The organism is Fictibacillus iocasae, from assembly GCF_042665465.1.
Taxonomy (GTDB): Bacteria; Bacillota; Bacilli; order Bacillales; family Fictibacillaceae; genus Fictibacillus; species Fictibacillus iocasae.
The window spans coordinates 1-115,343 of record NZ_JBHTCP010000009.1 but is presented as its reverse complement, the minus strand read 5'-3'; the positions used below and the strand labels follow the sequence as shown (position 1 = coordinate 115,343).

Annotated in this window: 115 protein-coding genes and 2 riboswitches (1 of these 117 running past the window's edge); of the genes, 92 read left to right on the top strand and 23 right to left on the bottom strand. The window is 45.7% G+C overall.

All coding sequences use genetic code 11. The features are described from left to right. The 3 genes in view from fdhF to ACFQPF_RS04710 are tightly spaced (at most 21 nt apart) and all read left to right on the top strand, a layout consistent with a single transcriptional unit that may run on beyond the window. On the top strand, positions 1-2,016 hold the 3' portion of the coding sequence (gene fdhF, locus ACFQPF_RS04720) for a formate dehydrogenase subunit alpha (protein ID WP_379747072.1). It extends 951 nt beyond the left edge of the window; 2,016 of the gene's 2,967 nt are visible here — the last part of the coding sequence; its start codon lies off the left edge, out of view; the stop codon is at positions 2,014-2,016. Beyond that, a complete protein-coding gene (locus ACFQPF_RS04715) occupies positions 2,000-2,545 on the top strand; it encodes a helical membrane plugin domain-containing protein (protein ID WP_379747070.1) in 546 nt (181 codons plus the stop codon). The genes fdhF and ACFQPF_RS04715 overlap by 17 nt, the downstream gene beginning before the upstream one ends. A 21-nt stretch (positions 2,546-2,566) precedes the next feature. Further along, positions 2,567-3,832: an L-lactate MFS transporter gene (locus ACFQPF_RS04710; RefSeq protein ID WP_379747068.1), complete on the top strand. Its 1,266-nt coding sequence runs from the start codon at positions 2,567-2,569 to the stop codon at positions 3,830-3,832. Between the two features lie 39 nt (positions 3,833-3,871). On the opposite strand, the gene ACFQPF_RS04705 is transcribed toward ACFQPF_RS04710, so the two are convergent. Further along, entirely contained in the window at positions 3,872-4,225 is a 354-nt protein-coding gene (locus ACFQPF_RS04705; RefSeq protein ID WP_379747066.1) for a winged helix-turn-helix transcriptional regulator, read from the bottom strand. A gap of 220 nt (positions 4,226-4,445) precedes the next feature. Between ACFQPF_RS04705 and ACFQPF_RS04700 the strand changes: the two genes are divergently transcribed. The 5 genes from ACFQPF_RS04700 (at position 4,446) to ACFQPF_RS04680 (ending at position 8,528) form a co-directional block, all read left to right on the top strand. Continuing rightward, positions 4,446-5,663 (top strand): MFS transporter, encoded by a 1,218-nt coding sequence (locus tag ACFQPF_RS04700; RefSeq protein ID WP_379747064.1) that lies wholly within the window; start codon positions 4,446-4,448, stop codon positions 5,661-5,663. A gap of 149 nt (positions 5,664-5,812) precedes the next feature. Continuing rightward, on the top strand, positions 5,813-6,115 hold the full coding sequence (locus ACFQPF_RS04695; RefSeq protein WP_379747062.1) for an ArsR/SmtB family transcription factor: 303 nt from the start codon (positions 5,813-5,815) through the stop codon (positions 6,113-6,115). Positions 6,116-6,191: 76 nt separating this feature from the next. Further along, on the top strand, positions 6,192-7,577 hold the full coding sequence (locus tag ACFQPF_RS04690) for an aldehyde dehydrogenase (RefSeq protein WP_379747060.1): 1,386 nt from the start codon (positions 6,192-6,194) through the stop codon (positions 7,575-7,577). 12 nt (positions 7,578-7,589) lie between these two features. Beyond that, the gene (locus tag ACFQPF_RS04685; protein ID WP_379747058.1) at positions 7,590-8,240 is read left to right on the top strand and encodes an NAD(P)H-binding protein; all 651 of its coding nucleotides are present in this window, start codon (positions 7,590-7,592) and stop codon (positions 8,238-8,240) included. A 42-nt stretch (positions 8,241-8,282) separates the two neighbouring features. Beyond that, positions 8,283-8,528 carry a cytoplasmic protein gene (locus ACFQPF_RS04680; RefSeq protein WP_379747056.1) on the top strand — a complete coding sequence of 82 codons (246 nt, stop codon included), beginning with the start codon at positions 8,283-8,285 and terminating at the stop codon, positions 8,526-8,528. A 113-nt stretch (positions 8,529-8,641) separates the two neighbouring features. On the opposite strand, the gene ACFQPF_RS04675 is transcribed toward ACFQPF_RS04680, so the two are convergent. After that, on the bottom strand, positions 8,642-9,013 hold the full coding sequence (locus ACFQPF_RS04675; protein ID WP_379747054.1) for a winged helix-turn-helix transcriptional regulator: 372 nt from the start codon (positions 9,011-9,013) through the stop codon (positions 8,642-8,644). A gap of 109 nt (positions 9,014-9,122) precedes the next feature. Here ACFQPF_RS04675 and ACFQPF_RS04670 point away from each other — a divergent pair, with 109 nt between their 5' ends. Both ACFQPF_RS04670 and gloA2 read left to right on the top strand, forming a co-directional pair. Then, positions 9,123-10,103 carry a zinc-binding dehydrogenase gene (locus tag ACFQPF_RS04670; protein ID WP_379747261.1) on the top strand — a complete coding sequence of 327 codons (981 nt, stop codon included), beginning with the start codon at positions 9,123-9,125 and terminating at the stop codon, positions 10,101-10,103. 16 nt (positions 10,104-10,119) lie between these two features. Then, positions 10,120-10,503 (top strand): SMU1112c/YaeR family gloxylase I-like metalloprotein, encoded by a 384-nt coding sequence (gene gloA2, locus ACFQPF_RS04665; RefSeq protein ID WP_379747052.1) that lies wholly within the window; start codon positions 10,120-10,122, stop codon positions 10,501-10,503. Between the two features lie 125 nt (positions 10,504-10,628). Here the strand turns inward: gloA2 and ACFQPF_RS04660 are convergent, their stop codons facing one another. Then, the gene (locus tag ACFQPF_RS04660) at positions 10,629-11,075 is read right to left on the bottom strand and encodes an OsmC family protein (protein WP_379747259.1); all 447 of its coding nucleotides are present in this window, start codon (positions 11,073-11,075) and stop codon (positions 10,629-10,631) included. A 137-nt stretch (positions 11,076-11,212) separates the two neighbouring features. On the opposite strand from ACFQPF_RS04660, the gene ACFQPF_RS04655 reads away from it, so the two are divergent. From ACFQPF_RS04655 to ACFQPF_RS04640, 4 genes are all read left to right on the top strand, one after another. Beyond that, positions 11,213-11,995 carry a 2-phosphosulfolactate phosphatase gene (locus ACFQPF_RS04655; protein ID WP_379747050.1) on the top strand — a complete coding sequence of 261 codons (783 nt, stop codon included), beginning with the start codon at positions 11,213-11,215 and terminating at the stop codon, positions 11,993-11,995. Positions 11,996-12,156: 161 nt separating this feature from the next. Further along, on the top strand, positions 12,157-13,095 hold the full coding sequence (locus ACFQPF_RS04650) for a LacI family DNA-binding transcriptional regulator (protein WP_379747048.1): 939 nt from the start codon (positions 12,157-12,159) through the stop codon (positions 13,093-13,095). An 89-nt stretch (positions 13,096-13,184) separates the two neighbouring features. Further along, positions 13,185-14,297, top strand: coding sequence for an aminopeptidase (locus tag ACFQPF_RS04645; RefSeq protein WP_379747046.1), 1,113 nt, complete (start codon positions 13,185-13,187; stop codon positions 14,295-14,297). 51 nt (positions 14,298-14,348) lie between these two features. After that, a complete protein-coding gene (locus tag ACFQPF_RS04640; protein WP_379747044.1) occupies positions 14,349-15,503 on the top strand; it encodes a glycosyl hydrolase family 18 protein in 1,155 nt (384 codons plus the stop codon). A 42-nt stretch (positions 15,504-15,545) separates the two neighbouring features. Here the strand turns inward: ACFQPF_RS04640 and ACFQPF_RS04635 are convergent, their stop codons facing one another. Next, positions 15,546-17,051 (bottom strand): LysM peptidoglycan-binding domain-containing protein, encoded by a 1,506-nt coding sequence (locus ACFQPF_RS04635; protein ID WP_379747042.1) that lies wholly within the window; start codon positions 17,049-17,051, stop codon positions 15,546-15,548. Positions 17,052-17,268: 217 nt separating this feature from the next. On the opposite strand from ACFQPF_RS04635, the gene ACFQPF_RS04630 reads away from it, so the two are divergent. Further along, positions 17,269-18,447: a NupC/NupG family nucleoside CNT transporter gene (locus ACFQPF_RS04630; protein WP_379747040.1), complete on the top strand. Its 1,179-nt coding sequence runs from the start codon at positions 17,269-17,271 to the stop codon at positions 18,445-18,447. Between the two features lie 248 nt (positions 18,448-18,695). Here ACFQPF_RS04630 and thrB read toward each other — a convergent pair whose 3' ends face one another. The 3 genes from thrB to ACFQPF_RS04615 are packed head-to-tail and all read right to left on the bottom strand — an operon-like array spanning position 18,696 to position 21,963. Continuing rightward, the gene (gene thrB / locus ACFQPF_RS04625; RefSeq protein WP_379747038.1) at positions 18,696-19,622 is read right to left on the bottom strand and encodes a homoserine kinase; all 927 of its coding nucleotides are present in this window, start codon (positions 19,620-19,622) and stop codon (positions 18,696-18,698) included. After that, a complete protein-coding gene (thrC, locus tag ACFQPF_RS04620) occupies positions 19,622-20,668 on the bottom strand; it encodes a threonine synthase (RefSeq protein WP_379747036.1) in 1,047 nt (348 codons plus the stop codon). The genes thrB and thrC overlap by 1 nt, the downstream gene beginning before the upstream one ends. Further along, entirely contained in the window at positions 20,665-21,963 is a 1,299-nt protein-coding gene (locus ACFQPF_RS04615) for a homoserine dehydrogenase (protein ID WP_379747034.1), read from the bottom strand. The genes thrC and ACFQPF_RS04615 overlap by 4 nt, the downstream gene beginning before the upstream one ends. 354 nt (positions 21,964-22,317) lie before the next feature. Between ACFQPF_RS04615 and ACFQPF_RS04610 the strand changes: the two genes are divergently transcribed. The 5 genes from ACFQPF_RS04610 to floT all read left to right on the top strand — a co-directional run bounded on the left by ACFQPF_RS04610 (position 22,318) and on the right by floT (position 26,592). Continuing rightward, positions 22,318-22,935 (top strand): DUF47 domain-containing protein, encoded by a 618-nt coding sequence (locus ACFQPF_RS04610; protein ID WP_379747032.1) that lies wholly within the window; start codon positions 22,318-22,320, stop codon positions 22,933-22,935. Between the two features lie 11 nt (positions 22,936-22,946). Then, positions 22,947-23,960 carry an inorganic phosphate transporter gene (locus tag ACFQPF_RS04605; RefSeq protein ID WP_379747030.1) on the top strand — a complete coding sequence of 338 codons (1,014 nt, stop codon included), beginning with the start codon at positions 22,947-22,949 and terminating at the stop codon, positions 23,958-23,960. A 37-nt stretch (positions 23,961-23,997) separates the two neighbouring features. Beyond that, positions 23,998-24,228, top strand: a complete 231-nt coding sequence (locus tag ACFQPF_RS04600; protein ID WP_379747028.1) for a hypothetical protein — start codon at positions 23,998-24,000, stop codon at positions 24,226-24,228. A 284-nt stretch (positions 24,229-24,512) separates the two neighbouring features. Continuing rightward, the gene (locus ACFQPF_RS04595) at positions 24,513-25,040 is read left to right on the top strand and encodes an NfeD family protein (RefSeq protein ID WP_379747257.1); all 528 of its coding nucleotides are present in this window, start codon (positions 24,513-24,515) and stop codon (positions 25,038-25,040) included. A 13-nt stretch (positions 25,041-25,053) separates the two neighbouring features. Then, a complete protein-coding gene (gene floT / locus ACFQPF_RS04590; RefSeq protein ID WP_379747026.1) occupies positions 25,054-26,592 on the top strand; it encodes a flotillin lipid rafts scaffold protein FloT in 1,539 nt (512 codons plus the stop codon). Between the two features lie 55 nt (positions 26,593-26,647). On the opposite strand, the gene ACFQPF_RS04585 is transcribed toward floT, so the two are convergent. Next, positions 26,648-26,959, bottom strand: coding sequence for an MTH1187 family thiamine-binding protein (locus ACFQPF_RS04585; RefSeq protein ID WP_379747024.1), 312 nt, complete (start codon positions 26,957-26,959; stop codon positions 26,648-26,650). A gap of 197 nt (positions 26,960-27,156) precedes the next feature. Between ACFQPF_RS04585 and ACFQPF_RS04580 the strand changes: the two genes are divergently transcribed. After that, a complete protein-coding gene (locus ACFQPF_RS04580; protein WP_379747022.1) occupies positions 27,157-27,765 on the top strand; it encodes a DedA family protein in 609 nt (202 codons plus the stop codon). Between the two features lie 257 nt (positions 27,766-28,022). Then, positions 28,023-29,339, top strand: a complete 1,317-nt coding sequence (gene brnQ, locus ACFQPF_RS04575) for a branched-chain amino acid transport system II carrier protein (RefSeq protein ID WP_379747021.1) — start codon at positions 28,023-28,025, stop codon at positions 29,337-29,339. Positions 29,340-29,391: 52 nt separating this feature from the next. Here the strand turns inward: brnQ and ACFQPF_RS04570 are convergent, their stop codons facing one another. Beyond that, a complete protein-coding gene (locus ACFQPF_RS04570; protein WP_379747019.1) occupies positions 29,392-30,870 on the bottom strand; it encodes an NAD(P)/FAD-dependent oxidoreductase in 1,479 nt (492 codons plus the stop codon). A 116-nt stretch (positions 30,871-30,986) separates the two neighbouring features. Next, positions 30,987-31,823: a hypothetical protein gene (locus ACFQPF_RS04565; protein ID WP_379747018.1), complete on the bottom strand. Its 837-nt coding sequence runs from the start codon at positions 31,821-31,823 to the stop codon at positions 30,987-30,989. Between the two features lie 152 nt (positions 31,824-31,975). Here ACFQPF_RS04565 and ACFQPF_RS04560 point away from each other — a divergent pair, with 152 nt between their 5' ends. Beyond that, positions 31,976-32,749: a protein-glutamine gamma-glutamyltransferase gene (locus ACFQPF_RS04560; protein ID WP_379747016.1), complete on the top strand. Its 774-nt coding sequence runs from the start codon at positions 31,976-31,978 to the stop codon at positions 32,747-32,749. Positions 32,750-32,793: 44 nt separating this feature from the next. On the opposite strand, the gene ACFQPF_RS04555 is transcribed toward ACFQPF_RS04560, so the two are convergent. Continuing rightward, positions 32,794-34,101, bottom strand: coding sequence for a murein hydrolase activator EnvC family protein (locus ACFQPF_RS04555; RefSeq protein WP_379747014.1), 1,308 nt, complete (start codon positions 34,099-34,101; stop codon positions 32,794-32,796). A 253-nt stretch (positions 34,102-34,354) separates the two neighbouring features. On the opposite strand from ACFQPF_RS04555, the gene ACFQPF_RS04550 reads away from it, so the two are divergent. Beyond that, a complete protein-coding gene (locus tag ACFQPF_RS04550) occupies positions 34,355-35,125 on the top strand; it encodes a DUF4931 domain-containing protein (protein ID WP_379747012.1) in 771 nt (256 codons plus the stop codon). Between the two features lie 411 nt (positions 35,126-35,536). On the opposite strand, the gene ACFQPF_RS04545 is transcribed toward ACFQPF_RS04550, so the two are convergent. Then, positions 35,537-37,153, bottom strand: coding sequence for a M20/M25/M40 family metallo-hydrolase (locus ACFQPF_RS04545; protein WP_379747010.1), 1,617 nt, complete (start codon positions 37,151-37,153; stop codon positions 35,537-35,539). A gap of 370 nt (positions 37,154-37,523) precedes the next feature. Between ACFQPF_RS04545 and ACFQPF_RS04540 the strand changes: the two genes are divergently transcribed. Then, positions 37,524-38,096 (top strand): superoxide dismutase family protein, encoded by a 573-nt coding sequence (locus ACFQPF_RS04540; protein ID WP_379747008.1) that lies wholly within the window; start codon positions 37,524-37,526, stop codon positions 38,094-38,096. A gap of 104 nt (positions 38,097-38,200) precedes the next feature. Here the strand turns inward: ACFQPF_RS04540 and ACFQPF_RS04535 are convergent, their stop codons facing one another. Continuing rightward, positions 38,201-38,515 (bottom strand): hypothetical protein, encoded by a 315-nt coding sequence (locus ACFQPF_RS04535; RefSeq protein WP_379747006.1) that lies wholly within the window; start codon positions 38,513-38,515, stop codon positions 38,201-38,203. Positions 38,516-38,723: 208 nt separating this feature from the next. Between ACFQPF_RS04535 and ACFQPF_RS04530 the strand changes: the two genes are divergently transcribed. Then, positions 38,724-40,439 (top strand): mechanosensitive ion channel, encoded by a 1,716-nt coding sequence (locus tag ACFQPF_RS04530; RefSeq protein ID WP_417398449.1) that lies wholly within the window; start codon positions 38,724-38,726, stop codon positions 40,437-40,439. Positions 40,440-40,485: 46 nt separating this feature from the next. Here the strand turns inward: ACFQPF_RS04530 and ACFQPF_RS04525 are convergent, their stop codons facing one another. Continuing rightward, entirely contained in the window at positions 40,486-41,154 is a 669-nt protein-coding gene (locus ACFQPF_RS04525) for a DUF2642 domain-containing protein (RefSeq protein WP_379747002.1), read from the bottom strand. Positions 41,155-41,275: 121 nt separating this feature from the next. Further along, the gene (locus tag ACFQPF_RS04520) at positions 41,276-41,995 is read right to left on the bottom strand and encodes a hypothetical protein (RefSeq protein ID WP_379747001.1); all 720 of its coding nucleotides are present in this window, start codon (positions 41,993-41,995) and stop codon (positions 41,276-41,278) included. 157 nt (positions 41,996-42,152) lie between these two features. Beyond that, positions 42,153-42,254, top strand: a riboswitch (purine riboswitch). Positions 42,255-42,435: 181 nt separating this feature from the next. Between ACFQPF_RS04520 and ACFQPF_RS04515 the strand changes: the two genes are divergently transcribed. From ACFQPF_RS04515 to ACFQPF_RS04450, 14 genes are all read left to right on the top strand, one after another. Continuing rightward, complete coding sequence (locus tag ACFQPF_RS04515; protein ID WP_379746999.1) at positions 42,436-43,035, top strand: xanthine phosphoribosyltransferase; 600 nt, start codon at positions 42,436-42,438, stop codon at positions 43,033-43,035. Further along, positions 43,028-44,350, top strand: a complete 1,323-nt coding sequence (locus ACFQPF_RS04510) for a nucleobase:cation symporter-2 family protein (protein ID WP_379746997.1) — start codon at positions 43,028-43,030, stop codon at positions 44,348-44,350. The genes ACFQPF_RS04515 and ACFQPF_RS04510 overlap by 8 nt, the downstream gene beginning before the upstream one ends. A 547-nt stretch (positions 44,351-44,897) precedes the next feature. Then, the gene (gene pyrH, locus ACFQPF_RS04505; RefSeq protein ID WP_379746995.1) at positions 44,898-45,635 is read left to right on the top strand and encodes a UMP kinase; all 738 of its coding nucleotides are present in this window, start codon (positions 44,898-44,900) and stop codon (positions 45,633-45,635) included. Between the two features lie 147 nt (positions 45,636-45,782). Further along, positions 45,783-47,306: a spore germination protein gene (locus ACFQPF_RS04500; RefSeq protein ID WP_379746993.1), complete on the top strand. Its 1,524-nt coding sequence runs from the start codon at positions 45,783-45,785 to the stop codon at positions 47,304-47,306. A gap of 11 nt (positions 47,307-47,317) precedes the next feature. Then, entirely contained in the window at positions 47,318-48,406 is a 1,089-nt protein-coding gene (locus tag ACFQPF_RS04495) for a Ger(x)C family spore germination protein (RefSeq protein ID WP_379746991.1), read from the top strand. Between the two features lie 88 nt (positions 48,407-48,494). Continuing rightward, a complete protein-coding gene (locus ACFQPF_RS04490) occupies positions 48,495-49,367 on the top strand; it encodes a hypothetical protein (protein WP_379746989.1) in 873 nt (290 codons plus the stop codon). 276 nt (positions 49,368-49,643) lie between these two features. After that, complete coding sequence (locus ACFQPF_RS04485) at positions 49,644-50,726, top strand: copper resistance D family protein (RefSeq protein ID WP_379746987.1); 1,083 nt, start codon at positions 49,644-49,646, stop codon at positions 50,724-50,726. A 259-nt stretch (positions 50,727-50,985) separates the two neighbouring features. Next, positions 50,986-51,903 (top strand): proline dehydrogenase family protein, encoded by a 918-nt coding sequence (locus tag ACFQPF_RS04480; RefSeq protein ID WP_379746985.1) that lies wholly within the window; start codon positions 50,986-50,988, stop codon positions 51,901-51,903. Positions 51,904-52,365: 462 nt separating this feature from the next. Next, positions 52,366-54,762, top strand: coding sequence for a 3-hydroxyacyl-CoA dehydrogenase/enoyl-CoA hydratase family protein (locus tag ACFQPF_RS04475; protein WP_379746983.1), 2,397 nt, complete (start codon positions 52,366-52,368; stop codon positions 54,760-54,762). Positions 54,763-54,780: 18 nt separating this feature from the next. Beyond that, the gene (locus tag ACFQPF_RS04470) at positions 54,781-55,962 is read left to right on the top strand and encodes an acetyl-CoA C-acetyltransferase (RefSeq protein WP_379747255.1); all 1,182 of its coding nucleotides are present in this window, start codon (positions 54,781-54,783) and stop codon (positions 55,960-55,962) included. 425 nt (positions 55,963-56,387) lie between these two features. Then, positions 56,388-58,172 carry an acyl-CoA dehydrogenase family protein gene (locus ACFQPF_RS04465; protein ID WP_379746981.1) on the top strand — a complete coding sequence of 595 codons (1,785 nt, stop codon included), beginning with the start codon at positions 56,388-56,390 and terminating at the stop codon, positions 58,170-58,172. Between the two features lie 142 nt (positions 58,173-58,314). Further along, positions 58,315-58,671, top strand: a complete 357-nt coding sequence (locus ACFQPF_RS04460) for an arsenate reductase family protein (RefSeq protein ID WP_379747253.1) — start codon at positions 58,315-58,317, stop codon at positions 58,669-58,671. 76 nt (positions 58,672-58,747) lie between these two features. After that, positions 58,748-59,134 (top strand): glycine cleavage system protein GcvH, encoded by a 387-nt coding sequence (gcvH, locus tag ACFQPF_RS04455; protein WP_379746979.1) that lies wholly within the window; start codon positions 58,748-58,750, stop codon positions 59,132-59,134. A 71-nt stretch (positions 59,135-59,205) separates the two neighbouring features. Continuing rightward, positions 59,206-59,454 carry a YusG family protein gene (locus ACFQPF_RS04450; RefSeq protein WP_379746977.1) on the top strand — a complete coding sequence of 83 codons (249 nt, stop codon included), beginning with the start codon at positions 59,206-59,208 and terminating at the stop codon, positions 59,452-59,454. Positions 59,455-59,515: 61 nt separating this feature from the next. Here ACFQPF_RS04450 and ACFQPF_RS04445 read toward each other — a convergent pair whose 3' ends face one another. Continuing rightward, positions 59,516-59,929, bottom strand: coding sequence for a KGG domain-containing protein (locus tag ACFQPF_RS04445; protein WP_379746975.1), 414 nt, complete (start codon positions 59,927-59,929; stop codon positions 59,516-59,518). Positions 59,930-60,277: 348 nt separating this feature from the next. Between ACFQPF_RS04445 and ACFQPF_RS04440 the strand changes: the two genes are divergently transcribed. The 35 genes from ACFQPF_RS04440 (at position 60,278) to ACFQPF_RS04275 (ending at position 93,344) form a co-directional block, all read left to right on the top strand. After that, complete coding sequence (locus tag ACFQPF_RS04440) at positions 60,278-60,631, top strand: toprim domain-containing protein (RefSeq protein WP_379746973.1); 354 nt, start codon at positions 60,278-60,280, stop codon at positions 60,629-60,631. A gap of 14 nt (positions 60,632-60,645) precedes the next feature. Continuing rightward, positions 60,646-61,692, top strand: a complete 1,047-nt coding sequence (locus ACFQPF_RS04435; protein ID WP_379746971.1) for a PQQ-dependent sugar dehydrogenase — start codon at positions 60,646-60,648, stop codon at positions 61,690-61,692. A gap of 13 nt (positions 61,693-61,705) precedes the next feature. Next, a complete protein-coding gene (locus tag ACFQPF_RS04430) occupies positions 61,706-62,041 on the top strand; it encodes a thioredoxin family protein (protein WP_379746969.1) in 336 nt (111 codons plus the stop codon). Between the two features lie 666 nt (positions 62,042-62,707). After that, positions 62,708-63,460 (top strand): RNA polymerase sigma-I factor, encoded by a 753-nt coding sequence (gene sigI / locus ACFQPF_RS04425; protein ID WP_379746967.1) that lies wholly within the window; start codon positions 62,708-62,710, stop codon positions 63,458-63,460. A gap of 90 nt (positions 63,461-63,550) precedes the next feature. Continuing rightward, positions 63,551-64,609 carry an anti-sigma-I factor RsgI family protein gene (locus ACFQPF_RS04420; protein ID WP_379746965.1) on the top strand — a complete coding sequence of 353 codons (1,059 nt, stop codon included), beginning with the start codon at positions 63,551-63,553 and terminating at the stop codon, positions 64,607-64,609. A 95-nt stretch (positions 64,610-64,704) separates the two neighbouring features. Continuing rightward, entirely contained in the window at positions 64,705-65,037 is a 333-nt protein-coding gene (locus ACFQPF_RS04415) for a hypothetical protein (protein ID WP_379746963.1), read from the top strand. Between the two features lie 79 nt (positions 65,038-65,116). Then, a riboswitch (SAM riboswitch) is annotated at positions 65,117-65,229 on the top strand. Positions 65,230-65,316: 87 nt separating this feature from the next. Beyond that, complete coding sequence (locus tag ACFQPF_RS04410) at positions 65,317-66,342, top strand: methionine ABC transporter ATP-binding protein (protein WP_379746961.1); 1,026 nt, start codon at positions 65,317-65,319, stop codon at positions 66,340-66,342. Then, positions 66,335-67,003 (top strand): methionine ABC transporter permease, encoded by a 669-nt coding sequence (locus ACFQPF_RS04405; RefSeq protein WP_379746959.1) that lies wholly within the window; start codon positions 66,335-66,337, stop codon positions 67,001-67,003. The genes ACFQPF_RS04410 and ACFQPF_RS04405 overlap by 8 nt, the downstream gene beginning before the upstream one ends. Positions 67,004-67,029: 26 nt before the next feature. After that, positions 67,030-67,845 carry a methionine ABC transporter substrate-binding lipoprotein MetQ gene (gene metQ / locus ACFQPF_RS04400; RefSeq protein WP_379746957.1) on the top strand — a complete coding sequence of 272 codons (816 nt, stop codon included), beginning with the start codon at positions 67,030-67,032 and terminating at the stop codon, positions 67,843-67,845. 86 nt (positions 67,846-67,931) lie between these two features. Further along, the gene (locus ACFQPF_RS04395) at positions 67,932-68,372 is read left to right on the top strand and encodes an RDD family protein (RefSeq protein WP_379746955.1); all 441 of its coding nucleotides are present in this window, start codon (positions 67,932-67,934) and stop codon (positions 68,370-68,372) included. 49 nt (positions 68,373-68,421) lie between these two features. Beyond that, the gene (locus ACFQPF_RS04390) at positions 68,422-68,802 is read left to right on the top strand and encodes a carboxymuconolactone decarboxylase family protein (protein ID WP_379746953.1); all 381 of its coding nucleotides are present in this window, start codon (positions 68,422-68,424) and stop codon (positions 68,800-68,802) included. Positions 68,803-69,116: 314 nt separating this feature from the next. Further along, positions 69,117-70,256, top strand: coding sequence for a CdaR family transcriptional regulator (locus tag ACFQPF_RS04385; protein WP_379746951.1), 1,140 nt, complete (start codon positions 69,117-69,119; stop codon positions 70,254-70,256). 136 nt (positions 70,257-70,392) lie between these two features. Next, a complete protein-coding gene (locus ACFQPF_RS04380; RefSeq protein WP_379746949.1) occupies positions 70,393-71,535 on the top strand; it encodes a glycerate kinase in 1,143 nt (380 codons plus the stop codon). After that, on the top strand, positions 71,532-72,887 hold the full coding sequence (locus ACFQPF_RS04375; RefSeq protein ID WP_379746947.1) for a GntP family permease: 1,356 nt from the start codon (positions 71,532-71,534) through the stop codon (positions 72,885-72,887). Before ACFQPF_RS04380 ends, ACFQPF_RS04375 begins: the two co-directional genes overlap by 4 nt. Before the next feature lie 227 nt (positions 72,888-73,114). Next, entirely contained in the window at positions 73,115-73,231 is a 117-nt protein-coding gene (locus ACFQPF_RS18520; RefSeq protein ID WP_486599201.1) for a YuzK family famiily protein, read from the top strand. A gap of 361 nt (positions 73,232-73,592) precedes the next feature. Beyond that, positions 73,593-74,378 (top strand): Fe-S cluster assembly ATPase SufC, encoded by a 786-nt coding sequence (gene sufC, locus ACFQPF_RS04370; RefSeq protein WP_379746945.1) that lies wholly within the window; start codon positions 73,593-73,595, stop codon positions 74,376-74,378. Between the two features lie 20 nt (positions 74,379-74,398). Further along, on the top strand, positions 74,399-75,700 hold the full coding sequence (gene sufD, locus ACFQPF_RS04365; RefSeq protein ID WP_379746943.1) for a Fe-S cluster assembly protein SufD: 1,302 nt from the start codon (positions 74,399-74,401) through the stop codon (positions 75,698-75,700). Then, positions 75,700-76,920, top strand: a complete 1,221-nt coding sequence (locus ACFQPF_RS04360) for a cysteine desulfurase (RefSeq protein WP_379746941.1) — start codon at positions 75,700-75,702, stop codon at positions 76,918-76,920. The genes sufD and ACFQPF_RS04360 overlap by 1 nt, the downstream gene beginning before the upstream one ends. Further along, positions 76,910-77,356 carry a Fe-S cluster assembly sulfur transfer protein SufU gene (gene sufU / locus ACFQPF_RS04355; RefSeq protein WP_379746939.1) on the top strand — a complete coding sequence of 149 codons (447 nt, stop codon included), beginning with the start codon at positions 76,910-76,912 and terminating at the stop codon, positions 77,354-77,356. The genes ACFQPF_RS04360 and sufU overlap by 11 nt, the downstream gene beginning before the upstream one ends. 40 nt (positions 77,357-77,396) lie before the next feature. Continuing rightward, a complete protein-coding gene (sufB, locus tag ACFQPF_RS04350) occupies positions 77,397-78,794 on the top strand; it encodes a Fe-S cluster assembly protein SufB (protein WP_379746937.1) in 1,398 nt (465 codons plus the stop codon). Positions 78,795-79,080: 286 nt separating this feature from the next. After that, positions 79,081-79,761 (top strand): GGDEF domain-containing protein, encoded by a 681-nt coding sequence (locus tag ACFQPF_RS04345; RefSeq protein WP_379746935.1) that lies wholly within the window; start codon positions 79,081-79,083, stop codon positions 79,759-79,761. Positions 79,762-79,935: 174 nt separating this feature from the next. After that, positions 79,936-81,942, top strand: a complete 2,007-nt coding sequence (locus ACFQPF_RS04340) for a methyl-accepting chemotaxis protein (protein ID WP_379746933.1) — start codon at positions 79,936-79,938, stop codon at positions 81,940-81,942. 349 nt (positions 81,943-82,291) lie between these two features. Continuing rightward, on the top strand, positions 82,292-82,804 hold the full coding sequence (locus ACFQPF_RS04335; protein WP_379746931.1) for a DinB family protein: 513 nt from the start codon (positions 82,292-82,294) through the stop codon (positions 82,802-82,804). Between the two features lie 54 nt (positions 82,805-82,858). Beyond that, the gene (locus tag ACFQPF_RS04330) at positions 82,859-83,425 is read left to right on the top strand and encodes a DUF4256 domain-containing protein (RefSeq protein WP_379746929.1); all 567 of its coding nucleotides are present in this window, start codon (positions 82,859-82,861) and stop codon (positions 83,423-83,425) included. Positions 83,426-83,499: 74 nt separating this feature from the next. Continuing rightward, positions 83,500-83,994, top strand: a complete 495-nt coding sequence (locus ACFQPF_RS04325; RefSeq protein WP_379746927.1) for a nucleoside deaminase — start codon at positions 83,500-83,502, stop codon at positions 83,992-83,994. A 138-nt stretch (positions 83,995-84,132) separates the two neighbouring features. Continuing rightward, entirely contained in the window at positions 84,133-86,172 is a 2,040-nt protein-coding gene (locus ACFQPF_RS04320) for a molybdopterin-dependent oxidoreductase (protein ID WP_379746925.1), read from the top strand. A 123-nt stretch (positions 86,173-86,295) separates the two neighbouring features. Continuing rightward, entirely contained in the window at positions 86,296-87,042 is a 747-nt protein-coding gene (gene nfsA / locus ACFQPF_RS04315) for an oxygen-insensitive NADPH nitroreductase (protein WP_379746923.1), read from the top strand. Between the two features lie 49 nt (positions 87,043-87,091). Further along, positions 87,092-87,934 (top strand): DUF72 domain-containing protein, encoded by an 843-nt coding sequence (locus ACFQPF_RS04310; protein ID WP_379746922.1) that lies wholly within the window; start codon positions 87,092-87,094, stop codon positions 87,932-87,934. Between the two features lie 12 nt (positions 87,935-87,946). Then, complete coding sequence (locus ACFQPF_RS04305; RefSeq protein WP_379746920.1) at positions 87,947-88,759, top strand: sulfite exporter TauE/SafE family protein; 813 nt, start codon at positions 87,947-87,949, stop codon at positions 88,757-88,759. A 56-nt stretch (positions 88,760-88,815) separates the two neighbouring features. Beyond that, positions 88,816-89,118, top strand: a complete 303-nt coding sequence (locus ACFQPF_RS04300; protein ID WP_379746918.1) for a YunC family protein — start codon at positions 88,816-88,818, stop codon at positions 89,116-89,118. 84 nt (positions 89,119-89,202) lie between these two features. Then, complete coding sequence (locus ACFQPF_RS04295) at positions 89,203-89,997, top strand: thymidylate synthase (RefSeq protein ID WP_379746916.1); 795 nt, start codon at positions 89,203-89,205, stop codon at positions 89,995-89,997. Further along, complete coding sequence (locus tag ACFQPF_RS04290) at positions 89,994-90,470, top strand: dihydrofolate reductase (protein WP_379746914.1); 477 nt, start codon at positions 89,994-89,996, stop codon at positions 90,468-90,470. Before ACFQPF_RS04295 ends, ACFQPF_RS04290 begins: the two co-directional genes overlap by 4 nt. A 163-nt stretch (positions 90,471-90,633) precedes the next feature. Beyond that, a complete protein-coding gene (gene yunB, locus ACFQPF_RS04285; RefSeq protein WP_379746912.1) occupies positions 90,634-91,422 on the top strand; it encodes a sporulation protein YunB in 789 nt (262 codons plus the stop codon). Between the two features lie 313 nt (positions 91,423-91,735). Then, positions 91,736-93,238, top strand: coding sequence for a sodium-dependent transporter (locus tag ACFQPF_RS04280; protein WP_379746910.1), 1,503 nt, complete (start codon positions 91,736-91,738; stop codon positions 93,236-93,238). A gap of 1 nt (position 93,239) precedes the next feature. Beyond that, positions 93,240-93,344, top strand: a complete 105-nt coding sequence (locus tag ACFQPF_RS04275) for a methionine/alanine import family NSS transporter small subunit (RefSeq protein WP_379746908.1) — start codon at positions 93,240-93,242, stop codon at positions 93,342-93,344. 48 nt (positions 93,345-93,392) lie between these two features. Here the strand turns inward: ACFQPF_RS04275 and ACFQPF_RS04270 are convergent, their stop codons facing one another. Continuing rightward, entirely contained in the window at positions 93,393-94,403 is a 1,011-nt protein-coding gene (locus ACFQPF_RS04270) for a M23 family metallopeptidase (protein ID WP_379746906.1), read from the bottom strand. 214 nt (positions 94,404-94,617) lie between these two features. On the opposite strand from ACFQPF_RS04270, the gene lipA reads away from it, so the two are divergent. Continuing rightward, positions 94,618-95,511, top strand: a complete 894-nt coding sequence (gene lipA, locus ACFQPF_RS04265) for a lipoyl synthase (protein WP_379746904.1) — start codon at positions 94,618-94,620, stop codon at positions 95,509-95,511. Between the two features lie 15 nt (positions 95,512-95,526). Here the strand turns inward: lipA and ACFQPF_RS04260 are convergent, their stop codons facing one another. Beyond that, entirely contained in the window at positions 95,527-96,141 is a 615-nt protein-coding gene (locus tag ACFQPF_RS04260; RefSeq protein ID WP_379746902.1) for a YhcN/YlaJ family sporulation lipoprotein, read from the bottom strand. A 113-nt stretch (positions 96,142-96,254) separates the two neighbouring features. Here ACFQPF_RS04260 and ACFQPF_RS04255 point away from each other — a divergent pair, with 113 nt between their 5' ends. Then, positions 96,255-96,527 (top strand): YutD family protein, encoded by a 273-nt coding sequence (locus ACFQPF_RS04255; RefSeq protein ID WP_379746900.1) that lies wholly within the window; start codon positions 96,255-96,257, stop codon positions 96,525-96,527. Positions 96,528-96,584: 57 nt separating this feature from the next. On the opposite strand, the gene ACFQPF_RS04250 is transcribed toward ACFQPF_RS04255, so the two are convergent. Both ACFQPF_RS04250 and ACFQPF_RS04245 read right to left on the bottom strand, forming a co-directional pair. Next, complete coding sequence (locus tag ACFQPF_RS04250) at positions 96,585-96,866, bottom strand: hypothetical protein (RefSeq protein WP_379746898.1); 282 nt, start codon at positions 96,864-96,866, stop codon at positions 96,585-96,587. 694 nt (positions 96,867-97,560) lie between these two features. Continuing rightward, the gene (locus tag ACFQPF_RS04245) at positions 97,561-97,830 is read right to left on the bottom strand and encodes a DUF3055 domain-containing protein (protein WP_379746896.1); all 270 of its coding nucleotides are present in this window, start codon (positions 97,828-97,830) and stop codon (positions 97,561-97,563) included. 123 nt (positions 97,831-97,953) lie between these two features. On the opposite strand from ACFQPF_RS04245, the gene ACFQPF_RS04240 reads away from it, so the two are divergent. Both ACFQPF_RS04240 and ACFQPF_RS04235 read left to right on the top strand, forming a co-directional pair. Further along, positions 97,954-98,391, top strand: coding sequence for a DUF86 domain-containing protein (locus ACFQPF_RS04240; RefSeq protein ID WP_379746894.1), 438 nt, complete (start codon positions 97,954-97,956; stop codon positions 98,389-98,391). Between the two features lie 36 nt (positions 98,392-98,427). Continuing rightward, the gene (locus ACFQPF_RS04235; RefSeq protein ID WP_379746892.1) at positions 98,428-99,189 is read left to right on the top strand and encodes a TIGR01457 family HAD-type hydrolase; all 762 of its coding nucleotides are present in this window, start codon (positions 98,428-98,430) and stop codon (positions 99,187-99,189) included. A gap of 31 nt (positions 99,190-99,220) precedes the next feature. Here the strand turns inward: ACFQPF_RS04235 and ACFQPF_RS04230 are convergent, their stop codons facing one another. Next, positions 99,221-99,718 carry a phosphatidylglycerophosphatase A family protein gene (locus ACFQPF_RS04230; protein ID WP_379746890.1) on the bottom strand — a complete coding sequence of 166 codons (498 nt, stop codon included), beginning with the start codon at positions 99,716-99,718 and terminating at the stop codon, positions 99,221-99,223. Positions 99,719-99,875: 157 nt separating this feature from the next. Here ACFQPF_RS04230 and yutH point away from each other — a divergent pair, with 157 nt between their 5' ends. The 10 genes from yutH to argF all read left to right on the top strand — a co-directional run bounded on the left by yutH (position 99,876) and on the right by argF (position 112,403). Then, positions 99,876-100,916, top strand: coding sequence for a spore coat putative kinase YutH (gene yutH, locus ACFQPF_RS04225; protein ID WP_379746888.1), 1,041 nt, complete (start codon positions 99,876-99,878; stop codon positions 100,914-100,916). A gap of 169 nt (positions 100,917-101,085) precedes the next feature. Next, positions 101,086-102,060 carry a 2-hydroxyacid dehydrogenase gene (locus tag ACFQPF_RS04220; RefSeq protein ID WP_379746886.1) on the top strand — a complete coding sequence of 325 codons (975 nt, stop codon included), beginning with the start codon at positions 101,086-101,088 and terminating at the stop codon, positions 102,058-102,060. Beyond that, positions 102,061-102,840: an SDR family oxidoreductase gene (locus tag ACFQPF_RS04215; RefSeq protein WP_379746884.1), complete on the top strand. Its 780-nt coding sequence runs from the start codon at positions 102,061-102,063 to the stop codon at positions 102,838-102,840. A 193-nt stretch (positions 102,841-103,033) separates the two neighbouring features. After that, positions 103,034-104,080, top strand: coding sequence for an N-acetyl-gamma-glutamyl-phosphate reductase (gene argC, locus ACFQPF_RS04210; RefSeq protein ID WP_379746882.1), 1,047 nt, complete (start codon positions 103,034-103,036; stop codon positions 104,078-104,080). A 9-nt stretch (positions 104,081-104,089) separates the two neighbouring features. Continuing rightward, positions 104,090-105,316 (top strand): bifunctional ornithine acetyltransferase/N-acetylglutamate synthase, encoded by a 1,227-nt coding sequence (argJ, locus tag ACFQPF_RS04205; RefSeq protein WP_379746880.1) that lies wholly within the window; start codon positions 104,090-104,092, stop codon positions 105,314-105,316. Between the two features lie 15 nt (positions 105,317-105,331). Next, positions 105,332-106,075: an acetylglutamate kinase gene (gene argB, locus ACFQPF_RS04200; protein WP_379746878.1), complete on the top strand. Its 744-nt coding sequence runs from the start codon at positions 105,332-105,334 to the stop codon at positions 106,073-106,075. Further along, a complete protein-coding gene (gene argD, locus ACFQPF_RS04195) occupies positions 106,072-107,235 on the top strand; it encodes an acetylornithine transaminase (RefSeq protein WP_379746876.1) in 1,164 nt (387 codons plus the stop codon). The genes argB and argD overlap by 4 nt, the downstream gene beginning before the upstream one ends. A 66-nt stretch (positions 107,236-107,301) precedes the next feature. Continuing rightward, positions 107,302-108,372 carry a carbamoyl phosphate synthase small subunit gene (locus ACFQPF_RS04190; RefSeq protein WP_379746874.1) on the top strand — a complete coding sequence of 357 codons (1,071 nt, stop codon included), beginning with the start codon at positions 107,302-107,304 and terminating at the stop codon, positions 108,370-108,372. After that, on the top strand, positions 108,365-111,472 hold the full coding sequence (gene carB, locus ACFQPF_RS04185) for a carbamoyl-phosphate synthase (glutamine-hydrolyzing) large subunit (protein ID WP_379746872.1): 3,108 nt from the start codon (positions 108,365-108,367) through the stop codon (positions 111,470-111,472). The genes ACFQPF_RS04190 and carB overlap by 8 nt, the downstream gene beginning before the upstream one ends. Beyond that, positions 111,450-112,403: an ornithine carbamoyltransferase gene (gene argF, locus ACFQPF_RS04180; RefSeq protein ID WP_379746870.1), complete on the top strand. Its 954-nt coding sequence runs from the start codon at positions 111,450-111,452 to the stop codon at positions 112,401-112,403. Before carB ends, argF begins: the two co-directional genes overlap by 23 nt. On the opposite strand, the gene ACFQPF_RS04175 is transcribed toward argF, so the two are convergent. After that, positions 112,386-112,646: a NifU family protein gene (locus tag ACFQPF_RS04175; protein WP_379746868.1), complete on the bottom strand. Its 261-nt coding sequence runs from the start codon at positions 112,644-112,646 to the stop codon at positions 112,386-112,388. The genes argF and ACFQPF_RS04175 overlap by 18 nt on opposite strands. 137 nt (positions 112,647-112,783) lie before the next feature. Here ACFQPF_RS04175 and ACFQPF_RS04170 point away from each other — a divergent pair, with 137 nt between their 5' ends. Next, a complete protein-coding gene (locus ACFQPF_RS04170) occupies positions 112,784-113,110 on the top strand; it encodes a YuzD family protein (protein ID WP_379746866.1) in 327 nt (108 codons plus the stop codon). Positions 113,111-113,280: 170 nt separating this feature from the next. Beyond that, positions 113,281-113,589, top strand: coding sequence for an LSm family protein (locus ACFQPF_RS04165; protein ID WP_379746864.1), 309 nt, complete (start codon positions 113,281-113,283; stop codon positions 113,587-113,589). A gap of 48 nt (positions 113,590-113,637) precedes the next feature. Here the strand turns inward: ACFQPF_RS04165 and ACFQPF_RS04160 are convergent, their stop codons facing one another. Beyond that, positions 113,638-114,702, bottom strand: coding sequence for an NAD(P)/FAD-dependent oxidoreductase (locus tag ACFQPF_RS04160; RefSeq protein WP_379746862.1), 1,065 nt, complete (start codon positions 114,700-114,702; stop codon positions 113,638-113,640). Between the two features lie 216 nt (positions 114,703-114,918). Here ACFQPF_RS04160 and ACFQPF_RS04155 point away from each other — a divergent pair, with 216 nt between their 5' ends. After that, entirely contained in the window at positions 114,919-115,155 is a 237-nt protein-coding gene (locus ACFQPF_RS04155) for a YuzB family protein (RefSeq protein WP_379746860.1), read from the top strand. Positions 115,156-115,343: the final 188 nt, after the last annotated feature.

Genomic DNA, 115,343 nt, shown 5'->3' with positions numbered 1-115,343 from the left:
TCTCCACTCATCCGGGAAGGAGATTCTTTCCGAGAGGCATCATGGGAGGAAGCACTCACGCTGATTGCATCAAAGTTCACGGAAATCAAAGAAAAACACGGAGCCCATTCGTTAAGCTTCATCAGCTCCTCCAAGTGCACGAACGAGGAGTCGTACTTGATGCAGAAGCTAGCGCGCGGCGTGATCGGCACCAACAACATCGATAACTGCTCACGTTACTGCCAGACACCTGCGACGATGGGGCTGTTCCGCACGGTCGGACATGGGGGTGACTCGGGTACAATCAAGGACATCGAACGGTCTGAGCTCGTGATCATCATCGGAGCGAACACGGCAGAATCTCACCCTGTTCTCGCGACACGAGTGAAACGGTCGCAAAAGCTTAAGGGACAAAAGCTGATCGTAGCTGACCTTCGCAGGCATGAAATGGCAGACCGCGCGGACCTGTTCATCCAGCCGAAAGCAGGCTCTGATCTTGTCTGGCTTTCGGCTGTTGCAAAATACATTATCGATCAGGGCTGGGCTGCGGATGAGTTTTTACGCGATCATGTGAACGGTCTTGATGAGTTTACGGCCAACCTGCAAACGTTCACGCTAGAATATGCCGAGCAAGCGACCGGTTTGTCTCAAGAAACACTGATCTCTGTTGCTGAAGCGATTCATCAGGCGAAGAGCACGTGCGTCTTATGGGCGATGGGCGTGACGCAGCATTCGGGCGGCAGTGACACGAGCACGGCAATCTCCAACCTGCTGCTCGTCACAGGCAACTACGGACGTCCGAACTGCGGCTCATACCCGCTGCGCGGCCATAATAACGTACAAGGAGCGAGTGATTTTGGCAGCATGCCGGACCGGCTGCCTTCTTACGAAAAGGTGGCAGATGAAAGTGTGCGTGCCAAATATGAAGCCGCTTGGGGCGTTAAGATTCCGGCAGAGCCAGGGCTAAACAACCATGAGATGGTGCAGGGCATCCTAGACGGCCATGTTAAATGCATGTATTTAAAAGGAGAAGACATGGGGATTGTCGACTCCAACATCAATCATGTGCATGCAGCCTATGAAAAGCTTGAATTTTTTGTTGTACAGGATATTTTTCTTACCCGGACGGCACAATTTGCCGATGTTGTCTTGCCGGCAAGCCCGAGCTTAGAAAAGGAAGGGACATTCACGAACACCGAACGCCGCATCCAGCGTTTGTATCAAGTGTTTGAGCCGCTCGGCAACTCGAAGCCGGATTGGCAGATCATCACGGAAATTGCCAACCGTCTTGGTGCAGGCTGGGATTATACTCATCCGAGCGACATCATGCTAGAAGCTGCTCAGCTTGCTCCGCTGTTTGCCGGGGTGACGTATGAACGCTTGGAAGGGTACAACAGCCTGCAATGGCCAGTCGCAGCAGACGGCAGTGATACACCGGTCTTATTTTTAGACGGCTTTCCTTTTCCTGATAAAAAAGCGCGGCTATACCCTGTCGATTGGACCCAGCCTGTTGAGTTCGGCGAAGAGTACGATATTCATGTGAACAACGGGCGTCTGCTCGAACACTTCCATGAAGGAAACATGACATATCAATCGAAAGGCATCACCTCTAAAACACCTGGAACGTGGCTGGAAGTATCACATGAACTGGCAGAAGAGCGAGGCATAAAAGACGGCACACTCGTCAGGCTCTCTTCACCGTACGGCAACGTGAAGGTTCATTGCCTGGTTACCGATCGCGTGAAAGGAAAAGAAGTGTATTTACCGATGAACGACAGCGGCGAGGCGGCTATCAACCTGCTCACAAGCAGCTACGCCGACAAAGACACGGATACCCCGGCGTACAAGGAAACGAGCGCCAAAATGGAAATATTGCAGCAAGAAGGTGTGAGTCCATTGCCGCGAATCAACTTTCGTTACGGCAATCCGCAGCCGCAGATTGGAGTGAACGTGGAAAAGAAATGGGCGCGCAGTGACTACATTTTCCCTGGAGATGTCGTGAAAAAGGAGCGAGAAGAGCATGGCAAAAGCCATTAAGAACGTTCGCAAATTAACGGTCACGCCTGAAGAACAGCGGAGCAAGGATTTGCGGGAAGTAGAGGACGCGCTGATCAAGAACAAGGACGCCATCCTCCAGACGATGGAGATCATGAACCATATGCAGGATAAAGGGCTGCTGTCGCTCCTGAACGGTTTGTTCGGACAAGGAGATAAGGTGCTGCACGTGCTTGTTAAAGCAGTGGACAAGCCTGAAGCGACGAACACATTAAAGAACTTGCTCCTTCTTGTTGGCACACTCGGATTGATTAACGTCAAACAGCTTGAACCGATTTTGCTGAAGCTGAATTCAGGTATCGCCCGTGTTGCCGAATATAAAGACACAGAAGAAAAGACGAGCTATTTTGATCTTGTCCGCGCACTGAAAGATCCAGAAATCAACAAGGCAATCACCATCTTGATGCAGTTTTTAAAAGGGATGGGACAGGACACAGAAGAATTCGAGAGGACGACTCAAGATACACCAGAAAAGCGCATCAACCAGACGAAGAACAAAACAATGGAATAAGACAAGAAAAGGAGCAGAAACATGGCTGGAAAAATAAAAAACCGCTGGCTGATCGCTGCTGCGGCTGTCGGCATTCACATTTCAATCGGCTCGATTTATTCCTGGAGTGTTTTTACGAATCCGCTGAGCGATAAACACGGCTGGGGACTGAGCCAAGTATCGCTCACGTTCAGTATCGCCATTTTGTTTCTTGGACTTTCTGCTGCGTTTATGGGACATTTCGTCGAGCGTCACGGACCGAGAAAATCGGGTCTCATCGCATCGTTCTGTTTTGGATTGGGTCTTCTTGGCGCAGGATTTGCCGACAGCATCGGCTCGCTTTATATGTTCTATGTTTTCTACGGGGCATTGGGAGGCATCGGTCTTGGAATCGGCTATATCACGCCTGTTTCCTCGCTTGTCAAATGGTTTCCTGACCGCCGCGGCATGGCGACGGGTCTAGCAATAATGGGATTCGGGTTCGCTTCATTGATTGCGAGTCCGGTCATCGCCAGGCTGATCGGCAGCATCGGCATCTCCAATACTTTTTATTTGTTAGGCGTTGTCTATTTTTCTCTTATGATTGTTTCGTCTCTTTACCTCGCCCCGCCTCCAAAAGACTGGATGCCTGAAGGGATGTCTGAAAAAGGAGAAGGCGATAAGAAAAAGCCGGATGACCTCTCCCAGCTGACAGCAAACGAAGCGGTCAAAACCGTGCGATTCTGGGCGCTATGGTCGATGCTTTTCATTAACGTCACATGCGGTATCGCCGTTATTTCGGTAGCCTCTCCGATGGCGCAGGATATAGCGGGATTAAGTGCAGGTGCCGCGGCCACAATGGTTGGTATCATGGGTCTTTTCAACGGACTTGGACGAATCGGCTGGGCCTCTGTTTCTGACTATATCGGTCGGCCGAATGTGTACACGACATTCTTTGCCTTACAGACAGCCGCGTTTCTATTGCTGCCGAACGTGTCTAACGCCCTGTTATTTCAGATCATCATTTTTGTCATTATCACATGCTACGGAGGCGGATTCGCGTCCATTCCAGCCTATATCGGAGATTTATTCGGAACGAAACAGCTCGGTGCGATTCACGGATATATCTTAACCGCTTGGGCCGCAGCCGGTCTTGTCGGTCCGCTCGTTGTATCATGGATTCGCGAGACAACAGAGAGCTACTCATTGACTCTCTATATTTTCACAGGTGCCTTTGTTGTCGCGCTCGCCATCTCACTCCTGATTCGGATCAACATCCGGAACATCCGTAAAGCGAACGCTTCTGGGAAGACGGCGAATGTGTCATAATAAGAGGAAAAGCCGTACACCTCGCTGTACGGCTTTTCGTTATTCCTCATTCACTCGCACGACCATATCCTTCGGGTTGTCATACGTTTTTTCGATATGCTGCTCCCCCCAGTGGCAGAGCAAGTCTAAGATGGTCTTGAGCGACCAGCCGTATTCTGTTAACGAATATTCCACTTTAGGCGGAACCTGGTTGTACACTTCTCGTAAAATAACGTTATCCTCTTCAAGCTCGCGCAGCTGCTGCGTGAGCATTTTTTGCGTGATGCCAGGCATAAGACGCTTTAACTCGCTCGTCCGTTTCTTTCCTTTGATCAAGTGGCAAAGGATGACGACCTTCCATTTGCCTCCGATCACTTCAAGTGCCGCTTCTACGGGTATGTTGTATTTTTTCATTTTAACTCCTCCTTCCAACACTGTCTGGTGTGATTCATTATAACGCTTAAGTACTTATTGGAACTATAGGGTACTTTCAGGTAACTATGGAACATATAAGTGCGTACTTTCCATGTGTTTTCGTATGCTTCATACTAGCAACCGAGGCAGTGCTGACGTGGAAGGCGCCTTCACAAGCCTGCTTGGTAAAAAGGTAACCTGAAACAGGAGGAGATTATATATGAATAACCATACAAAGACAAATGAAAGCAAAGGCGGATTCTTAGCACTCATGGCACTTGCGATCAGTGCTTTCGGCATCGGCACGACGGAGTTCGTTCCGGTTGGCCTGTTATCAACCATATCTGATGACCTTCACATTTCGATTACGATGGCGGGACTGCTCATATCAGGCTACGCGATGGGTGTCGCATTTGGCGCACCGATCCTGACCGCACTCACGAACAAGATGAGCCGCAAGACGCTGCTACTATTGCTTATGGTCGTGTTTATTATCGGAAATGGAGTGGCGGCTGTGTCCACGAGCTTCGGGCTTTTGCTCGCTGCCCGCATCATTACCGCTTTCTCACACGGTGTTTTCTTTTCGATCGGTTCGACGATTGCAGCCGATCTTGTGCCGCCAAATAAACGGGCGAGTGCGATCGCCTTTATGTTCACAGGACTGACGGTTGCGACCGTGACAGGTGTGCCGCTCGGGACGTTTATCGGTCAGCACTTCGGCTGGAGAGCGACGTTTGCTGGAGTAGCTTTGCTTGGGGTGATCGGAATTATAGCGAGTGCGCTTCTTATTCCAAAAAATTTAAAGGATGCACCGCCATCATCTTTTACTGATCAGTTAAACGTCGTGAAAAATGGTCCTTTATTATTAGCATTTGCTATTACCGCATTAGGATACGGAGGAACCTTCGTCGCTTTCACGTACTTGACACCGATTTTACAGGATATTACCGGATTCAAGCCAAATGCGGTGAGCGTCATCCTTCTTGTGTACGGCATCGCCGTTGCGATCGGTAACACGGTCGGCGGCAAAGCGGCAGATAAAAACCCGCAGCGTGCTCTATTATGGATGTTTATCGCTCAAGCTGCCGTGCTGGTGTTGTTGTCATTTACAGCGCCCTTTAAAATAGCAGGTACAATAACCATTTTCTTGATGGGAATGCTCGCTTTCATGAATGTTCCTGGCCTTCAGGTGCTGGTTGTGAAGCTTGCAGAACGGCACGTTCCAGCAGCGGTTAACGTCGCATCCGCGCTGAATATCGCCGCTTTCAACCTCGGCATCGCGATCGGAGCGTTTGTCGGAGGAATCATCGTCGATTCCATCGGCCTCATCAATACTCCATGGATCGGCGGGGTAATGGTGTTTGGAGCCGTTCTTTTGACAATGTGGAGCTCAGCACTGGAAAAGAGGCACGTACAACCAAAAAAGAAAGCAGCTTAATGTTTGAGGACACGCCTTATGATGGGCGTGTCCTTTGTGATAAATAAAAAAGTCCTTGGTTGAGTCAATGGAATGACATATGTTATCATTGGTTCGTAAGATTAAACGTTCGAACGAAGTCGTTTCTTATACAAAGGAGGTGCCTTTACATGTCAGAACATGCGATGAACATCTTTCGAAAGTGCATCCCTATTTTCCAGACATTAAGCGATACGCATCGCCAGGATATTATCTTGCTTCTTGCACAGCACGATGCTCTAACGGTCAACGAGATCACGGAACAGTCCAAGCTCTCTCGCCCGGCCATCTCGCATCATCTAAAGCTGCTTAAGGAAAATGGTCTCATTGAAGTAGAGCAGCAAGGGACACAGCGTTTGTATTCCTTAAAGCTAGACGAGTCTGTTGGCATGCTGAAACAATTGATTCAAACTGTAGAAGAAGACTGCCTTTAGGGAATGCCTAAAGGTTTTCATACAACCTATGCGTTTAAATGTTTAAACGTACAGACTAAAACGGGAGGTACAACTTATGCACACACAATCTGATATTGATACACTTCTTGCAGCTCATAAACAGTATTTCAGCACAGGGAAAACACGGGATGTGGCTTTCAGGCTGCAGCAGCTCAATAAGCTGAAGAACAGCATCCGCCGCTATGAGAAAGACATTTTAGATGCTTTATACAAGGATTTGCGAAAAAGTGAATTTGAAGCGTACGGCTCGGAGATCGGGTTTACGCTCGACAGCATTAAATACATGATGAAGCATTTGAAAAAGTGGAGCAAGCCGAAAAAAGTGAAAACGCCGATTCACCAGTTTCCGTCCAAAAGCTACATTTTACGCGAGCCGTACGGAACGGTGCTCATCGTCGGGCCGTTCAACTACCCCTTTCAGCTGCTGATCGAGCCGATGATCGGGGCGATCGCTGCTGGAAACAACGTCATCCTCAAACCGTCGGAGAGCACACCTGCTATCACCAACGTAATCAAACGCCTTATTAAAGATACCTTTGAAGAGAACTATGTCACGGTCGTTGAAGGAGAAAAAGAAACCACATCTCTTCTGATTCACGCACCGTTCGACTATATCTTTTTCACAGGAAGCGTGCCAGTTGGAAAAATTGTCATGGAAGCCGCAGCGAAAAATTTGGTGCCGATCACACTCGAACTGGGTGGCAAAAGTCCGGCGATCGTGGACAAAACCGCGAATCTGGACATCGCGGCAAAGCGCATCGCTTGGGGGAAGTTCCTGAACGCCGGACAGACATGCATCGCGCCTGATTATATACTCGCTCATTCTTCAATTAAAGATGACCTGATCCAAAAACTAAAAGATACGGTTGAAGCATTTTATGGCAGCGACTCGTCTAAGAGCGGTGATTACGGCAGGATCGTGAACGAGCGCCAGTTTGACAGGCTCGCGGCGCTGCTGCAGGAAGACTCCGAAAAAATCACCGTCGGAGGGAATACTGACCGCGATGATCTGTATATCGAACCGACGATCCTCCATCACATCGACTGGAACGATGCGGTGATGAAGGATGAGATATTCGGGCCGATTCTTCCAATCATTGAGTATGACGGCTTGGATGACGTGATGAAAAATATTCAAAACAGTCCGAAGCCCCTCGCACTGTATGTGTTCACGGAAGATCAAGAGGTGGAGGAGAAGCTGCTGCATTTTGTTTCGTTTGGCGGCGGATGTGTGAACGATACGCTTTCACATATCGTGAGCCCTCATATGCCGTTTGGCGGTGTCGGCAGCTCGGGAGTTGGCGCGTATCATGGCAAATACAGCTTTGATGTGTTCACTCATCAAAAAAGCATTTTGAAAAAAAGCGCAAAGTTTGAGTCTGGTCTTGTCTTTCCGCCTTATGGCGACAAAATAAAATGGCTGAGAAAGCTGCTGAAGTAGGAGGGGTGAACAGTGGAGGACACACGAAAAGCGCTCGTTCTTGGAGCGACGGGATTGATCGGCCGTGAAGTCGTTAACATGCTGCTCGCTCATGAGCAGTACGAAAGCGTGACCGTTCTTGTTCGTCGAAAACTAGATAAAGAGCATCCAAAATTGATTCAGGTCATCGCAGATTTTGATCACCTTGAGCAGCACCATGATGCGTTTAAATCGGATGATGTGTTCAGCTGCCTGGGGACGACGATTAAAAAGGCGAAAACGAAAGAAAACTTTAAAAAGGTTGATTACGAATATACGATCAAGGCAGCAGAGCTTGCGGCAAAAAACGGTGCAGCCCGTTTCCTGACCGTGTCGTCGCTCGGCGCCGATTCTACATCGATTTTCTTTTATAACAAAGTGAAGGGCATGGTGGAGGATAAGCTGAAAAAGATTCCGCTGCATGCAGTGCATGTGTTTCAGCCGTCACTCTTGCTCGGAGACCGCGATGAACACCGAACAGGCGAGAAAATGGCAGAAAACATCAGTGCAAAGATGCCTTTCATCTTTAAAGGACCGCTACGTAAATATAAGCCAGTGAGCGGAAGGAACGTCGCCTTCAGGATGGTCGAAAAAGCATTGCAGAATGAAGAAGGCTATCATGTGCACCGGTCGGATGCACTGTGAAAAAAATGCGGGTTTTTTGGTGATGAAGAAAGGTGGATTTCTATGGAAAATAATAAAGGTCCTCATGACTTCAGCTATAAAAATCGAGAGCTATTAGAAAAAGATCAGATATGCGGCTGTTTTTATTGTCTGAAAATCTTTCACCCTTCTGAAATTGATGAATGGGAAGGAGAAAACGAAGATACCGCTTTTTGCCCATATTGCGGCATCGATTCAGTAATTGGAGAGAGTTCAGGTTATCACATAACGAAAGAATTTTTAGTGAAGATGAACACAGAATGGTTTTAAGAAGAGAATGAACAGACAGGGGCAGACCGGGGTCCGGTACGCAGTGTCGTAATTACCGTTATAGCAGCGTGATGTGCGTTGCAGTACCGGACCCCGACTATAACCGGCTCTTGTTAGTTGCTCATAAAGTCATACGTGGTCCAGCAGCGGTTCATGTGGATGCCGCGCTGCTCGGAGTACATGTCTCCCCATTTGCACATCTCAAAGAGTGTCGGCTGCAGCTTCTTTCCTAAATCCGTCGTGACGTATTCCACACGGGGCGGAACCTGCTCGTACTCGATGCGGCTGACGAGGCCGTGCTCTTCTAGCTCACGCAATTGCTGCGTGAGCATTTTTTGTGTGATGCCTGGCATGCACCGCTTCAGCTCGTTAAACCGTTTAACACCTTCATTTAAGTTCCATAATATAAGAACCTTCCATTTTCCGCCGATGATCTCGATGACGAGGTCAATGGCGCACTGGTATTCGGATTTTAACTCTTTCATTTATAAGCTCCTCATAAACAGGTTACTAAAAAGTGCCTGCTTGTTTTTGATCATTACAGTATATATTATATACCATGAAGAGGATATAAGAAATGGAGTGAGATAGATGATGAAAGCATTGCTGTTGAAAGATAAAGGTCTATGGAAAGAGATGAAGGTAGAGGAAACAGACACGCCACAGCCGGGTAAAGGAGAAATTCTCGTAGAGGTGCATGCGGCAGGATTGAACCCGGTCGATTACAAAACAGGTACGAACGGACTACCGGCATGGAGCTATCCGCACGTTCTCGGGCTCGATGTAGCTGGAACGGTCGCTGAAGTTGGAGAAGGTGTCACAGAATGGGAAAAGGGCGACCGTGTCCTTTACCACGGTGATTTTACAAAAAAGGGTGGCTATGCTGAATTCGCCGTCATCAACGCCCGAACAGTGGCACGCATCCCGGATAATGTGTCGTTTGAAACGGCGGCGGCACTGCCAACCGCTGGCTATACGGCTTATCAGGCATTGTTTCGCAAGCTTCCGATGGACAACGTGAACACCCTTTTAATTCATGGCGGCGCAGGCGGCGTCGGCGGCTTTGGCGTTCAGCTGGCGAAGATGGCAGGCAAGACGGTCATCTCTACCGCTTCATCTCATAACCATGAGTATGTGAAGTCTCTGGGTGCCGATCATGTGATCGATTACCGTGAAGAAAACGTAGCGGAGAAAGTAATGGAACTGACGAACGGACTTGGAGTGGATGCGGTCGTGGATGCGGTGAGCAGACAGAGCGCAACAGATTCTCTTGATGCCCTCTCCTATATGGGGCATATCGTGTACATTGCGGGTGCGCCTGACATGTCAAAGATTGCTCCGTTCACAAAGGTCCTCTCTGTTCACGAGATTGCCCTGGCTGCTGGTCACCAGAGTGGGAACATCCACGCGGAAAAAGACTTCGCAGTAATCGGGGAAGAAATGCTGAAGCTAGTCTCTGAAGGAAAGCTTGATGCGATGCTGAAGGAAACGATTGCATTGGAAGAGGTGCCAGCGGCATTAGAGCGTTTATCCGAGCGACATGTGAAAGGCAAGATTGTCGCGAGGATCAAGTAATGGAGGGCACAAGGTCATGCTAAAACGAGTGCACCACGTTGCTGTAATTTGTTCGGATTATGAAAAATCCAAGCATTTTTATGTGAATGTGCTCGGTCTCGAGCCAATGAATGAAGTATACCGGGAAGAACGAGACTCTTTTAAGCTCGATCTAGCTGTGAACGGCGTCTATCAGATTGAATTGTTTTCGTTCCCGAATCCGCCTGAGCGGCCAAGCTATCCGGAAGCAGCCGGACTGCGGCATCTTGCATTTGAAGTGGAAGATATCGAAGGTTGTGTGAGAATGATGAGGAAAAAGGGAGTCATAGCCGAGCCTGTCCGTACTGACGAGCACACCGGAAAAAGGTTCACGTTTCTCTCTGATCCTGATGGCACTCCAATTGAATTATACGAAAGCTGAAAAAAGGCTGCCCGCTGTGGGCAGCCTTTTTATCGCTAGAAACGTTCTGGGGTCCGGTACCACTTTGTCATAACTGCTATTTATTGCCCTATTGTGATGAGTGGTACCGGACCCCATCTAACAATTTACATCTTCGTCACGGTTGCCTCGAGCTCAACTTCTACATTGCCTTTGATGGCACGTGTGATCATGCAGGATGACTCCGCTTTTTCCGCCAGTTTTTTGGCGAGGTGAATTTCCTTCTCACTTGCAGCTGCAGGCAGGACAATATGCGGCCTGTGAATAATCTTTTTATAGGTGATCACGCCTTTTTCCATTTCCACGATGCCTTCTGAAGACAGCGTTAAGGAACTCTTTACAAGATTGCTGCGCTCCATCATGGCCGCAAGCGTGATAATAAAGCAGGTGGCGGCCGCACCGAGCAGCATTTCATCAGGATTGGTGCCGATGCCGGGCCCGTCCATTTCGGGTGGAATGGATATTTTCGTTTTCAGCTCTCCGCATTCTAAATATCCAACATCGTTTCGCAGTCCAGGCCAATCAGCGGTTAAATGAAACGTATGAACAGCGATCGTTAACGCCTCCTTTTAAAATGGGTCTCTTCTGCTTATTTTAGTAGAACTGATAAATGCATGCCAGAATGATACTCGCCTAGATGTTAAAAAAAGGCTATGTTTTTCGTAACCATGAAAACAGAGAGGAGATTCATATGAACAACTATTATAATCAAAGTGGATACTCAGTAAAGGTAGAGTGGGGACAAAGAGGAGCGAGAGAAGCCGCTCAGCGCGGTGATATCATTGTAATCGTAGATGTGCTCAGCTACTCTTCAACTGTTGCAGCTGCACTGCATCATGGTGCTCAAGTTTACCCTTTTCCACCGCCTAATAATGAAAAAGCAAAAGAATATGCCGCTTCACTCGGGGCCGAAATGGTTCTTGGCAGGGCAGAGGCGGAACGAACAGGAGGCTATACACTTTCTCCTGTCTCGTTTAAGCGAGACGACAGAGATAGAAAATTTGTGCTCTGTTCATTGAACGGCGCTGCCTGTACAGAAGCTGCCAAAGCCGTTCCTGCGCTGCTGATCGGCTCACTTGTTAATGCAGATGTCGCGGCAAAAGCAGCACATGATCAGCAGAAAAAAACAGGAAGAGACATCACGATTGTACCTTGCGGTGAACAGTGGGAGGACCCGCACCATGATGAAAACGGCATGAGACCGGGAATAGAAGACTATCTTGGAGCAGGTGCGATCCTTGCCTCATTAGAAGGGACGTTTTCACCTGAAGCAGAGGTATGCGCCGCATCGTTTGCTGCCTGTCAGCACAATCTGGAGCAGCTGATCACGCAGTCAGGCAGCGGCCGAGAGCTCGTAGAACGAGGATATGGTGCTGATGTGGAATTTTGCAGGTGCCTCAACACTCTTGAACAAGTACCCGTCCTTTATAATGGCTGTTTTGTGAACTACTCGTCGTTTCTTACGGTAAAATAAGCACCAAGCCAAACGGCTGCACACATAGCGATTATGGTTAAACATCCTGATATCATGGTCATCCTCCTTGAATGGCTGTATTTGTTTTACACTATAAAATATGAAACGCGTTTCATAGCAAACGTTTTTTTAATTGGATTTCCAAAGGGAGGCTGCTGCACGTGGCAAACATCAGAGACATCGCAAAGGCGGCGAACGTATCCGTCACAACCGTTTCAAGGGTATTGAACGATCATCCGTACGTGTCTGAAGAAAAGAGACGCGCTGTACTTGAGACGATGAAGGTGCTCAAATATAATAAAAACCTGAATGCTGTTACTTTATCCAAAGGCAAAACGCAGATTATAGGGGTTGTGCTGCCTTACATACACCAGCCTTTTTTTAGCTTGGTTCTGAACGGAATCGCTCGGCGTGCATCAGAAGAGGGCAAGACCATCATGCTTTTTCAAACGAATTATGAAGAAGAAAAAGAAAGGGAAGCGCTTGAGAAGCTGAAAGGAAAACAGCTGGACGGGCTGATTTTTTGTTCAAGAGCTCTTTCACAGGCTGACATTCAAATGTATGGCCAACATGGACCTGTCGTTCTTTGTGAAGAATCAGAGCATATGAACTGTGTGTATATGAATCACTATGAATCGATTGTGACAGGAGTAAGGCATTTAAGGAGGCGCGGGTACGAAAGAATCGGCCTTACACTGAACCGGAACAGCGGCAGAAACACGAACGAAAGGGTTCGCGCTTTGAAAGATTCGGGCTTTCATGATGAGGATATATTTTACGGTGCGCTGAATATGGAGGACGGAGAGGAGATCGCACGTGAACTTCTACTCCTCGGAAACGATGGTCCGGATGCGCTGATCATCACGAATGATACGGTGGCAGCAGGGATCTACAATGAGTTCCGCCGGAGAGGGAAAAAGATACCCGATGATCTTGCGCTGCTTTCTTACGATAATCAGCATATCGCTCAATCTCTGGAGATTAGTTCAGTTCAGCTGCCTTTGCTTGAAATGGGAGAGGCAGCGTATAGTCTCCTTTCAATACCGAAACACAAAAAGATTGAGCTTCCCTTTACACTTATTCAGCGAGAAAGCACGTAAATTTTCAGAAAAATCGGTATACAAATGCTTGCAAGTATCATAAAATAAACTATACAGTCAGTTTTATGAAAAAAAGGGGGCTTTTTAAAATGGCAGATCCAAGAAATAAGGAACTTGCTGAAGTGCTGCTTGATCATTCGGTTCAGCTTCAAGAAGGAGAACGAATCCTAATTGAAGTAAACGGCGCTGGCAAACCGCTTGTAAAAGAACTGATTAAAGAGGTCTATAAAAGAAAAGCGTATCCGTTCGTCAAAATTCATGATGAAGAGTACAGCCGTTTGCTTACGGAAGGCGCGTCAGAGGAAAGACTGGAAACCGTAAAAAAATGGGGCATGCAAGAGTATCAGGACATTCAGGCAAGCATCCGCATCGCAGGGGCCTACAATTCACGTGAGAGCGCGAACGTACCTTCCGAAAAACAGCAGCTTGCAGGGAAGATTATGCGCCCGGTGCTCAATCAGCTGATTGATCATACGAAATGGGTGCTGCTGAACTATCCGAACACAGGCTCAGCGCAAAAAGCCGGCATGTCGTTAGATGACTTTGAAGACTTTTACTTCAATGTGTGCACGCTTGATTACGAAAAGATGGACAAAGCGATGGATGCGATGAAGAGGTTGATGGATGAAACAGATGAGGTTCGCATTAAAGGAGAAGGAACGGACCTTCGCTTCTCGATCAAAGGGCAAGGCTCGGTGAAATGTGCCGGTACGTGCAACATCCCAGACGGCGAAATCTATACCGCACCTGTTAAAGACTCGGTGAACGGCACGTTGACATATAACGCCCCAACTTCCTATAGAGGAACGGATTTCACGAACATTACGTTTGAATTTGAAAATGGAAAAATTGTGAAAGCAACGGCGAATGAAACGGATAAGCTGAACGAGATCCTCGACAGCGACGGGGGAGCACGCTATATCGGTGAATTTGCGATCGGTGTGAACCCCTACATTCTAGAGCCGATGAATGACATCTTATTTGATGAAAAGATTGCCGGAAGCTTCCACTTTACGCCTGGCCAGGCATACCGTGATGAAACCTATAATGGCAACGATTCTCAAGTGCATTGGGACATTGTCTGCATCCAGCGTCCTGAATACGGCGGAGGAGAGATCTGGTTTGACGGCGTCTTGATCCGCAAGGACGGCTTGTTTGTGACAGAAGAGCTTCAGCCGCTTAATCCGGAGAACTTAAAATAGAATAGACAGCCTCCTCTTTCGGAAACCTAACAGAAAAGAGGAGGTTTTTTGATGCGAAAAATAATGGTTCTCGCGGCTGCAGGTGCCTTGTTGCTTGGCGGATGCGGAAAAGAGGAAATGAGAAAGAGCGAAGCAGCGCCCAAGAGCATGGGCAGCCATAATCCGCGCAAAATCAGCACAGACCATAACAGCGGAAGTGACATCAACCAAACAGACACGGTTCATAAACGCCCTAAAATCGAGACGATCGGATTTTTAGAGCCGATCGAACCGAAGCAGGCGATCAAGGACCTGAAAGAGGCAGAAAAGCAGCTTTCATATGTTGCGATGTTCAGCTACCAAGTAAAAAAGGATGGCAGCCTGACGGCGATCAAGGATGCCGAAGCGATCTCGGAAACAAAAAAATCAGGTTCGACACCGATGATGGTGCTGACTAATTTCACCGACGGGAACTTTTCGCCGGAAGTCGCACATGCCATATTCACAGATAAAGTAGCGTCCAAGAGCTTAATTAACGGCGTGATACAAACGATGAAGAAAAAAGGCTATACAGCCCTTAACATTGACTTTGAACATATTCGCGAAAAAGACCGCAAACTGTATAACGGATTTTTAGAAACGATTATTCCTAAAGTTCAAAAAGAAGGCTTTGTCGTTTCAACCGCACTCGCTCCTAAAACGAGCGGTGAACAGGCTGGTCCGTGGCACGGAGCGCATGACTACAAACGCCACGGGGAACTTGCTGATTTCGTTGTACTTATGACGTATGAATGGGGCTGGTCTGGCGGGCCGCCGATGGCTGTCGCACCAATTCCTCAAGTGAAAAAGGTGCTTGATTACGCTGTCTCGCAAATTCCGCGCGATAAGATTGTAATGGGAGCGCCGCTGTACGGCTATGATTGGGAGCTGCCGTATAAAAAAGGCAACAAGTTCGCTAAGCGCATCGCACCCGCTGAAGCAGAGGACTTGGCCATCAAGGAAAACGTGAACGTACAATATGACAACGAAGCGCAAGCACCGCATTTTATGTACACAGATGATAAGGGGAAAAAGCATGAAGTGTGGTTCGAAAATGATGAGAGCGCACAGGCGAAAAATCAGCTTGTGAAAAAGTACCGATTGCGCGGACTTGCTTACTGGGTTCTTGGTGAGCCTTTCCCAGAAAACTGGATGCATCTTGAAGATCAGTTCACGATAATAAAATAAGGAAAAAGCCAAGCCGGGATTCCAGCTTGGCTTTCTTTCTGTTTATTTTAAAACATCCCACACGTCCGCCGTTTCAGCACCGGCATACCATGCGGCAGTTCCGCGCAAATGATACTTCTTCACAATGTCATAACGGAGCTTCATGGATGTTCGGTCTTCCACCCAAATCTGATGCTTTTCCCCGTTTTCAGTGAATTCCACATAATGCTGCGACACTGAGCTGTCCCATTGCTTTATGAGTCCTTTTTGGGCGATCAGCTTTTCCGTTTCAATCATCGTGCGGTCGATGCTTCTTACCTTGCCATTGTAATCAGTCACCCATTCACGCGTATAAAAAGGAACACCGAGTACCACCTTTTGCGCTGGAACGTCCTTTAGAAGAAGCTCGATTCCCTCAATCGTCCAAGGCAGGGACGCGACAGAACCCGCTTTCGGGCTGCCGCCCCAATGCTCGTCATACCCCATCATGATGATAAAGTCGGCTGCTTTCCCAAGCCCCGCGCGGTCTAGACTTCCAGACCAGAATGGATCATCGTTTTCGCGGCTTACATCAACAGACACAATCATGCCATGCGGAGCTGCTGCGCGTTTTAATTCTGTAATGAAGGTCACATAATGCTGCTTGTTCTTCGGATCCACGTTTTCAAAATCAACATTGATGCCATGTGCTTTAGCGCTGACTAAAGAGGAAACTAGAGCACTTATAAGCTGCTGGCGCTTGCCAGCATCTGACATGACGAGATCGGTAAGTGCAGGATCAAACTTGTTTCCGAACAATGGCCATACTTTTTTCCCTGCTTTCGCAGCGGCTGCTGCATAGTCAGCATTCGTATTTATATTAACGAAAGGCGCATCAGATGAAAGGGTGTACCATCGCGGTGAGACAATATCAAGACCAGGCTTTGACAGCTGATCCAGATACGATTGTGGTGAACCGTTATACTTCCAAGCTAAGTTAAATCGTTGAACGTTGGCTGACTTCAGTTTCGATAACTTGACATATCCCTTTCTGCCGCCAAGAAGCTGCAGCTGGGCATAGTAATCAGGAACCTTCAGCTTTTGGCCGATCGTAAGGCTTGTTGATTTCAAGCTGTTCAGCTTCATTAAATCAGTAACAGAAACACCATAGCGGCCAGCAAGCTTCCATAGTGTGTCGTACTTCACGACTGCATGAATGTAATTTTTCTGCGGTATCTTCAATCTTTGACCGATGGCAAGACGAGTGGAAACGAGCCGGTTATCTCTTTGGATGTCAGCTACCAGAACATCGAATTGTTTAGCGATGAGCCATAATGTTTCTCCCGCTTTAACGGTGTGGACGATCGGCGATACAGAATCACCTGAAATTTTCGAAACGATCGGGTATTCTTCACCCTTTGTCATCACGGTTATAACAGAAGATGACAATCTAGGTTCCAAGTACACGTTAACCTTTTCCGTCAACACGTTACCGATCGTTAGTGTATGATTTGCTGCTTGAGCGGACTCTGCTGAAAGGCCAGAGAAAGCCAAGCAGAAAATAGAAAGAATAATAAAAAATGGCTTCACTTGTATCCTCCTGAAAAATAAGAATGCACAACTTTTTCATTCTACAGTTATGGCGAAAGGCAGAATACAGGAACTTAATGGGAAAAGCAGGCAGGACAAGAATAAGTTTCAGTTTTTGCGAGATACTTGCAGTAGTTAAAAGTTTTTGTTGCAAACGCTCGCATTTTGTCGAATAATAGTGTAGTTCTATTAAGAAAAGTTTTAGGAGGATAATTTTATGAAGTACGCTATCTTTTTAGCGGGCCTAGCTGCCGTGTTTTTATTAGCCTTTTTAGTCAGCAACGACCGCAAAAAAATTAAATACAAGCCTATCCTGATCATGCTTGTTCTGCAATTCATTTTTACTTATCTATTGCTGAACACAACCGTCGGATTGACTGTTATCAAGGGCATTTCCGCACTCTTTGAAAAGCTGCTCGGCTATGCTGCAGATGGAGTGAACTTTGTCTTCGGAGGACTTGCGAACGAAGCGTCCATGCCGTTCTTCTTGAACGTATTGCTTCCAATCGTCTTTATTTCGGTTCTGATTGGTATCGCACAGCACTTTAAGATTTTGCCTTTTATCATCAAATACATCGGTCTAGGCTTAAGCAAAGTGAACGGACTTGGTAAGCTGGAATCTTATAACGCCGTCGCTTCTGCCGTGTTCGGTCAGTCGGAAGTGTTCATCTCGGTTAAAAAGCTTCTGGGCCACTTGCCTAAGCACCGCTTGTACACACTTTGTACTTCAGCCATGTCTACTGTCTCCGCGAGTATTCTCGGAGCCTACATGACGATGATCGACCCGAAATACGTTATTACTGCACTTGTATTGAACCTGTTTGGCGGCTTTATCATTGCAAACATCATCAATCCATACGAAGTAAAAGATGATGAAGACATTATCGAAATCGAAGAAGAAAAGCAGACGTTCTTCGAGATGCTCGGTGAGTACATCATGGACGGCTTTAAGGTGGCCGTAATCGTAGGAGCGATGCTACTTGGGTTTGTTGCGTTGATCTCCATGATCAACGATGTGTTCAACATGGCATTTGGCATGACGTTCCAGACCATGCTCGGATACGTGTTCGCACCGATTGCCTTCCTTGTCGGTATTCCATGGGCTGAAGCTGTATCAGCCGGTACAATCATGGCAACAAAGCTTGTTTCCAATGAGTTCGTGGCGATGATGGATCTTGGAAAAGTGTCAGAGGGAATGTCAGAACGAACAATTGGAATTGTATCCGTGTTCCTTGTATCATTCGCAAACTTCTCATCCATTGGAATTATTACGGGAGCGGTTAAAGGGCTGCATGAAGAGCAAGGAAACGCCGTTGCTCGCTTTGGACTAAAGCTTCTATACGGTGCTACACTCGTTAGCATTTTATCTGCTGCCATTGCAGGATTATTTCTATAATAGAAAAGATGCCGGAACACCCAAGCTGGGATGTTCCGGCATCTTTATTTTTGCTTTAGAAGACAGTATTACTTTTTAACATTGAAGGGCTTCGACGCAGTCAAAATTAACGAACAAACTATAAGGTCAACTACGGCTGACTCAAAGGCTTGACTTCAGCAAAGCTTTCTTTATACCCTTTTGTGGATGCAGGAGAAACGGTGACGAAAAGGTCGATTATCAGTCGAATAGACCGGTACCGCTCAATATTAATAAACCCTTGCTCCTGCGTTGGCAGCGCCTATTTTCTTTACTTGTATTCCAGTAAAATCCGGAAGTGCCAATTCAAATTCATAATAGGAGAATCGCTTAGCAAGAGCTGCCGCAATTTTTCTGCCTGTCCCTGGCATAGTGAAAAAGATGACGGAAGGGCCAGCACCGCTGATCGCGCCTCCGTATGCCCCCATCGCTGCAGCCGCTTTTTTCATTTGATCAAAATCACGGATAAATGGAGAGCGGTAAGGTTCATGATAGAGGTCCTTCCCCATGACAGCGCCAGCTGATTTCCAATCCCCTTTCATCAAATAAGCTACGAGCATGCTGCTCGTTGTACCCGCATGAACAGCTGACACGAAATCGAGCTGCTCGGGCATCGCCTTTCTTGATTCGGAGGTGTTCCAAATGTGATTCGGTACCGCCAGTACCATCTCAACATCAGAAACAGGCGCTTGTACCGTCAACAGCTCTTCCTCTGAAAAAGAGCTGATCGTGATTCCGCCTGAGAACGCAGGCACGACATTATCGGGATGGCCCTCAAGCAAGCAGGCTTCCCATTGTTTCTCTTTTAGTGTTAAATTCAAGCCGGATAGTTCATTTGCTAGCTCAATCCCTGCGGCAATGGCTGCTGCACTGCTGCCCATCCCTTTGGACAAGTGCAGCTCGCTCTCGATGACAGCTGAAAAAGAAGGAAGGGCAGTACCATGTTTTTCACAAAGCAAGACTGCCGCTTGGTAGATAAGGTTCTCATCGAGAGGCATGGGTTTAAGTAAACGGCCTTTAAAATGGAAGCTTATGTTGTCAGAAGGAGAGACCATGACCCGTAAATATTTATTCATCGCCATGCCGACAGAATCAAATCCCGGGCCTAGGTTAGCCGTTGTTCCCGGCACGCTGATTGAAAAAGGAACAAAGCTCATCACACATAGGCTCCAGAAAGATTCTGCCGCAGCAGCTCCCAGTCTGCAGGCAGAACAGCTGGTGCAGAAGGCAAAACGCTCATCGCTGCTGCAGGATCCTTCAGACCGTTTCCAGTCAGAACCGTAACAATCGTGATTCCCTTCGCAAGCCTTCCTTCATTAAACATTTTCTTTAAACCCGCTAAGGGAGCACACGATGCTGGTTCCGCAAATACGCCTTCTTTCCGTGCAAGCATCAGATACGCATCCAATATTTCATCATCCGAAACACTGTCAATCGATCCGCCGGATTGGTTGATCGCTTCAACAGCAAGATTCCAGCTGGCAGGGTTGCCGATGCGAATCGCGGTCGCAACTGTTTCTGGCTGTTCAATAATACGGTTTAACACGAATGGCGCTGCACCTTCTGCCTGAAAGCCTGCGAGCGCAGGGAGTCCTTTTCCATATTGTTTGAACCCTTTCCAATAGGCGGATATGTTTCCGGCGTTGCCGACCGGGATGGCCAGCATATCTGGAGCGCCACCAAGCTCATCCACTAACTCGAACGCGCCCGTTTTCTGGCCTTCAAGGCGGTACGGATTGACAGAGTTTACGAGGGTGAAGGCTTCTTCCTCACTGAGCCTCCTGACCATTTGAAGGGCTTCGTCGAAGTTTCCTTTTATCGAGAATATATCCGCGCCATACATTTTTGCTTGCGCGAGTTTACCGGCCGCAATCTTGCCGTCTGGAATGACGACAGCACAGCGAAGTCCTGCTCGTGCGGCATAAGCCGCAGCAGAAGCAGACGTGTTTCCTGTCGACGCACAGATTACGGCCTTGCTGCCTTCTTCTTTCGCTTTTGCGACAGCGAGCACCATGCCGCGGTCCTTAAACGATCCCGTCGGATTGGCTCCTTCATATTTGGCAAAAAGCCGCACACCCCACTCTTTGGATAACGTGTGAAGCGGGATGAGAGGGGTGCTGCCTTCGAGCAAAGAAAGATGAGGCGTCTGCTGTGAGACAGGCAGAAAGCGGTGATACTTTTCAATTAATCCTGTTCGTTTCATGCGCTGACTCCTTCTACCCGGTAGTGGCTTTTAATATCAAACACAGCATCGGATTGTGCGAGCTGGCTGTAAATCAGCTGATCATGGTGTTTAGTCGTGCTATGCGTGACGATGACAACCTCTGCTGTTCCTTCCTTTGCTATAGGCTTTTGCAGCAGCTTTTCCAAGCTCACGCCATTTTCAGCAAAAAGGGAGGTAAGGACAGAAAACGTACCCGCTTCATCTTTTATATGCAGACGGTAATAAAACTTCCCATGAATTTCATCCAGCGATTTCAGCTGTTTTTCATATTGAGGCGCTACGTCGTTTTTACCGTTGACACCAAGCCTCATGTTGCGAATCACTGCGACTAAATCGGACACGATGGACGTCGCGGTCGGCAGTTCACCTGCACCAGGTCCGAAAAACATCGTTTCCCCGACCGCCTCTCCATAGACGTAGACGGCATTATACTCATTGTTTACAGAAGAGAGTGGATGAGAATCTGGAAGCAACGTCGGTTCAACGCTGACTTCGACCTTGCCGTCATCCTTCCGTGCGTTGCCTATCAGTTTCATGGTATAGCCGAACTGACGAGCGTAGTCGATATCCTCCTTCGTGACACCAGTAATTCCTTTTACGTTTACATCATCTAAATGGATATCCATCGAGAACCCTAGGGTAGCCAGAATAGCCATCTTTCTGGCTGCATCATACCCTTCTACATCAGAAGCGGGGTCTGCTTCAGCAAAGCCGAGCATCTGGGCTTCAGCTAGAACATCGTGGAAGCTGAGCTGCTGTTTATCCATTTTTGTGAGGATATAATTTGTCGTTCCGTTCACGATGCCCATCATTTTCGTGATCCGGTCTGAGGCTAGCCCTTCCTTAATGGTGCGAATGATTGGAATGCCGCCTGCAACACTCGCTTCATAAAATAGGTCACAGCCGTTGTCCGCTGCAGTTTTTAACAGCTCAGCACCATGAAGAGCCATTAAATCTTTGTTGGCTGTAATGACATGTTTCTTGTTCCGCAATGCCTGCAGGATATATTGTTTGGCCAGTTCTATGCCTCCCATCACTTCCACAACCACATCAATTCTTGGATTGTTCAGAACGTCCTCCGGAGTAACCGTCAGCCAATCCGGTTCTGGAGAGATGCGCCGTTCCTTTTCTAAATCCTGAACAAGCACTTTTTCGACGATCACCTTGCAGCCGACTTTATGCTGAAGCTCTTCTTGATGGTTGTTCACCATCCTCACCACTCCGCTTCCAACTGTTCCTAAACCTAATAACCCGATTGCAACCTGTTCTGCCATGACATTCACTCCTATTCAAGTTGTTCTTCTGATACGCACATTTGTTTATTTCATATGGACATTGTACAGTGAAAGCTATAATCAGACAATTAAAAAATTATGAAGAAAAAGATAGCGCTTTCAATTGGAGGAAGAGAACAAATCAATGGAGATGGGTCTTGTAAAGTGAGTTTTGTAAATTCTGTGTAAAGATTTTGTTAATTTCTTGTCAATTTCGACAGAAACTATCATTTTTTGCGAGGTTTATATATAATGTTTTGGGTGGCCAAAAGCTTGCAGACAAAGATAGAGCGGGACACAGCAAAAAAGAGATAGAGAAAAAGGATTTATATTTCTAATTTTTCGGAGGGTACAATGTTAAACAAGAAAAAGGAAAAGTTTTCAGTAATGCTTACGGATATTGCCAGCAACCTGAAAGAATCGGCTGGTTATTTTTACGACTTTAAAATCAAGAACGAAAGCGATTTGCGTGAATTCGCCGATCACTTAAAAGCACTTGAGTCAAAAGGCGATACATTTGTACACACAGTAATTACTGAGTTAAACAAAGTCTTTATCACGCCGATTGAACGTGAAGACATTCTGCAGCTTGCTATGAGCATGGATGACATCCTTGACGGCATTGAAAGCTCTTCTGCACTTTTCGACATTTATGCCATCACGAACCCTGATGAGTATATGGTTAAGTTTGTGGAAAACATTAAGCTTAGCGCGGATGAAATCCTCCTCGCTGTGAACCTTCTTTCAGAAAAAAAGCTGCTTGATATGCGCCAGCATGCTATAAAAATTAAAGACTATGAATCAAAATGTGACGATCTTTACCGAGAAGCGCGCAGACAGCTGTTCGCGTCAGAAAAAGATCCGATCAAGGTTATGAAATATAAAGAAATTTACGATAATCTTGAAGAAATCGCCGACAGCTGCCAGCATGTTGCCAACACACTTGAATCTATTATCATGAAAAACGCGTAACGGTGGCGGGTATGGATACTATTTTTCTCATTACAGTCCTTGTTGTTATCGGGGCGTTGGCGTTTGACTTTATCAATGGATTTCATGACACAGCGAATTCGATCGCGACATCTGTTTCAACAAAAGCCCTGACCCCAAGACGTGCGATTATTCTTGCTGCGGTCATGAACTTTGTCGGTGCGATGACGTTTACTGGAGTTGCGAAAACCATTACAAAGGATATTGTGGATCCTTTCACGCTTCAAAACGGCTCGCTCGTTATTTTAGCGGCACTGATTGCAGGAATCGCCTGGAATTTGATTACATGGTACTACGGTATCCCATCGAGTTCATCGCATGCGATCATCGGCTCTGTTGCCGGTGCGGCAATCGCGGCTTCAGGTTTTGGCGCTCTTCACTATTCTGGCTTTGGAAAGATCATCCAGGCCTTAATTATTTCGCCAATCCTTGCTTTTGTTGTCGGTTTTATCTTTTATGCGATTATTAAAGCGATTTTCAAGAACAACACAAACTTAACGAAAACAAACAATCGTTTCCGAAAAGTACAAGTTGTTACAGCAGCGTTCCAGGCGTATTCTCACGGAACGAACGATGCACAAAAAGCGATGGGAATCATCACGATGGCTCTTATTGCGAACGGCTATACCGATTCTACGGACATCGCAACATGGGTACAGATTTCCTGTGCGGTCGCGATGGGTCTTGGAACGGCAGTAGGCGGCTGGAAGATCATCAAGACGGTCGGCGGCAAGATTATGAAGATCCGCCCAGTCAACGGTGTAGCATCTGACTTAACAGGCGCATCGGTTATCCTTGGTGCGTCATTCATCGGACTTCCTGTTAGTACGACACACGTAATTACTTCGTCCATACTTGGTGTAGGTGCTTCTCATCGACTAAAAGGTGTGAAGTGGGGAACAGCGAAAACGATGATCATTACATGGTTCATCACGTTGCCCATCTCGGCGACACTTGCCGCACTCTCTTACTTTGTGCTTCACCTTGTATTTGGCGATATTAGTTAATATCTTTCGCTCCCATTCTTCTTGGGGGCTTTTTTTTATGCTGTTTTTGAAAACATTGTTGATTTTAGAATTCGAGAAGAGGTTGATCTCCGTTACAGGTGCACGCTTAAGGTCTCACCTGTCTCACTCCCACTCGCTGGATAAGGAAGGCGACGCAGCAAGACATCAAACGCAAGAAAATGTGATCTTTATTTTCGAGGAGTCGGCACCTTTCACTACGATCAACTTATCAATGAAGTATTCAATGTCGATTAAGCTAACGATTTAGATAATATGTAAGCAATCCTCGGAAGTTAGTGTATTGAAGGATGACGTACTACACAGAGAAACTTCTGCTTCAGCAGTTCAATGCTTCTCATAATCGTTCAGTCATTCGAAACAATCTCTGCTAAAAGAGCTTTTTATTCATAAATAAATGAATCTTTCTTCACTCCACTGCCGTACATACAATTAAATGAAGAAATGCTAATAAATGTTATATTCGAAAGAGATGAAGACTGAGAAACTGTTGAATAGTTTATCAAACAATTCTTTCTTAAAGCAGGGATGATGATGGAATTATTCGGTTATTCTTTATCCACACTTTATTTAGGCGGGCTTATTCTTTTTGGCTGTTTAACACTGTTGTATGTTTTGATCGGTGACGTGATGGAGGCGGCAGGTGAGTGGTTTAATCCGACACTGACTTTGTCGTTCTTAACCTTTTTTTCAGCAGCGGGCTATCTGATGGAATCGCTCACATCCATTAATAGTGGAGTGATTGCCGCAGTCTCGGCCGTATCATCCGGTCTGCTCTCTGCCATGCTTCACGTGTTCGTGCTCGTCCCCATCGCAACAGCCGAAGAATCGCTCGCTTATATCGAAAGCGATTTAAGAGGGCGAACTGGCAAAGTCATCACAGGCATACCGGCAGATGGCTTCGGAGAGATTCTCATTCCCGGGATCAGCGGCCATATATCCAAAACAGCCGTCAGCTACAACAACGTCCTCATTCCTCAAGGCACCGAGGTACTCGTGATAGAAGCCGAGAAGGGAATCGCCAAAGTCATGCCTTACGAGCAGGCGGCAAGATTATCTTAAAAGGAGAATGTATATGACCCCCATTTTGATTGCTGGCGGAATCGCCGCATTCGTACTGATTGCACTTATTAGCGTTTTCGTGACAAAATACCGGACAGCAAGCCCGGATGAAGCCCTGATCGTTACCGGAAGCTTTCTTGGCTCGAAAAATGTAAACATTGATGAATCAGGCAACCGCATTAAAATCGTCCGAGGCGGAGGAACATTCGTCCTTCCTGTTTTTCAGCAGGCGAAGCCACTCAGTCTTTTAACGAGCAAGCTGGATGTGCAGACACCGGAAGTGTATACCGAACAAGGAGTTCCCGTGATGGCAGATGGAACAGCGATTATCAAGGTCGGCAGCTCGATTGGCGAGATTGCTACAGCAGCAGAACAATTCCTGGGCAAAACAAAGGACGACCGGGAAAATGAGGCGAGAGAAGTGCTTGAAGGCCATCTTCGCTCCATTTTAGGATCAATGACAGTCGAGGAGATCTATAAAAACCGGGAAAAGTTTTCTCAGGAGGTGCAGCGTGTCGCATCACAGGATTTAGCCAAAATGGGATTAATCATTGTTTCCTTCACGATCAAGGATGTTCGGGATAAGAACGGCTACCTTGACTCACTAGGAAAGCCGCGCATCGCCCAGGTAAAGCGTGACGCAGACATCGCCACAGCAGAGGCTGAAAAGGAAACAAGAATCAAGCGAGCAGAAGCTGATAAGGAAGCGAAGCGATCTGAACTAGAGCGGGCGACAGAGGTTGCGGAGGCTGAAAAGATCAACCAGCTGAAGGTAGCAGAGTTCCGCCGCGAACAAGATATCGCAAAAGCGCGTGCTGACCAGGCGTATCATCTTGAAGAAGCGAAGTCGAAGCAGGAAGTAACCGAACAGCAGATGCAGATCCAGATCATCGAGCGCCAAAAGCAGATTGAGCTTGAAGAAAAGGAAATCCTGCGGCGCGAAAAGCAATATGATTCAGAGGTAAAGAAAAAAGCGGATGCTGATCGTTATTCCGTTGAACAGGCGGCAGAGGCAGAAAAGCGAAAACAAGTGGCCGAGGCAGACGCTCATAAATACCGAGTGGAAGCGATGGCGAAGGCGGAGGCGGAGAAAGTCCGCTTAGAAGGATTTTCCAAGGCAGAGGCAGAACGGGCGAAGGGTGAGACGGAGGCTGAGGTAATCCGCCTTAAAGGTCTAGCAGAAGCAGAAGCGAAGCAAAAGATTGCCGAAGCGTTCGAGATGTTCGGCCAAGCCGCTGTTTTAGACATGGTCGTTAAAATGCTTCCAGCTTATGCGAAGGAAATCGCAGCACCGCTAGGCAATATTGATAAGATTACTGTCGTTGATACGGGGTCAAGCGGAGAGAACGGTGGGGCGAACAAAGTCACCAGTTACTCAACAAACTTGATGTCAACATTGCAGGAATCGCTGAAGGCATCATCAGGGATTGATGTGAAAGAAATTATTGAAAACCTGTCTGGAAAAGGGAATGTTAGAAAAAGCATTGATGATTTGCGGATCGAGTTTCAAAAATCAAAGGATGCTGCTAAGGAAACAGTAGAAAGTCCTTAAGGTAGATAGTCGAATATAAGAAGAAAAGCCGCTGAGGGTTCAGCGGCTTTTCTTCTTATTGATTGGCGAGTTTCATCTGAACAGCGGCCATTTTTCCGCTCATTGTGCTAGGCTTGTCACGTCTGTCGTCGATGCGGATGTTTGTCGCGACGCGCTGGCAGCCTTCTGAAAAAGGCACCTCATGAAGCTTTTGAATGACGAAGAAGAGATCTTCTAGCTTTCCCTCAATCAGAGTGCTCATCGGTGTGAGTTCATAGCTAACTTTATCTCGATGCTGTTCGAGCACTTTGTGAATGTTGGCGACATAGGTGCTCACGCTCGGTGTTTCTGTTCCAATCGGGATAATCGTAATGTCTGCAATTGGCATGCGTTAACTCCCCTTTCTGCTTTTCTTATTGTAGCAAAAGATGCTCTGCATACCTAAAGAGAAGGCATTGATGTCTTACGGAATACCGTTTAATCAACAGCAATAGCAATATCTTGGAATTTTTTTAAGAAAGCCTTCTTTATTTTATGAAATCAGTTACAATAGAAAAGGGTTATTCTTAAAAAGTTGGTGACTTCATGGATTTTGAAATCATGCAATTGATTCATCAGTATGGCTATATCAGCCTTTCTATATTGCTGGCTCTCGGAATTGTCGGCCTGCCTGTTCCCGATGAGATTCTATTGGCAACAGCCGGCTGTTTAACGGCAGCAGATAATTTGTCACTTCCGCTCGTCCTTCTTTTCGCGGTTGCCGGTTCATTTTTGGGCATTACGGCAAGCTATTACATCGGCATTAAGTTCGGACGGCCACTTCTAGACAAGTTTGCGCCTAAGATTGGCATTTCGGTCAGCCACATCGATAAAACGAACCAGTATTTTCAAAGGTACGGAAAAGCAGCTTTGTTTTTCGGTTACTTTATTCCTGGTGTCCGGCACTTAACCGCCTATTTTGCTGGCATGTACAGCACACCTTTTAAAACGTTTGCGCTTTACGCCTATAGTGGAGCCGTGTTTTGGTGCTTCTTTTTCATATTGCTCGGCCATATGCTTGCACAGAAGATATACTTGGCGTTTGATATCATCCACCGTCTTGGTTTATATGCCTTCTCCGCTGTCCTAATCGGAGCCGTCATTTGGCTGATTGTGTGGAACAAAAAGAAAGAATCTATTTCAGAAAAATTTTAATGAGTGAAAAGAGGGTCCGAAAAGGTCTCTCTTTTTTTTTACTTTATATATAAAAAAGAAGGATTCGCCCCTTGGGGATAGCTGCACAAAGAATGAGGAAACGGATAAACTTTTTGAAAATTCTTTATGTCGGAATATTGACGCTATGTCATTTCTATGTTAAAACTATTGAGTGCAATGATTGTTTCGACAAATTTCGATAGATAGATTGGCCTCAAAGAAGGCTTTTTAGTGTAGCGCAACTGGAGGTTTTTTTCATGAATAAACGCACGGTTTCCGTAGGTCTCATGCTTTTTGCTTTATTTTTTGGTGCTGGTAATTTAATATTTCCGCCTCAGATCGGTCAATCAGCCGGTGGTGAGGTATGGCCGGCGATGCTTGGCTTCTTTATTACAGGTGTAGGTCTGCCTTTGCTGGCGATTATTGCAATGGCGGTAACCGGAGGCGGTCTCCAAGGGCTGACGGAGAGAGTGCACCCAGTGTTTGGGATCGTGTTTCCTATCATCCTTTATGCGGCAATCGGCCCCCTTTTCGGCATACCGAGAACGGGGAATGTTGCGTATGAAATGGGAGTGGTCCCGTTTTTGCCTGAAAGGTTGGCAGCACAGCCGCTTCCGCTGTTTCTGACCACCATTGTCTTTTTTGGAGTGACCTATTGGCTTTGTTTGAATCCGTCCAAGCTTGTCGACCGAATCGGCAACATCCTGACACCGGCGCTGCTTATCATTATTGGCGCAGTGATGGTAAAAGCGTCGATCGATCCAATCGGGCCAATCGGAGCTACTGCTGAAACCTACGAGAATAATCCAATGACAAAAGGATTTATGGACGGATACCTCACGATGGACACACTGGGTGCCCTTGCGTTTGGCATTGTTGTCATCAATGCGGTTAAGCAAAATGGAGTGACTGGAAAGCGTATGACGAGAATGGTCATACAAGCTGGTGCTATTGCGGGAATCTGTCTGGCTGCCGTTTATTTCGTGCTTGCTTACCTTGGAGCGACAAGCCATTCACTTGGCAGTGCCGAAAACGGAGGACAGATCTTAAATGCGGTTGTTTATGAGCTGTTCGGCCCTTCAGGCAACGTGCTGTTAGGCGCCGCTGTCGTGCTTGCCTGCCTGACAACTTCTATTGGCTTGATCACAGCCTGCGCCCAGTATGGCGTGAAAGTGTTTCCACGTGTATCGTATAAGAAAATTGTTCTGCTGCTTTCCATTTTCAGCCTAGCCGTTGCGAACATCGGATTGAACCAGCTGATCACGGTGTCTGTTCCTGTATTGACAGCCATTTATCCGCTTGCCATCGTGCTGATTGTCTTGTCCCTCGTTCATCCTGCTATTAAGGGGAGGGCGGAAGTGTATCAAGGCTCACTTCTTCTTACTGCAGCAGTAAGTGCAATAGACGGCCTAAAAGCAGCCGGTATTGAAATCAGCATGGTTGAGTCCGTGCTGCGTTCGCTGCCAATGTATACAGAAGGGCTTGGATGGCTGATCCCAGCTGTTATCGGCGCTTTTCTTGGCTATGGAATGACGCTTGTTTCATCGAATTCCAAGTTGAAAACAGAAAATTAGAATGGAAAAAACCAGCTGCCTCTCCAATAAGGAGACCAGCTGGTTTTTTCTGTTAAACGAGTTCTGGAACACCCGGCTCTTCCTGAAAGGTACCGGACCCCAGTTTCTTGGCGATGTCGCGGGCGATCCAGACGCCGCAGGCGCTCGCTTGGGCGAGACCGCGCGTGATGCCTGCGCCGTCTCCTCCAACGTATAGACCGCTGATTTCTGACTCGAAACGGTCAGTAAGCTTCGGGCGTGCTGAGTAAAATTTGGCTTCTACACCGTAAAATAAAGTGTGCTCCGATGCCATGCCAGGTGTGACCTTATCTAATGCTTCGGTCATTTCAATCAAGCTTTTCATCGTGTTATAAGGCAGAACAAGACCAAGATCGCCTGGAACTGCTTCTTTAAGGGTTGGGCGGATAAAGCCTTCCTTCATCCGTTTTTCAGTAGAACGGCGGCCTCTAAGAATGTCGCCGTACTTTTGCACGACTACGCCTCCGTTTGACAGCTGGTTGGCGAGCTTGGACACTTCATGGGCATATTCCGTCGGTTCTTCAAACGGATCGTCAAACTTGTGAGAAACGAGCAGCGCAAAGTTTGTATTGTGGCTGCCAAGCTTAGGGTCCTTGTAGGCATGGCCGTTGGCGAGCATGATGCCAGAGTGGTTCTCGACGACGACATGTCCGGAAGGGTTCGAACAGAATGTTCGTACTTGTGTGCCGACACTCGTATTAAAGATAAACTTTCCTTCGTATAAATGTTTATTGATTTCTTCCATCACAATATCAGAAGTTTCAACCCGTACCCCGATATCCACCTGATTCGCGCTCACTTTCAGGCGGCGTTTCCTCAGCAGCTTAGTGAGCCATGCAGATCCATCGCGTCCCGGCACAATCACGACTTTATCGGCCATCACGCTTACTCCGTTTTTCAGCAGCACACCCTTGATTGTATGCCCGTCCTGGGTGCGATCGGTGATGATGTCATCCACTTCTGTTTTATACGCCATGTCTATTTTAGTTTTTAAATACTCATAGATGCTTTTTAAGATTTCAAGGTTCTGTTCGGTTCCAAGATGGCGGACACGAGCTCGAAGCAGCTTGAGTCCAGCCGCATAGGCACGCTTTTCAATCGAACGGACTTCTTCGGTCAATGGGTCGGTGATGCTGTCTGTTGCTCCATGCTTTAAATTGACACGGTCCACATATTGAATAAGCTCAACGACTTGTTCTTCGGATAAATAGTCCGTCATCCAGCCGCCAAATTCGCTAGTGATGTTGAATTTACCATCCGAATAAGCACCGGCACCGCCGAATCCATTCGTGATGGAGCAGGCAGGCAAGCAGCCGGCAAATTCTTTTCTTCCAGCCGCAGGAGGGCATTTTTGGATTTTTTTCTGTAAAATCGGGCAATGTCTTGCGTATATATCGTGTCCTTTATCCACTAAAAGGATGGACGCATGAGGCATCTTTTCTGTCATTTCGTAGCATGCAAAAATTCCAGCAGGACCAGCACCGACAACAATGACATCATAGTTCGTTTTCATCTAAACCACTCCTGGGTCGTGTTTTTCAATGTCCGTTGGTAAATATACCAAAAAAACAGCTGAAAAACAAGTGAAAAACGAACAATAAATAAAAAATAAACAATAATATACGTTTTTTAATCCGTATCCGTTAATTTTGTTATTTTCCATCCAGAGGTTAAGTCGTCTCGTTTGAGCGTGAAATGTAATGTCGTTTTAAGAATATCTTTATTGTGCCGGTGCATTTTCACTTGAGCGGTTATATTCGTTTTGACGAATGGAGGATAGCGCGATTCCTTCTCTGTCACTTTATAGTGAAGCGCTTCTGAGTCCTTCAAATAGACTGCAATGGTCTCGGAATTTTTTAGATTTGAAGACAAGGTACTGTTCACAATATCTTTATCGTTTTGCTTCAAACCAGTCAGAAACATGACGGTAATCTGCTTGGCCGAAGCATTGGCGGCATAGTTGTCCAGCCTGCCGGCGGCTTTTAATATCATGAATTGATGAGATGGATCAAGATTTTCTTTACGGTGTGTTCGGCTGCCGTGAAAATGAATGCAAAAGTGACCAGGAAATCCGTTAGAGAGTGATCCTTGCCCGTGGGGCATACCGTGCATGCTGGCAGCGATTAATCGGCCGTTTACAGGTATGACGATTGCCCGCCTTTTCCAGCTCCATTTTCCGTTATATAGATGCTTTAATATGGCTGTGTCATTGTGGCTTATAGGCTGAACATCAGCATGGCTGCTGCCGGCTCTGCGCTGCACGCGGAAATGAAAGCCAGAGTCCTTATCAATGACGGTGAATGTTGCTCCTCTAGGCAGAAGCTCTCTCGCTTGATCCCAAGAGACAAGACTTCCATTGGATGTAAGTGGGTAATGGATGGGCGGACTATGTTTGGCGGCTTCTACCTCTTGGGTGCTTAAAGCAAATAAGATGGCAACCAAAAAAATGCAGCGGTATCGTTTCATTTACGTTCTCCTCTTACTAAAAATTGATTTTTTCTTAATATGTGAAGGATTGAGGCAATTCACACCCACTTTTTTCATCTAAATTCAAAGACACATAAACAGCCGTCAGACATACAATGTACTACTATCCTGTGTTGACAGGGGGGAGAGAAATGATAGTTATTGGAGGCTATCCCGTTTCACCGGCAGCCGTAGATAGCTTCAGTCAGCTGACAGCTGCGCAGAAGCAGACAGCAAAAAAGATGGCTGCGAGCCGGGAAACCTTTTATTATGCGAGCAACCATCAGTTTATTTTTGAAGCAGCGATGAGAACGAATATTGTCGCTGCCGCTTACGCTTTAAAAGACAGCGGGGCTGCATTCGCCACATTCCGGAATGCCCGCTGCAATCCTGTTTTTTGGCAGCTTACCGGCTATGGTGGTTTTTTAATGAGAAGAGATGTTTCGCCGTCTGCTGCGATAACGGATATTTTTTTTAATGGGAGAAAATATGGATTCGAATGCACCACTGCGATTATGATCATGTTTTACAAAGCCGTGCTGGAAACGTCTAACGCCAGAATATTCGACCAGCTGTTCAGCGGCATACTGCTATATAGTACAGAGCATGATGAGGATCTGCAGATCATGGCTTATCCGAATGGAGATCCGATGCCGGGGGATGTATTGTATGTGAAGAATCCGCAGCATGATCCGATGAAGCCGCAATGGCAGGGAGAGAACATTGTGGACCTTGGAAACGGCTTATTCTTCGGTCACGGAATCGGTGTAGGCAGCTTGCAGGAAATCATCGGTGTACTTAACACAAAAAGGCGGCCCGGAGCAACGGTCTCTGCTTATTTAACCGATGACATTATCCGGCCGAACTATCGTCTTATGTCCGAGTATATCCGTAATCCAGTGCGGCGGCTTATGGCAGAGGGATAACAAAGAAAAACCCGTCTGGAGATCTCCAGACGGGTTTTTCTTTGTTATTGAATGTATGGAAGAGGATCGACTGCGTTCGATTTTGCTGCGTTCCAGCCGCCTTTATGCATTTCAAAATGAAGATGCTGGCCGAATGAGTTGCCTGTGTTCCCCTGATCGCCAAGGTACTGACCTTGAGAAACCGATTGGCCTTCTGACACTGCCCGGTTTCTCATATGAGCATAAACGGTTGTATAAATTTGCCCGTTCACATAATGAGTGATCAAGACACAGTTGCCGTAGCTGTCTGAATAGTAGGAACGTGCAACCGTTCCACCAGCCGCAGCCGTGACAGCAACACCTGCTCCTGGCTTTGCGATATCGACGCCATAGTGCATGCCGCCTTCACGATAGCCGTAGCGTGATGTGATATAGCCGGAAGTAGGGAATGCGAAATCACGTGATGAAACAGCTGGTGCCGGTGCAGGAGCAGGAGCTGGTGCTGGTTTTGCGGCAGGTGCCGACGATCGTTTATTCGCTTGTGCCGATGCTTTTTGAGCTTCAGCACGAGCAGCCGCAGCCGCTGCAGCTTTACGGGCAGCTTCCTCACGTTTTTTGCGCTCCGCTTCTTGTTGCGCTCTTGCTATTTCAGCCTTGATTGCGGCTTCCTGTGCAGTCAAGATAGCGTTTTTCTCTTCAATATCCATTAAATCTTCATGTATGTGCTGCTCTTCTTCCTTTAAGGAAGCCAATAATCGATTTTGTTCTTTCTTTTGGGCATTCAGCTGGTTTTTCAGTCCTTGAAGTTCGGAAAGAGAAGCCGTTAAGTTCTGCAGCTCTGTTTCTACCTGACTCTTTTTCTTAGCAACTTTATCTTTGTCAGAACGGTGCTCTTCTAAGATGGTCTGATCCTGGCTGGCAATCAGGTTCAAGGATATCATGCGGTCGATGAAGTCCCCGAAGCTGCTTGAACCGAGCATGACGCTGAGGTAACTGACAGCTCCACCATTTTCGTACATGGACTTCACACGTTCTTTTAACAGCTTGTCCCTTTCAGCAATGCGCTTTTCAAGAACAGCAATCTCTTCTTTCAGGCCGCTGATTACCGCTTTAGTGGAAGTGATATCCGATTCTTTTTCACTGATTTTATTACCTGTCTTCTTCAGCTCTGCGGCAATATTATCAATCTTAGCAAGCGTTTCATCCTGCTCTTCATGGTTGTCATGCATTTCTGATTTTTTTTGTGATTCTTGTTTTTTATTTTGTTCTTGCTTTTGTTTAATAGAGTTTAAAGTTTCGGCACTGACTTGATATGTGAAGCCGTTTAGTCCAAGGCTTAAGGACAAACTGGCAATCATTAATTTCTTTTTCAATTAGGTAAGCCTCCCTGTATGTGTAAATCTTGCCAAGCTTATTACAGCGTTCATTATAACACCTATATCGGTTAGATTATTGCGAAATAATATTACATTTATATTTCAAATTATTACATATTACTAGATACATAGACAGGCGGTGTCGAAAACCTTATGTCAGTCTATAGGTAGGACTCTAAGGCGGTGCCGTATAGTTGCAAATATGCGGTAAGACATTCAAAATAGAAAGATACAGTAACTGACAGGGTGAGTGAGCACATTGAAAGAAACTCAGATTACATTCTTTACGGATATTGGCGCCAAAAAGCCAAATAGCATCAAATATAAAGATACCGCTTGTCCTTTTTGTGACTTATCACAGCTGGAAGAAATCGTCGACCAAGACGGACCGATTATCCTTGTGATGAATAAGTTTCCTGTTCTTGATAAAGCGTTCCAAACCGTTCTTATTGAAACAGATGAATGCGATACAGAGCTTTCGCTGTACTCAAAAGAGCATTTATACCGTCTCATTACGTTTGGAATGAAGCATTGGAAACAGCTGAAAGAAAGCGGAAAATACAAGTCGGTGATGTTTTTTAAGAATCATGGCCCGCTGTCCGGAGGCACGATACGTCACCCGCACATGCAGATTGTTGGATTAGAAGAGGTGGATTGCCAGTATGGCTGGCATTCTTCGCAATTTGACGGCATTCCCATCTGGCACGGAAATGGAGTGGTGTTCAATATATCCTCTGAACCGCGTGCTGGTTTTTATGAACTGAACGTTATTTTAGAAAACGGTGGGGACCTGAAGCAATTTGCAGATTGCATCCAAACCGGCGCTCATTTTCTTCTTCACCACTTTCACCGAAACTGCAGCAGCTACAACCTCTTTTTCTATGAGAAGAGCGGAATCGTCTATGTCAAAATCATGCCAAGATTCGTCACATCGCCGCTCTTCATGGGATACGGCATTCAGCAAGTCGCCAACAACATCAGCGAGGTTGCTGAGAAGATCAAAAATATATATTATAGCTAGACTTACGTCTATGGGATAGTTAGGTTTGGTTTTGGTTCTGGTTCTTGGGCGGTGATAGGCAAACATGTTCTTTGAAGCTTACCTGAGGTCCGGTACCGAGATGGTTTTGGTTCTTTGACGGAGATAAGCGAACATGTTCTTCGAAGCTTATCTGAGGTCCGGTACCGAGATGATGCCCTTCGGGATAATGGAAATCTTGATCGGTACCGGACCCCACTGAGGGAAACTGTGGTCCGTGGAGAAGTAAAAAAGGGTTTTGGTTGTTTAGAGGGGCTTGGACTTATTTTGTTCTTGTGTTGGTTTTGGTTCTTGGACGGAGATAAGCAGACATGTTATTCAAAATCAATAAGAGGTCCGGTACCGAGATCATGCCCTTCGGGATATTGAAGAGCTTTATCGGTACCGGACCTCTTAGTGCTTGAACGCCATCATGGCGTTTATGGCTTGTTCTGCCATATCTCGGGCGGTTGTTAATGTGGCAAGGTCCAGTCGTTCTGTCCATTGGTGAGCATCTTTTCCAAATGGCCCTATATTTAGAACGGGTATATTTAATTGTTTCATGGCCTCTATTGGGAAAGGGTAGATTTTCTCAAGGAGAGGAAAGTTATTCGAAAATGCCTCTAGATCTTCTTCGCTGTATTGAAATCCAATGTAACTTAAATCTGACAATCCATTAAAATAACTTTTCTTCCATAATTTCCGCTCATTTACCGTGCTGCGGTTTTTTGTTATTTCGTCCAGTGCATGTTTGATAAGAGGGCTTTCGCTTGTGTGGACGGCTGGATAAAATGGCGGTGCATAAAACAGGATGATCATGGGAGCAAGGTTTCTGCAGAGTCCCGCGATTTCGTTCACGTATTGGATGGCGGTTTCTCGCTCATCTCCTAGTTTTTTGGCAAGTACTTCATTTTGTATTCTTTTTACTTCTGATTGGCCATGTTTGGTTATTGCATATTCGCATAGTTGTTGAAAGGTCATGACTGATATAGTGGGTACTGGTATGGAGATGTTGCTTATAACTTCGTATGACTTTAGGCGGCTTTCCATAAGTCTGTGCAGCTGCTCGGCTGCGGTTTGTCCTGCTGATAGAAGTTCCTCTGTAAGCTGCTGCAGGGGTTTTTCCATGAGCATGACATTAAACAATGTAACAGCGGCGTGTGGTATTTGTACGGAATAATGGTCTTTTAAATCCTTTTGCAGCAGGTTGGAGGGGGGAGGCATGATTTCGCCGTCTTGGTTATCGATGAAATCTGTGTTCCACTCTAGTGAACGTGTCACTTCTGCCGCGAGAAGGTTGCCGCTTACACCGGCGAATGGTTCGCCTACATGTGTTTCTTTTCCATAGCAAAGATAACCGGCCAGAAGCTTTCCGATGGAGCCGGTATAAACATAATGATGGTTGTCTCCGGGGTGGCTTGTGAAGCTCGGTTCGCCGTTCAAACAAGCTTTGTAGTCAATGTTATAGTCGCGGCTCAATTCGTTGAGGACTTGAACTCCGCACAGCATGCCGGCTGAGTTGGCTTCTTCGTCGGGAACGGAGATCATGAGCAGGTTTGCGTTTAATTCGCCTGATGAAGCCCTTTCTAAAAGTGACAGATGAAGGGCGATGCCAGCTTTCATATCCATCGTACCGCGTCCGAACAGCCAATCGCCATCCTCGATGTCAGCTTTCACGTCTGCTCTTAAGTCCTGAAGTGCACGAATTTTTTCAGTTAAAAGATCTGTTTCAAATGCAAAGGGCTTTAAGTCTCCGTAATCATCGATATGGACGACATCAAAATGACTAAGCAAAATAATGGTTTCTTTACTTTCAGCCGTCCGGACAAAGGCAGTCACCAGCTTTCTTCCATCCTCGAGGCCATGTAGGCGCAAGTGATCCTTATTTTCTTTGAAATAGGGTAACGTTTGAAGTTTTGCCTTCAGAAAATCTGCCATATACACTTCACCTGGTGTAAAGGTCATGCTTTGTACATTGACAAGCTCTTTCACCAGGTTTTTTAGCTGTTCTTTTGTCTGCCACATTTGCATACCTACACTTCCTTATCTAGTTAATTACCCCTAACACTTCCATCCTTCTTATCTAATTCCTTTTTAACGGTATAAAAAAACACTTTGGTAGAGGTTTGCATTAAGGAAACTAGACGAATTGTGTGCACAATGATCAGGAATACACTCAAAGGGGTGTTGTTATGAGATTTACATACACGGCAAACCTGTGTCCACTTTTCAGAAAGTAAATGGGCGGATTATATAGGAGCTGAATACAGAACGGAGAATCACGTTCTTGATCATCCGAAAAGCGCTCAGAAGAGATATCTAGAAAAGAAACTCCCAACGTTTAAAATGGGGCACTTTCGGAAGAGAATAGAACATCTTGATATTTTAGGAGGTTGTATTTTTGAAGAAACTTGCAGTGATTCTGCTTGCGGTGCTGCTTCTATTAGCTGTTAGCGCGTGCGGAAAGAAAAAAGAAGATCATGAAAATCATGAATCAAGCGCTAAGGCGAGTGATCTGAAGCAATCAGCTGTGAAAGTGAATTTAATGGATGCAAAGGGCAGAAATTCCGGTACCGCGCAATTAAAGCAGACAGCAGAAGGCGTCGAGATCAAAGTGAACGCTAAAGGGCTGACTCCAGGAGAGCATGGCATCCATTTTCATGAAATAGGGAAATGTGAGGCGCCGAGCTTTGAATCGGCTGGCAAGCATTTCAACCCTGAAAAGAAGAAACATGGCTTCAATAACCCGGAAGGCTTCCATGCGGGCGATATTCCTAACTTAAAGGCTGATAAAAAGGGTACCGCCAAAGTCACATTTGTATCGCAAAATGTGACACTCGCAAAAGGGTCACCTAACGCGCTGCTGAAAAAAGGCGGTACTGCAATTGTCGTGCATGAAAAAGCGGATGATTACAAAACCGATCCTTCCGGCAACTCCGGCGGCCGGGTACTTTGCGGAGAGATCAAAAAGTAGAGACAGCCTCGTGTGATTAACAGACTTAAAAACAAACTTCTTAAAACGGCTGGGTGTCAATCTAGCCGTTTTTTGTTATGAGGCCTCTCAACGGTTAAAGGGTTTTAATCCCCAGTAAATTCTACTTTCCATACAAGAGGGTCGGACATTTTATCCATTAAGAGAGCTGCTTTTTGCTGATGGCCATGAATATAGCGGCAATAATTTTTTAGTTCTTTAATCAGACACGCAATGTCACTAGAAAAATATTCAACGCTATGTCCATGGTAGTGGCGTAATTTAAATAAGTGAGGATAGCTTTCGTTATTCAATTTCATAGAATCAGGTCCATAGAAAATAGACTTGTGAAAACTGTAGCTTATCGGAAGACTACATAGCATATTTTTCCTCGTGTCATATGTAATAAAGTCCATTGCCAAGAAAAATGCCTCCCTTCATTATATAGGTCTCCTTCCTGTCATTTTAACAAAAATGAGCGTTCCTTTTATTTAAAATGCACCGCTTACAATGAATTCCGCGATAATTAAACGTTTAAGCAGAGATCATTACTGGGAAAGGAAGCATATACCCGCATACAAAAAGGAGGAGAATTCATTGTACGATTACGATGGCGTAGTAAATTCTTGGATGGCCTATTTAGGAAGACTGCCTGACTTGCTATTGGCACTGCTTGTTCTGCTGATCGGCTGGCTTGTCGCCGGTATCGTGTCAAAAGCCGTTAAAGCGGCATTAAAGAAAACAGATTTTGATAACAAGATGATGCGCTGGATGAAGCATGACGGTGATGAAAACAGGCTGCAATCCGGGCCTCAGTCACGCCAGCACAACACGAAATACTCTCCAGAGGAAATTATTAGCAAAATTGTGTTCTGGATTATTATGGCGTTCGCATTCATTATGTTCTTTAACATGCTGAATCTGCCATATGTGGCACAGCCCCTATCAAATGCACTTGGTGTCATGGCTGCTGCTATTCCTAATATTTTAAAAGCTGTTCTAATTGCCGCTGTTGCCTGGCTTATCGCATCTGTTTTATCATATCTTGTTAAAAATGTAGGCCGCAAAGCTGGTCTAGGACGCCTTATGTCAAGATGGAACATGGTGAAAGACCCGGCTAACGCTGACCGCACGCTGCACTCCGCTTCAAGAGCTGTATTCTATCTGACATTGCTTCTTTTCCTTCCAGCTGTTCTTGCTGCCTTAGGAATCGATGCCATCTCGGAACCTCTTAAAGGAATGCTAGATGGATTCTTCGCCTTTATTCCAAAACTTCTCGGTGCTGCTCTTATCCTTGGAATTGGATGGGTGGTAGCAAAAGTAGTACGTGAGATATTGACCAACTTCCTGCGCAGTGTTGGAACGGATCATCTGGCGGATCGATTTGGCCTTTCTTCTCCTGGAAAACCGTCGTTTAGCCTGTCTTCTGTCATCGGTACTGTCGTCTATGTATTGATTCTAATACCGACTGTCATTTCAGCACTGGAAAAGCTTGATATTAAGGGTATCTCTGGCCCTGCAGTCAGCATGCTCGATCGAGTAATGGATATGATTCCAAATATGATTGTTGCTGCCATTCTGGTTGCAGTCGGATTATGGCTCGGAAAAAAGATCAAGCAATTCGTAACAGGATTACTGGAACGGGCTGGATTCAACGCAATTTTCAGCCGCATGGGCCTCGGTTCCCTTGACAGCAAAGCAAACCGTAATATGACCGTTTCGCAAATTGTTGGCTTTATCGCACAAGCAGTCGTTGTCCTGCTGTTCACGATTGAGGCACTGCAGCTTGTCGGCCTTGAAAGCCTAGTGAGCATCCTCACGGCAGTTCTTGCCTACGTGCCGATGGTGCTGACAGCGATTATCGTTCTTGGCATCGGTTTCTATGTGGGTGATCTAGTTAAGCGAATCGTTATGAGCATGGTGAAACAGCCTACTGAAGGAAAGCTTCTTGGGAACATAGCCAAATATACGATTATCGCTTTAACCTTCTTTATGGCTCTCGATCAGCTTGGCGTAGCCAAGACAATCGTAAATGCCGCATTTATCCTTATCCTTGGAGGATTCACCATCGCCTTTGGCTTGGCATTTGGTCTAGGAGGCCGTGATTTTGCGGCACAGACGATGCGTCGCCTAAGCCAGAGAATGGAGAATACCACCATTACAAAACCCGATCCAAACGAATGGAAACAAGATAATACAAGCCTAGCAGATTTCAAGACTCAGTCTGAACCAGCTGAAACACCAGTAAATTATGAAAAACCTCATACAATCAGCCGTGATCGTTTGTTTGACGAACAGCAGCAAAAGAAAAATAACAATCCATTTAACAGACCTGAAGATATGTAATTCGAAAGAAAGGAACAGTGCTCTAAGCGCTGTTCCTTTCTTTCAGTTAAAGAAAACTGACACAATGCACGTGCTGCAGGTTCGTGAACAGCGTTTCACTTCGGGCGATGGAGAGTTCCACCTGCTGATTGTGTATGGAGACGAGCTTACCAATCTTTCTGGGCTCTTTCCCTAAATCAAAGACAGCGATTTTCCCAAGGTTACGCCGCATCTGCTCTTCGAATGTCCTTGCAGATGAGACACTGATTGGGACGAGTGGGAATTCTTCATTTTTGAGTGAATAGGGGCGTTCGTTATCATGGTATGGCATCAGCCACTTGAAATGCTGCAGCGGAATGCACACGAGCTTATGAACAGGGGAAAAGAAAAGGAAATAGTCGTTCATCACTCCGGTAACGTAGCCGTGTATCGGCTGATGGTTATTCACATAAATTTCGCTGAAAATGCCTTTGCTGTTAGTCAGTGTTTTCCTGACGGAGATGGCGTTATCCTGCTGTCCGATCGGCCATTCGTCAGGCTGCTTGATTACTTCGTTTTCTGTATCTTGATGAAACCGGATGTATTGAGTGTGAACGAGCGGGATGTAGTAAAAATCCTTGCCGTTGTAAATGACCATGATATCTGTCCCGACCTCGATAAGGATGCCTTTTAAAACGAGGTTTCCGCTTAATGTGACTTCAATATTTTCTCCGGTGTTTTGATTAATAATGCTCAAAATATCCTCCTCGTTCCTAACTCAAAATCCAATGTGTCCATGCATATAAACTAAAACAGACAATTGAATGATCCTTCGGGATGACTAGACGTCTTGCTGCTCTATGTTCTGCTGCTAAACCTTACAGCTTCGTCCAGCCTTTGTCGGTCAAGTTAAGAGATGGTCTTGATTGGACAGTTCTAGAGCCATTGCTGCTTTTTTTAGAGGATTTTTTAGAGGTCTTTTTGCGTTTTTTTATGTTGCACTCTTGTGATGAGGATTCTTTTTGTTTACTTGAAGATTCTTTTTGTTTGCTAGAAGACTCTTTTTTGCTAGAAGATTCTTTCATAGCGCTTGACTCTTTTGCTTCACCGCTTGAAGAAGAGGACTCTGCTTTTCTTTTAGTGTTTTTGTTAGTCTCACCTTTTGCTTCACCTTTGCCATTTTCTTCTTTTTCTTTTTCGAATACTGGGCTGAAGCTCTTGATGTGATTCACAGCTAGGATGACGATTTGCTTATCAACCAGCAACTCGATATAATCGTTTGATGTTTTGCGAAGAAGTCCGACTACACTTTCAGGGCCGCCGCGGTTGATTCTTACTTGTTTGTATTTATAATCATTCAGCACTTCTGTAAAATTCATGTCTTCAAGATCGCTGCTTTCAACGTGCTGTCTTGGCGAGCTTGTAGACTGTACGGATATGCCTTTTACATGAGATAGCTGATAAAACATCATGCCTTCTTCAGTTTGGATTGCAAGGAAATCAGAAGCAACATGATGCAACGTGCCAAGACGGGATTCTGGTCCGCCAAGATTAACCTTTACATTCTCACCGATAAACTTGGAATAATTATGACTCATTAAAGTTCCTCCTAGATAGTTTTAAACCACTTTTGTCCCTGCATTATATGTGTCATGCTATGCTCTAGCCATGGGTGAGAGCCTGTTTCATGAAAATTGGTGAATTAGCACATTTTATGCAGAATGACATTTGCATTTGTTGAAACTTGCTTTATAATGTTCCATAACTTCATAGACTCGTATAATCGCAGGGATATGGCCTGCAAGTTTCTACCGGACTGCCGTAAATGGTCTGACTACGAGTGATGCAAACGGCATCTGATGGCTAATCAGCAGGCGGTTTTATTGTCCTTTTTATACATGCAAACCAGGGACGCTTCACTCATAGAGAGAAGCGTCCCTGGTTTTTTTGTCTATATAGAACTTTTGTTTTTTAACCGGTGAAGGAGCTCAATGCTCCTAGGAATATACACTGGACTAATGGATCGGAGGCGTATTGCATGAACTTTTTAGAAAAACGAATAGTGGAGGATGGTCAAGTCCTGTCAAGCAGTGTGCTGAAAGTAGACTCATTCTTGAATCACCAAGTGGATCCGGAGTTAATGGAGAAGATTGGGAAAGAAATGGCTGTGAGGTTTCAAGGGACTGGCATCACGAAAATTGTCACGATTGAATCCTCAGGCATTGCGCCTGCTGTCTTTACGGGGCTTAGTCTTGGGGTGCCGGTTATATTTGCCAGAAAACAAAAATCTGTTACCCTACAAGACGGCTTGTTTTCTGCTGAAGTGTATTCCTTTACGAAGCAGCAAACAAACACAATTTGCTTGTCAGCCCAGTTTTTAACCAGTGGAGACCGTGTGCTGATAATAGATGATTTTCTTGCTTACGGAGAGGCCGCGCTTGGTTTATGTGAGATGGTTCAGCAAGTTGGAGCCGTAATTGCAGGTATCGGCATCGTTATCGAAAAGAGCTTCCAGCCCGGCAGACAAAAACTAGAGAAAAAAGGGTACCGTGTGGAATCGATAGCACGGATTCAGGAAATGAAGGAAGGAAGTCTTACATTTCTCACTAACATAAAGGAGGAAACATTTCATGAATAAAGGAAAAGTGGTTTCGCTCGGCATCCAGCACGTACTCGCCATGTATGCAGGAGCGGTGATTGTCCCGCTTATCGTAGGAGGAGCACTAAAGCTCTCAGCTGAGCAGCTCGCCTATCTTGTAGCGATTGATCTGGCAACATGCGGAGTGGCAACACTTTTGCAGGTTTGGAACAACCGGGTGTTTGGGATTGGTTTGCCAGTTGTTCTTGGATGCACCTTTACGGCTGTAGGCCCGATGATCGCAATCGGTTCGCAGTATGGGATGACGGCCATCTATGGCTCTATTATTGCGGCGGGTCTGTTCGTTTTTCTCATTGCCGGCTTGTTTGGAAGGATCGTTAAATGGTTCCCTCCTGTTGTAACGGGAACCGTCGTAACCATCATTGGCATCACCTTAATACCGGTAGCAGTGAAAGATATGGCTGGTGGAGCAGGGAGTGCTGATTTTGGCTCGCCATCCAACCTGTTGCTTTCTTTCGGTGTACTTGCCTTTATCATCGTGTTCTATAAGTTTTCCAAAGGCTTTATTCGAGCGGTGTCTATATTGCTGGGACTTGCTGCAGGAACGGCTGCCGCGGCATTAATGGGGAGAATTGATTTTTCACCTGTAGTGGACGCTTCTTGGTTTCATATGCCGATGCCTTTTTATTTTGGAGTTCCTACGTTTGAACTAGGGGCGGTGATTACCATGATTCTTGTGACCATAGTTAGTATGATTGAGTCGACCGGCGTATTCCTGGCACTCGGAAAGATATGCGGACGCACGTTAAACCCGGAAGATTTGGCCAAAGGCTACCGTGGGGAAGGACTGGCGATTATGCTTGGCGGCATATTTAACGCGTTTCCATACACAACCTATTCACAGAACGTCGGGCTCGTCCAGCTTTCTGGTGTGAAAAGCAAACAAGTCATTTATGCGGCAGGAGGGATGCTGATCTTTCTTGGCTTGATCCCAAAAGTCGCTGCTCTTACGACATTGATTCCAGCTCCGGTTATGGGAGGTGCGATGATGGCCATGTTTGGGATGGTCATCGCATCGGGCATAAAGATGCTGAGCGCGGTCGATTTCAGCCGACAGGAAAACATGCTGATTATCGCCTGCTCTGTCGGTCTTGGGCTTGGTGTGACAGTCGAGCCGGAGCTCTTCAGCCAGATGCCGGAGAGTGTACAAATTTTGACTGATAACGGCATTGTGGCAGGAAGCGTTCTAGCCATCCTCTTGAATGGATTTTTCACTTACAAAAATGCAACAGGCAGGAAAGGGATCTCACATTCCATTCAAGAAAACAGAACGGGGGATGCTGCTGCTTCCTAAGGTTCTAGCGCCTCCTTTTTTCTCATACATTTCATTTATGAGGTTTTTCATTCATAAATATTGGGTAATAAGACGTAGAGAGAAAGAGAGGAGAAAGAACATGAAATATTGTCAAGAATGCTTGAACTTCACAAAAGCTGCAGAAGAACCTTCCTGCATGATTTGCGGAAGCCAAAATATGAGGGACATCATTATTGAGGTTCATCATCAAAAAAACTTGAAGTAAATAAGATGACATTTGAACATTTTGAGCTCCTTACAATATAATGGTAAAAATTGAACAGGGGGCTAACACATGAGATCATGCCATCATAACCTTTCAAAAAGCATAGTATGGCCCCTTGCAAAAGAATCAAAGCCTTATATTTGGCTTTGATTCTTTTTTTCGCTATAGGAAGAATAACCTTTTGCCATGATGAGCACTCGACGCGGCCAAAAGGTAACAACAGTAGGATGATGCAGCTAAGGCTGGCGCGGGGGGCTTTGTGTCAGCCACGTTTTCTTTCGCTCATGTAAAACGGCACTGTGTATAAAGAAGGGGAGGCTCATGATGAGATATAAACGCGTATTAATCAAATTGAGCGGCGGGGCAATCGCATCTCCGTCAGGCATGGGATTTGATCAGGAGAAACTTGATCATATCGCAGAAGAAGTTCTCTCAGTGGTCAGGCTCGGAGTGGAAGCAGCTATCGTAGTCGGAGGAGGCAATATATTCAGAGGAAACCTGGCTTCGTATTGGGGAATTGAACGGGTAGAAGCGGATCAGATCGGCACATTAGGAACAGTGATCAACAGCCTGATGCTTAGAGGTGTGTTCAACAGCAAGACAGATAAAGAAACGAGAGTCATGACATCTGTCCCCATCCCCTCAGTCGGTGAGCCATACATCAGGCTTCGGGCAATCCGCCACCTTAACAAAGGATGCATCGTCATTTTCGCGGGAGGAAACGGCCAGCCCTATGTAACGACCGATTATCCTGCTGTTCAGAGGGCTTTGGAAATGGACTGCGATGCCATTCTTGTGGCGAAACAAGGAGTGGACGGTGTCTATAACGGTGACCCAAAAATCGTGAAGGAAGCCAGAAGGTATGCCTCACTTACTTATGACGAAGCGATTGCGGGAAACCTGAAGGTGATGGATCAGTCCGCACTCATCCTGGCACGCGATCATGGATTGAAAACACATCTGTTTAACTTCGATGAAAAAGGATCCTGCTTGAAAATCTGCCAAGGTGAAGACATCGGCACACTCATTACGGAAAATGCGGCAACGGTTCTTTTATAAATCCTTTTGTGGGGTCCGGTACCCGTTCGGCATTCGCTGATTCAGCTGCGGCAGATGCATGGATGGGTACCGGACCCCGTCTTGTTTGGGTATATTCTGGAAGGCTGGTGAAAATATTAAGAAGGACAAACAAGGCAGGTGAAAGCATTGCTGAATTTATTCAAGAAGAAAAAGAAAGAGCAGGCGCAAACCATAGATTTATCCGATAACACGCTTGGCAGCATAACAGAATTAGTGGACAGTGCAAAGGATTCAGCCGATTTCATTCATTATGTCCAAAAGACCGTACATAATAAAGTATGGATTTCTTATTATAAAGCACTCATTGACTGCAATACGTTTCACCGTGACTGTCTGCCGTACTTGATTCATCATACGGACTTTCGTTCGCTCGAGGATCTAAAGGACATCATTCCCATTGAGAGTGTCACCATCACAAAGGATATTAAGGAAATTCAGAATAAACTCCTGCGTGGTTTTATTGTCATTCAATTTAATGAGTATGACGAGGAATGTGCGATTGTACGAGCCGAAAACTGGTTTGGAAACAGGCAGGTCTCCACCTCTGAGATCGAGTTTTCTGTTATTGGTCCTAAGGAAGCCTTCGTTGAAAACATGGACACCAATTTATATCTGCTGAGAAGAAGGCTCCCGACTCCAGATCTCAAGTTCAAGGAAATCATCATCGGCAAGCAGTCCAAAACAAGAATTGTGATTGCATACATAGAGGGAATTGCGCAAGAGGAGAACATCAATACGGTCAAACAGCGTATTACCGATATTGATTATGATGTTATTCATGATTCGGCGCTGCTCGAACAAATCATATCCGATAATACGTGGTCTCCTTTTCCGCAGCTCGTTTCAACCGAAAGGCCGGACAGGGTCGTTTCCATGATGAACTTGGGCCAGGTGGCCATTCTTTCTGAAGGGTCGCCTCAGGCTCTGCTTGGTCCTGCAACGGCAGCAGAATTTTTCATGTCGCCTGAAGATTATTATTTAAACTGGCTGCTTGGTTCGACGTTCCGGATGATTCGCCTGCTTTCTGTCTTGTTTTCAACGTTCGCAACGCCGATTTATGTAGCTGTCTTGACGTATCATTATCAGATGATCCCGAAGGATTTACTTGCGCCTCTTATCTCGTCTCGGGTAAACATACCGTTTCCTCCTATTTTAGAGGTTTTCTTTCTGGAATTGACGATTGAACTTCTTCGCGAAGCGGGAGCGAGGCTTCCGACGAAGGTCGGCCAGACACTCGGCATCGTAGGAGGTATCGTAATTGGACAGGCATCCGTTCAAGCGGGTCTAACGAGTAACATTCTTCTTATCATTGTATCTCTGTCTGCTCTCGCATCGTTTACGACACCTGTTTTTAAAATGGCAAATACGATTCGGGTTTTGCGGTTTCCTTTTATTCTATTTGCTGCAATATGGGGAGGCGAGGGACTTGTTCTTTGTTTCTGTTTCGTCATGGTCCATCTGCTCCGCCTTCAGTCACTCGGAAGGCCGTATTTGTTCCCGATTTATCCGATGCGGCTGAATGAAATGAGTGATTCCATTCTCCGTCTGCCTTATAACTTTATGAACAAGAGACCGTCGAATGCATCTGGAGAAAATAAGAAAAGGTTTGATAAAAGAGAAGCACAAAAGAAAAAAGACATAGACGAATAGGGTGAAAAGGGATGATCCGCTATTTATTGATCGCGGCGGGAGTATTGATATTTCTTATAAATATAGGGATGCCGAGTGAAATCATTGATGAACTTCAGCTGATTCACGCGATCGGATATGATAGTGAGGAAGATGGAAAAATCAGAGGCACGGCCACTTTTCCTTTATTTAATCCAGATGGTACGGTGAAAATTGAAAAGTTCACAAGCACTTCCTATACATCCCGTTACTTTATGTCCAAAATTAATACACAATCCCCTAAACCACTTACAACCGGACAGCTTCGAATCGTGCTTTTTGAGAATACGTTTGCTCAAAAAGGCGTGCTCGAAATCGTGAACACCTTATATCGTGATCCGAATGTAGGAAATACTATACATTTAGCAGTCGTGGAAGGAAAGACCTCTGAGCTGCTCAGGGAGAATTTTGTTGCTCATCCGATGCCATCCATTTACATGACAGAATTGATTGACCAGAATATCGAGACGGAAAACTTGCCGAAAACCAACCTTCACGTTTTTTTGTATAACTACTATGGAAAAGGGATGGATCCATACCTTCCTCTTTTAAAGAAGGGAAATGGAAAAGTGAAGCTGATGGGCTTGGCGCTGTTCAAGGAAGATAAATATATTGCCAAGCTCAACCATTCAGAATCCTTTGTTTTCAAAATGCTTGTCGGTGGATCAAAATCAGGCCGTTATGAAGTGAAAGTAACGAATGGAAAGCAAGACGGGTACGGAGTTATCCGTAATATTCATTCTAAAACAAAGTATCATGTGACCACAGAAAACGGAAAGCCGAAGTTTAACATACAGGCGAGCATCCTTGGAGAAATACACGAGTACCCTCACTGGCTGAACCTCGAGCAAAAATCGAACATTAATTTAATCGAACGTGCATTTAAGAAGGATATTGAAAAACAGGCCAAGGATATGATCGCGAAATTTCAGAAGCTGCGCATTGATCCCCTCGGGCTCGGTGATCAAGTAAGAAGAAGAGAACGCGGCTGGGCGTTTGAAGAATACAAGAAGCAATATCAAAATATGGAGATTAAAGTTTCAGCTAAGATAGAGATCGTTCAGACTGGAATTATTGAATAATCCTGAATCGATGGACAAAAAAACAAGATTCCTCCGAATACCTTTATAGTTATTCGTGTTTAGAATAGCGCATCAAGGAGGAATAATCATGAACCGAACAACAGACGAAAAAATTAAAATCCGTAATCATTGGTTTAAAATCATCCTGATCAGTTTATTTGCGATGGTGCTTATGTTTAAAATCGCTGTCACCAAGTTCACGTTTCATTTTGCTGACTTGCTTTCCTTTATTTTGGCAATCTTCGCTATTACAATCAGTGCCATGTTCTATACTAAGGTAAATGAAGCATTAAGAACAGCAGCAGCCGGATCAAAGGATCTGCTTCCGTTTAAGAAAAAAACAGCACAGCAAGAGGAAGAGCAGGAACTTTTTGAAGACGACGAAATGACGCAGTTTGAAGAGCTTCCTGAAAACGAGAGAAACAGCCTGGAGCGCAGGATGCTCGACCTGAACGAGCAATTGAAGCGTGTAAGACAGGTTCAAAATGAGATCGTCGAAAGATTGTCGGTTGAAAATGACCTGTCAGAAGACGACCGCCGTGACTACCTTGATTATTTGCTTGAGAAAGAAAAAGAAGCGGTGCTTGCTGAAAAGGAACTGGACGCGATTGAAATCAGTCTCGAGCCGCAGCTTCTGAATGAAGAGAGGCTGTCTGATTACAATTGGGAAGAGGATGAAGAATCAATTCCTGATACTGCGAGCAATACTAAGGATATTGTTCAGCTTCTCGGCAAAGAGTTCGTACTGAACGCCTCGTTTGAACAGCTTAACCATAAAATGCGTGAAATTCAGCCATCTATCTCGCCAGAAGCGATTGACTATCTGAAAGAAAATGATTTGGTGGACTCCTATTTTAACGTCAGCCGCAAAGGCTTAAAAGAGTTCCGTAAAATTGCACGCAAGTTCAGCTACAACGATGGCATGAAGCTCTTGTCTAAAGTTGTGCAGAGAAGCAAATAAGACCTAGAAGAAAGCAGATGCCCTAGCCAAGGCATCTGCTTTTTTTTATGACCTAGAGGATATATGGGTATATGGGGTCCGGTACGTATGGGGTCCGGTACAAAATGACAGAAATCAAGCATGATACAGGAAACGATGATAAGCCGTACCGGACCCCAGGTCCCACAGGTTCCCAGGTTGAAGTAGCCTAAAACTGTCTGTCTTTGTTCAAAGTTACAATCATGATTTTTCTCCCTTCTCTGATACAATGAAGTGAGACTGTATAGGAGGAAGATTATGCTGTATGCTGCGAAAGCTTTGTTATATGTTGTGTTTTCAGTATTGTCAGGGGCATTTGTGCTGTATTCTGTTCATCCAGAAAAAAGGCCGGCTGTTTCCCTTCATAAAAATGTATTACTAGTCTGTATTATTCTCGTTCCGCTCCTGTCGATGGGTCCGCTGCTGCAGACCACCTTTCTTCTTGGAGAAGATTTCGGATACAGTGAAGCATTTAAAAGCATTCTTACGTCGTTTGAAGTTGGCCATGGCTGGCTTATGTTAACTGGGATCTCGTTTTTGCTTTTCTTTTTGAACGTGTTTAATGATGTTCGTGAAGACCGCTTTTTCGCTGTCCTTTCCTTGGTCTTAATGGCTGTAATGGCGGCGGCGCAAGGTTATGCCAGCCATGCAGCATCTCTTAACGATACAGGAGGAATGGCCGCGCACACTCTTCATTTAATCGCGGTGAGCGTCTGGACAGGTGTGCTGATCGTGGTAGGCTGGGCTTCGAAAAATGAAGAGCACTTTTCTGCCTTTTACAAATGGTTCACTCCTGTTGCGCTTATCTGCTTAGCCGCTGTCATTGGAGCGGGCATTTGGCTCATGAATTATATTGTTCCCGAATACTACAACTCATGGATTCTTTCTTACGGACAAGCTCTTTTGGTCAAGCATGTACTCTTAATCGCTGTTGTGTTCTACAGCATCATCAACGGCATTTGGATCGCTCGCAAACTTAACGGTACGACGCCATTTCATCCGTTGAAATGGATTAAGGCAGAGAGTCTTGTTATGATGCTGATCTTTGCTGCCACTGCTGTCATGGGACAGCAGGTACCGCCGCATTCGATAGAAGAAACACTTAAGACTGAAAATCCGTCATTCTTTTTTTCTTATTTTTATGAAGGGGTCATTACACCCGAGATGGATGTAAGCCTTCATGTAACGGCTGCTGGCATGGCGTTTGCCATTTTGTCTGCTGCCTGGTATGTTTTTGCATACTATATAATTAGACGTGACCGGTCCTATGCCTCCGCAGCCTTGCTAACCGTCTTTGGCTCCCTCTCTTTATATACAGCCATCATGCTTTCTATAAACTAAAACCATTGATGGGGTCCGGTACTCCAAATGGACATATCCTTCTTTTTTGTCCGCCTCAGGTGGACGCAAGCCCAGTACAAACAGCAGGCAGAATGTGGCTCTATCACCTTCTGTCTGCTGTATTTTTCATGCGAAAAATCTAAATATTTCAAAAGTGTAGCATTTTGTCGAATGCGTGATATTATAAAAGCGGATACATTATAGAATCTTAAAACTTTTTAGATAAATAGTGGGAAAAAGGTATAGGGGGAACTGGGGTATGGAACAACTAATGAGAGATTTCTTCTTGTTTATGGCGAAGAACAAAACATTCACAAGCCTTGCTAAACGATATGGGCTTCGTTTCGGAGCGAGCCGATTCGTCGCTGGCGCATCTTTAAAAAGCTCGATAAGCGCGATCAAGCGACTGAATGAAAAAGGAATGCCGGTCACGATTGATCACTTAGGAGAGTTTGTTGATAACGAAGCCGAAGCGAACGAGATGACGAACCATTGCATCGAAGCGATCGAAGCCATCTCGAGGGAAAAGCTAGATTCACAGCTTTCTCTTAAAATGACCTCGATGGGTCTTGATATCAGCGATGAATTGGTGATGAAAAACATGCGCCGCATCATGGATGCCGCTGTGAAGCACAATGTGTTCATCACAATCGATATGGAAGACTACACACGCTGCGAGAAGACATTGAAAATTTTCAAACAGCTCAAGAGCGAATATGATAATATCTCGACGGTTATCCAAGCTTACCTGTACCGTTCATTGAAGGATGTACAGGATTTGAACGATTACCAGCCGAACCTTCGTCTTGTTAAAGGTGCCTATAAAGAGCCTGCTGAAGTCGCGTATCCGGATAAAAAAGATGTGGATGATAACTTCAAAAAGCTCATTGAAACGCATATATTGAACGGCAATTATACAGCTGTTGCGACACATGATGACGAGATTATCCGTTTTACGAAAGAACTCGTTGAAAAGCACAGCATCCCTTACGACCAGTTCGAGTTCCAGATGCTTTATGGAATCCGTACCGAGCGCCAGGACCAGCTTATGAAAGAAGGCTACAAGATGCGTATCTACGTGCCATACGGAAACGACTGGTACGGCTACTTTATGCGCCGATTGGCTGAACGACCGGCAAACGTAGTGTTCGTTTTAAAAGGTGTTTTCGGAAAATAAAATTCAATGTCCCAAAAGCGGCTTCTCAGCTTTTTGGGGCATTTTTTTCATTATAGAACGCATAACTCAAGTGCATAGTGGAGTAGTAGTGGAAATGACATAAAGTGAACGTTCATTGAATGGATATTTAAAACTATGAAAGAGTGCTATCTGCTGCTTTTTTCATAGAGTATCCTTAGAATGACACAGGTCAGCAGGCTTTCGACCGAAAAAATTTCTTCCTAATTAAATTTTAAAAAAATATGTAAAAACCGCTTAAATCTACTCACCAACAATCGGTGATAAACATATGATAATAGCCCATGACACCGTAATTTAAAACCGACACATTTATCTGAAAATTCATTGTTGTCAAACTTATGATGGTAAAGTATGATAAGAATAGAACTGATAAATGATTTTAGTCATTTATTTTTTTGCCACAAAAATGAATGAGTATTCATTCAATAGGAGGGAACTATCTTGTTACGTGAAATCCGAAAAGCTGCGGTACTAGGATCGGGCGTCATGGGTTCGGGTATTGCGGCACATTTAGCCAACGTCGGGATTCCCACGCTGCTGCTTGATATGGTGCCAACGTCCTTAAGTGATGCCGAAGCGGCAAAAGGTCTGACAGAAGAGCATCCGAACTTCCGCAATAAATTGACGCTTCAAGCGAAGGAAAGATTGCTGAAGCAAAAGCCGGCTCCATTGGCAGTGAAAGAGAACCTTGATCTGATCACAGCAGGAAATTTTTCTGATGACATGGAAAAGCTCGCCGATGTGGATTGGATTATCGAGGTTGTCGTAGAGCGCCTTGATATTAAAAAGACTATCTTTGAAAAAGTAGATACGTACCGTAAAGCAGGAAGCATCGTAAGCTCAAACACCTCAGGAATCTCCATCCATGCTATGGCGGAAGGCCGTTCAGATGATTTTAAAGCTCATTTTCTTGGAACTCACTTTTTCAATCCTCCAAGATATTTGAAGCTGCTCGAAATCATTCCAACTTCAGATACTGATACAGATGTCATTAACTTTATGAAAAAATTTGGCGAAGACGTTCTTGGAAAAGGTGTCGTGCTTGCTAAAGATACACCGAACTTTATTGCCAACCGAATCGGAACATACGGACTCATGGTCACAATGCAGGAAATGACTCGCCAAGGCTACAGTGTAGGAGAAGTAGATTCTGTTACTGGGCCGCTCATCGGCCGTCCGAAATCTGCGACGTTCCGCACATTGGATGTTGTAGGTCTTGATACATTCCTCCACGTCGCTCGCAACGTGTATGACCAGGCAGAAGGAAAAGAAAAAGAAGTATTTGAGATTCCAAGTTTCTTAAATGAAATGGTGGAAAAAGGGTGGATCGGCAGCAAATCCGGTCAAGGCTTCTACCTGAAAGAACGCACGAAAGAAGGCAGCGGAATCCTTGAACTGGATCCTGCTACGCTCGAATATAAGCCGCGCTCAAAAATGAAAACGGCTACATTAGAAGCAGCGAAGCAATTAAAGACAACAGAACAGAAGGTAAAATCGATCATCTACAGCAACGACCGCGCAGGCCAGCTGCTATGGAGCGTCATCAAGCCAGTTCTTCTTTACTCGGCTGATAAAGTTTACGAGATTGCGGATAACACAGTAGCAGTCGATCAGGCGATGAAATGGGGATTCGGCTGGGAGCATGGACCGTTTGAGATATGGGATGCGATCGGTGTAACGCAGTCTGTTGAAAAGATGAGAGCAGAAGGCGAAACGATCCCTCAATGGGTAGAAGACATGATCGCACAAGGAAACGACTCGTTCTATAAGAACAGTGAAGGTGATCAGTCTTTCTATCATGAAGGCGCTTACACTCCGGTTGTGGAGAACAAGAAAGTCATCCATTTAAGCAGGCTGAAGAAAAAAGGCAACGTGATTATGAAAAATGCCGGCTCCAGCTTAATCGACCTTGGTGACGGGGTGGCGGGACTCGAATTCACATCGCAAAACAACGCCATCGGGCCGGACATCATCATGATGATTCATCAAGCTCTTGATGAAGTGGAAAAGAACTACGAAGGACTTGTTATCGGAAACCAAGGAAAGAACTTCTGTGTCGGTGCCAACTTGATGCTGATCTTAATGGAAGCACAAGATGACAATTTCTTTGAACTCGACATGATGGTTCGCCAGTTCCAGCAGACGATGGGACGTGTCCGCTACAGCCGTAAGCCTGTCGTTGCTGCAAACTTTGGCATGACGCTCGGCGGGGGTGTAGAAGTGTCCCTTCCAGCAGCAAGACTGCAGATGGCTGCAGAAACGTATATGGGCCTTGTTGAAGTCGGAGTCGGACTCATTCCTGGCGGCGGCGGAAACAAAGAGCTGTATCAACGCCTTCTTGAACAGCTTCCAGAAGGATCAAAAGGCGATCTTCAGAAGGTGGCCAACCAGACGTTCGAAACGATTGCAATGGCAAAAGTGTCGACCTCTGCGCAAGAAGCAGCGAAGCTTGGATTCCTTCGCCCGCAGGACGGACTCTCTGTAAACGGAGACCACCTGCTGCATGACGCGAAAAATCAGGTACTTGCACTAGCCGCTCAAGGCTACCAGCCGCCGCAGCGCAAGAAACTGCCTGTAGTCGGAGAAGCGGGTTACGCAACGCTTGCACTTGGTGCACAAACGATGCATTTCAGCCAATACATCTCTGAACATGATTTGAAAATCGCAAAAAAATTAGCTTACGTGATCGCGGGCGGCAAATTGCCTGCAGGAACGCTAGTTGATGAACAATATTTGCTTGATTTAGAAAGAGAAGCATTCCTGAGCCTTGCCGGCGAACCGAAAAGCCAGGCACGCATGCAGCACATGCTCGTAAAAGGAAAACCGCTTCGCAACTAAAAGGGGGGAGAACTGATGATGTTTCAGGAAGCAGTTATAGTCGCAGGTGCCCGTACGCCTGTAGGTAAAGCAGGAAAAGGGTCGTTTGCACACACACGCCCAGATGAATTGGCAGCCATCACCATTAAAGAAACATTAAAACGAGCAGGCGGATATGAAGGGGTTATCGATGACCTCATCATCGGGTGCGCGGTTCCCGAAGCAGAACAGGGGATGAACATGGCGCGCTTGATTGGAGCTCGTGCCGGCTTGCCGGATCACGTTCCAGCAATCACGATTAACCGATTCTGTTCTTCAGGCCTCCAAGCCATTGCTTATGGAGCGGAGAAAATCATGCTTGGCCACGCGGAAGCGATCCTTGCCGGCGGAGCGGAATCGATGAGCTTAGTGCCCGTCGTCGGCCACGTGGTAAAACCGAACCCGTATCTTGTTGAGACGATTCCGCAATATTACATGGGAATGGGCCACACAGCAGAGGAAGTGGCAGCAAGATTCGGTGTATCCCGTCAGGATCAGGATGAGTTTGCGGTTCGCAGCCATCAAAAAGCCGCAGCTGCCATCAAGGACGGAAAATTTGATGACGAGATCGTACCAGTATCTGTCATGAAGCGCTGGCTTGATGAAAACCTCAAGCTAGTTGAGCGCGAAGTCGCGGTGTCCATCGATGAGGGAGTTCGTCCAGAAACGTCTGTCGATGTACTGGCAAAACTGCGACCTGCATTCACGCCAAGAGGATCCGTTACAGCAGGAAACTCTTCACAAACAAGTGACGGTGCAGCATCAGTCCTTGTCATGAACCGCTCCAAAGCGGAAGCTGAAGGATTGAAGCCGCTCTTAAAGTTCCGATCTTTCGCTGTCGCGGGCGTAGCGCCTGACATCATGGGTATCGGACCAGTCGCTGCGATCCCGAAAGCATTAAAAATGGCAGGCCTCGAGCTTTCAGACATCGGCTTGTTTGAACTGAACGAAGCGTTCGCTTCACAATCAGTACAGGTAATCCGTGAACTGAACCTGCCAGAAGACAAAGTCAACGTAAACGGCGGAGCCATCGCACTCGGCCATCCGCTTGGCTGTTCCGGAACAAAACTCACGCTCACCCTGCTTCACGAAATGAAGCGCAGAAACGAACAATTCGGCGTCGTAACCATGTGCATCGGCGGCGGAATGGGCGCAGCAGGAGTATTCGAACTAATCAACTAACAAGTAGTATCTTTTATAGATATTTGAAAAGTTCGGCAGTGTTGACCGCTTTAACATACTTGTCTGCAATAAATCAGCTTGAATTCATCTTCAATAAAATTGATCGGAATGTAAGGCGCCGACTCCAGCGGGATGAGTGAGACAGGTGAGACCCTTCAAAGGCGCTTGGCTAGCGAAGGAGCTCACCTAGTCCAGCAGAAAAGGCTAGCCCCTCGAGGTCAAATGAGTAAGTGCCCAATAAGTCAAAGAACGATCTTCTCAGTCCCTTCCTCATTTGCTTGCCCTAGGCTGAACGAAGCTATTCCTGCTTTTCGGCTCACACCAAGGAAAGCGTGCGCCTGTAATGTAGATCCATGCTACATTGATTCCTAAACAGCAACAAAGCGTTCGGAAAAGTAATTTATAATTTTAAGGAGGAAACACTCATGTCTAACACAATCGAAAAAGTGTTCAAAGGCGGCGCATTTTTAGTTGAGGATATCGAAGCTGCGGATATTTTCACACCAGAGGACTTCTCAGAAGAGCACCTCATGATCGCGAAAACAACAGAAGAATATGTTGTGAAGGATGTTGTGCCAAACATCGAAGAAATGGAAAACCATAACTTTGATGTATCACGCAAGCTTCTAACAAAAGCAGGAGAACTCGGTCTTCTTGGCGCAGACGTTCCAGAAGAATACGGCGGTCTTGGCCTTGATAAAATCTCTTCTTCCTTGATCACTGAAAAATTCGCGCGCGGCCGCGGATTCTCAATCAGCTACGGCGCGCACGTCGGAATCGGCTCCCTGCCAATCGTTCTTTTCGGTAACGAAGAGCAAAAGCAAAAGTACCTGCCAGAGCTTGCAACAGGTGAGAAAATTGCAGCGTACGCTCTGACTGAGCCAGGATCAGGTTCTGATGCACTTGGTGCACGTACGACGGCTCGATTGAACGCTGAAGGCACACACTATATCCTTAACGGCGAAAAGCAGTGGATCACGAACTCTGCGTTCGCAGATGTTTTTGTAGTCTACGCGAAGATCGACGGAGAGCAGTTCTCTGCCTTTATCGTTGAGCGTGGCTATGACGGCGTTTCTACAGGACCAGAAGAAAAGAAGATGGGAATCAAGAGCTCTTCTACACGTACCCTTATCCTTGAAGATGCTTTAGTGCCGAAAGAAAACCTTCTTGGTGAAGCGGGCAAAGGCCACGTTATCGCGTTTAACATCTTGAATATCGGCCGTTATAAGCTGGCATTGGGATGTGTTGGAGCAGCTAAGCGCGGACTTGAAGTGTCTGTTAAATACGCGAACGAGCGTCAGCAGTTCAAACGCAAAATCAGCTCGTTCACATTGATTCAGGAAAAATTGGCAAACATGGCAGTACAAACATACGCGGCCGAGAGCTCCACGTACCGCACGGTTGGATTATTTGAGAACCGCATGGGCGGTCTGTCTGACGAAAAGCAAAAAGACGGCAAAGAAATTGCTAAATCCATCGCAGAATACGCGATTGAGTGCTCATTGAACAAAGTGTTCGCTTCAGAAGCTTTGGATTATGTAGTCGATGAAGGTGTCCAGATCCACGGCGGATATGGCTTCATGGGCGAATATGAAATCGAAGGCATGTACCGCGATTCTCGCATCAACCGTATTTTTGAAGGAACGAACGAGATCAATCGCCTCCTTGTACCAGGTACACTCGTGAAAAAAGCAATGAAGCAAGAGCTTCCATTGTTCCAAAAAGCGACAGCTCTTCAGCAGGAGCTTATGATGCTTATGCCGACAGAAGTGGGAACAGAGCTGCTTGATCAAGAAAAGTACCTTGTTTCTATGGCGAAGAAAATTTTCCTCATGACGGCTGGTTTGTCTGTTCAGAAATACGGACAGAAACTAGAGCAGGAGCAGGAAGTATTAGCGAATCTTGCGGATATCATTTCTGAATTATACGCGATGGAATCGGTCGTACTTAGAACGGAAAAAGCAATCAGCAAATCCGGTGCTGACAAAAACAGCCAAAAGGTCCTTCTGACAGAAGTATTCTGCCAAGAAGCCTTCAACCGCATCGAGGCACACGCGAAAGAGTCCATTATTGCAGCTGAGCAAGGCGATATGCTTCGTATGATGCTCTCTGCTCTGCGCAAGCTGACACGCCATACACCGATCAATGTGATTTCAAAGAAACGCGAGATCGCTGCTGTATTGCTTGAAGAAGAACGCTACACGGTTTAATTTCTAATAACACGCATTGCCTAAAAAAACTTCTCTTTTCCCCCGTAACTGGGGGACTTTTTTTTTCGCTGGCGTTTATTTAAAGCACGCTCCTTTTTTCACAAGTGCTGTTTATGGTACTATAAAAAGGGAGGGATGAATGATGACGATTACCTTTTACGAGTACCCGAAATGCAGCACGTGTCAGAAAGCAAAAAAGTGGCTGAAGGAACAGGACATTATCTTTGAAGCCGTACATATTGTCGAGAATCCTCCTGAAAAAAAAGAACTGAAGCGCGCAGCCGAACTGTCCGGGCTTGACTTGAAAAAGCTGTTCAATACGAGCGGTATGAAGTACCGTGAATTAGGACTTAAGGACAAGCTGAAAACAGCCAGTGAAGAGGAAATGCTCGAATGGCTTGCTTCAGATGGAATGCTTGTGAAACGCCCGCTGGCAATAGATACGAACGCAGCAACGGCTGGCTTTAAAGAGGATACGTACGAAAAAACGTGGAAATGATGGAATCTGTGAATAACTATAATTTCTTGATTATAGTTACGATAAATTAACAAAAATTATCTGGAGGGATCAACCAATGGAATTTCCAAAAGAATTGCGTTATTCAGAAGAACACGAATGGGCTAAAAAAGAAGACGGAAATAATGTTCGCATTGGAATTACAGCATTTGCACAGGATGAACTTGGCGACATCGTTTTCGTAGAACTTCCTGAAGTGGGAGATGAAATTAAAGCGGACGAGCCGTTCGGCAGTGTAGAATCTGTAAAGACGGTCTCTGAGCTCTATGCCCCGATTTCAGGTAAGGTTTTAGAAGTGAACAGTGAACTCGATGACAGCCCTGAGCTTGTGAATGAATCTCCATATGAAAAGGCTTGGATGATCGTAGTAGAAGCTTCTAATCCTTCTGAAGTGGATGAGCTGATGACATCTGATCAGTACGAAGCACTAATAAAAGAAGATTAATTCACGGGTAAAATGCATCCTTTCTTGGAAAGACTAGTAGAGATACTACCTTTTCAAGGAGGGATTTTTTTATGCAGCAAAATCATCCAGATCGGGCTGATGTGACTTCACGCGTTTACGGAAAATTAGATGGCGGGTATATGTCTTTGTTCATGGATAAGGAATCAATCGGAAGAATCAAATTTACAAATCAAGGAAACCACTATGAGATGGCAGAAGGCTTTGAATTTGAAAACGAAAAATTTTACAAAAAAGTTCCTAAAAGCGATCAAAAAGTGACTGACCATTTTGTAGACGGCTGTGATAAAGGCTGGTGCTAAGGTGAAGCATAGAAAAGAGTGCCGGATATAGGATTTCCGGCACTCTTTTCTTTTCGCTGAATTAACGGTTTTTGTTTTTATTATTATTGCCTCGGCTGTTTCCGCCTTTTTCTCCGATTTCCCTGTAAAACTCTTTGTCGTGATTCTCAGACGTGGCTTCCCCGCCTTTTCGCCCAATTTCTTGGTAAAAATCTTTGTCATGATTCTGCGACGTGGATTCGCCGCCTTTTTTTCCGATTTCCTGATAAAAATCTTTGTCATGGGAGGATGCGGTAGCGTCTCCTCCTTTTTTTCCGATTTCTTGATAAAACTCTTTATCGTGTGATTGGGAAGTAGCTTCTCCGCCTTTTCGGCCGATTTCCTGGTAAAATTCCTTGCCATGTGTTTTTGCTGTTTTTTCTCCACCCATACGTCCTGCCTCTTCACGGCTCATGTTTCCATTACCATTGTTGGAATTGCTGTTTCCTCGTGCCATTGTTGAATTCCTCCTCTTTAGCAGTCAGGTAGTGCCGGTATATGCCGGCCTAGTACAGAAAATAACCTGTAACGACAAAGTCTAAACGTCATTATATAAAGATAGTAATTTCAGCTTGCTTAGCTAATTCCCTGCAGGAGTAAGGATAGAATGAGGCAAATATGGGGTATGTTAAATTTAAGTCATTTTATACAAAGAAAGTTTATTACTTTTGTTGGATGAATGACCACGTATAAAATGAGAAACAAAGAAAGAACCATCTATGAAGGATTTTAATAAAATATAGCAAATAAATAAGTATACGAAACGTTATCCATTCCATTAACTGTCTTCATACAGGTAGGAGAGATGATCATGGATGATTCGATGCATAAAGTCATTATTGTTGAGGGCAAATCAGATAAAGAAAAATTGTTCTCTATATTAGATGAGCCTGTAGAAATCATTTGCACGAACGGTACGCTCGGCAGACATAAGCTGGAGGAGATGGCAGCTGCAATCGAGCACCGCGATGTCTATATTCTTGTCGATGCGGATGATGCCGGCGCAAAGCTGCGCAAGCAATTAAAACGAGAGCTTCCTAATGCCGAGCATCTTTATATCCATAAAATGTACCGAGAAGTGGCAACAACGCCTTTAATGTACCTTGCTAAAGTGCTGCTCGGCGCAAGATTTAACATTAATAAAAATTGTCTCGGATAAGTAAGGGGGTTGGAATGATTAAGCGTTTTTATGCGGCATGTGCAGCCATTATCTTTGCTTCAGGCTGTTATAGCGGGGAAACTGATGCGGTAAAGGAAAAGCGGAAAGCCGATACCATTACAAAAAACTTGTCTGCTCCATGGAATATTGCACGATCTGATAAAGAATGGTGGATTACAGAGAGAACAGGTAAAATCGTTTTAATGAATAAAGTCGACTACAAGAAAACCTCCTTCACTCCGTCATTAGCAAAGCCTTTGCATGTGTCCGGAGAGGGAGGTTTTCTAGGTTTCGAACTGCATCCCGATTATCCAAAAACGGCAAAAGGCTATGCTTACTATACATACATCGAAGAAGGAACGGCATATAACAAGATAGCGGAGCTTACACGTGAAAAGGGCAAATGGATCGAAACGAAAGCGTTATTGGGAAAGATTCCAGCTGGAACGATTCATAATGGAGGACGCATTAAGTTTGGACCTGACGGAATGCTCTATGCCACAGTAGGAGATGCAGGAATACCTGAAAACGCCCAGAATCAAGCCTCTCTTGCCGGAAAGATCATCAGATTAAAGTCTGATGGAACCTTTCCTCAGGACAACCCATTTTCAGGATCGCCTGTTTACAGCATGGGTCATCGTAATCCACAAGGGCTCGCATGGGATAGTGAGGGAAGGATGTTTGCATCGGAACATGGACAGAGCCATCATGATGAAATCAATATCATAGAGCCTGGTGCGAACTATGGATGGCCTTTGGTGGAAGGGGACGATACGCACAAGGGATACACTCCCCCATTCCTCCATTCTGGCGATGAAACGTGGGCGCCTTCTGGAATGGCAGTGTTAGGAGGAAACCTTTACATCGCATGCCTTCGAGGCGAACAAATATTAAAAGTTAACATTAAACAAAAAAAAGCTGCGCCTTTTCTTACAGGAATGGGACGCATGCGTGATATTCTTTTAGAAGAAGTGACTTTATTAGCGCTGACCAATAATACGGATGGAAGAGGGGTGCCGAAAGAAGGCGACGACCGGCTTCTGCAGATCGAAGTACGGTAAGCCTTAAGACGAAATGATTCTACAGCTGACGAAAGAACGATATAAAGAGGCTGCTCAGGAAAGTATAAGCAAGCCAATATTTATTTATTTTGAGACCCCGCTGTGCGGAACGTGCAAGATGGGAAAGCGAATGCTTGAAATTGCTGTTCAAACGGCAGCAAATAACACGCCGAATTTATCCATTTATCAATGTAACATTAATGAGTTTCCAGATCTTGCCAGAGCATATGCCATCACAAGTGTGCCGTGCTTGACGGTTTTAAGAAGAGGAGTAGCAACGAAACAAGTGTATGCCATGCAATCTGCAGGACATTTGTACAGCATACTTCTTTCAGAAAGTGCTAAATAAAGGTAGTCAACAAAAAATGGGACCGCATGACTCATATGCGGTCTCATTTTTATTACTTTATGAATGTATAGCTTTTTAATAAGTGAGGGAGTTGCTTAACGTCTGCGGCACCTTCACTGTCTCAATGAAGTATTCAATGGCGGGAACAATGTTTACGAAAAAGAGCTTTATATATTGAACTGAAAAGGCTCTTTTTTTATCTATGGTTCTGCAATGAAGCAGATTTTAAGCTGATTATTGTCGAATGCTGCGAGTGAATTTGAATTTTTTTATTTTTTGGGGGCACATTTTTTGTTAATACATTCCAATATCATTACTGTTTTCATGATGATTGTAACATTTACAGAAGGAACGCCGACTAAGCAAATGGATGGGGCAAACCCTTTAATAGCATGGATTGAAGAGGATGTGAAGAGGTCTGATGTCTTTTCATTCCTTTTTTTGTTTTTTCAGTAAAATAACAGATTCGTTACAAATGTTATTTATGCTGTAATATTGTTATACAACTGTATCCTACAAACGTGATTTTCAATGGTATAACTGTAAGGGAGAGCTTGTTGCATGTTTGCTCCTTATTGAATAGTGGTATATACAAATGGCTGACTGAAGCTAACTAACTAACTGACAAAATCAAACAATCGGAAAACGTATATGAGGTGAATATAGATGAGTTCAATGAACATGAACGCAGTGTTTCCTTCATTCTCTTCTAAATTGGCTAGCATCGAAGACAAGGTAATGAAGATTCAGGAAGGCAATGATTATTTAAGAAACGAATTGATCGAGGCATATCAGCCTTTTATTAAAAAAGTAACATCAAAAGTCTGCTCTCAATATATTGATCGAACAATGGATGAATTTAGTGTAGGTCTATTTGCATTTAACGAAGCGATTGACCAGTATCAGGAAGGTCAAGGAAGCCGGTTTCTATCCTTTGCTGATATGGTCATCCGCCGCCGTGTGATCGATTATATTCGAAAAGAAGTTCGCCAAAACAGGCTCATTTATCTTCAGCCTGATGAAGAAGATGAAGAAGGCCGACTGGAAGAAAGCTATGCAGAGCAAAAAGCGGCACTTGATCATTATGAAGAAAAAATTCAAGCAGAAAATCGAGTGTTTGAGATAGAGGAATACCAAAAGCTGTTGAAAAAGTTTGGACTGAATTTTCAAGTGCTGAGCAAACATTGCCCTAAACATGTGGATGCTCGTGAAAATGCGAAAGAAATTGCACGCCTTTTATCCGAAAACAGTGATTTATCTCAATTTCTAATGGAAAAGAAGCAATTGCCGATAAAAGATTTGTTAAATATGGTATCCTGTAGTCGTAAAACGATCGAACGCAACCGAAAGTATATAATAGCAGTATCTTTAATTTATCTGGGCGAGTTTCAGGCGCTGAAGTCTTATATTCAGCCCTAGGTGAAGGTTATCGGTTGAAGTGATGGGGCTATTCTAGAGCACCGAACATGAATATCGAAGCGGATCCTGCGACTTGCGGGAGGGATTACCATGAAAACCGGCATTGTGATGGAAATATCAAAGGGAAAAGCTGTTTTGTTGACGAAAGAGGGCACTTTTGTCACTTATCGTATCCCAAAAGGCAAAAATCCTAAACTTGGACACGAATATGCATTTGATTTCTTTCGTGATCCATACCGTTATCAATTTCTTTTTCCATCGTTCTCTATATCGCTAGCAGCCGTTTTAACCTTTATTTTATATCATGGCTCTATGCCATTAAGCCGCGCTGAAACAGTCGCGGCTTATATCAGTTTTGACGTAAATCCAAGTCTGGAAGCTGCCGTCGATCAAGATTTACGCATTCTTTCTGTAACTGCACTTAATACGGATGCAGAAGAAGCGGTCAAACGCATCGGCGATGTGAAAGGCTATACACTGTCACAGTTTGCCGAAGAACTGATGATGGATTTTGAGCGCGAGGGTTATCTAGCTCCTAATCGTGAACTGATGATCACCGCCGCTAAAACGAAGGATGCCTCCTCTGCTGCAAACGAAAAGATTGAACGATCAGTGAAAGCTATCGCGGAGAAAACAAAGGAACGCCATCATTTGGCCGTATCCTTTGCCTCTGCTCCTATAAAAACGAGAAACGAAGCCAAGAAAAAAGGGATTACCGCCGGAAAGTTCACGCTTTATTTACATGCAAAAAAGAAAAACCATAAAATAACGGTCAGACAAGCTGAAAAAATGACTGTCACTCAGTTGAAAACAGAGGCTGCACGGGTAAAGAAACGTGAAGTGGTAAGAGCTGAAGAGGTCGAGATTCCTGTTTCAGTTAAAAAGGAAACACCAAAAAGAACGAATGCGATAAAATTTCAAACATCCACTGAAAAGCAAAAGGTGCGCGAATTTAAGCAGCATGCAGAAAGATTTCCTTTGCAAAACAAGCAAAACAAGCAAAAAAAGGACAAAAATCTGCAAAAGAAGTCAGTTGTCAAAATCAAAGTAAGAGGGCCTGTCCAGACTTCTACAATAAAACGCAGTGAAAAGAACCATGTACACAAAGGGAAGGGGAAAGAAAAGCGTAAAGAAAAATCTGTCAGATGATAGGGTACGAAAGATGCCCGCTGTCGAAGGCTTTTGGCAGGGATAACCATAGCGTTCCCCGAAATCGGTGTTATAACGGTTTGGGGGGATTTTTCATGTTGAATGCATCGTGCTGGGAGAACCAAATTGCTAAGAGTCCATATTTGCCATTGTTCGGAATTAAAGAGCGCCCTTTATTCTTTATGGAAAGTGAGACCAAGGTGATCATCAGGTATAAAGAAGACACGATTCCGATGAAAATTTCCATTTCAGGAGAAGCAGAGAACCTGTCCCTTTTGTTTGAAGGGAAAGAAAAGCTATCCAAAATGCTGAAAGACGGGCGGCTGGAATTTGACGGAGCATTCAAGCAAAGGCTGAAATGGGAAGCTGTTCTGTTCCTGGCATCACAGTGGGAAGAGCTGAAAAGTACTCTTTTATTCAGTAAATAAAGATATTGGCACGTATTGTTTGACATCATTCGGCATGGGTGCTACAATTCAACACAGTTAAATAAACAAGAACAACTTGTTCTTATCGCGAGAGGTGGAGGGACTGGCCCGATGAAACCCGGCAACCGCCAGCATTATGCTGGAAAGGTGCCAATTCCTGCAGAGTAAGAAATTTACTTTGGGAGATGAGAAGAAGGTGCATAGATAATATTATGCCTTTCTGCTCATTTTAAGCAGGAGGGCATTTTTATTTTTGCAAAGAAGGCAGGGGATGATACCGTGATCACATTAGAATCAGTCAAAAAAGTGTTCCGCACTAAAGATGGTGAGGTAAACGCAGTTGACACGGTCGACTTACATGTTCAACAAGGAGAAATATTCGGCATCATCGGATATAGTGGCGCGGGGAAGAGTACACTTATTCGAATGCTTAACATGCTGGAACGTCCAACAAGCGGAAACGTGACGGTAGCAGGAAAATCATTGTCTCATCTGTCCGCTGGCGAACTAAGAAAAGCTCGTCAGGAAATCAGCATGATATTCCAGCATTTCAATTTATTATGGTCACGCACCGTTAAAGAAAACATCGCTTTTCCTCTTGAAATTGCAGGTAAGTCCAAGGCCGAGATCGATAGTCGAGTCAATGAGCTCATCAAGCTTGTCGGGCTTGAAGGCCGCGGCGGATCTTATCCGTCACAGCTGAGCGGGGGGCAGAAGCAGCGGGTCGGCATCGCTAGAGCACTGGCAAACAATCCGAAAGTCCTGCTGTGTGATGAAGCGACTTCAGCACTTGATCCGAAGACGACAGAAAGCATCTTGGATCTTCTAGTAGAGATTAATCAGAAGCTGGGACTTACTATCGTTCTCATCACACACGAAATGCACGTTATTCGAAAAATTTGCCATCGTGTTGCGGTGATGGAGAACGGGAAAGTGGTCGAGCAAGGTGAAGTACTAAGTGTTTTCAGAAATCCGTCGCAAAATATTACGAAGGATTTTGTGAAACAAGTAACAGAGCCGGAAGAAACAGTGGATACGATTAAGCATTTGGTAGAAGAGTTTCCTGAGAGCAAGATCATCCGCTTAACTTTCGTTGGTGGAAGCGCTGAACAGCCGGTCATCACCCAGCTGATCCGTAAATTTGATCTCTCCGTTAATATTTTGCAAGGAAAGGTTTCACAGACTCAAAATGGCCCATATGGTTCATTGTTCATTCAGTTAGATGGCGAGCAGGAATCAGTGGATCAAGCAGTTGCCTTTCTTCATGAGCATCAAGTAGAAGTAGAGGTGATTGATAATGCTTAAAGATTTATTTCCGAATGTACAGTGGGATACTATTCTTACGGCAACTCTTGAAACACTTTATATGTCGGCTGTTTCCGTCGCGGCAACATTTGTGCTCGGACTTTTTCTCGGGCTGGCATTGTTTCTTACAGGCAAGGGAAACCTTTGGGAAAACGCGTTTCTTAATGGACTGATTGCAGCGGTCGTGAACATCTTCCGTTCCATTCCATTTATTATCTTGATTATTTTATTAATCCCATTCACGAAGATTCTAGTCGGGTCCATGCTGGGTGCCTCTTCGGCACTGCCCGCATTAATCGTGGGTGCAGCGCCGTTTTATGCGCGTATGGTTGAGATCGGATTGCGTGAAATCGATAAAGGTGTCATCGAGGCTGCGCGCTCTATGGGAGCGACAAACAGCCAGATCATTTTTAAAGTACTGCTTCCTGAAAGCATGCCTGCACTTGTTTCTGGCATAACGGTTACAGCTATCGCGCTAGTCAGCTATACTGCTATGGCAGGTGTGGTCGGTGCTGGCGGTCTCGGAACATTGGCGTTCCTTGAAGGGTTCCAGCGAGACAATACGGATGTAACATTTGTCACGACTGTTTTAATTCTTGTCATTGTGTTTGTCATTCAAGTCATCGGGGACTTTGCGACCCGCCGTCTTGATAAACGATAAGTAAACATTTAGGAGGAAATCACATCATGAAAAGAATTCTTTCTGTTTTAATCATTGCTATGCTGGCTGCAGCACTTGCTGCTTGCGGCAAAGATAGCGGAGAAGTAAAAGACGATAAGCTAGTGGTAGGTGCTTCGAACGTGCCTCACGCTGAAATACTTGAAGAAGCTAAACCATTATTGAAGGAAAAAGGCATCGATCTTGAAATTAAGACGTTTCAGGACTATGTAATGCCTAATAAGTCTCTTGCAGAAAAAGAAATCGCAGCGAACTATTTCCAGCACGTGCCTTACTTAGAGTCGCAAATGAAAGACCATGACTACAAGTTCGAGAACGCTGGCGGCATTCACATCGAGCCGATCGGCATTTATTCTAAGAAGTACAAATCATTAAAAGACCTTCCAGAAGGTGCGACCGTCATCATGTCCAACTCTGTTGCAGACCATGGCCGTATGCTTGGTCTTCTTGAAAAAGAAGGCTTGATTAAAGTAAAAGAAGGCAAAGGGACAGAAGCACAGATCAAAGACGTTGTGGAGAACCCGAAAAACTTAAAGTTCAAAGCGGATGTAGAAGCTGGTCTGCTTCCTAAAGCGTATGAAAATAATGAAGGCGACGCAATTCTCATCAACACCAACTATGCGATCGATGCTGGATTAAACCCGCAAAAGGATGCAATCGCGCTTGAAGATTCTGACTCGCCATTCGTCAATATCATCACAGTTCGTGAGGGTGATAAGGACAAGAAAAGCATCAAGACGCTTGTAGAAGTACTTCGTTCTAAAGAGATACAAGACTTTATTAACGAGAAATACAAAGGGGCCGTCGTGCCTGTAAGCGAATAATAACCTATAAAGAACAGCCTGTGATTACGGGCTGTTCTTTTTTATTTTGACTGTCCATACATATGTAAGTAAAGGAGGTGTTCTTTATGAAATCACCAGCTGGGTTTTGGATCAGATTGGGAGCAGCACTGCTCGACGGCCTTATTATTGGTATCCCGCTTGCTTTTCTGTCTTATCTTGTTACTGGAGATTTGAATTCATCAAACCCTGGAGACACTTGGTGGGTGAATGGTCTCTCGCTGCTTTATGCCGTCCTATTGCCTGTCAGGTGGCACGGGTATGTAGTGGGCAAAAAACTAGCCGGCATTCGCATCGTAAAAGCCGATGGATCTGCTGTTAATGTTGGAACGATGCTACTGCGGGTCCTTGTGGGAGGACTGGTCTATGGCATCACATTTGGTGCTGCACTCATCGCCAGTGCCATCATGGTCGCAGCAAGAGCCGACAAGCGCTCACTGCATGACTTGATAGCCGGAACCTATGTGACCAGTCTGCCTCCCGCAGCAAATGAAGAATTAAATCATTAATGCTGGCTCATACTAATCCTGTCTAAATTCTTTGACAGGAGGCAACAAAATGGAACATCAAGACCACAGCATGCCTGGCAGCAACTCGACTCAATCTCATCTGATCCGCTATAAAGAAGGGCTCGGAAAGTATAACGAAAACATGCCGGAACTGACACACGCATATAACGAATTCACCCGTCATTGCTTTAAAGAAGGCGAGATTTCTGAAAAATACAAGCAGTTGATCGCGCTTGGAATCAGCATCTATTCACAGGATGAATATTGCATCATTTATCATACAAAAGGCTGTCTAGACCAAGGCTGCAGCGAAAACGAAATTTTGGAAGCTGTCGGTGTGTCCGCAGCATTCGGCGGCGGAGCCGCGATGAGCCAAGGAGTTACACTCGTGCAGGAGTGTATACAAGAGCTGAATAAACCAAGACATTAAGAACCCTGCTTTCGGGTTCTTTTTTTACTTTAAGAAAGTATAACTTTTTTTTAACAAAGGAGAAATACGATGCAGTCAATAAGTTTAGGAAAAAAGGATACGTTCAACTAAGGCTGACTTAAAGCCATGGCGTAAGAAGTTTTCTTTAAATAGCCAGCAGCGCGTGCGGCTCGTTCATAACTTTGAGCTCAAAAATGGGCACTTTCATTTTTTATGAAAACCGGTTTGAATAGTGTTTTCTTAATGACCTTTGACTGTCGGACATTGTAAAGATGGGCACAATAGACGAAAATATAGAAAAGGGGGTTTGGGTGATGGAGATTACAGCCCAGCTAGGCGATATGGTATTAAACAAACTGAACGGTCTACTGCCTTGTTCTGTCAACATTATGAATATCGAAGGCCGCATCGTCTCCAGTTCTGATCCTTCTCGTATCGGAAACATACATAGCGGAGCGCTTCATGTATTAAGAAACAATAAGCCGCTCTATTTATATCCTGATGATACCGACGCTTTTGCTGGAACGAAAGAAGGCGTGAATCTTCCACTGACAAAGAACGGAAGGAATATTGGCGTGATCGGGATGACGGGTCATCCAGAGAAACTCGTGAATGTCATGCAGATCACTAAAGCAGCGGTTGAACTTCTTATCGCACAGCATCACAGCGCCATAGAAACGATGTGGCATGAACGCGGTCTTTCTTTATGGGTTCAAGATGTCATGTATGGAAGATCGGAGACGGATGTATCACTCGATTCCTACGCCCTCACCCATTTTCAAATCAACACCTCAAGCAAGTGTAGCATTATCCTGATAGAGTTTGATCAGGCAGGTGAGAGTTATCGTCATGTTCGAGAAAGAAGAAGCCGCCTCGCCGCTCTTTTAATAAAGCATATTCCTGTTCACTTTTCTGCCTTTTTACATGAACGTCTCCTTGTTCTCGGAGTGCGGAATGAAAACAAGTTCGAAAGCGGAGATCGGACGATTGAAAATTTGATCCTTCACCATGCGGACTCACACGGTGAATCTATCACAATAGGCGTAGGTTTTCCTCGATGCGGTGCGTCTGGTTATAAGGTGTCTTTTGAGCAGGCGAAGAAAAGCCTTGAGCTGCGAAGGAAGCTGGATCTAAGTGGCTGCATTTTTCATATTCAGGATTTTGGCATTCACAGACTGACGACAGAAATTTCTGATCGATGGATTGAAGATTATTGGGATATTTATGGGAGTAGGATTAAAGAGCTGGATATCGTTTCTATAGAGACTTGCACCACTTTTTTTGAGAAAAATTTTAACGTCAAGGAAACAGCCGAATCATTATTCATTCACCGCAATACGCTGCTTTACCGACTAGAGAAAATAAAAGACAGAATAGGCTTAAACCCGAATCTATTTCAAGATGCTGTCATCCTTTCACTTCTGCTTTCTGTACATAAATTAAAGATCAAATAATCCACTGCAGTATACCATTGTGCAATTGTCTGAAAATATGATCATTTTCCATGTTTTCTTTGGGCATCTGTCTATTGTGTGGAATGGTTCAGCAGTTTAGTATGAATGATAACTTAATCAAAGGAAGTGGATTTAAATGAAAATCGTCATGGCTCCTGATTCATTTAAAGGAACACTTTCTGCCGTTCACGCAGCATCTATCATGAGAAACTCGTTTCAGAAGGTGCTGAAGGATTCTGAGTTCATAGAACTCCCCATGGCAGATGGAGGAGAAGGGACGCTTGATGCGTTGCTTTATGCAACGAAAGGTAAGCGTTTACAACTTAATCTTATGCGTCCTGATGGTGTGACGGCAGAAGCACATACGGGAGTACTAGGAGATGAGCGAACGGCTGTTATTGAAACGGCTGCAATCGCTGGCCTTAACCTGATCCCGAAGGAAAAACGAAACCCGATTCTCGCTACTTCTTATGGTGTAGGAGAAGCCATTAAAGCAATGCTCGATCAAGGGTACCGGACTTTTCTTATAGGGCTTGGCGGCAGTGCCACCAACGATGGCGGCATGGGGATGCTGCAGGCGTTAGGTGCGCAGTTCTTTAATAGCAGCGGGACACAGCTTGTACCAGGGGTGTGCTCTGTTATTCAAGCAGCAAAGGTAACGCTTGCTGAACTGGATGTAAGATTGAATGATTGCACGTTCATTATCGCTAACGATGTGCAAAACCCGCTTTGCGGCCCAAACGGTGCAACGGCTGTATTTGGACCTCAAAAAGGTGTAACGAAAGATGACATTACTACAATTGATGAGGGGATGAACAGGTATAGCACCTTGCTCGAAAAGGCGTTCAACGTTTCAGTCAAAGAGTTGCCTGGTGCTGGTGCGGCAGGAGGGCTAGGTTTTGCTTTGCTGTGTCTTGGCGGGAAGATGAAGCTTGGTGCACATGTTGTGGGACAAGCTGTCAAATTGAGCGAGGCATTGATAGGGGCCGATCTCGTCATTACAGGAGAAGGGCAGAGTGACAGACAGACGCTGTTTGGTAAGGTGCCATTTTATATCGCAGAAATGGCAAAAGAAAAAGGAATACCGTGCATTCTCTTATCTGGGGCGCTTGGAGATGGGTGGCAGGAGCTTCTAAGCTATTTTGACGGATGCTTTTCAACCGTTCACAAACCAGAAGATTTAGAAGAGTGCCTGTCACGAGCCGAACTGAACCTTCATCACCAATCATTGAATCTTGCTAACTTTATTTTGAAAAACAAGGAGTGGAAACGTTCATGACAGGAATAGGTCTTATTCTCGTTATCTTGGTTGGTGTTATTTTCATTGTCGTTGCGACAGCGAAATGGAAGCTTCATCCCTTTTTATCGCTGCTTTTTGCTTCGTTTATTGTAGGGATCGCGGCAGGCCTGCCATTTAAAACGATTATTGAATCATTAAACAACGGTTTTGGCGGATTGATGGGATATATAGGAATCGTAATCGTCTGCGGAACCATTATAGGTACCATTTTAGAAAAGTCGGGAGCCGCTTTCAGGATGGCTGAAGTTGTACTTAGGCTTGTAGGCGAAAAAAGGCCCCAGCTCGCCATGTCACTCATCGGTGCGGTCGTAAGTGTACCTGTTTTTTGCGACTCCGGTTATGTGATCTTATCCTCGCTAAAAAAATCACTGGCTAAACGTGCGAAGGTGACCATTGCCTCCATGTCCATCGCTCTGGCCACAGGGCTGTATGCGACACACGTTCTTGTACCGCCTACACCTGGCCCTATCGCTGCTGCCGGAAATTTAGGAGCAAGTGATTACCTTGGCACTGTGATATTACTAGGTCTCATTGTTTCAATTCCTTGTATCATTGTCGGTTATCTTTGGGCATTGAAAGCTGGATCGACGATTTCCGTAGAAGGTGAGGACGAAGAACAGGCAAGCTATGATGAAGTAATTGCCGGGTTCGGAAAAATGCCTTCGACGTTTAAATCATTCGCGCCGATCGTAATCCCGATCCTGTTAATCGGACTCAGTTCTTTTCTTTCGTTTTTAGAATGGAAATCTTGGGCAGCTGACTTCTTCTTATTCATTGGACAGCCGGTCGTCGCGCTGATTATTGGTGTGCTTGTATCATTTTCACTTCTTCCCGCCTTTAATGAAGAAACACTGACAGGATGGATCAATGAAGCGATTAAAGATGCAGCGGGCATCCTTTTAATAACAGGAGCGGGCGGAGCGTTCGGGGGCATCATTAAAGCGACTCCTGTTGCGGATTATATTCAAAAAATAGCGGATGGGGGAGAAACAGGGGGCATCGCCTTCTTGCTGATTGCGTTTGCTATTGCTGCGGCATTAAAAACGGCTCAAGGTTCATCAACGGCGGCACTTGTTATTACATCTTCTCTCATTGCACCTCTTCTTCCGGTTCTCGGTATTGAAGGTGCCGTTCCTCTCACTCTCGTTGTGATGGCAGTTGGGGCAGGAGCGATGACGGTGAGTCATGTGAACGACAGCTACTTTTGGGTCGTCACTCAATTCAGCGGGATGAAAGTGACAGATGCATACAAAGCCCAGACGACGGCGACATTGCTGCAAGGGATAACAGCCATCCTAACGACCGTCCTTTTATGGGTGATTCTAGTATAAAGAAGTAAAACTAAGCATATGAACGTATTTTAAGGAATGTAAAAGAAGAACAACATTATCCACTTTATACACCTTGAAAATAGTTAAAAAAAATGCCTGACAACGATTGTCCGATCTATCAAACGGTGTTAACATAGCGTGTGTAAAGGATAAAAAAAGCGATTTGAAAGGACTGATCTGTTATCCATACCATAAAGGTAAGGCACACATCAGAAATGGAGAAAGCGATGCATCAAAACCACGGGATCGGCTATTCCGAATATGAAAGAAATCTGTATAAGCGCCTGGAAGTGGAAAAAGAACGTGACAACGAATACAAAAAAGCACGGCAGATGCATGAATAAGATCAAAACAGAACGATAATAAAGCCAGCGGAAAAATCCGCTGGCTGTTTTCAATTTGCCTCCTTCTGCAAATCTAGAATGATTGGCTCTGTGAACTAGGCCTAACATGAGCCGTTCATGATTTTCTGCTCATCCCTCAGGATAAGCGTGCACCTGTAACGGAGAGCGCCACATTCTTGATTTCTAAAAAGCACCAGAGAGGTTATACGGCAAAAATCGGAAATTAAAACCCGTTCCTTGAATACAGATACTATTTGTTATAAAATTAGAATGAGAATAAATTGAGAATGAAGGGAATTTCATTCTTTATTTTTTTGCTTTTGTTTCTATACTTAAGATTTTATATATTGGAGGTCGTATTATGTCAGCACCAAACTTAAAGATTGAAGATCTTCGCGTTTCCATTGAAGATAAAGAAATCATTAAAGGTCTTAACCTTGAAATCAACGGTGGAGAAATCCACGCGATCATGGGACCGAACGGAACAGGTAAATCGACTCTTTCTGCAGCACTCATGGGTCACCCGAAGTATGAAGTAACAGGCGGAAAGGTATCCTTTGATGGAGAAGATCTGCTGGAGATGGAAGTTGACGAGCGTGCAAAAGCCGGTCTATTCCTTGCGATGCAGTACCCGTCAGAAGTAAGCGGCATCACGAATGCAGATTTCCTTCGCTCTGCGATCAACGCTAAGCGTGAAGAAGGCGAAGAAATCTCACTTATGAAGTTCATCCGTGAACTGGATAAGAAGATGGATACACTTGAGATGGATAACGCATTCGCACACCGCTACTTGAACGAAGGGTTCTCCGGTGGAGAGAAGAAGCGTAATGAAATTCTCCAAATGATGATGCTTGAGCCGAAAATCGCGATCTTGGACGAAATCGATTCGGGTCTTGATATCGATGCGCTCAAAGTTGTAGCTAAAGGTGTGAATGACATGAGAAGCCCGGATTTCGGATGCTTGATCATCACTCACTACCAGCGTCTTCTTAACTACATCACGCCTGATAAAGTTCACGTGATGATGCAAGGCCGCATCGTAAAATCAGGCGGTCCTGAACTCGCACAGCGCTTAGAGGCAGAAGGCTATGACTGGATCAAGGAAGAACTAGGAATCAAAGACGAAACTGTCGGACAAGAAGCTTAAGCAAGCAAGGGGGATTAAACATGTCAGTTGAAACGAGCCTGCGATTTGATAAGGACTACGTAACCCAATTTTCAGGCAGCAGACAAGAGCCTGCCTGGCTGCTGGAGCTTCGTCTGCGTGCATTGGAGCTCGCGAACGAGCTTCCGATGCCAAAGCCTGATAAGACGAAGATCGACAATTGGAACTTTACAGAGTATAAGCATGAAACTTCTGGCTCTGCTCTTTCGTTTTCTGAGCTGCCTGAAGAAGTGAAAGAATTGATCGGTTCTGAAAGTGACGCGGTAAACACGATCGTTGTATTAAACGGAACACCAGTATTTTCTGCGATTGGTGAAGAAGCGAAATCCAAGGGCGTTATTTTTACCGATATCGCAACAGCGGTTACAGAACATAGCGAGCTTGTACAAAAATACTTCATGAAGGCAGTAGCGGTTGACGAACACCGTCTGACAGCTCTTCATACCGCTTTGTTCACGAGCGGAGCGTTTTTATATGTACCTAAAAACGTAGAACTTGAAACACCTTTCCAAGCGGTATTCTTCAATAACGACAACGAAGCAGGGCTCTTTAACTCTGTGATCGTTGCAGCAGAAGACAACAGCTCTGTCACATACGTGGAAAACTTCCTTTCGCAAAACAATGATACAGCATCTGTAGCGAGCGCTGTTAGTGAAGTGTTTGCAGGAGCTGGTTCTAAAATCGTATACGGAGCAGTGGATAATTTTGCGAAAGGCATGACAAGCTACGTGAACCGCCGCGGCCGTGCAGAGCGTGATGCACGCATCGAATGGGCGCTCGGCCAGTTTAACGATGGCAACACGGTTTCAGACAACACGACGCACCTTATCGGAGACGGATCGTTCACAGATACGAAGACAGTGACGATCGGACGCGGCGACCAGAAGCAGAACTTCGTGGCACAAATCTTCAACCACGGAAAACATTCTGAAGGCTATATCCTCACTCATGGCGTGATGAAGGACAGCGCAAGCTCTATCTTTAACGGCATCACAAAGATCGAGCATGGCGCAACAAAGTCACACGGGGAGCAGACAGAGCGTGTGCTAATGCTTAGCGAAAAGGCCCGCGGTGACGCGAACCCGATCCTATTGATCGATGAAGATGACGTTACAGCAGGACACGCAGCTTCTGTCGGCCGTATTGATCCGATCCAAATGTTCTATCTGATGAGCCGCGGCATCCCGAAAGCGGAAGCAGAGCGCTTGATCATTCACGGTTTCCTTGCACCTGTTGTAAACGAAATGCCGCTTGAGTCGGTGAAAAAACGTTTAGTCGAGGTTATTGAAAGGAAAGTTCGATAATGAACGCTTCGGAACTAAGACAGCTGTTCCCGATTTTGAACCAGGAGGTCAATGGGAAGCCGCTCGTGTATCTTGACAGTGCGGCAACTTCCCAGAAACCGGTTCAAGTCATTGAAGCGCTCGATAAATATTACCGCGAATATAATTCCAACGTTCACCGAGGCGTCCATACGCTCGGCACGAAGGCGACAGACGGCTATGAAGGGGCGCGCGAAAAGGTCCGCCGCTTCATTAATGCCAAGTCGACACAGGAAATCATATTCATGCGCGGGACGACGACCGCCATCAACACGGTGGCAAGCAGTTATGGTCTTGCCAACTTGAAAGAAGGCGACGAGATCGTCATCACACCTATGGAGCATCACAGCAACATCATTCCATGGCAGCAAGCAGCACGTGTTACAGGAGCCACATTAAAATATATCCCGCTTCAGCCGGACGGCTCGATCTCGCTTGACGATGTAGAAAACACGGTGACAGCAAACACGAAAATTGTTTCTGTTATGCATGTATCAAACGTTCTAGGCGTGATCAACCCGATCAAGGAGATTGCAGAGATCGCCCATAAAAACGGCGCCGTGATGGTCGTGGATGGAGCTCAGAGCACACCGCATATGAAGATCGACGTGCAAGACCTGGATTGCGACTTCTTCGCATTCTCCGCTCATAAAATGTGCGGACCGACAGGAATCGGAGTCCTCTACGGTAAGAAGGCCCTGCTGAATAAGATGGAGCCGATCGAGTTCGGCGGCGAGATGATCGATTTTGTCGGATTGCAGGAATCGACATGGAAAGAGCTTCCGTGGAAGTTTGAAGGAGGCACGCCGATCATCGCAGGAGCGATCGGTCTTGGAGCAGCCATCGACTTTTTGACAGAAGTCGGTCTGGATGCGATTCAGCAGCACGAGCATGAGCTTGCACAGTATGCAATGGAGCGCATGAGTGAAATTGAGGGACTCGTGATTTATGGTCCGAAGCACCGCGCCGGCCTTGTCACGTTCAACCTTGATGAGGTACATCCGCACGATGTGGCGACTGTTCTTGATGCGGAAGGAATTGCTGTCCGCGCCGGCCACCATTGCGCCCAGCCGCTCATGAAATGGCTGAACGCGACGGCGACCGCACGAGCAAGTTTTTACCTTTACAACACGAAAGACGAGATTGACACGTTCGTGAAGGGATTAACGATGACAAAGGAGTATTTCGGCCATGTCTTCTAATTTGGACCAGCTTTACCGTCAGGTGATCATGGACCATTATAAGAATCCCCGTAATAAGGGTGAAATCACCGATGGTTCCGTTACGATCAACATGAATAACCCGACATGCGGCGACCGCATCCAGCTTCATTTGAAAGTGGAAGATGGCAAGATACAGCAAGCGAAGTTCGACGGTGAAGGCTGCTCGATTTCTCTTGCCTCAGCTTCTATGATGACACAGGCGGTTAAAGGTCTTAGTGTCGAGGATGCGATGAAGTTAGCCACGATTTTTTATAGCATGATGCTCGGTAAAGAGTATGATGAAGAAAACTTTGATTTAGGCGATATTGAAGCGCTGCAAGGCGTTTCGAAGTTTCCTGCCCGCATCAAGTGCGCCACGCTCGCGTGGAAAGCGATGGAGCAGGGTGTTGGAAAGAAAGATGAAGCTGACGAATAAGCTTCAATAAGAACCATTCCTTTAAGGAGGGGATTGTGTCATGGCGAAGAAAATGCCTGATATTGGTGAATATAAATACGGCTTTCGAGATAAAGACGTGTCGATCTTCCGCTCTAAGCGCGGGTTGACAAAAGAAATCGTGGAAGAAATTTCACGTATGAAGAGCGAGCCGCAGTGGATGCTTGATTTCCGCTTAAAGTCGCTTGAGCAGTTCTACAAAATGCCGATGCCTCAATGGGGCGGAGACTTGAACGACTTGAACTTTGACGACATCACGTACTACGTTAAGCCGTCCGAGAAGTCTGAAAAATCTTGGGATGAAGTTCCGGCCGAAATCAAAGCAACATTCGATAAGCTAGGAATCCCTGAAGCAGAGCAAAAGTACTTGGCAGGTGTATCTGCTCAGTACGAATCAGAAGTGGTATACCACAACATGAAAGAAGACTTGTCTGATCTTGGCATTCTTTTCACAGATACAGATACAGCACTTAAAGAGCATGAGGAAATCTTCCGCGAGCATTTCGGCACGATCATTCCTCCTACTGACAACAAGTTTGCAGCATTGAACTCAGCAGTATGGTCGGGCGGATCGTTCATCTATGTGCCAAAAGGCATTAAATGTGACACTCCGCTGCAGGCATACTTCCGAATCAACTCTGAAAACATGGGTCAGTTCGAGCGTACGCTTATCATCGCGGACGAAGACAGCTCTGTACACTATGTAGAAGGCTGTACAGCACCTGTTTACTCAACGAACTCTCTGCACAGTGCGGTTGTTGAGATCATCGTTAAAAAGAACGCATACTGCCGCTACACGACGATCCAGAACTGGGCGAACAATATCTACAACCTCGTTACAAAGCGTGCGGTTGCAGAAGAGAACGCGACGATGGAATGGATCGATGGCAACATCGGCTCCCGTCTGACAATGAAATATCCAGCGGTTGTCATGAAAGGCCGCGGAGCGAAAGGTACGATCCTTTCTATCGCGATCGCAGGCAAAGGACAGCACCAGGATGCTGGCGCGAAGGTACTTCACCTTGCACCTGACTGCTCATCGACGATCGTTTCGAAGTCGATTTCAAAGCACGGCGGAAAGGTGACATACCGAGGTATCGCTCACTTCGGACGCCGTTCTGACGGATCAAAAGCGAACATCAAGTGTGACACGCTCATCATGGATAACGAGTCAACGTCTGACACGATTCCATACAATGAGATCCTGAACAACAACATCACTCTTGAGCACGAAGCAACTGTTTCCAAAGTATCGGAAGACCAGCTCTTCTACCTCATGAGCCGCGGTGTTTCTGAGCAGGAAGCGACAGAAATGATCGTAATGGGCTTCATCGAGCCATTCACGAAAGAACTTCCAATGGAATATGCAGTTGAAATGAACCGCCTCATCAAGTTTGAGATGGAAGGTTCGATCGGATAATGCTCGAAAAGTCCTGGTATAGTCATATACCAGGGCTTTTTTTATGGCTCTTTTCTCAGAGTTTGTTGCGATACACTGTGCTTCATTGATAAGTTGAAGGAGATCTACCACTTCTCGAATTTCAAAAGCAACAATGTTTGCGAAAACAGCCTATACTTGAAGAAAAGTCATTAATGCGAATAATGTTATTTTTTAAACACAAGAACACTTAAATAATTCATAGATAAGATCTTAGTCATGGTATAATTAGGGAAAAGTATGGTGGAATGTAAGGAGTGGCCCAAAGGTGCAGCTTATAGGAAGAATAACCGGAAGTCTAGGAATGCTTGGATTACACTTTATATATATCTTTTATTATTATTATCGAGATACAAAAGTTGAAGCCCTCGACTTATATTCCACTCCCTTATTAATCTTAATTGGTTATTGGTGTGGCAAACAATATGATAAAGCTAAATTTCATTCCGAAAAAGATGAACTGACTGGCACTTACAATCGCAGATTTATTGTTCGTTCTTTTGAAAAATATACGAATATGGCACTACGATCCAATCATAAACTTTTTGTCATTCTTATTGACTGTGATAATTTCAAGAGCATAAATGACAGGTTTGGTCATTTAAAGGGTGATTTAGTCTTAACTCAAATTAGTCGTGCGTTAATTGGATCAACAAGGAAAAGTGATATTATTGCTCGATGGGGAGGGGATGAGTTTCTTCTAATCGGGCTGATTAAAGAGGACAAAGATATGGTCGCTATTATAAACCGTATTGATCAAGCCCTGCATTCCCTCAAAAGAGAAATAGGTATTTCTATAGGAGCGTCCATAGGTTCTGCCATCTTTCCTAGTCAATCTAAAGATTTAGTTGAGCTGATAAAAATGGCAGACCATAACATGTACACCATGAAGGCGTCAAAAAAGGAACCACTGTCTGTAAGGAAGAGGGTTTACGGACTTGATTATTAACCTCTAACGTATAAAAATGGAAAATTTAAATACAAGAAAATTGAAATATATGAAGAGTTCTTCCTATAAGCATGGTCCTTTATACCTGACTTATTCCTCATTTCATTCATGATTGATTTAAGTATCCAAGAATTTGCCGATAAGAGAATGGGGTAAATTTAAGGAGGGTACTTTATGTTTAAAAAGATTCAAACAAAAATCATGCTGTCAGTCAGTGTATTAGTGGCGGCTGCACTCATCTCTGCATCATTGTTCTCCTATTTTCAAACAAAAAATCAGTTGGAGAAAAATGTGAAAGAACAATCAACGGGTCTAGCGCAGGATGTGAAAGCTTCCACTGAATTATATCTTCAATCTTTCGGTGGGTCGATTGAACGCTATAGCCAGGACAGCAGGATTATTGATTACTTGAAAATATTAAAAAAAGATGAAGCTAAAGGATTAAATGAGTCTTGGCCTGTAGTCGACCAAGACTTTAAGCATTTTTTAACGTTAAACAAAAATGCAGCTGTTCTTTATATAGGAGCACAAACAAAACAGTTCAAAACGTCACCGGCATTGGAACTTCCAGAAGGGTTTGACCCTACAGGACGCCCTTGGTACCAGACAGCCATTCAATCGCCTGAAAAGCTAATGTGGACGGAGCCTTATAAAGATGCGAGTTCAGGTGAATATGTTGTTACAGTCGCCAAATCGGTTCTAGATCCAGAGACTAAGACCGTTTTAGGCGTGGTGGGACTTGATTTAAGCCTGGCAGGCCTGACAAAAATGATTAATCAAACAGAAGTGGGATATAATGGCTTTCCTATCCTGCTTGATAAAAAAGGAATGGCGCTTGTCCATCCAAAAGAGCAAGGAAAAAGCTTACATGATAAATCTTTCGTAAAAACGATGTCTAACGATGATAGAGGTAGTCTTTCATTCGAAAATAAGAAAGTAGAGCATGAACTTTATTATACGACAATTGGCCAGACGGAATGGAAACTAGGCTTTGTCTATGAAAAGAAAGAGCTCTTGAAGGATGCTCAGCAGTTATTTCAAATGATTTTAATCTTCGCTTCTGTTTCAGTAGTTATTGCATTAGTGGTCACTTATTTCCTTGCAAAGAGCATCTCAACGCCAATCCAACATTTGCAAAGACAAGTGCAGCTTGTAGCTGAAGGAGATCTTACGGTTTCTGTTGGAACGAAATCCAAGGATGAAGTAGGAGCTCTTACCCATCATTTTAACGAAATGGTAGAGCATATGAGAGGGCTCATAAAGTCGGTCATGCAATCTGTTGATACGGTTAACGAATCTACTTCTAATCTAAGTGCGGTATCGGAAGAAACGATTGCGGCAAGTGAAGAAGTTTCCAGAGCTGTGGCGGAAATCGCAACTGGTGCAAGCAGCCAGGCAGAAGACGCAGACGAAACGAACCGGAGAACCATGGATTTGTCATCTCAAATTGAAAAGGTAAACGAACAGACAGAGCAGATGGTTCGACTATCTGTACTAGCTGAAAACGCAAATAACAAGGGTCTATCGCAAATGCACGCCCTTCGCGAAAAAACAAGCGAGAGCAATAAGGTGCTTCAACATATAGAAAAAGTGATTGCAGGATTAGCAATAAAAACGGAAGAAATTCAAGAGGTTACGAAATCAATTGCTGAGATCTCTGATCAAACCAACTTATTAGCATTAAATGCAAGCATTGAAGCAGCTAGAGCAGGTGAGAGCGGAAGAGGATTCGCGGTTGTTGCTGATGAAGTGAGAAAATTGGCCGAACAATCAGCGGTAGCTGCTGAAAAAGTAAGACAGACCATCACTGGCATTGGAGTGGAATCGGCTCTGGCTGTAAAAGAAATGGAACAAACAAAGCAAATTGCTGATGAGCAAAACACTACGGTAGAAGATACAGAGCGCGCCTTCAGCGAGATTGCTGATACGATGAGTCATATGGTCAAGTCCATTCACCAGATTACGAGTGAGGTAGAAGTGATTAATAATTACAAGGATGAAGTGGTCGCTTCCATTCAAAGCATAGCAGCGGTAGCAGAACAATCAGCTGCTGCAAGTGAGGAAGTGAGTGCATCCTCTGAAGAACAAGTCCGTGCGCTTGCATCTGTGACACAATCAGCTGAGGAATTGAACGATGCTTCACAGGCTCTGTCTGATATGATTCACCATTTTAAAATTTAAGATTTCAGCCACGGCCCTGCGAATTGCGGGGCTTTTCTCTTGCTCTTTGGTTTTATACGCGGTGGAAATCTGTCAGAACTAGGTCCGCATAATGAAGATGATTAAAATGAACGCATGACAGAAAATAAGGCGCGTTGTTCTTTAAAGGAGAATGGTGTTGTTTTATTGAAATAAAGAGTACAGCAAAAAAAGAATTGCTCGGATTAACCGTTGTCGAAATAGATGCTTTACAATTTAGTAGTAGAGAAGAGCTGATTATGATCTTCTTGTGCATGAGCTACTTCAACCCGTTCATTATTTTAAAAAATCATGAGTTGTTGTATGAAAATTACAGTGGAGGATATCTCACATGAGTGACATTACGTTGATTGAAACCTACAAGCATTTTTTGCAACAGTACTCTCAAGAGCAACTAAGACATATTCCTGAAGTTGGAGTGTGGTCGATATGTCAAATGTATGACCATCTTATTGTCGTGGCTCATGAGTATGTGGATTGTGTGGAGAGCTGTGCGAACGCCGTGGAAGAACAGAATAAGGGTAAGACGGAGTTTGGTGACTATTTGTTTAATATCGGCTGTTTTCCGCCGGTGAAAATTAAATTACCGCCTGATCTTGACGGCCCGCCCGATAATACCAAAAGCAAAGAGGAAATTACATTTGAGCTTGATAAACTGATGGATAGAATGAAAGTATGGGAAGTGAAAGCAGTAGATATTAACCCGAACATCAAAGAAAAGCATGGTGGATTTGGCTGGCTGAATGCACAGGAATGGCTTGCGCTTGTTGGGATGCATTTTCGCCACCACCTGCGTCAGAAATACGAACTGGATCAAAAGCTTGGGTTACAAACAACTAGTTAGCCAGCGATGAAAGCTAGCTTAATAGCATATAGAGCTGTAATGGGAGGATTGTAGATGAAAACAATGAATAAGGTCCTGTCTATAGAGGACCGAGAAACGATACTTAACACGTTGAAAAATCGTTTTGAGAAAAATAGGCACCGCCATGAAGGAATGGAATGGGAGAACGTGCAAGAAAAGCTGGAAAACGATGCTGAAAAGCTATGGTCGCTCCATCTCATGGAAACGACGGAAGGGGAGCCTGATGTTGTAGGTCGAGACGAAAAGACGGGTGAATACTTATTTTATGATTGTTCAGCAGAAAGCCCGAAAGGCCGGAGAAGCTTATGCTACGACCAAGCGGCACTAGAATCAAGAAAAAAACATAAACCTGAAAATAGCGCGATGAAAATGGCTGCAGAAATGGGCATCGAGCTTTTATCAGAGGTAGAATACCGCGAGCTTCAGAGTTTAGGAAAATTCGATCTGAAAACATCCAGCTGGATCAAAACACCTGAAAACATTAGAAAACTTGGCGGAGCTCTTTTTTGTGACTGCCGCTATGACACTGTTTTCGTTTATCACAATGGAGCAGATTCCTATTACGCGGCAAGAGGGTTCCGAGGGTCGTTAAGGGTTTAAGTAGAAAAAATGCTTAAATTGGTACAAAAGAAAACTTAAGTTGCAAAGAAAGTTAATGCAGACTGGAGAAGAGGATGAATCTGGACCGATATTTTTTGGAGCTGGCACTCGAAGAAGCGGAGCTATCGTTTAATGAAGGTACCTATCCTATAGGCGCCGTTTTAGTGGATGGTGATGGAAAGATCATTGGCAGAGGCCGGAACCGCGTATTTACTCATCTTGATCCTACGTGTCATGCAGAAATGGATGTAATACGGAAAGCGGGATCGTTATTAATGGATCCTATGTATCGCCAGACGTGCACGCTGTATACATCGGTAGAACCGTGTCCGATGTGTTCAGGTGCTTTAATCTTGGCGGATATAAAACGAGTCGTTTGGGCCCTGAATGATGATTATTTAGGTGCTCTAAGGAAAATGAAAAAAGGCGACCACTTTCGGCAAAAATTCGATAAAATCTCGATAACGGCTATGCCTTATCCTGATTTAGCTATGCGGCAGCAGGAATTGCATAAAGCGTTTGATTTTAATCGAGGCGTAGATTATTCGGTCAGCAATCTTGTAAAGTAGAATGAAAAGCGCAAAACACTCAGGTATGTGAATTTAAATACCAGGGTGTTTTTTCATTCGTGTCATTAATTGATCTATGCTACGATTTTATTAACTAGCAAATTTCACGGTTCATTTTAATTGGAAAGGAGACCATCTATGTCCTCTTTTGTAGATCGTTCTAATGGCCGTTTTCATTCTGTCTGTTCGTTGGACTGTCCCGATCAATGCGGACTGATCGTACATAAACGAGACGGAAAAATCACGAAGATTGAGGGTGATCGAGATCACCCTGTAACGAAGGGGTTTATTTGCAACAAGGTCCGGCATATGGCAGATCGTATATATGATGAAAAGCGGCTGAAATATCCGATGAAGAGAGCGGGAGCGAAAGGCGAAGGGCAATTCGTCCGCATCAGCTGGGACGAGGCCGTTGATACAATCATCACACGCTGGAAAAGTCTGCTGCAAAGTGACGGACCAGAAAGCATCCTGCCGTACAGCTTTTACGGAAACATGGGCAACCTGAGCGCTGAAGGAATGGATCGTCGTTTTTTCAATCGTTTAGGAGCTTCTCAGCTTGATCGAAGCATCTGCAACGCGGCAGGTGCTGTAGGCTACAAGTACACGATGGGCGCAAGCTTTGGGGTGGATCCGGAAGATACAATACAATCAAAGCTCTTTATCTTCTGGGGCATCAATGCGGTGAGCACGAATATGCACCAAGCAACGATTGCTCAGCAAGCCCGTAAGCAGCACGGCGCTAAGATAGTCGTCATCGACGTGCATCAAAACAAAACCGCCAAACTGGCAGACTGGTTCATCCCTATTTTGCCAGGTACAGATACGGCTCTCGCGCTCGGCGTCATGCATGTGCTTTTTTCTGAGAACATGACGGACGAAGCCTTCTTAAGGGAATTTACGGTCGGCTATGATGCCCTGCGTGAGCATGTGGTGCAATATGACCCGCATACGGTATCAATCATTACCGGCGTCCCGGCAGAGGATATCGTCCGGCTCGCCAGAATGTACGGCACGACGTCGCCTTCTTTTATCCGCATCGGGAACGGACCGCAGCATCATGACAACGGCGGTATGTTCGTCCGGACGATTTCCTGCCTTCCTGCACTAACAGGGCAGTGGAATGAAAAGGGCGGAGGGGCAATAAAAGGAAACTCGGCGTACTTGGCATACAATACAGATGCCCTGCAGCGCCCAGAACTGTTAAAAGATCCAAACACTCGCATGATCAATATGAATCGTCTTGGTGAAGCCTTGCTGTCACTGGAGCCACCGGTAAAATCACTGTATGTGTACGGCACCAATCCAGCCGTTGTCGCGCCATCTTCACAAAAGGTGAAAAAAGGATTGCTGAGGGATGACTTGTTCACGGTCGTCCATGATCTGTTTATGACGGAAACAGCCAAATACGCAGACATTGTACTGCCTGCGACGTCATCCTTTGAAAACATAGATTTCTACACGTCGTACTGGCATCATTATGTCCAGCTGCAGCAGCCTGTGATTGAGCCATACTTTGAAGCCAAATCAAACGTTGACGTTTTCAGGATGCTGGCGAAAGGAATGGGCTTTGCTGAATCGGCTTTCGATGAGACAGAAGAAGAGATGATCACGCAATCGCTCGAAAACCCGCAAAATCCTTACTTGAAAGATATCAACTATGAAACGTTAGCAAAACATCAATATGTTAAAGCGAATGCGTCCTTTCCAAAAGTGCTGCCGACTCCGAGCGGGAAAATTGAGCTGTACTCCGAAAGAATGAAGAAGGATGGATATCCGCCGCTGCCGACGTATATACCCTTACAAGAAGAGGCGGACCATCACTTTCAATTTATTGCGGCGCCGAACCATAACTTTATGAATTCAACCTTTGCTAACCAGTCCAAACACACATCATTAGAAAAAGAACCGCTCATCGTCCTGCACCGCCTGGATGCCGAAATGCTCAACATCCGTGACGGGGAACAAGTACGGGTCTGGAACGCTCAGGGAGAAGTGTGGCTAAAAGCGGACGTCGGTGACAGTGTCCTGCAGGGAGTAGCTGTCACCCAAGGGCTATGGGAGAACGATCAAGACAGCAAACGCCTTGTCAATACGCTCACTCCTGACCGCATCGCAGACATGGGCGGGGGTGCCGTCTTCTTTTCAGGGAAAGTATCGATAGAAAAGATAAAATAGTGAACAAAGTGGCCTTGGGACGATAACGAGGCCATTTTCTTTGCATGGCACTTGAGCCCATTCAGGTGAAAAGGGAAACCCGTTATGCTAGATTATAGAAAAACAATAATGGAGGCGGTACACATGAACCAAACCATTGAAACGATTCTTTCACACCGGTCGATCCGAAAGTTTAAAAACGAGACGCTCGATCAGAAGACGGTAGAAACGCTCGTGAAATGCGCGCAGGCTGCTTCCACTTCAAGCTATCAGCAAGTGTATTCAATCATCGGAGTCGAAGACAGCGAGATGAAAAAGAAGCTTGCGGTGTTAGCAGGAGGGCAGGACTATGTAGCGGAAAACGGCTATTTCTTTGTGTTCTGCCTCGATTATCACCGTCATATGCTATCAAGCGTCATGACAGGCGCTGATATTACAGCGACGGTTCAATCAATGGAAGGGTTCATCGTCGGAACGGCGGACGCTGCGCTTGCCGCACAGAACATGGCGGTGGCAGCGGAATCCCTCGGCCTTGGCATCGTGTATATCGGCGGAATCCGCAATAACATACAGGAAGTGTCAGATCTGCTGAAATGCCCTGATCATGTAGTACCGTTATTCGGTCTTGCTGTCGGCGTGCCGGCTGCGAACCCTGGAACGAAACCAAGACTTCCAATGAATGCAGTTTTTCATCATAACACCTATAAAAGTGACGATGAGCTCAAAAACGAGCTGCAGAGGTATGAGCAGGAAACGGCCGCATATTATGCTGAGCGCACGGACGGAAAGAGAACGGCCGGCTGGGTCAGCCACATGATGGCTGCGATGGAAGTACCGAAACGAACATTTATGAAGGATTTTCTGAACAAAAAAGGGTTGAACAAAAAGTAATGCTGCAGCTTGAAAAACGGGTTTACACTTGAAAAAAGGAGGTGCCGTGATGATCACAATAGGCGTTACAGGCTGGGGCGACCATGACACGTTATATCCGGACGGCACTCCGCCACGGGACAAGCTGGAAGTGTACGCGGGGCACTTTCCTGTCGTAGAAGTAGATGCTGCTTTTTACGCGGTCCAGCCTGTCCGGAATTACGAACGCTGGGTGTCGCAAACACCTGAATCGTTTTCATTTGTCGTCAAAGCGTATCAGGGCATGACAGGGCACGCACGCGGCAAAGTGCCGTTTGAAACGACGAAAGAAATGTTTGACGCGTTCAAGGAATCAATCAAGCCGGTTACTGAAGCTGGGAAGCTCGATATGGTGCTGTTTCAGTATCCGCCTTGGTTTGAATGTGACAAGGAAAGCGTACAGATGCTGCGCTTCACAAAAGAGATGATGGGAGACATCCCGTCAGCGGTCGAGTTCAGAAATCAATCGTGGTACTCGCCAGAAGTACGGGATAAGACACTGACCTTTGTGAGAGAGGAAGGATGGATACATACGATATGCGATGAACCGCAAGCTGGATCAGGATCTGTACCTCTTGTCCCATTTGCGACCGAGGAAAAGACGCTGATCCGCCTTCACGGCCGGAACGTGCATGGCTGGAACAGCCACGGCCAGGCAAACTGGCGCGATGTCCGGTATCTTTATCGGTACAATGAAAAAGAGCTGCTAGAATGGAAAGCACTCTTAGAGAAACTTAAAAAAGAGACGAAACAGATTGTGATGCTGTTTAACAACAACTCTGGCGGCGATGCAGCGGATAACGCGAAGCAGATGATTGACTTATTGGGTATAGAATACGAAGAACTCGCACCCAGACAGCTCGATTTATTTTAGGAGGAAACCATCATGTTGTGGCTGTTGCTTTTTCTTTTAGGTCTTTCTGCTGGCACGCTCGGAAGCATCATCGGTCTTGGAGGCGGGATCCTGATCGTGCCAGGGCTTTTATCCGCTGATCAATGGTTTTCCCAGCTGCCTGATTTTACACCCCAAACGGCAGTAGGCACGTCAATCGTCATTTTGATCGTCACAGGACTTTCGGCAACGCGCTCGTTTATGGCGGACAAGCGCATCGATTTTAAAAGCGGCTGGCTCTTCTTCTTAGGAAGCGGACCCGGATCGTTCGCAGGCGCTGCGTTTAATGAACGAGCAGATGAAGGCATATTCTTTATCTTGTTCGGGTCCTTTATGCTATTCGTTTCCCTCCTGCTCATCGTCCGTGACAAGCTGCCGAAAGCACAATTTTCCCGAGGGTGGGAAAGAACTTTCACAGAAGCTTCCGGCACTGTTCATACATACCGTTATCCGCCTGTCGTCGCGCTTCTTATTTCGTTTGTGGTCGGTGTCGTCTCTGGTCTTTTTGGCATCGGCGGAGGCTCGCTTATGGTCCCGGCGATGATGCTTCTATTCGGCTTTCCTGTTACAGTTGCCGTGGCGACGAGCATGTTCATGATCTTTTTATCCAGCATTACTGGCAGCATCGCCCACGTCTATTATGGCAATGTGGTGTGGCAGGCCGTAATTGCGCTCGTGCCAGGAGCTTACTTAGGCGGGCGGCTTGGGGCATACATCCATAAGAAGCTGCCAGCGGGGATCGTCGTGACGATGCTGCTGCTCATTCTGGCAGGTCTCGGTCTCCGTTTCATTATTTTAGGAGTGTAGCACACACTTTTTCTTTCTCTTTTCATATCATGTGAGAGAAAGGAAGTGGGATGTTCATGTTAGAGATGAGCCCTATTTTAATAGATGGCATTCCGTTTACTGCAGTCACGCTGCGGCTGCCGAAAACGAACTTTATGGCCGTGTTTAATGATAACGGATACATTATGTGCGGAGCGCTCGATGTAGCCCTGCTTAACGAAAAGCTCGCTGACCGTAAAATCATCGCCGGCCGTGCTGTCGGTGTAAGGACGATCGATCAGCTGCTGGATGCGCCGCTCGAGTCGATCACACACGAAGCGTACGCGATCGGCATTGAAACCGGGATGAAGGGGCGAGACGCTCTTTTGAAGATGGTATAAAAAAATTCGGATAGCCTTTAAGGTTATCCTTTTTCTATGGTAGGATTAATGCATGAAGATTTTCTGGCAGGGGGGAATAACGAAATGAAACAGTACTTACATCTATTACAAGACATCCTAGACAATGGAACGGTGAAAGAGGACCGCACAGGCACGGGAACGATCTCGGTTTTCGGACGCCAGATGCGTTTTAACCTGGAAGAAGGATTTCCCGCTGTGACGACGAAAAAGCTGCACATGCGCAACGTGATCCACGAGCTTCTTTGGTTTTTAAAAGGTGACACGAACATCGCTTATTTAAAAGAAAACAACGTGAGAATTTGGGACGAGTGGGCGGACGAGAACGGAAACCTCGGGCCGGTATACGGCTATCAATGGCGCTCGTGGACATCACCGGACGGACGCGTGATCGACCAGATCGCGAACGTTGTAGATGACATAAAGAAGAATCCAGATTCAAGGCGCTTGATCGTGACCGCGTGGAACCCGGCTGATGTGCCGAACATGGCACTTCCTCCATGCCACCTGCTGTTTCAGTTTTATGTGGCGGACGGAAAGCTGTCGTGCCAGCTGTACCAGCGTTCTGCCGACACGTTCCTTGGTGTGCCGTTCAACATCGCTTCCTATGCGCTTCTGACGATGATGGTCGCACAAGTAACGGGCCTCAAGCCAGGTGAATTCGTTCACACGATCGGTGACGCCCATATCTACAGCAACCATTTGGAACAGGTGAAGCTGCAGCTTTCACGCGATCCTCATCCGCTGCCGCAGATGAAAATCAATCATGATGTGAAAAGTCTTTTTGATTTTACATACGATGATTTCGAGCTTGTCAATTACGAGTCACATCCTCATATAAAGGGAGCGGTTTCGGTATGATTTCATTTGTCGTAGCGATGGACAAAAACAGGCTGATCGGCCGAAACAACGAGCTGCCGTGGCATATGCCGAATGATCTGCAGTATTTTAAAAAAGTGACGCTGGGTAAACCGATCGTGATGGGCCGCAAAACGCATGAATCGATCGGCAGGCCGCTTCCGGGACGTGAGAACATCGTCATGACGCGCGATGAGCGGTATGAAACAGAAGGATGCACCGTCGTGTCGTCTGTTGATGACGTGATATCGAGGGATGATGCGGAAATCTGTGTAATCGGCGGATCTGACATTTTCAGCCTATTCATGCCGCATGTGACAAAAATGTATGTGACTGAAATTCATCACGAATTTGAAGGAGACACGTATTTTCCATTCTTCTCAAAAGAGGATTGGACAGAGGTGTCTCGTGAAAAAGGCGAGACGGATGAAAAAACAGTCTATCCTCATGACTTTGTTGTCTACGAAAAAATATAGTAAAACGTGCTGCTGGTCCTCGTAATCAGCAGCATTTTTTGCATTTTAAGAAAGTATAAAATGAACTAAGGTTGGCGTCAGCCAAGTTTTCTTTATGTGGCAACCTTTATACGTAAATCCTGCCCTCTCTGCATACATATGTAGAAGAGAGGGGGTTATCTCTTTGTTTAGACGGCGACGGAAGATCAGAATGCGGAAGGGACCGCTTCCTATACGTTACGTGCTTTCCATGAGCTTGATTATTTTTATGGTGATGACCATCCAAGGTCTTTGGATCGTGAACAAAGGGATAGAGCCGACGCTTATTCATATAGCCGAAACGAAAACAGATGAGATCGCCTCACAGGCGATCAACGAAGCAGTCATGAACAAAATCGTCGAAACCGGTGACATGGATAATGTGGTGAAGTATGTGAAGAACGATAACGGAGATATCATATCAGCCTCAATTGATCAAAAGGTCGTCAACCGTATCATGTTTCAGGCTGGGAAAATCGTTCAAGCTTATTTGAAGAATATAGAAGAAGGCAAACATAGTGATTTTGGGTTGATGAGCGATGAACTAGAGGAAGTAAATGATTATAAAAAGCCGCCTGGGCTGGTAGCATACATTCCGCTTGGTCAAGCAACCAAAAATGCTCTTTTAGCCAACCTAGGACCGAAAATACCTGTTAAATACACCGCTATCGGTGATGTGGATACCGATGTTGAAGAAACATTTGAGGAAAAAGGAATCAACAATGTCAAACACAATGTCAGTGTTATCGTCAAGGTAAAAGTTAAAATCGTCATCCCGTTTGCCACAAAAACAGCCATAGTCGTTCGTCCCATTCCGATAGCGTCTTATATACTTCCAGGCGAAGTCCCGCAATACTACAACGGCTCACAAAACGGATCAGGCTCCACCATCCAGCCATCTGTCCCGCTTGAACCGAACAAAAAGAAAAAATAGAACCAAACAAAAAACCGGCAGATGCCGGTTTTTTGCTTGTTAATAATTTCTCCGACTCCTTTTAGTGGGGGCCGGTACCGTTAACGGATTTCCATTCCCCCCAAGTCATAATCACGGTACCGAACCCCCATTGTTTAAAGCCACCTTCGTCATTGTGTGAAGAAAACAGAGTTAGAGAGCAAAAAGTCCTTAACATATGACAAATTTCGTCAAAATGTTTTGACATTTAGACAGCGAGCATATATACTAACAACAGAATAATCAGAAAAGACAAAATACTCAAAAGTTTTAACTTTTGAAGGGGGACATCATCATGGAAAACCGTCAACAATTTGCCAGCCGCTACGGTTTTATAATGGCAGCTGTCGGTTCAGCGGTAGGGCTCGGAAACATCTGGCGATTCCCGGCTGTAGCGTATGAAAACGGCGGAGGGGCATTTTTAATTCCTTATTTAATCGCACTACTGACGGCAGGAATTCCGCTTCTTATTTTGGAGTTCACGATGGGTCACAAATACCGCGGTTCAGGGCCGTTATCTTATTTCAGAATGAACAAAGGTGCTGAGTGGCTTGGCTGGTGGCAGGTGCTGGTAGCATTTGTTATTTCTACGTATTATGCAGTCATTATCGCTTGGGCATTATCGTATACTGTTTTTTCGTTTGATTTAAAATGGGGAGATAAGCCGGATGCTTTCTTAGTCGGTGAGTATTTAAAAGTTGCCGATCCTGGGGTGTTTGGAAGTCTTGTTCCTGGCGTCCTAATTCCACTGTTAATCGTTTGGATCGTCACGATCGCCGTGCTGTTTAAAGGCGTTGCAAAAGGAATTGAAAAGCTGAATAAAATCTTTCTTCCGCTTCTGTTTATCATGTTCACATTGATTGTTATCCGCGCCATCACACTCGATGGTGCAGCAGAAGGGTTGAACGCATTTTTTGAACCTCGCTGGGACTTGCTTACTTCCGGCAAGGTGTGGGTAGCAGCGTATGGACAGATTTTCTTCTCGTTGTCTATCGCATTCGCGATCATGATCACGTACTCTAGTTATCTGCCGAAAAAGTCGGATATTAACAACAATGCATTTATCACTGGCTTCGCGAATTCCGGTTTCGAGCTTCTTGCTGGTATCGGTGTATTCGCAGCACTAGGCTTCATGGCTCAGCAGCAAGGTGTCCCGGTAGATGAAGTCGTTAAATCGGGTATCGGGCTTGCATTCATGGTCTTCCCAAGCATCATCAACTCGTTCCCAGGGTTGAATGAAGTGTTCGGCGTCTTGTTCTTCTTGTCTCTCGTATTCGCGGGCATGACATCCTTAATTTCTATCGTAGAAGTGTATGTCGCCGCATTACAGGACAAGTTCAGCATCAGCCGCTCTAAAGCGGTATTGTTCGGCGGTCTTGTATCAGCGTTGTTCTCACTTATTTACGCGTCAAACGGAGGTTTGAACTTCCTTGACATCGTGGACCATTTTATCAATACGTACGGAATTGTCCTTTCAGGATTGATTGAAGTCATCCTTATCGGCTGGGTGTTCAAGAAGCTTGGTGAATTACAAAACCATGCGAACAGCCTTTCCGATTTAAGAACAGGCAGCTGGTGGGTGATCTGCCTAAAGTTCGTTACACCTGTACTGCTTGGCTATATGCTCATTCAGCTTGTTATCACCGAGTTTAAAGAACCGTATGGCGGTTATCCAGTAGACGCACTCATTAAATACGGGGCGGTGACATCTGTCACAATCATCCTTCTAGGAGTGCTGCTTTCTTTCTTAAAATGGGATAAAAACAAAACGGCCAAAGAACATAAGGAGGCGATGTAGCATGTCTGCAAGTGCAATTGCCATGATGTTAGTCGGTATGGGCATCATTTGGGGCGGACTTGCTCTTAGCATCCTGAATGTTGTCAAAGTATCGAAAAATAAATAAGCAAAAGCAAAACCCTCGCTGCAGCTCGGCGAGGGTTTTGCTGTGCTGTTACCTTCTTCTTGATGCCATCCGCTCCTGCCTCTCCCAAGCTTTCAGATAAGGGTATGGATCGAACGCCCACTCGGTGAATCCATTATCGCGGTACATGCCGAAATGAAGGTGCGGCGGAAATTTCCCAGAAGTTCCTGGAGGCCCGTAGCCAGAACTCCCCACATAGCCGATTACGGTGCCTGGTTCAACAATAGAACCCTTCTCAACCCCTTTGTTAAAGCTTCCAAGGTGAGCGTAATAATGATACACATTATTGATGTCACGGATTCCGATCCGCCATCCGCCAAACCGGTTCCATCCTTTAATTTCAACAACACCATACGACACCGCTTTAACCGGTACGCCGTAATCCGCAAAGATATCGGTTCCTTCATGAATGCGTAAGCCGCCGAACCCTCTGCGGTCGCCCCACGTGTTGCGATAACTGTAATTCGATCGGAGCGGGACGATAAAGCTGTGCTGGTCCAGGCTCACTGTTCCATAAGATTTGTAGATCGCTGCGTTCTCTAAAATGATGCCGACCGCTTTATCGCGTTGATAATAATTCCAGAGGCCGATTTTAAAATTTTCTTCGTCAAAGCCATTTTTTCCGATAAGCGATGCAAACGTGAACAACACATCCTCGTCGTTCTCCCGGTCAGCAAGACCATCACTGTTGCCGTCTTTTCCAAGACCGCCAAAAAGCGAAATGGAATTGGCATTTTTATCTTCCAAATCAGGATTCAGCGGGCCAACCCATTGAGCGGGGGAGAAAAAGATGCCGGTAAGTCCAGTTCTTTTCGGAAGGTCCGTTCTCGCTCGTCTGACACTCCGTTCATACTGATCGGCTCCGGCAAAGTAATACCAGGGTATCAGCGTGGTCGTCTCCATTTTTTTATATAAGGCGAGGCGGTCGACATCTTCTTTGGAATAAGAAGGAGGCTTCTTGTTTTCAGCCGCTTCCCCCTTATTGGGGCATTGAAGAAGAAGTGCGGCAGCTGCAATCAGGACAATGCCCGCTTTTAACATGCGCCCTCCAGCTCCTTTCGTTGTTTTCAATTAGCATTAGTTTGTGGAAGAGAGCGCTCTTTATGAAAATTTTTTGTTGGAAAGTGGTGGGTTTGGCTATTTTTTCGCGTTATGATAAGGTAATAAAGGTGAATGTTTTAATCACATTAATTGGTTTTATACTAAAAGGTCTTTATAATTACCTCTATAGGAATGCGGAAATGGAGTGGTAAGAGTGGCAAAGCAGGAAGAACACTTACGTAAGCCGGAGTGGCTGAAAATAAAGCTCAACACAAACGATAACTATAAAGAATTAAAGAAAATGATGCGTGAGAAAAAGCTGCACACGGTATGCGAAGAAGCAAGATGTCCGAACATCCATGAATGCTGGGCAGTCCGCAAGACGGCAACGTTCATGATATTGGGCGATGTATGTACGCGTGCATGCCGTTTTTGTGCCGTCAAAACAGGACTTCCGACTGAACTGGACCTGCAAGAGCCTGAGCGTGTAGCAGAATCTGTGGAGCAAATGGGTCTTAAGCACGTCGTGATCACGGCGGTTGCCCGTGATGATTTAAAAGATGGCGGAGCGTTTGTTTTTGCTGAGACAGTCAAAGCCGTGCGCGCCAGAAATCCGTTCTGTTCCATCGAAGTGCTTCCATCAGACATGATGGGTATAAAAGAGAACTTAGAAATGCTCATGAACGCGAAGCCAGACATCATGAACCACAATATTGAAACGGTGAGACGATTGACACCTAGAGTCCGTGCACGCGCTACATATGAGCGTTCACTCGAATTCCTGCGCCGCGCAAAAGAGATGAACGAGCGCATCCCGACGAAGTCCAGCCTCATGATTGGGGTTGGTGAGACGTGGGAAGAAATCATCGAAACGATGGATGATCTACGCGCGAACAACGTCGATATCATGACGATCGGGCAATATCTTCAGCCGACGAAAAAACATTTAAAGGTACAAAAGTACTACACACCAGAAGAGTTTCAAGAATTGAAGAAAATCGCGCTCGGCAAAGGATTCAAGCATTGTGAATCTGGACCGCTCGTTCGTTCTTCTTATCATGCGGATGAGCAAGTCAACGCCGCACAAGCAAACACAAGCAGCCTATAAGAGCTGCTTGTGTTTTTATTTTCCGGACATTTTGCCCCTCATATTGTTGCTCTCACCGTTCATCTCGCCGTTTTCATTTTCTCCATAGTTCCATTTCTTTCCTTGAGGAGCTTGTTTCATCTGAGCGATCAGCTCGTCAATAATGCCTTCAATGTTTTCCGTATCATTATTTAAGGCCTGGTATTGCTCAATTTTATCGATCATGCCTTTTTCATCACTCACGTACACATGATAATACCGCGGCACAACAGCAAAAGCGGTCATCTTGATTTGATCAGCGGCAGCATTTCTGTCCTTATTCGTTGTCCGGTAGGCGATCAGCACTTCTTCATCTGTCACATATGTTCCAACATCCTTAATGCCAGGCAGCTGCAGCGACATGTCTGAAATCATATCTGCGAGCTTTTGTCTGTTTAAGTATGGGACGCTGTTCCCTGTTTTCACTTTGTCGCCCTCTTTATGGCGCATATAACCAAAATCGCTGTAATTCATGTTTTGGCCGATACGGTTCTCATCGGTCACGTTCATTTTTGAAAACTTATATTCATCACCGGCTTTTTCTTTATCATTGCCGCCGCAGCCTGATAAAAGCAGGGCGGATAAAAGAAAACCTGTTATATAACGCATCATCTTCACCTCCTTATCCTTAGTGTCACCAGAAGACATCGTTTCCTTGTGAAGAAATTGTTGGCTGTTAAATAGAAACTCATGGTAAAATAAAACCAAGTGAGGTGAGCGGAACCTTGATTACAATCGGAAATCATTCATATGAAATGGTAGAAGATTTTCGTGAGGCGTTTGATGAAGAACAGTTTAAAGCACGCTACAGCGAAATTTTGCATAAATACGATTATATCGTTGGAGATATCGGCTACGAACAGCTGCGTCTGAGAGGCTTTTTTGAAGATCATCACGACAAAGCCACGTACGATACGAAAATAAGCACATTGCCAGAGTACATTTATGAATACTGCAACTTTGGCTGCCCATACTTTGTTATGAAGAAAGTGAAATAAACCCCTGAAACGAGTTCAGGGGTTTATTTCTTTTGGCGTTCTGATACTTCAGAGGTGCTACTGAACATCCTCATAGGGCGATTGCGTGGAGCGGCCAGGATCATCATGTGCCGGGTGAGCACCAGGGTACTTGCGTTCAATGCCTTCATGCAGCGATTTGTTTTCATAATTGAAGGCACTGTAATACCGCTGGTCCTCTTTCCATGGCGTCGATTTTCCGAGCTTCCTTATGATCGGTGAACCATAAGGCCCTTCTGGAAAATCCTCAGGCAGAACAAAACGTCTGCCTGTCTCGACATTAGAAAAGTCCGTATATTTGTTTTCCTTTTCATCAGACAACAAAAACCACCCTTTCTCTCGCAGCAGCCAGTCGGGCAAAAGCCCTAACCGTAGTCTGCCCAGAAGGATGGTTTTTTCTTTACGAGTTTTAAATTACACCATTATGTATAGCATGAGGTGTTATAAGCTTTTCAGAATGATGGAAGCGCTAAGTTTTTTAAGGCATCTTGAATCCCTCTTTGATAAGTTGATCTTCGTCTCAGGTGCCGACTCCTCGAAAATGAAAATCACATTTTCTTGCGTTGGATGTCTTGCTGCGTAGCTTTCCTTTGAGCCAGTGCCCAATAAGTCACAAACCGATTCTTTAGGTCCCTTTCTCATTTGCTTGCCCTAGGCTGGACGAGCCATTTCTGCTTTTCGGTTTGTCCAGCAGAAATGGCTAGCCCCTCGAGGTCAAATGAGCCAGTGCCCAATAAGTCACAAACCGATTCTTTAGGTCCCTTTCTCATTTGCTTGCCCTAGGCTGGCCGAGCCATTTCTGCTTTTCGGTTTGTCCAGCAGAAATGGCTAGCCCCTCGAGGTCAAATGAGCCAGTGCCCAATAAGTCACAAACCGACTTACCGGTCCCTTTCTCATTTGCTTGCCCTAGGCTGGACGAGCCATTTCTGCTTTTCACTTCACCCCTCTGGATAAGCGTGCACCTGTAACGCAGATCAACTCTGCTTCATTGATTTCTTAAAGCAACAAAAGTTACTTACACCACCTCGTACAAAAACTCCCTCAACTCCTGAGCATCCTCTTCGTTCAAATTAAACGCATGCTCCAAATAGCCCTCTTCCTCTAAATCATCCGTCCCGATTATCGCGAAGCGGTTGCTGAGCATGTTCAAGATAAGGAGTTTTCCGTAATGGCGCCCTGTCTTTACGATCGCTAAATCAAAGCGCGTGTTTCTGCCCATAAAGCTGACAAACCGAGTCTGTGACTGCTCTGTATCATCATATAAAAAAAATCGTTCATTACTCATCGTCATCCCGCCTTTCGTTCTCCTAACAATCTAATGATAGCAAAATTCGGTACTGTATTACAGTCTGGCACCGCAATTGTGGTAAACTATAGTGGTTAAAAATAATGAAAATCAGGTGAGATCATGTATTTTGTGGACCGCAAAAAAATGGAACAGCATCTGCAATATATTGAACAGCTGTTAAAGGATTTTAATGAACTAAAACAGATAAACACCCCATCTAATTGCTATGCGCTCGAGAGAATCGGCCATCTGTTGATTGAATGCATGATGGATGCCGGCAACAGCATTATCGATGGCTTTATCATGAGAGATCCAGGAAGTTTTGACGATATTCTTGATATCTTGGATGATGAAAAGGTGCTTCCTTCATATGATGCTGCCGCTCTAAAGAACGTTGTGGCTCTTAGAAAACAGCTTGTGCAGGATTATATGGACATCGAACATGAACAAATCCGGACCGTTATCCAAAAACATATTGAAGTCCTTGCATCCTTTCCGCAGCATGTTCGCAACTATTTAGAAAATGAACTTGGACCGGTTTCCGCTTTTCTGCCATAACCAAACAGCGATTTATACATCAAGGAGGGAACGGCTATGAACTATAAAGGCTTTTTAATTGATCTAGACGGAACAATGTACAGAGGGACAGAACGGATTGAAGCCGCTGTTGCTTTTGTAAAAAAACTGAAAGAAAAAGGGCTGCCTTATTTATTTGTCACGAACAACTCGTCCAAGACGAAGAAACAGGTTGCAGAGGTGCTCAAAAACTTCGATATTCCTTCTACGGAAGATCATGTGTTTACAACAAGCATGGCGACGGCAAGCTATATCGACCAGCTGAAGCCTAATGCCTCAGCTTATGTGATCGGGGAGGACGGCATTAAAGAAGCGCTGCAGGAAAAAGGCATCACACTGACCGAAGATTCCCCTGATTTTGTTGTGATGGGAATTGACCGTACGATTAATTATGAGAAGCTCGCCCTAGCTTGCCTTGCGGTCAGGGGAGGAGCGACGTTTATCTCGACGAACGGTGATATTGCCATACCGACTGAGCGCGGCCTGCTGCCGGGGAACGGCTCTCTTACTTCTGTTGTAGCCGTTTCTACACAGACAGAGCCTGTTTTTATCGGCAAGCCGGAGCCAGTGATCATGGAGATGGCACTTGCTGCGCTCGGCACACCGAAAGAAGAAACGCTCATGATCGGCGATAATTACCAGACCGATATTATGGCAGGCATCCGCACAGGACTGCATACTCTGCTCGTGCATACAGGTGTTACCCAGCCTCATCATTTAAAAGAAATTGACCTTCATCCAACATATGTGGTAAACAGCCTAGATGAATGGGAAGTGTAATAAAGAAAACGCCGCAGCTGCGGCGTTTTCTTTATTCTGTATTCGCGGCTCTGTGAGCGAGCCGGCTAGATGCGGCTGCGGCAATCGCACCCACAATGTCATCCAAAAAGGTGTGAACTTTTCCTGATGATTTGTCGTTCAGCTTCTCTAAAATGCCAGGCTTCTGTTTATCGATGTAACCGTAGTTCGTGAACCCGATTGAGCCATAAATGTTAACAATCGACAGCGCGATGATCTCATCAATGCCATACAAGCTTTCGTCCTTTTCAAGGATTTCCTGAAGCGGCCCTTCCAGCTTTTTTTGTTCTGCCAACACATCAAGAGCAATGCCAGTCAAGATGGCATTTTGCACCTCACGCTTAGCAATGACGCGCTCTACGTTATGCAAACAAACATCCACTTTAAGCTCTGGATGATAAGGGACTTGAAGGAAATAGACAAGCTCAGCGATATCTTTCAGCGTAACGCCTCTCTCCAGCAGCATCCTTCTTGCAGCGGCTTCTACATTTTCTACTTTCTTATCAGGCATATGTGCAGTCTCCTTTTATCATCCCATTAGTAGTTTTTATAGTATATGTTCAGGTGCTGAACTTATGAATTTTAGGCAAACCGCTAACAAGACAAGGCATAGGAGCATATGATGCATAAGACGCTTGCATAGGCAGATGCTCATGTGCGGGCGAACGATGAAAATGGTGGTGGATGCCATGTTTGAACGAGATATATATCATAATTATCAGCTGGTTTGTGAAGCCAAGAAACTCGACCGTGGTTTCCGGACGTTCTGGAGCAGGGGAGAGCGTTACATTGTTGTGCCTCAGCGCAATTTTTCATTTGAAGAGATACAAGAGATGGTGTATGTGAGTGAGTGCTTGAAGCAAGCGGGGGAAACGGGAATCGCTGAGCTCTGTCCGACGGTTTCCAGCATGCCGAATGCCTATATTGACGGAGCGGCCGTCATGCTGTTTAAGCTCGACACAAGCGAGCGCGCGCCGTCACAGCCGATCGGTGAGGAATTAGCCCAATTTCACAAACGGTCGAAGAACATTCATCATTACCACCCCCTGCAGCGCACAGCATACGGACAGTGGGCAGAGCTTTGGATGAAGCGGATGGATGACATGCATAAGCGGTATTACGATGTGAAGCAAAGAAAAGAGAAAAATGACTTTGACCGTTTGTTTCTCACATCGTTTCCGTATTATGAAGGACTCGGAGAGAACGCGATACAATATATCGTCGATCACGGTCTTGAAAGGGGGCCGGCTGGTCTTGGATCATCAGCCGTGTGCCACGACCGGTTTACAGAAGGAGCGTGGGTGGACGTGGACGGTTCGCTTGCCAAGCTTCCAGTAGGCTGGATCGTCGATCATCCTGTACGAGATCTTGCGGAGTACATCCGCTCCAACATTTATCAGGATCACTTCCGGAACAACCAAGTGCTCGGTTTCATCGACGATTATGAAAAAGTAAAGCCGCTCTCCAAAAGCTCATGGAGGCTGCTATATGGACGCTTATTGTTCCCTGTGCACTATTTTGATATGGTAGAAGGCCATTACGAAAACGAACGAGATATCGGCAAGGAGCTCTTTGTAAGAAGCTTTCACGATACGGTCGGAAAAGAGCATCAAAATGAGCTGTTTTTGCGCTCGTTCTACAGAGCAATAGGGCTTCCAGTCAAAGAACTCAATATACCGGTCGTCGACTGGCTGTCGACACCTTACTAGGAAAGAGAGCGGAAAACCGCTCTCTTTTTTAGTCGGGGTCCGGTACGTTTCTCAATGCGCCTTACTACAGGGCGCATGTTTCATTTGTGTACCGGACCGCGACATTGTGATGAATCACTTTGCAGGGAACAGCAGGACATGCGAAAATAAATGAAAGGAGTGAGGAATTTTGAGTAAGCCTTATGTGTATGTTACAAGAAAGCTTCCCGAGCATACGCTGACTAAATTAGCTGATATAGCGGAGATTGGCATGTGGGACAGCGAGGATACGGCGGTACCACGCGATGTTCTTATTAAAGAAGCAAGAAGAGCAGACGGACTTCTTGTTATGCTGTCCGATAAACTTGACGATGAAATTCTTCGTTCTCCGTCTTTAAAAATCGCAGCGAACCTTGCTGTCGGCTACGACAATATGGATACAGCTGCAGCAGAAAGACATGGCGTCGTAATCACCAATACTCCCGATGTGTTAACGGACACGACCGCTGATCTCGTGTTTGCACTCATTCTCTCTTCCGCCAGGAGAGTTGTGGAAGCGGCGCAATATGTAAAGAATGGGGATTGGAAAAGCTGGAGCCCTCTTCTATTGGCAGGAGCGGACGTCCACCGCAAAACAATCGGCATTTTCGGAATGGGACGCATCGGGGAAGCAGTAGCACGGCGTGCGAAGGGCTTTGACATGAACGTTTTGTATCATAACCGTACGAGAAAAGAGATTACAGAAACCCTAGTCGGGGTCCGGTACGCAGCATTAGACGAACTGCTGCAACACTCTGATTTTGTTGTGAACCTCGCTCCACTGACAAAGGAAACAACGAAAATGTTCGGTAAAGAGGTTTTCTTGAAAATGAAGAAATCGGCTTTTTTCATCAACGGAGGAAGAGGAGGATCGGTGGACGAAGATGCATTGTTACACGCGCTGCAGCAGAAAGAGATTGCCGGTGCGGGACTGGATGTTTATGAAGTAGAACCAATTGATCCGAATCATCCTCTATTAACGATGAAAAACGTGACAGCACTGCCGCATATCGGAAGTTCAACAATCGAGACACGCTGTGCGATGGCACGTTTGGCGGCTGAAAACATTGCACTTGTCCTGACTGGAAAAGCCGCCAAAACACCGATCTTGTTAAGGAGTGAATAGATGAATCTGCCACTCAAAGGAAAGACCGCCCTTGTTACAGGAGCGGGAAGGATGGATGGGATAGGCGCCGCTGTCTGCCTGCTGCTAGCTGAAAAGGGAGCGGACGTTTTCTTTACATATTACGAGCCGTATGACTTGGACGAGGAATGGAAGAAGAGTTCATTAAAAAGCACCGAGCAGCTGAAGAGAGGCATACGTGAGAAAGGAAGAATAGCATGTGCAGCCGAGATTGACCTGAGCCAGCCTCAGGCTGCCCATGACCTGTTTGAACGGGCAGAACAAGAAATGGGTGTGCCGGATATTCTGGTGAACAATGCGTGTTATTCGAAACGCGACAGTATCCAATCACTGACAGAAGAAAGCATCGACAAGCATTACGAGGTAAATGTCAGGTCTGTACTGATGCTATGCAAAGAATTTGCACTTCGTTACAAAGGAAAAGAAGGAAGGGTCATTAATCTCACGTCCGGTCAGGGGCTTGGTGCGATGGCAGGTGAAATCGCATACGCCGCCACAAAAGGGGCGATACAGGCGGTTACTGCGACGCTTGCTGCTGAACTGGCGCCGCTGCATATGACCGTGAACTGCGTCAATCCCGGGCCGACTGATACAGGATGGGTGGATGACAACCTGCGTGAGGCGCTATTGCCCAAATTTCCTTTTGGAAGGCTCGGCATGCCTGAAGATGCGGCCAAAATCATCGCCTTTCTCGCAAGCAGTGACAGCCAATGGATCACAGGACAAACGATTCATTCAGAAGGCGGATTTTTAAGACAATAACACAAATATGGATTCAAAAAGATGCTGAGGATTTGGCATCTTTTTTATATGTGTTTTCTCAAAGTGACTCAGGAAACAAAAAATCTGAATAACTCACAAAAAAACTGTCATAAAAAACATTGGAATTTTTATAAATATACAGTTGAATTAATTTTTATTCAAGTTATAATGAGAACTATCATTGTGAAAGAAGGTGGCTGAATTGGAGATTGGCATCATTGGGGCAACGGGATTCAGCGGCGTTGAGCTGTACCGGCTGTTGTGCAGCCATCCAGAAAAGCCGGCCGTCACCCTTTTCTCTTCCTCAAGAGATGGGCAGGACATAACCGAAGAATACCCCCATTTAAAAGGCATATCAACGAACAGCACGCTCAAAAAGCTGTCGCTTGAACATATAAAAAGGATGGATGTCGTATTTTCCTGCGCTCCGTCTGGCGTATCGAGAGAACTATTGCCTCCGCTGCTTGAAGCGGGAATTAGAGTCATTGATCTTGCAGGAGATTATCGGCTGAAAGACAGTGCATTATACGAAAAATGGTATAAAAAACCGGCGCCGCCGGAAAGGTGGCTTCACGAGGCCGTTTATGGATTATCAGAATATAACAGAGAGAGCATCAAACAGGCACAGCTGATCGCGAATCCCGGCTGCTATCCAACAGCCGTCCAGCTCGCTCTCCTGCCGCTGCTGAAGAATAACCTGATAGATCCTCTTTCACTTATTACTGATGCCAAAAGCGGTCTGTCAGGGGCGGGTGCGAGTCTATCGAAATCGTCGCATTACGCAAACGCGAATGAAAGTCTCTCGATTTATAAGATGAACGCGCATCAGCATATTCCGGAGATGGAGCAGTCGTTTGCTCAAATTGGAAAGTCGGAAGTAATCATGACGTTCAGCACGCATCTTGTTCCGATGACACGCGGTATTCTGGCGACAATGTATGCAGACTTGCTGCCTGGCGTTACCACAGAAATAATCTACGAGACATTACAGCAGCACTATGAAAACGAACATTTCATCAGAGTACATCAAGAGAACACACCGCTTTCCACCAATCAAGTGTCCGGCTCCAACTATTGCGACATCAGCTACTCGCTTGATGAGAGGACCGGGCGTCTTACCGTATATTCTGTGATCGACAATCTATTAAAAGGGGCAGCAGGCCAGGCTCTTCACAACATGAACATCATGATGGGCTTTAACGAAACATCAGGTTTACCGCTGATTCCACAATTTCCTTAGGAGGATACTATGATCGCATCTGCAAGCTCCATTCAGAAAGTGACCGGCTTTAACATAGCGGCGCCAAAGGGGTTCCGCGCGGGCGGCGTCCATTGCGGCATCAAACATAAAAAACTCGACCTCGGATTGGTTGTGAGTGACCTTCCTGCCTCAGCAGCAGCGGTGTACACGACCAACCAAATACAAGCAGCACCGCTGTTCGTGACAAAAGAAAGCATCAGCAAAGAGCAGAAGCTTCAGGCATTGATCGTGAACTCAGGCAACGCCAACGCGTGCACAGGCGCACAAGGTCTGGCTGACGCCTACGAGATGAGAAGCCTAATCGCGCAAAAGCTCAGCATAAGCGAGCACATGGCCGCTGTTGCTTCGACAGGTGTAATCGGCGAGCTGCTCCCGATGGACGCAGTCAGAACAGGAATACGCACGGTGGAAGCCTACGCCTCTTTAAAGAGCTCGATTGATTTCTCACAAAGCATCCTAACAACAGACACGGTCATGAAAAATACCACGTACCGTATGGCACTGGATGATAAAGAAATTACCATCTCAGGCACCGCCAAGGGATCTGGCATGATTCATCCGAACATGGCAACGATGCTCGGCTTCATCACAACCGATGCAAACGTAGAACCTGCTGCCCTGCAAGGAGCATTGAAGTATGCAGTCGACCGCACGTTCAATTGCATTACGGTAGACGGTGACACATCCACGAATGATATGGTGCTCATTTTGGCAAACGGATGTGCAGGCAACAGCCAGCTTCAGCCTCAGCATAAAGAGTGGAGTACTTTCATCGAAGCTCTTCTCCTCGTATGCGGTGATCTAGGAAAAATGATCGCAAAAGACGGAGAAGGAGCGACGAAACTTATCGAAGCCGTCGTAACGGGAACAGAAGATGATGAAGGTGCTAGAAAAATAGCCAAGACGATCGTCGGTTCGCCTCTCGTGAAAACGGCCGTGTTCGGATGCGATGCAAACTGGGGCCGCGTGATGGCGGCGGTCGGCTACAGCGGTGTGCCGTTTAACATTGGCAGTCTATCCATCTGCATTGGTCCGGTTTGTGTGGTGAAGGACGGAATGCCTGCTGACTTTTCAGAGCAGGATGTGATTGACTATTTGAAGCATCATGAAATCAAGATAGAAGTGAACGCAGGAAATGGCAGCGGAACCGGCACGGCATGGGGCTGTGATCTTACGTATGATTATGTGCAGATCAATGCCAGCTACCGCACGTAGGGAAGGAGTGAAGAGATGAGACATGTTATTAAAGCAGGCGGCAGTGTGCTGTCTCGTTTGAACACACCATTTTTTGAAGCGCTCAAACAGTTAACTTCGATCGGCCATGAAATTATTATCGTACACGGCGGAGGGCCTCACATTTCAGGAAGATTAGAAGAATGTGGCATACCGTTTGTAAAAGTGGACGGCATCCGGGTGACGACCAAAAAAGCGATGACCATCGTAGAAGAAACGCTTGCGGGAAACGTCAACACCTCGTTCGTTCGTACGCTGAATCAAGCCGGATTTGAAGCAGTCGGCCTGTCAGGCTATGACGCCAATCTTTTTCAATGCACATTATTAAACGAAGAAAAATACGGTCTTGTCGGCAAAGTGGAGATGACGAACGGAAGACTGCTTCGTCACATGCTCAAAGGCGGTTTCATTCCCGTCATCTGCTCAGTCGGCGTCGATGAGAACGGAGAACCTGTCAACATGAATGCCGATGCGGCGGCAGAAGCAGTAGCACGTGCAGTATCTGCGGATCAGATCACGTTCGTATCGGATGTGGACGGCGTGCTGCACAGCGGGAAGCTTATCGCTGCAGCGACACGAATGCAAATAGCAAGCCTGATGCATGACGGCACGATCTACGGAGGCATGATTCCAAAAGTGGAGGCAGCACTGAACTGTCTGGATAACGGTATCGAGAAGGTATGCATATCTGGGCCTGCACTTAATGGAACGTTGATTGTAAAGGAGGAATGTGCCGTATGAGCGCTTTATTTCCAACATATGCGAGGAAGCCTCTTTCTTTTGTAAAAGGAGAAGGTACCGTATTAACTGATGATAACGGAACAGAATATCTTGATTTCACGAGCGGAATCGCTGTTGTGAATCTAGGTCACAGCCATCATTCACCGCTTGAGGCGCTGCAGAAACAAAGCGGGAAGCTCTGGCATGTGTCCAACCTTTTTGAAAACAAACTGCAGGAAGACCTGGCGGCTATGCTCGTTGATAACACTCCGCTCAATCTGGCTTTTTTTTGCAACAGCGGTGCTGAGGCGAACGAAGCGGCGATCAAGCTTGCGAAAAAGCATACAGGCAAAAAGAAAATCATTACGTTTCAGCAGTCTTTTCATGGCCGGACGTTTGCCGCGATGTCAGCGACGGGCCAGGAAAAAATTAAAACAGGTTACGGTCCGATGGTGCCAGAGTTTGATATTGTTCCGTACAATGACAGCTCGGCGCTCTTGCACGCAGCAGACGCTCAGACTGCGGCCATTATGCTTGAAGTCGTTCAAGGAGAAGGCGGCATCATAGCAGCTGAACCGGGCTTTTTGCACACGATTAACAGGCTGTGCAAGGAAAAGAACATCCTGCTTATCGTAGACGAAATTCAGACAGGTATGGGTCGCACAGGCAAGCGCTATGCGTTCGAGCACACCATTTTGGTGCCCGATATAGTCACGCTTGCCAAGGGTCTTGGAAACGGATATCCAATCGGGGCGATGCTCGGTAAAGCGTTTCTGAAAGATTCATTCGGGCCTGGCAGCCATGGAACGACCTTTGGCGGGAACCATCTGGCATGTGCTGTCGCGAGCTCCGTCGTACAGACGATATTTAACGAAGCGTTTTTGAAAGAAACAGAGAAAAAAGGGGCGTTTTTTATGCACCTTTTACAGAGCTGCTTGCATGATCAGCCACTGTTCAAAGAGTTAAGAGGAAAAGGCCTACTAATCGGAATACAGTGCAGCAATGTCGCGGCCCCAATTGTTGAAGAACTTCAGAATAACGGCTTGCTTACTGTTCCAGCCGGAATGGATGTTATCCGCTTGCTGCCGCCATTGACGGTATCGCATGAGGAGCTGCAAAAAGCGGCAGCTGTCATTAAAGGCGTGTTTGTGTCTCATAGTAAGCTGACTGAAAAAGTTTAAATTTTTTTGCATAAGACTGTATAAAAATTCATATTTACGGTTTTTTATTAGAAAGGAGCAGCCAAGATGAACGGAATACTTAAACTTTCCAACGGCTCTGTGTTTGACGGTCGATGGGAAGGCGGGGAGCAGGCGGTTAGCGGAGAGGCGGTCTTTTTTACAGGGATGACTGGGTATGAAGAAGTGCTGTCTGATCCATCTTACAAGGGGCAGATTGTCGTGTTTTCGTATCCGCTGATTGGCAACTACGGAATTTCTGCAGAAAACATGGAATCCGCACATATTCAGCCTGCCGGTGTAATCATAGCAGACGGGTACAGCGGTTTTATTCCTGAAAAGAAAACATCGCTTCTATCATTCTTAAAATCGGCCGGTGTTCCCGTCATGACGGGTGTAGACACACGCAGTCTCATTCAATCAATTCGCACAGAAGGTTCGATGAAAGCATGTATGAAACCGGAATCGGCAGGCGAGCTGGAACTGGACAACACCGTTCCATTCAAAGTGAAAGAAACGGCAACATCCGGGTTTGTGGCTGCTGGCAGGGGTGACTATCACGTGGTTCTCATGGATTTTGGCTACAAACGGTCCATTCTTCAGTCCCTGCTGGAATTGAACTGCCAAGTGACAGTTGTACCGTTTGATACACCGATTCAGCATATTAAGAAGCTCAACCCGGACGGGATATTATTTTCAAACGGACCCGGAGATCCTAAACAGCTGAAACCATGGTTTGGCGTGTATAAAAAGCTGGCCGAACAGTACCCGTCATTTGGAATCTGTCTCGGCCACCAAATTCTTGCCCTCGCTTTTGGCGGAAACACACGAAAGCTGAAGTTCGGCCATCGCGGAGCGAACCACCCGGTCATGAATACAATGACAGGCAAAGTGAGCATGAGCTCGCAAAACCACAGTTATGTAGTGGAAAGTGACAGCTTGCATAAAACAGGATTTGATGTGAGTTTCAAAAACGTGAACGACGGCAGTGTGGAAGGACTGTCTCACCGGTCGCTGCCTGTGTTCTCTGTGCAGTTTCATCCGGAAGCGGCGCCGGGTCCGCGTGAACATCTGGAGCTTTTCCACGACTTTATATCATCGATGAAAAACAGCCAAAAGAAGGTGAAGCAATATGCCTAAAGATAACGCTCTTCAAAAAGTGCTTGTGATCGGGTCGGGCCCGATCGTCATCGGCCAGGCGGCAGAATTTGATTATTCCGGAACACAGGCGTGCAAAGCCCTGAAAGAAGAAGGATTGTCCGTTATCCTGATCAACAATAACCCGGCGACAATCATGACCGACTATACTTTCGCCGATAAGGTATATTTTGAGCCAATGACCGTTGGAAGTGTGGAACAGATCATCCTAAAAGAACAGCCGGACGGTATCTTAGCATCTGTAGGCGGACAGACAGGCTTGAATCTGGCGATGGAGCTTCATGAAAAGAACATACTGCAGCAATACAACGTCAAGCTTCTTGGCACGAGCGTCGAGTCCATCATGCAGGCAGAAGACCGTGACCAGTTCCGCGCGCTCATGCACAAGCTGAACGAGCCGGTTCCAGAAAGTGAGATCGTGACAACGGTACAAGAAGCCATCACGTTTGGTGCGCAGGCAGGCTATCCAATTATCGTGCGCCCCGCCTACACGCTTGGCGGTTTCGGCGGCGGCATCGCAGAGAATAAAGAACAACTTTCACAGCTAATCAGCCAGGGCCTCTCAGCAAGCCCGATTTCACAATGCCTGGTCGAAAAGAGCATCGCCGGCTATAAAGAGATCGAATATGAAGTGATGCGAGACAGCAGCGGCACGTGCATCACGGTATGCAACATGGAGAACATGGATCCAGTCGGGGTTCACACAGGCGATTCCGTCGTAGTGGCGCCCAGCCAGACACTCGATGACCAGGAATATCACATGCTTCGATCAGCCTCTATTAAAATCATTGAAGCATTAAAGATCATCGGCGGTTGCAACATCCAGTTCGCGCTTCATCCCTCAACAAAAGAATATTTTCTGATCGAGGTGAACCCGCGCGTGAGCCGTTCTTCTGCTCTCGCATCTAAAGCCACCGGGTATCCGATCGCGAAAATTGCAGCAAAGCTTGCAGCAGGCTATCAGCTTTACGAGCTGAAAAACCCGGTCACCGGCACGACGTATGCGAGTTTTGAGCCGGCACTCGATTATGTGACAGTCAAGATTCCAAGATGGCCGTTTGATAAATTTCCCGAAGCCGACCGCAAACTGGGCACACAGATGAAAGCGACAGGCGAAGTGATGGCGATTGAGCGGTCGATGGAGAGCGCTTTTCAAAAAGCCATCCGTTCGCTTGAACTGAAAACAAACGGGATGTTTCTCAAACGGCTCGGAAAGATGAAGGAAGTAGAACTGCTTCACTTGGTCCTCTCACCGGCAGATGAGCGGCTGTTCGCTCTTCTTCAGCTGCTTTACAGCGGCTATGATGTGCAGAAACTGATCAGCGCAACCGGCATCACACCGTATTTTATGTACGTTTTGCAAACACTCGTTCAGATGCAAAAAAAGCTGGAACACTATACTCTTCAAGATGCTGATGAAACGATTTTAAAGAGAGCAAAACAGATGGGATTCAGCGATCTTCAGCTTTCTGAGATGTGGAACTGCTCGGAATTAGACGTACGCAGAAAGCGAAAGAAAGCGAATATTACTCCTTCCTATAAGATGGTCGATACGTGTGCGGCCGAGTTCGAAGCGAGCACATCTTATTATTATTCCTCATGGTCGGGTGTGAGCGATAAGCAGCCGGGTTCTGGAAAAAAAGTAGCCGTCATCGGTTCGGGACCGATCCGCATCGGCCAGGGTGTTGAGTTTGATTATTGCTGTGTGCACAGCGTGATCGCCGCTCAAAAAATGGGCTATGAGACCATTATGATCAACAACAACCCTGAAACGGTCAGCACCGATTATGAAATTGCCGATAGTCTTTATTTTGAGCCGTTAACAGCTGAGGATGTGCTGAATGTGCTCGAGTTTGAAGGCATCACACAGGTTATTCTGCAATTCGGCGGACAAACATCGATCAATCTTGCAAAAGACCTTGAAGCTGCGGGGATCGAAGTGCTTGGGGCAGGGGCGGAAATCGTCGATCAAATGGAGGACCGTGAAAAATTTTACGCATTTTTAGAAGCATGCGGCATCGACCGGGTGCCCGGCAAGACAGCGGCTGCCGCTTCTGATGTTCTTCCGTACGCAAAAGAAGTCGGCTATCCTGTCCTTCTTCGTCCGTCTTATGTCATTGGCGGAAGCGGTATGAAGGTGTTTCAACATGAAGAATCATTAAAGCAGTATGTCGACACAGAAAATATTGATTATCCTGTGCTAGTCGATCATTTTTTAACAGGATCCGAGGCGGAGGTAGACTGCCTCACAGATGGCAGCTACGATTTTATTCCCGGTATATTTGAACATCTAGAAGGAACCGGGGTTCACTCCGGTGACAGCATTTCTGTTACGCCGCCCGTTTCTCTTTCAAACAGCGTTCAAGAAAAAATACGGCACATGACGGGTGCGATCGCTCGGAACATGCCGTATAAAGGGTTGTTCAACGTCCAGTTTGCGATAGAAAATGATCGTGTTTATGTGCTCGAGATCAACCCGAGGGCTTCCCGGACGGTTCCGATCATCAGCAAGGTGACAGAAGTGTCTATCGTACAAAAAGCAACCGAGCTTTTATTGGGAAGCGATTTTTCAGAGCTCAAGATTAAGAGCTCATACAACAGCCAGCCATACTATACCGTAAAAGCCCCGGTCTATTCTCATATCAAGCTCCCAGGACTGTCGCCTGTTTTATCCCCGGTCATGACGTCAACCGGAGAGGTGATCGGAACCTCGGCACATTATCAGGAAGCACTGCATAAAGCGCTGAAAGGTTCTGCGCCTCAGCTGGTCGACCTTTTTGGCGGAAACAAAAGCATGTATGTGGACGGAAAATTGGAGAACGAAGAAGAGTGGAAAAAGCTTGGATTCACCATTTTCCAATGCGAAACGACGGACTTCATGGACTGGATGAAACAAGAAAACAAGGCAGTGTTTGTTTCGCTAAGAGGCATGAGAGATGGGGTACAGGAATCTCTTGCCGCTCTGAACCGTCTTCATGTGTGGACGCGTAATGAAACAGCCGCCGCTTATCTTGCAGCACTGCAATATGAAAAATCTCTAATGAAGGATGGGATTGTGGATGGCGCTTATTCAGCAGTTTAAACCGAAATGGAGCAAGAAGGATTTTCTGGCATTAAGGGATTTTACATCCAGTGAGATCATGGATGTACTCCATTTAGCACTGGAACTGAAAAAACAGGGAAAGATGGCGCAGCCGCTTTTAAAAGGGAAGATTTTGGCGATGATATTCGAAAAATCGTCCACCCGCACCCGTGTGTCATTTGAAGCTGGCATGCTTCAGCTCGGCGGGCATGCGATGAACTTATCAACGAGAGATATTCAGATGGGGAGAGGCGAAACAGTAGCGGATACAGCGAAGGTACTGTCTGGCTATGTGGATGGCATAATGATCAGAACGTTTGATCAGTCTGTCGTGGAAGAGCTGGCAGCAAACAGCTCGGTTCCTGTTATCAATGGCTTGACTGACGATTTTCACCCCTGTCAAGTTCTCGCCGATCTGCTGACAGTCCTTGAAATAAAGGGATCGTTTCAAGGAAAGAAGCTCACGTATGTGGGAGACGGCAATAACATGGCGCATTCGCTTATGATGGGAGCCGCTAAGGTCGGGATGGACTGCACGATTGTGACCCCAGAAGGCTACAAACCGAAAGAGGTGTTCTTAAAAGCAGCGCAAGAAGCGGGGAAACTGACTGGAGCTGAAATTGTCTGGACGTCCGACCCGGTCGCAGGTGTTGATGGCAGCGATGTAATCTATACCGATGTTTGGGCGAGCATGGGTCAGGAGGAAGAGACGGCAGCACGCAACAAAGCGTTTGCTGGCTATCAAGTGAACGCCGAACTTGTCTCACATGCGAAAAAAGACTACACGTTCATGCATTGCCTGCCTGCGCACCGCGGTGAAGAAGTAACCGCTGATATTATCGACGGACCGCACTCTGCCGTGTNAAAAAACGGCTGGCTCAAGGATCCCCTTGAAGCCAGCCGCTTTTATTCATTAAAATACTTGCTCTAGTTCAACAACGCCGGGCACTTCTTCAAGAAGCGCGCGCTCGATGCCTGCTTTCAGGGTAATCGTGGAACTCGGGCAGCTTCCGCATGCTCCCATAAGGCGCACTTTAACTACACCGTCCTCAATGTCCACTAATTCTACGTCTCCGCCATCACGAAGGAGGAACGGACGCAATTTATCCAAAACTTCTTCCACTTGTTCATGCATCGTTGCATTTTCAGCCATGTTTTTTCTAGCTCCTTTCATGAAAAACCTTACTCTTATTATAAGATAACACCATGAAAAAATCCATGAACGAGTATCACGGGTTCTTGAATACTATCCGAAAGTCTGGAAATACGTTAAAATATAAGCAGCAGAACAGAGTGTGAGGTGGAACGGTCATGGAAATCAAAGAAGCACTGATCAAAGTGTACGGAGCAGAACATAAATGTCCGAGCTGCGTGAACTTGCCGTCATCAAAAGAAACAGCAGAATGGCTGGAGGCGGCGATCTCAAGAAAATTTCCTCAGCAAAAATTTGAGATCTCGTACATCAACATGGAATCCCCGCAAACAGGGAAAGACGCTGATTTTGTGAAGATGATGATAGAAGAGGATTTATTTTATCCGGTAGTCGTGTTAAACGGAGAAATCGTGGCAGAAGGCAATCCTCGCCTGAAGACGATATTTGAACTGATGGAAAAAAGTGGATACAAAACAGCAGGGTAAAAAGGGCGGAGTTAAGCCCTTTTTTTGTTGCGTTTGAGAGCTGGCTAGACGGGGTTCTAAACAAAAAACAGGTAAACGAATGCCCTTTTTTCTGAGAAACTGGGTTTGTACACATGCCTGTTTTGTACGGGTGAATATGATGGAAGGGATAATAAAGGAGGAACACTCTATTGCATCCGAAAAAAGACGAATCTTCTTCATCAGCTCAATACGGCATCCATTATACGCATCAGCATAGTCATTACCATATGCTTTGCCAGAAACATATGGGCAGGCAGGTAGAGATTGAAATGCAGGACGGCAAGGTGTACACTGGCAAAATGCACAGTTTTGACAATGATAACATGTACCTTGCTATGCAAGGCCAAACAGACCGGGACAGCCGCATCTTCTTCGCGGGGCCTTGGGTCTATCCAGGCTTTGGCGTATTCGGCTTCCCGTTCTTTGGCGTCCGCCGCTTCCGACCTCTTTGGTGGTAACAACAAAAAGGCTGAACCCTGCAAAGGTTCAGCCTTTTTGTTTGTTTCCTATACTTGATACTTATAGAGCCAAAGAATGCCTGATTTCAACAGTCTTGGAACGCGGCCGATAAGGGCTGCTGTTCCCATGGTGCCAAATCCGCTTTTCTTTCCTAATGACCCCATGACGCCCTTTAGCTTGATTTCGCCAAGCTCTGGCATCGGTTCATTGTTCCATTTTGCGATAAGAACTTCTGCGATCTGCTCTGCTTGCTCTTCGGCAAGCTGCGCGCTCGGTGCAAAAGGCAGGCTAGCACAATCTCCGACAACGAATACCGCGTCATTTTCAGGCAAGTGATGATAAGGAGAAAGCACGACGCGGCCTTGTGCGTCCTTTTCAATATCTAGCTCTCTGACGATACTATTCGGCTGGATGCCGGCTGTCCAGACGACTGCGTCACAATCCACTCTTTCATCATGATTGTAAAGACAGCCTTCCTCCACTTTTGTGATGTTGGAGCGGTTAATGACTTCCACGCCATGTTCGATAAACCAGTTTTGTACATAGTTGCTCAGGCGCTTCTTAAAGGCAGGGAGAATGATCTCACCGCGGTCGAAAAGCTTGATGGAAAGATCAGGACGGCTTTCGCGCAGTTCAGAAGCAAGTTCTACTCCGCTCAGTCCTGCTCCAACCACTCCAACGACAGCATTGGCCGGAAGGTTGTTTAATATTTGATACGTCTGTCTGGATTTATCGATCGTTTGGATGCTCAACGTATGCTCATGTGCACCTGGTACACCGTGGTACTTGTCTTCGCAGCCTAAGCCGATGATCAGGTCATCATAATAAACAGGATCTTGACCTTGCAGAGTAACGGCCTTTTCAGAAAGCTGAATTTCCGTCACTTCGCCATACACGATTTTCAAGCGAGGGTGATCTGGAAAAGGAACGCGAATATGATGGTCTGAAATTGTTCCCGCAGCTAACGCATAATATTCTGTTTTCAAGCAATGATATGGGACGCGGTCAATCAGAGTAAGCTGTATGTCTTCCGGAAGGCTGGATGATTGGAGCAGGCGCTTTAACGCGCGCATGTTGCCGTATCCTCCGCCTAGCAATACGAGTTGCTTCATGAGGCATTTCCCCTTTTCTCTTACATCATTAATCCAATACTTGTTGTATACCCTTTCAAAACCCACTATAAAAGAAACCGATTCCATAATTCAGTCAGTAATAAGTATAGCACTTCAAGGCGAATAGACAACACTTTTTGTCGAATAATAAGCCTTTGAAATTGACGGGCTGAGCTGAAACAGATAGGATAGGAATGATGAAGAGGTGAAGACAGCGTGAAGCCAATAATTGAGTTTTGTATAAGCAACCTTGCGAATGGGTCACAGCGTGCTCTCGAGCAGCTCGAAAAAGATTACGATTTGGATGTAATCGAGTACGGCTGCCTTGGCTATTGCGGCCAATGCTCACGTTCACTTTTTGCGCTTGTAAATGGTGAAGTGGTGACAGGCGAGAATCCAGATGACCTCGTCAGCAAGATTTATCAATTTTTAGATGAAAACCCAATGTTTTAAACGCCCGTCCTTGAGTGTTAAGGATGGGCGTTATTTGTTTTCATATCAGAATGGGATCAATTTATTTGGGAAAAATAACTAGGTGAATGAATTTCATAATTCCCGACCCTAGAGTACCAGGGTTTTCAGAACACGAAAAAAGGAGTACCTCCCCAAAAACTCGAATTTGTTAAGTACGACCAAAACAA

Coding starts and splice junctions, on each gene's coding strand:
- ACFQPF_RS04565 (WP_379747018.1), bottom strand. CDS start 31,823: ATGAAACGATACCGCTGCATTTTTTTGGTTGCCATCTTATTTGCTTTA.
- ACFQPF_RS04610 (WP_379747032.1), top strand. CDS start 22,318: ATGTTAAACAAGAAAAAGGAAAAGTTTTCAGTAATGCTTACGGATATT.
- ACFQPF_RS04605 (WP_379747030.1), top strand. CDS start 22,947: ATGGATACTATTTTTCTCATTACAGTCCTTGTTGTTATCGGGGCGTTG.
- ACFQPF_RS04160 (WP_379746862.1), bottom strand. CDS start 114,702: ATGAAGCAACTCGTATTGCTAGGCGGAGGATACGGCAACATGCGCGCG.
- ACFQPF_RS04305 (WP_379746920.1), top strand. CDS start 87,947: ATGTTGTGGCTGTTGCTTTTTCTTTTAGGTCTTTCTGCTGGCACGCTC.
- ACFQPF_RS04340 (WP_379746933.1), top strand. CDS start 79,936: ATGTTTAAAAAGATTCAAACAAAAATCATGCTGTCAGTCAGTGTATTA.
- gcvH (WP_379746979.1), top strand. CDS start 58,748: ATGGAATTTCCAAAAGAATTGCGTTATTCAGAAGAACACGAATGGGCT.
- ACFQPF_RS04290 (WP_379746914.1), top strand. CDS start 89,994: ATGATTTCATTTGTCGTAGCGATGGACAAAAACAGGCTGATCGGCCGA.
- ACFQPF_RS04325 (WP_379746927.1), top strand. CDS start 83,500: ATGAATCTGGACCGATATTTTTTGGAGCTGGCACTCGAAGAAGCGGAG.
- sufD (WP_379746943.1), top strand. CDS start 74,399: ATGTCAGTTGAAACGAGCCTGCGATTTGATAAGGACTACGTAACCCAA.
- ACFQPF_RS04645 (WP_379747046.1), top strand. CDS start 13,185: ATGGCAGATCCAAGAAATAAGGAACTTGCTGAAGTGCTGCTTGATCAT.
- yutH (WP_379746888.1), top strand. CDS start 99,876: ATGAAAATGGTGGTGGATGCCATGTTTGAACGAGATATATATCATAAT.
- ACFQPF_RS04460 (WP_379747253.1), top strand. CDS start 58,315: ATGACGATTACCTTTTACGAGTACCCGAAATGCAGCACGTGTCAGAAA.
- ACFQPF_RS04705 (WP_379747066.1), bottom strand. CDS start 4,225: ATGAAAAAATACAACATACCCGTAGAAGCGGCACTTGAAGTGATCGGA.
- sufC (WP_379746945.1), top strand. CDS start 73,593: ATGTCAGCACCAAACTTAAAGATTGAAGATCTTCGCGTTTCCATTGAA.
- ACFQPF_RS04690 (WP_379747060.1), top strand. CDS start 6,192: ATGCACACACAATCTGATATTGATACACTTCTTGCAGCTCATAAACAG.
- ACFQPF_RS04380 (WP_379746949.1), top strand. CDS start 70,393: ATGAAAATCGTCATGGCTCCTGATTCATTTAAAGGAACACTTTCTGCC.
- ACFQPF_RS04670 (WP_379747261.1), top strand. CDS start 9,123: ATGAAAGCATTGCTGTTGAAAGATAAAGGTCTATGGAAAGAGATGAAG.
- ACFQPF_RS04570 (WP_379747019.1), bottom strand. CDS start 30,870: ATGAAAACGAACTATGATGTCATTGTTGTCGGTGCTGGTCCTGCTGGA.
- ACFQPF_RS04465 (WP_379746981.1), top strand. CDS start 56,388: ATGTCTAACACAATCGAAAAAGTGTTCAAAGGCGGCGCATTTTTAGTT.
- sufB (WP_379746937.1), top strand. CDS start 77,397: ATGGCGAAGAAAATGCCTGATATTGGTGAATATAAATACGGCTTTCGA.
- nfsA (WP_379746923.1), top strand. CDS start 86,296: ATGAACCAAACCATTGAAACGATTCTTTCACACCGGTCGATCCGAAAG.
- ACFQPF_RS04240 (WP_379746894.1), top strand. CDS start 97,954: ATGTATTTTGTGGACCGCAAAAAAATGGAACAGCATCTGCAATATATT.
- ACFQPF_RS04675 (WP_379747054.1), bottom strand. CDS start 9,013: ATGAAAGAGTTAAAATCCGAATACCAGTGCGCCATTGACCTCGTCATC.
- metQ (WP_379746957.1), top strand. CDS start 67,030: ATGAAAAGAATTCTTTCTGTTTTAATCATTGCTATGCTGGCTGCAGCA.
- ACFQPF_RS04175 (WP_379746868.1), bottom strand. CDS start 112,646: ATGAAAGGAGCTAGAAAAAACATGGCTGAAAATGCAACGATGCATGAA.
- ACFQPF_RS04295 (WP_379746916.1), top strand. CDS start 89,203: ATGAAACAGTACTTACATCTATTACAAGACATCCTAGACAATGGAACG.
- ACFQPF_RS04395 (WP_379746955.1), top strand. CDS start 67,932: ATGAAATCACCAGCTGGGTTTTGGATCAGATTGGGAGCAGCACTGCTC.
- ACFQPF_RS04580 (WP_379747022.1), top strand. CDS start 27,157: ATGGATTTTGAAATCATGCAATTGATTCATCAGTATGGCTATATCAGC.
- ACFQPF_RS04680 (WP_379747056.1), top strand. CDS start 8,283: ATGGAAAATAATAAAGGTCCTCATGACTTCAGCTATAAAAATCGAGAG.
- ACFQPF_RS04215 (WP_379746884.1), top strand. CDS start 102,061: ATGAATCTGCCACTCAAAGGAAAGACCGCCCTTGTTACAGGAGCGGGA.
- ACFQPF_RS04405 (WP_379746959.1), top strand. CDS start 66,335: ATGCTTAAAGATTTATTTCCGAATGTACAGTGGGATACTATTCTTACG.
- argJ (WP_379746880.1), top strand. CDS start 104,090: ATGATCGCATCTGCAAGCTCCATTCAGAAAGTGACCGGCTTTAACATA.
- ACFQPF_RS04260 (WP_379746902.1), bottom strand. CDS start 96,141: ATGATGCGTTATATAACAGGTTTTCTTTTATCCGCCCTGCTTTTATCA.
- ACFQPF_RS04560 (WP_379747016.1), top strand. CDS start 31,976: ATGATAGTTATTGGAGGCTATCCCGTTTCACCGGCAGCCGTAGATAGC.
- ACFQPF_RS04445 (WP_379746975.1), bottom strand. CDS start 59,929: ATGGCACGAGGAAACAGCAATTCCAACAATGGTAATGGAAACATGAGC.
- ACFQPF_RS04415 (WP_379746963.1), top strand. CDS start 64,705: ATGTTGAATGCATCGTGCTGGGAGAACCAAATTGCTAAGAGTCCATAT.
- ACFQPF_RS04335 (WP_379746931.1), top strand. CDS start 82,292: ATGAGTGACATTACGTTGATTGAAACCTACAAGCATTTTTTGCAACAG.
- ACFQPF_RS04245 (WP_379746896.1), bottom strand. CDS start 97,830: ATGAGTAATGAACGATTTTTTTTATATGATGATACAGAGCAGTCACAG.
- ACFQPF_RS04600 (WP_379747028.1), top strand. CDS start 23,998: ATGCTGTTTTTGAAAACATTGTTGATTTTAGAATTCGAGAAGAGGTTG.
- ACFQPF_RS04545 (WP_379747010.1), bottom strand. CDS start 37,153: ATGCAAATGTGGCAGACAAAAGAACAGCTAAAAAACCTGGTGAAAGAG.
- ACFQPF_RS04300 (WP_379746918.1), top strand. CDS start 88,816: ATGTTAGAGATGAGCCCTATTTTAATAGATGGCATTCCGTTTACTGCA.
- ACFQPF_RS04655 (WP_379747050.1), top strand. CDS start 11,213: ATGAACAACTATTATAATCAAAGTGGATACTCAGTAAAGGTAGAGTGG.
- ACFQPF_RS04615 (WP_379747034.1), bottom strand. CDS start 21,963: ATGGCAGAACAGGTTGCAATCGGGTTATTAGGTTTAGGAACAGTTGGA.
- ACFQPF_RS04375 (WP_379746947.1), top strand. CDS start 71,532: ATGACAGGAATAGGTCTTATTCTCGTTATCTTGGTTGGTGTTATTTTC.
- ACFQPF_RS04715 (WP_379747070.1), top strand. CDS start 2,000: ATGGCAAAAGCCATTAAGAACGTTCGCAAATTAACGGTCACGCCTGAA.
- sufU (WP_379746939.1), top strand. CDS start 76,910: ATGTCTTCTAATTTGGACCAGCTTTACCGTCAGGTGATCATGGACCAT.
- thrB (WP_379747038.1), bottom strand. CDS start 19,622: ATGAGCTTTGTTCCTTTTTCAATCAGCGTGCCGGGAACAACGGCTAAC.
- ACFQPF_RS04630 (WP_379747040.1), top strand. CDS start 17,269: ATGAAGTACGCTATCTTTTTAGCGGGCCTAGCTGCCGTGTTTTTATTA.
- pyrH (WP_379746995.1), top strand. CDS start 44,898: ATGATGAGATATAAACGCGTATTAATCAAATTGAGCGGCGGGGCAATC.
- ACFQPF_RS04435 (WP_379746971.1), top strand. CDS start 60,646: ATGATTAAGCGTTTTTATGCGGCATGTGCAGCCATTATCTTTGCTTCA.
- ACFQPF_RS04385 (WP_379746951.1), top strand. CDS start 69,117: ATGGAGATTACAGCCCAGCTAGGCGATATGGTATTAAACAAACTGAAC.
- ACFQPF_RS04270 (WP_379746906.1), bottom strand. CDS start 94,403: ATGTTAAAAGCGGGCATTGTCCTGATTGCAGCTGCCGCACTTCTTCTT.
- ACFQPF_RS04710 (WP_379747068.1), top strand. CDS start 2,567: ATGGCTGGAAAAATAAAAAACCGCTGGCTGATCGCTGCTGCGGCTGTC.
- ACFQPF_RS04310 (WP_379746922.1), top strand. CDS start 87,092: ATGATCACAATAGGCGTTACAGGCTGGGGCGACCATGACACGTTATAT.
- ACFQPF_RS04515 (WP_379746999.1), top strand. CDS start 42,436: ATGAACTTTTTAGAAAAACGAATAGTGGAGGATGGTCAAGTCCTGTCA.
- ACFQPF_RS04275 (WP_379746908.1), top strand. CDS start 93,240: ATGTCTGCAAGTGCAATTGCCATGATGTTAGTCGGTATGGGCATCATT.
- ACFQPF_RS04230 (WP_379746890.1), bottom strand. CDS start 99,718: ATGCCTGATAAGAAAGTAGAAAATGTAGAAGCCGCTGCAAGAAGGATG.
- argB (WP_379746878.1), top strand. CDS start 105,332: ATGAGACATGTTATTAAAGCAGGCGGCAGTGTGCTGTCTCGTTTGAAC.
- ACFQPF_RS04585 (WP_379747024.1), bottom strand. CDS start 26,959: ATGCCAATTGCAGACATTACGATTATCCCGATTGGAACAGAAACACCG.
- ACFQPF_RS04640 (WP_379747044.1), top strand. CDS start 14,349: ATGCGAAAAATAATGGTTCTCGCGGCTGCAGGTGCCTTGTTGCTTGGC.
- ACFQPF_RS04320 (WP_379746925.1), top strand. CDS start 84,133: ATGTCCTCTTTTGTAGATCGTTCTAATGGCCGTTTTCATTCTGTCTGT.
- gloA2 (WP_379747052.1), top strand. CDS start 10,120: ATGCTAAAACGAGTGCACCACGTTGCTGTAATTTGTTCGGATTATGAA.
- ACFQPF_RS04235 (WP_379746892.1), top strand. CDS start 98,428: ATGAACTATAAAGGCTTTTTAATTGATCTAGACGGAACAATGTACAGA.
- ACFQPF_RS04170 (WP_379746866.1), top strand. CDS start 112,784: ATGGAAATCAAAGAAGCACTGATCAAAGTGTACGGAGCAGAACATAAA.
- ACFQPF_RS04280 (WP_379746910.1), top strand. CDS start 91,736: ATGGAAAACCGTCAACAATTTGCCAGCCGCTACGGTTTTATAATGGCA.
- ACFQPF_RS04190 (WP_379746874.1), top strand. CDS start 107,302: ATGAACGGAATACTTAAACTTTCCAACGGCTCTGTGTTTGACGGTCGA.
- thrC (WP_379747036.1), bottom strand. CDS start 20,668: ATGAAACGAACAGGATTAATTGAAAAGTATCACCGCTTTCTGCCTGTC.
- ACFQPF_RS04480 (WP_379746985.1), top strand. CDS start 50,986: ATGGAACAACTAATGAGAGATTTCTTCTTGTTTATGGCGAAGAACAAA.
- floT (WP_379747026.1), top strand. CDS start 25,054: ATGACCCCCATTTTGATTGCTGGCGGAATCGCCGCATTCGTACTGATT.
- argD (WP_379746876.1), top strand. CDS start 106,072: ATGAGCGCTTTATTTCCAACATATGCGAGGAAGCCTCTTTCTTTTGTA.
- ACFQPF_RS04520 (WP_379747001.1), bottom strand. CDS start 41,995: ATGAGTCATAATTATTCCAAGTTTATCGGTGAGAATGTAAAGGTTAAT.
- ACFQPF_RS04485 (WP_379746987.1), top strand. CDS start 49,644: ATGCTGTATGCTGCGAAAGCTTTGTTATATGTTGTGTTTTCAGTATTG.
- ACFQPF_RS04530 (WP_417398449.1), top strand. CDS start 38,724: ATGGCCTATTTAGGAAGACTGCCTGACTTGCTATTGGCACTGCTTGTT.
- ACFQPF_RS04595 (WP_379747257.1), top strand. CDS start 24,513: ATGGAATTATTCGGTTATTCTTTATCCACACTTTATTTAGGCGGGCTT.
- ACFQPF_RS04510 (WP_379746997.1), top strand. CDS start 43,028: ATGAATAAAGGAAAAGTGGTTTCGCTCGGCATCCAGCACGTACTCGCC.
- ACFQPF_RS04490 (WP_379746989.1), top strand. CDS start 48,495: ATGAACCGAACAACAGACGAAAAAATTAAAATCCGTAATCATTGGTTT.
- ACFQPF_RS04495 (WP_379746991.1), top strand. CDS start 47,318: ATGATCCGCTATTTATTGATCGCGGCGGGAGTATTGATATTTCTTATA.
- ACFQPF_RS18520 (WP_486599201.1), top strand. CDS start 73,115: ATGCATCAAAACCACGGGATCGGCTATTCCGAATATGAAAGAAATCTG.
- sigI (WP_379746967.1), top strand. CDS start 62,708: ATGAGTTCAATGAACATGAACGCAGTGTTTCCTTCATTCTCTTCTAAA.
- ACFQPF_RS04470 (WP_379747255.1), top strand. CDS start 54,781: ATGTTTCAGGAAGCAGTTATAGTCGCAGGTGCCCGTACGCCTGTAGGT.
- carB (WP_379746872.1), top strand. CDS start 108,365: ATGCCTAAAGATAACGCTCTTCAAAAAGTGCTTGTGATCGGGTCGGGC.
- ACFQPF_RS04390 (WP_379746953.1), top strand. CDS start 68,422: ATGGAACATCAAGACCACAGCATGCCTGGCAGCAACTCGACTCAATCT.
- ACFQPF_RS04420 (WP_379746965.1), top strand. CDS start 63,551: ATGAAAACCGGCATTGTGATGGAAATATCAAAGGGAAAAGCTGTTTTG.
- ACFQPF_RS04695 (WP_379747062.1), top strand. CDS start 5,813: ATGTCAGAACATGCGATGAACATCTTTCGAAAGTGCATCCCTATTTTC.
- ACFQPF_RS04430 (WP_379746969.1), top strand. CDS start 61,706: ATGATTCTACAGCTGACGAAAGAACGATATAAAGAGGCTGCTCAGGAA.
- ACFQPF_RS04360 (WP_379746941.1), top strand. CDS start 75,700: ATGAACGCTTCGGAACTAAGACAGCTGTTCCCGATTTTGAACCAGGAG.
- ACFQPF_RS04330 (WP_379746929.1), top strand. CDS start 82,859: ATGAAAACAATGAATAAGGTCCTGTCTATAGAGGACCGAGAAACGATA.
- ACFQPF_RS04440 (WP_379746973.1), top strand. CDS start 60,278: ATGATCATGGATGATTCGATGCATAAAGTCATTATTGTTGAGGGCAAA.
- brnQ (WP_379747021.1), top strand. CDS start 28,023: ATGAATAAACGCACGGTTTCCGTAGGTCTCATGCTTTTTGCTTTATTT.
- ACFQPF_RS04450 (WP_379746977.1), top strand. CDS start 59,206: ATGCAGCAAAATCATCCAGATCGGGCTGATGTGACTTCACGCGTTTAC.
- ACFQPF_RS04700 (WP_379747064.1), top strand. CDS start 4,446: ATGAATAACCATACAAAGACAAATGAAAGCAAAGGCGGATTCTTAGCA.